The organism is Streptomyces narbonensis, assembly GCF_014649015.1.
GTDB lineage: Bacteria > Actinomycetota > Actinomycetes > Streptomycetales > Streptomycetaceae > Streptomyces > Streptomyces narbonensis.
In genome coordinates, this window is the sequence record NZ_BMSF01000001.1 from 343,367 (window position 1) to 458,709 (window position 115,343).

Below are 115,343 nucleotides of genomic sequence, written 5' to 3' on the forward strand. Positions count from 1 at the left end.
GGGAGGAGAGCAAGAGCTCCGGAGGGAGTCCGTCCGGCCGGGGCAGCCACGGGTCGGCCCCCGCGACCCACCTGACCGTACGCACTCCGTGGACGGACTGCCGCGGGTCGATCCGCAGCGGTGCGGGCAGCAGGTCGCGCACCCGCTCGTGCCGGCGGTCGAGGACGGCGGGGGCCAGACCGGCCTCGCGTACGGCCGCGGGCTGTTCGAGCGCGGGCGGCCCGGCGGTCACCTGGAGCACGATGTTGCGGGCGGCCGCGCTCTCGATGTCGTGCCGGAGCCCCTCGGACTCGTACGCGGCCACGGCGCGCGGCAGCGCGGCCGCGAGGTAGGCGGTGACCAGGACGAGGAGGGCGAGGGTGGCCGCCGCCCAGGGGGTGGTCCGCAGCCGGGTCCGCACCCAGGGCGCCACGGCGCGGGCGGGTCTGTCGGTCCGGGACCGGGACATGTCGGGGGCCTTCCTGCGTGCGGCGGGTGTCTCGGGGGTCGCCTCGCCCGCGCCCGGGTCCTCCCCTGCGGTCGCGGTCATCAGTGGTCCCCCTGGTGGCGCAGGGTGACGACCGGGTCGGTGCGTCGCAGGGCGATCGCGGCGACCATCGCGAGGGGCAGTACGGCGACGCCGGCGAGCAGCAGGACGACCTGGCCGAGGGGCAGTTCGACGAGGACCGGGGGGACGGGCCGGGTGGCGTGGCCGGTGAGGACGACGAGGGGGACGACGGCCCGCGCGAGGACGGCGCCGAGTCCGGCGCCGATGAGCAGGCCGATGGCGATGAGCAGCCCCTGCTCGGCGGCGATGAGCCGGGCGAGGCGTCGGCGTGGTGTGCCGAGCGCCCGGAGCACCCCGAACTCCGCGGACCGCTCCCGCATCGCGCCGGCCGAGCCGACCCCGAAGCCGACGGCCGCGAGCGCGGCGCCGGCGGCGGCGACCGCCGTCAGGGCGGCGTTGGGGCCCGCGCCGAGCGGGTCGCCGAGCAGTTCGGTGGCGATCTCGTCGCGCACCAGGACCTGGGCCGGGTCCGCGTCGGGGCGGGCGCGCAGGGCCGCGGCGACCTCGTCCGACCGGCCGGGGTCGACGCTCAGCCACCACTCGGTGGGTGCCACGGTCGAGACGGCGCCCGTGGAGAGGTAGTGGTTGACCGAAGCCAGGTCGAGGAGGATCGCGCCGCCGTCGTCGGGGGTGGCGGCCGGGGCGGTCGCCGAGACCGTCCTGGTGCCGGGGCCGGTGGTGGGCAGCTCCTCGACGACGCGGTCGACGGTGACCTTGACGTGGCCGCCGATGGCGACCTCGATCAGGTCGCCCGGCTTGGCGCCGGTGGCCGTCATGAAGCTCCGGGTGGCGACGGCGGACAGCCGGGCGGGCGCCTTGGGCGAGGGCGCGCTCAGCCGGAGCGTGAACTCCGTCTTCTCCCCGTACATCTCCTGGTCCGGCCTGCTGGTGAGGGTGAACGGGAGGGAGAGCGCGGCGGGGCGGCCGGCGGGTCCCGCGGTGCCGGTCACGGGCTTCGCGTCCAGGGTGCCGTCCGCCCGGGCCTGCTCGTAGGAGCGCTTCCAGGGGGCGAGGACCCTGGCCGGCGCGTGGGTCTCGTCGTGTCCGTCGGCGCGGACGACACCCAGGCGTTCGAGGTGGAGGGTCTGGGTGGCGTTCACGCCGAAGCCGATCTGGCCGGAGAGCTCCAGTCCGACGAGGGTGAGTCGGCCGCCGGAGCCGCGGCTCGCCTCGGCGCCGGGAGCGGCGGTCAGGGCGCCGAGGTCGAGGCTGAGCCGGTGCGTCCGGCCGTCGGCTTCGAGCGGCCCCATGGTGTGCTGGTAGAGGACGCCGTTCGGGTCCTCCAGAACGGCGGTGAGCTGGCCGGCGCCGACCGGTTCGGCGAGCCGCAGGTCGGCGGTGAGCGCGCGGGTGCCGGCCGGCAGTGCGAGGCCGGGGCGGGTCACGGCCCGGGGGGCGAGCGGGGCGAGGAGCTCGCGGGCGGGGGCGTCGGCGAGGTCGGGGCGGAACAGCAGGCCGGCGGTGGCGTTGCGGGTGTCCACGGCGAGGACGGTCGCGCTCTTCCCGGCGACGTCCATGGTGACGCGGTGCACCGGAGCCGCCGCGCGGACACCGGGTACGGCGCCGAGCTGCTCGGTCCGGGTGGGTTCGCCCGGGCCGGAGCTGAGGACGCGGACGGCCGAGCCGGCCCGGAAGTCGGCCTGGTCGCGCTGCGAGCGCTCCCACGAGGCGTTCTGCCCGATGGCGAGCATGCCCATCGCCATGGAGAGCACGAGGAGGAGGACGGGGCCCGCGCCGCGCAGCGGCCGGCGGCTGAACTGCCAGCCGGCGAGGGCCGCGGAGAGACCCCGGCCGCGCGCCGCGCGCCGCTCGGCCAGTTTGGCGGCGACCGGCAGCAGACGCAGCGTCAGGACGGTGCCGGCCAGCAGGGCGAGGGCGGGGGCGGCGACGAGCACCGGGTCCACGGAGCCGCCGCCCGAGCCGCCCGCGTCGAGTGGGCCGCCCGCGGCCGCCGGGCGCTGCAACTGCCAGTAGGCGACGGCGGCGACGGCCAGCAGACCGAGGTCCGCACCTGCCCGGAGGGGACCGGGCAGGGCGGCCGAGCGGGCCTTGCGCAGCGGGACGACGGAGCCGTCCCCGGCGCCGAGCGCGGGAGCGACGACGGCCGCGGCGCAGCACAGGGCCACGACGGCGCCGACGAGCCACACCTGCAGGGACGGGGCCGTGTCGAGGCGTACACCGAGGGACGAGAACGCGGCCCGCTCGGCGAAGAGCCGGGTCAGCGGTCCCGAGAGGAGCGGTGCGGCGAGCGCCGCGGGCAGGGCGAGGAGCAGGGCCTCGGCGGCGGCCAGGCCGGCGATCCGGCGCCGGGAGCCACCACGGGCGCGGAGCAGCGCGGTCTCCCCGGAGCGCTCGGTGCTGAGCAGCCGGGCGACGAGGAGCAGCGCGTACGCGGCGAGGAGCGCCAGCTGCACGGCCACGATCAGGAGGGTGGAGCGGGAGACGAGCAGGGCCCGCTGGGTCTGCTCCAGGACTCCGGGGAGCGCGGTGGACGCCGAGACCGGCGTACCGAAGCGGGCGGTGTCGACGGCCATCGCCTTCGGGCCCTCGGTCGCGGTGGCGCGCAGGGCGTCGATGCGGCCGGTGGTGAAGCCGGTGAAGTCGGCGGAGCCGAGCCAGGACGTCTCGCCGGAGCTCAGCGCCCCGGAGGTCATGGCGGTCGGGTCGACGAGCAGCGGGCCGTACGTGGTGAAGGTGACCGTCCGCACCCCGCGGCCGTCGGCCGGGTCGAGCCGCCAGTACAGGTCGCGGGTGTCGACGGGCCGGTAGACGCCGGTGATCCGGGCCTTCACCGGCTTGCCGTCGATCCGGTCGGCGAGGGTGAGTACGGTCCCGGGGGCGACCCGGAGCCGTCGGGCCGCCTCCTCGGGGACCGCCGTCTCGACCACGCCGCCGGTACGGGCGGCCGAGGGCCAGGCGCCCCGGACGAGGGAGAGCCGCGAGCGGTCGAGCGCCGCGAAGTGGGCGAGGTCGGGGTCGCCGCCGCGCGCGGCGGGCGCCTGGAGCGCGCGGGGAAGCGCGTACGGCCCCGAGCGTTCGAGCCGCCGTACGGTCACCGGCAGCCCGTCGAAGGTCTTCCGCGCCCCGTCCCGTACGGCCTCCTCGGCGTCGGCCCGCTTCCCGGCGGGGACCTGCCCGGTCACGAGCAGCGAGGCGGCGGCGGCCGACCGTCCCTGGAGCCGGGCCTGGAGCGCCGCGTCCCCGATGGAGGCGGAGAAGGCGGCGAGCGTGGCCAGCACGGTCGTGGTGAGCAGCACGGCGAGCAGCGCCGCGGCCAGCAACAGCCGGTGAGCCCTGACCCGCAGGAATACGAACCCCGTCACCCATCCCCCTGGAACCACGCCGAAAGTCCTCCGCGTCCCCCCGGACTTCCCTGGATGCTTTCAGAGCACATGTGTCGCTGGAAACCGCTTACGGTCCGACCTTGATGCGATCGTGACCGTTAATCGGCGTTCGGTCTCCGGAATATGTCCGTCCAGGGGTGGTGCCGTTGCTCTCGGTCATTCGGCCGACGCAGGTCGGACGGTGCCAAGAAGGGTGTCAGCCCGCCGTGTTCACCATGGAGGCCGCCGCGTAGGTGAGGTAGCGCCACAGCTCCGCCTCGTGTGCGGGGGCGAGCTGGAGGTCGTCCAGGGCGGCGCGCATGTGGCGGAGCCAGGCGTCGTGGGCCTCCTGGTTCACCGTGAAGGGGGCGTGGCGCATGCGGAGGCGGGGGTGGCCGCGGTGGTCGCTGTACGTGCGGGGGCCGCCCCAGTACTGCATCAGGAAGAGCACGAGGCGCTCCTCCGCGGGGCCGAGGTCCTCCTCGGGGTACATCGGGCGCAGCAGCGGGTCCGCCGCGACGCCCTCGTAGAAGCGGTGGACCAGGCGGCGGAAGGTCTTCTCGCCGCCGACCTGCTCGTAGAAGGTCTGCTCCTGCGTCGTTTCCCCGGGAATCTCGTTCACCGTTCCATCGTCTCAGATGCCCCGGCCGAGGTCCGGAGGCTTAGGACCTGTACCCGTACGGGGGCTCGCCCGGGGGCCCCGGGGGCGGTACCCGTACGGGGGCTCGCCCGGGGGGCCCGGCGGCGGGAGAGTGGAGGCATGGGTGGTGAGCCGTGGGGTGAGTTCGCCGGGGACGGTGCGCGGGAGCGGCGGGCGCTCGTGCGGCGGATCGAGGCGGAGGGCCTGCTGACCGATCCCGCCTGGCGGGCCGCCTTCACGGAGGTCCCGCGCCACCTCTTCGTCCCGTCCTTCTACGTCTCCGGGACCGGCGGCTACGAGCGCCTCTGGGCCGGCGACCCCGACCCCGCCCGGCGGGTGCGCTGGCTGCGCGGGGCCTACGCGGACACGGCGGTCGCCACCCGCGTCCGAGACGGGGAACTGGTCTCCTCCGCCAGCCAGCCCTCCCTGATGGCGCTCATGCTCCAGGTCCTGGACGTGCGCGACGGCGACGACGTTCTGGAGATCGGCGCCGGGACCGGCTACCACGCGGCGCTGCTCTCCCACCGGCTCGGCGAGGAGCACGTCACCACCGTCGACCTCGACGAGGAGATCGCCGAGTCCGCCCGGACCCATCTCGCCGCCGCCGGGTACCGGCCCGCCGTGCTCGCCGCCGACGGCGCCCGGGGCTGCCCCGAGCACGCGCCCTACGACCGGGTCGTCGCGACCTGCGCGGTGCCCGCCGTCCCGTACCCCTGGCTCGCCCAGTGCCGGCCCGGCGCCCTGGTCCTCGCCCCGCTCTCCACCGGGCTGATCCTGCTGCGGGTGCGCGACGCCACGCACGCCGAGGGACGGTTCCTGGAAACCTCGGCGTACTTCGTGGCGCTGCGGGGCGTCGCCGCCCAGGGCCCGGGGCGGCCCGCTCCGCGGCACGGCCCCGCAGGGGACGAACGCTTCGGCTTCCTGTGGGGCCTCGTCGCCGAGGCCCTGGACAGACGCGAAGCGCTCTCGCTCTGGCTGCGCGAGGGGCGGCCTGAGCGGGAGCGCTTCGGGGTGACGGTCAGCGGCGACCGGCAGTGGGCCTGGCTGGACGAGCCCGGAGGTCCGTACGCCTGGCCCCTGCCGTCAGTCGGCTAGCCGCGGCGGATCGTGATCGTCGTCCAGGCGCCGACGTGCACCCGGTCGCCCTCCTGGAGCTGGACCGGCACGTAGGGCTGGATCGGCTCCTCGCCGCCGTTGATCGTGGTGCCGTTGGTGGAGTTCTGGTCCACCACCGCCCACGACCCGTCCGGCTGCTGTACGAGCACGGCGTGCTGGTGCGAGACGCCCGGGTCCTCCGGCGGCACCGACAGGTCGATGTCCGGGGACTCGCCGGTGGAGTGCCGGCGACGGCCGATGGAGATCTGGTTGCCCTGGAGCGGCAGGTGCTTGTCCGGCGAGTACGCGGGCAGGTTGAGGCCCGAGGCCTCCGGGCCGCTGCGGTGCATCATCGCCATGAAGTACTCGCGGTCCGGGCCGATCACCGCGGTCCAGCCCATCGGCGGCCGCGGCGGCTCGAACTGCTGCTGCGGAGGCTGCTGCTGGAACTGCTGCTGCTGCTGCTGCGGAGGCGGCGGGGCCTGGAACTGCTGCTGCGGGGGTGGCGGACCCTGGTGCTGCTGCGGCGGACCCTGGTGCTGCGGGGCCTGGTGCTGCGGGGGGTGCGGCTGCGACGGCGGCGACAGGACCCAGTCGTCGTCCGCGCGCGGCTGCGGCGGCGCGGGCGGGGCCGAGGCCTGGACCGGCGCCTGCGGCGGCGGTGCCTGGAGGTACGCGGGCGGTGCCTGCTGTGCGGGCGGCTGCATGGGCGGCTGCTGCATCGGTGGGCGCTGCGGCGGGGCCTGGTGGTGCGTGGGCTCGGCCCCCAGCGGCTCGGCCGGCCGGTTCACCTGGGAGGGCCGCGAGCCCTGGTACCCGAAGGGGTCCGGCTGCTGCGGCTGCTGCTGCGGGGCCGGCGGCGGGGACTGGAAGCCGGGCGGCAGGTTCAGGCCGGGCGGTGGCCCGGACTGCTGCGGCGCCAGCGGCGTGTACGAGGTCGCCGTGTTCGTGAGGAAGTTCCAGCGGCACTCCTCGCAGAACGGCGCCATGTGCTCACGCGGCGTACGGCACTGCGGGCAGAGTTCGGCCTGCGCGGTCGCGTTCGGGTCGCCCCCGGGACCGAAGCCGCCGGGAGCGCCGGGAGCGCCGTGGCCACCGGGACCACCGTGGCCACCGTGGCCACCGGGGGCGCCGGGCGGCGGGCCCATCGGGGGCTGGCCGGGACCGCCGGGGCCCGGGTATCCGTACGCGGGCGGCGGTGGCGGGGGAGGCGGCGGCACGGCACCCGCAGGCGCGCCCGCCCCGGCCATGCGATGGCCGCAGACCTCGCACCAGTCGTCGGAGACCGACTGGTGTCCGTTCGGGCAGGTCGGCATGTCGGTGCTTCCCCCTCTCCTCGTCCGGCCCGGCGGGCCGGGCTACCTCTTGACGCGAACGGTCTTGGTGGAGCGCGTCTCGAGTGTCATCTCGTCCGCTTCCGCGACCTTCGCCTTCAAACGCACAGTACCCGTCGCCGCGTCGACGACGTCGACCACCTTCGAAAGGAGTTTCGCCGTATCCGCGTTGCCGGAGGCCGCCGCGAGCTGCACGGCGCGCCCCAGTTTGGCCGTCGCACCGTCGCGATCGCCCGATTTGCGGGCATCGAGACCCTGCTGGATGACGTGCGCGAGCTCCGCCTGCCCCGTGTAGTGCGCGACCTGCGGATTGATCGACGTGGACATCACCAGGTCGTCCGTCCACACCGCCCGTACCAGTCCTTGAGACAGCGGCCGGGGGTCGCCGCCCGCCGGGTCCGGGGCCATCAGGGAGACCCGGGCGGCCAGCATCTCCTGCCCGATCGCGGCCTGCGGGACGCGCACGCTCACGTGGTAGTCGCGGGACTCGTCGCCCCACGAGCCCGTCGGGTAGTCCCCGGCGCGTGGCCCGGCCTCGGTGCGCCGGGCGGTCAGGTCCTCGACCGTCGGCGCGACCTGCTTCACGTACCCGATCTCCACCCCGACCGGCGTCCACAGGCGCAGGACGACGTCCGCCACGCCCTTGCCCATCGCGTGCTCCATCATCACCGTGAAGTCGGCGGCGAGACCGGCCGGGTCGGCGACGATGTCGGCCGTGCCCAGGAGTGCCGAGGCGATCCCGGTGACCTCCTTGACCTCCCAGTCGGTGCCGACCCCGCGCGCGTCACAGGTGAACCGTCCCGCGCAGTCGTCGAGCGCGGCCCGCAGCTCCTCGGGCGACTCGTGCTCGTTGCGGCCGTCGGTGAGGAGGATGCCGTGCCGGATGGTGAGCTCGGCGGAGGAGAGCAACCGGTCCGCGAGGCGCAGCCAGGTGCCGATCGCCGTGCCGCCGCCCGCGGACAGGCTCCGCAGCGCCTGCTTGGCCTCGGCCCGGGTCCGGGCGTCCGCCACGGCCAGCCGGCCGTCTCCCGGGTAGACCTCCTTCGCCACGTGCGTCCCGGCGACGACGGCGAAGGAGGTGCCGTCGCGCAGGGTGTCGACGGCGGCGGCGGTCGCCTCGCGGGCGCCGCGCATCTTGGTGGCGGGGTAGTCCATCGAGCCGGAGCAGTCGACCATGATCACCACGCCGGCCGAGCCGCCGCCCGCGTGACCGGGGAAGCCGCTCGTGCCGCCCCCGGTCGAGGTGACCGTCACGATGGCGCTGACCTCACGGCCGCCCTCCGGCAGGAACTCGTTCTGGTACACGTCCACGGAGAACTGCGGCGCGGTCGGCTTGGAGAAGTTCGCCATCTGTCTCGGCTCCTCGGGTGGCGACGGGGAAGGTGAAGGGGCAGGGGGGACCGGCGGCCGCTCAGGCGGATCCTGCCCCTTGCGGCGAGACCGTGAACGGCAGCAGCGCGACCGTGATGTTGTCGTGGCCTCCGCCGTCGAGCGCGTGCCCGACGAGGACCTGCGCGCCGTGCAGCGGGCGGCCCGCCGCGTCCGGCGGGACGACCCGCGCCATGTCCTCGGCGCCCTCCGCGTAGTTCCAGAGTCCGTCCGTGCAGACCACGACCACCCCGGAGCGGTCCGGCTTGAACGCCGCGGTGTGCGGGTCGAGTTCGTACGCGTCGGCGCCCAGCCAGCCGGTGATCGCGTGGGCGCGCTCGTCCGCGTACGCCTCGGCCTCGTTCATCAGGCCCGCCGCGACCATCTGGGCGGCCCAGGAGTCGTCCTCGGTGAGCCGCGCGGACGGGGTGCTGCGGTCGTCCGGTACCCAGTAGACACGGCTGTCGCCGACCCAGCCGACGACGAGCAGGCCGTCGGCGACGACCGAGCCGACGATGGTGCAGGCCGGGGAGTTCCGGTGCGGGTCGTGCTCGGCGCCGTCCTGACCCGGCTCCTCCGCAAGGGAGTTGACGGCCTCGGAGGCGGCGACGATCGCCTCGTGCATCGCCTGCTGCGGGTGGACGCCGCGGGGCAGCGCGGCGAGCAGCGAGGCACCGGCCGCCTGCGCGGCGGCGGCGGAGGCCTCGTCGGGGCGGGTCGCCGAGGAGACGCCGTCGCAGACGATCGCGAGGGCGGCGGGGGAGCCGTCGGGGAGGGTGGTCGCCGAGACGGCGAACGAGTCCTCGTTGCGGTGGTGGCGCAGTCCCCGGTCGCTGACGGCGGCGACGGAGTCGAACTCCTGCTCCATGTGGTCCCGCTCGCGCGGCTGCGCGTGCCCGCAGTTCTCGCAGTAGCCGTCGGTGTCCACCCGCCCGGCCCGGCAGGCCACGCAGAGCGAGGCCGCGCCGGCAGCGGGTGTGCCGGGGGCGGGCGGGGAGGACTGTGCCGGCGCGGGCGGCTGCGCCGGAACGGGGGGCTGTGCGGGCACGGGCGGCTGCGTCGGCACGGGGGGTTGTGCGGGCGCCTGCGGTGATCCCGGGGCCTGCGGCTGGGCCTGGAGGGGATCGACCTGTACCGCGGTACGAGGGTCGGGGGCGGCGAGCTCGAAGTCCCCGCCGGACGGGGACGCGCCCGGGCCCGGAGCCGTCGGCACCGGGCCGTCCGTGCGGACCGCCATCGTGGGCAGGTCGTGGCCGCCGGAGTCGGTGCCCGGCAGGTCGCCGGGGTGCTGGGTCATCGTCGAGAGCGAACCGGGCTCCCGGGGCGGGGCGGCCGGCCAGACCACGGGGGTGCCGATCGCCACGGTCGGGCGGTCCGGCTCCGTCCCGGCCGCCGCGACGGCCGACAGGTCGTGGCCGCAGGCCCCGCAGAACCGGTCACCCGAGTCCAGCGGCTCCGCGCAGCCCGGGCAGGCGGCGAGTCCGTGCGAGGGCTTCGGCTCCGGATTCGGCTTCGGCATCGGCTTCTGGGACATCCTCACACCCACGTCCGGGGGCGGAAGCGGTTGGCCCGCTCCACCAGTTCGATCCTCTCCTCGCCCCGCTGGGCGAGCCGGGCCAGCACCCGGTACGAGCGTTCGAGGCCGAAGCGCAGTCCGCGCTCGTCCAGTTCACTTCCGAGCAGCAGCGCGCCGCCGCCCGGTGCCGCACCGGGACTACCGGAGAGTACCCAGTCGAGGGCCGTCCCGAGCACCTCCGTGGCCAACTGCTCCCGGCGGACCGCGTCGAGACCGAAGCCCTGGAGCGCGGAGACCTGCGCCGCGGCGGCCGTCAGTTCGGCGCCGAGCGGCTCGTGCGCCGGGCGCCGCCGCAGTCGCGCCCGCACGGCCGCGACCCGGGCCGCCGTGTAGTGGATCGAGGCCTCCGGCACGGACTCCAGGGTCCGTACGGCTCCGGCGCGGTCGCCCGCCGCGAGCTGCACCCGGGCGAGCCCGAATGCGGCGCTGACGAAGCTCGGGTCGGTGGCCCACACGAGCCGGTAATACTCGGCGGCGTTGTCCAGCTGGCCGAGGACCTCGGCGCAGATCCCGAGGGCCAGCTTCGGCGCCGGCTCCCCGGGGAAGGCGTCGTAGACCGCGTCGAAGGCCAGCGCCGCGTGCTCGTGGTCGCCGGTCACCAGCGAGGTCACCCCCCGGTACCAGACGACCCGCCAGTCGTCCGGGTCCCGCTCCTCCAGCGCGCCGAGGGTCCGGACGGCGGTGGGCGCGTCGCCCAGCTCCAGGTGGGCCCGGAGGGTGCGCAGCCGCAGTTCGGCGGAGGGCGCGGGCGCGGCCTGGAGCGCTCCGAGCAGCTCGGCGGGGGCGGCGGCGGCCAGACCGGCGAGGAACCCGGCGTTCGGGTCGCCCGTGTCGACGCGTGGCACGGGGAGTGCGAGCGCGGTGGCGGGCGCGTCGAGCGCCCCGAGCAGCCACCCGAGCCCGGGCCCGGCTGCGGCGGGAGCCGAGCCGGGAGTCGATGCCGGAGCCGTTGCGGGACCCGAGCCGGGAGCCGCGCCCGGGGCCGTTGCGGGACCCGAGCCGGGAGCCGCGCCCGGAGCCGTTGCAGGGCCCGAGCCGGATGCCGATCCCGGACCCGCGCCGGGAGCCGATGCCTTCCCCGCGCCCTTCCGGTTCCGGGCGCCGAGCAGCGACACGTCCTCCGTCAGTTCGGCGAACAGCGCGGTGTCCGTCACCCGGACCTCCGTGCCGAACAGCGTCGACAGCGCCGGACGCGGACGCCCCGACTGGAGCGCCACCACCTCCCGCAGGACGCCCGTCAGCTGCTCCGCCATCTCCTGCGCGGAGGAGAACCGCCGCGCCGGGTCCGGATCCGTGGCCCGGATCAGGAAGCGGTAGAACGACTCGTACGTCCGGAAGACCGCGATGTGCCCCGGGTCGGGCAGCGAGTCCACGAACACGTTCGTGTAGCCCTGGAAGTCGAACGTCATCACGGCCAGCGTCCGCGCCACCGTGTACAGGTCGCTGGCGACCGAAGGGCCGACCTCGGCCACCTCCGGTGCCTGGTAGCCGACCGTGCCGTAGATGGCCGACTCGTCGTCGTCCATCCGCCGGACCGCGCCCATGTCGATGAGCTTCAGCTGGTCCTCGGTCTGGATGGCGTTGTCGACCTTGAAGTCGCAGTACAGCAGGTTCCGGCTGTGCAGATGGCCGAGCGCCTCCAGGGCCTCGATCCCGTACGCGCAGGCCTGCTCCACCGGCAGCGGGTCCCGCCGGCCGTCCGCGCTGCGGCGGTCGTTGGCGATCTCCTTGAGCGACTTGCCGCCGACGTACTCCATGACGATGTAGCCGTCCAGGGAGCCGGTGCGCTGGTCGAGGTGCTCGACGAAGTTGTAGATCCGGACGATGTTGGAGTGCTCGATCTCGGCGAGGAAGCGGCGCTCCGAGATGGCCGCGGCCATCGCGTCCTGGTCGCCGGTGTCGAGCAGGCCCTTGAGCACCACCCACCGGTCGGAGACCGCCCGGTCGACGGCGAGGTAGACCCAGCCCAGACCGCCGTGGGCGAGGCAGCCCGCGACCTCGTACTGGCCGTGGACGATGTCCCCGCCGCGCAGCTTCGGCACGAAGGAGTACGGGTGCCCGCACTTGGTGCAGAAGCCCTCTGTGCGGCCCGGCCGGTCACCGCGCGAACGGCCGACGGGCGCCCCGCAGTCGGAGCGGGAGCAGAAACGCTTCCGCTCGGGAACCTCCGGGTTCTCCATCACCGCGCCCCGCGGGTCCGGACGCGGCACCTCCGGGATCGTCACCAGACCCGCGCCCAGCCGGTTCCGGGCGGACTGCCCGGTCGACGTGCCCGAGCTGCGCACCGACACCGAGCGGCCCCCGGACGTCCCGGAGAGCGAGCGCGAGAGACGGCCGGAAACCGAACGCCGGGAGGTCGACGAGCGGGAGGAGGCGCGCGAGGACGCCCGCGAACTGCTCCTGGAGGAGCTCGAGTCCGGCCCTCCGACCGCGCCCGTGCCCTTGCCGGGCACGGCGATGCCGGTCGGCGTCGAACCGATCAGGCCTCCGGGCGCGACGACCGGGGCGAGCCCGCAGGTGTCGCAGTACAGCTCGCCGCCTCCCATGTCCTCGTACGAACCCTCGCACGAAGGACGCTGACAGCTCCCCACACCCGTCTCCCCGCTCACCACTGTCGTCCTCCGGCATCTCTCGGGCCGGACAGTACGTCCGCCGCCGCCTGCTGGTAGCGCAGCACGGCCTGCTCCGCGACCCGCAGGTCGCAGGGCGCGCTCCACAGCATCCGGCGGGCCGTGTCGTACCGCTCGATGAGCAGCGGGTCTTCCGCCGCCCCCAGCCGTGCCACCTTCGCCTTGTACGCGTCGAGCCTGCCACGCAGCTCGGCCCGGACCGCGAGCGGTGCCGTGACCGCGGTCAGCGACTCCCGGGCCCGCATCAACTCGTCCTCCGCCTCCCGCTCCAGGGAGTCCAGGAGCGGGGAGAGCCGGTGCCACTGCTGGTGCCGGCGGTACTCGGCGGCGGCCACGAGCCGCTCCTGGAGCGCCGTCGGCGGTCCGCTGACGGCCGGAACCTCGGAGGCGGCGATCTTCGCGAGGACCTCGCCGCGCGCGGACCGCGCCTCGGTGAGCGTCCGGTCCGCCCGGGACAGCACGTCCCGCAGCCGCAGCAGCCGGTCCTCGGAGTCCTGCCGGACCGCGAGGACCGCCTCGATCTCGCGCCGGATGTCCTCCAGGGCCAGGGCCGCCCGGTCGTAGCGCGCGGTGTCCGGCCGTCCGCCGCCGGGCGCCGAACTGCCCGCGGCGGGGCGCCAGAAGGCGAGCGGATCGGTCACGACCTGCGCCCGCAGCGCGGTCAGCTCGGCCGTGATGTCCTCCAGCTCGTCGCCGGCCGGGTGCTCCCCCGGCCGCACGCCCACCGAGTGGGCGAGCGAGCGCGTCCGGCCCAGCTCCGCCGCGAGCAGGTCTATCCGGGCGGGCAGCGCCGACCAGACGGCGTCGGAAGTGACGACCACGTCGAGCGAGGAGGCGTACAGCTCGTTCATCCGGCGGACGAGCCCTTCGAGCGTGAACCGCTCCGACAGCAGGCCCTGTTCCCCCGCCCCGCCCGCGACGAGGACGCTCTCGCCGCGCAGCCGGTCGGTCAGCTCCAGGAGCTCGTCCCGCCCGGGCCAGCGGCGCCGGGCCCGCACCTCATGGGCGTCCCGCAGGGCGCCCGCGTACACGTCGAAGCAGGTCCAGAGCAGGGTGATGGTCCGCTCGGCGGACGCCCAGCGGTCCCGCGTGGTGCCGGTCAGCTCGGCGCCTTCGAGCAGCCTGCGGCCCGCGTGGTCCTGGAGGGCCAGGAGCGAGTCCTCGATCGCCTTGTGCTCGGCGCCGAGCCGTGCCAGCGCACGGTCCACCTCGTCCCGGTCCATCACCGGCCCAGGAGGTCCCGTGACGCCCATCGATCACCTCTTCCGCCGCGGGTACAGGGGCTGCTTGCCGGGGCTGCCGGCCGGGTCACTTGTAGAGGGGCTCGGGCGGCCCGGTTATCCCGGGCAGGTCCGCCTTCAGCCAGCGCTCGTAGGCCTTCTGCCAGGGGCCGTTGCGGTAGTCGACGAGGACCTTGTTGACCCGGCGGACCAGGTCGTCGTTCCCGAGCTTGGCGGCCACCCCGTAGTACTCCGTGGTGAACGGCCTGCCCTTGAGCTCGACCGCCGGGTCCTGGGCGGCCTGGCCGGCCGCGAGAGCGTTGTCCGTGACGACCGCGTCGACCTCGCCGAGCTGGAGCCGGGCCAGACAGTCCAGCTGGTTCGGGACGGTCAGCAGGTCCTTGTCGTCCTTGGTGCCGTCGGCGTCGTCCTTGAAGACCGCGCCGAAGGAGTTCTTCTCCAGCTCCTCGTAGGCCGTGGACCCCTCGGCGGTACAGATCCGCTTGCCGCTCAGCGAGGAGTCGTAGCCGGTGATGTCCTTGGCGAGCTTGGGCGCCAGGACCTGCTGACCGGCCCGGAAGTAGGCGGTGGAGAAGGCGACCTGCTGGATCCGCTTGCAGTTGATCGTCATCGTGCGCACGACGAGGTCGACCTTGCCGCTGTCCAGCGCGGCGATCCGCTGGTTCGTGGGGATCGCCCGGAAGATGACGGCGTCCTCGTCGCCGAGGACGTCCCGCGCGATGGCCCGGGCCAGATCGATGTCGAACCCCTCCAGCGTGCGGCTCTCCGGATTCCGGTAGCCCCAGCGGTAGCTGGACTGGTCGACGCCGACGACGAGCTTCCCGCGCGCCTTGATCGCCTGGATCGAGGGGCCGTCCGCCGAGTCGGGCCGGAGCGAGGCCTCCGGGTTCTCGCAGGTGTCCGCCGCGGCCTGGGTGCCGACCTGCACCCCGGTGCCCACACCGGGGCCGGGGCCGGTCGTCCGGGGCGTCGCGTCCGCGCCGGTGCCGTCGTGCGCCAGCGGCAGCAGCGTCAGCGAGGCGGTGAGCCCGCAGGCCACGGCCATGGCGGACACTCCGCCCCAGCCGCGCAGCCGCTGTGCGGCCCGCCGCACCAGCGGGTCCGTGCCGTTCGGCATGCCGCCCCCTCTCGCCCTCACCGGTACTCCGACAGTCTGCGGTTGATGCCGAGCACGGCGCCCGCCGCGCCCAGGATCCCGAGCGCCGCCGCGCCCAGCGGCAGCGCCGCGAGCGCGTCCCTGGCGTCGGCGGCGGAGCGGGTGAACTCGGCCTGCTCGTGGGCGAGGGCCCGCTCCAGGGCCGCGTCGACCTGGTCGAAGGACTGCCCCGTCGTCTCCTTGGCGCCGACGATCCGGCTGAGCGCGCCCTCGTAGTTGCCGGCCTCGTCCTCGGCGCGGGCCGCCTTGTGGCGCTCCTGCCACTCGCCCGTCCGCGAGGCCGCCTCGTCCACGGGGCCGCGCCCGGCGTCGTCGTCGGCGAGCTCCCGCGCCGAGGCGAGCGCGGTCGTCAGGGCGGTCATGCCAGCCTTGTAGTCCGCCTCGTACTTGTCGTTCTTGCCGTCCGCCGTGAGGACGGAGCCCCGGGAGACCACGGCCAGGTTCTCGTTGGCCCGGGCCGTGAGCGAGCTGATCCGGGCCTGGTTGAGGAGCTGCAGGGACTCCTGCCCGTGCGCCCGGGCGTTGTTCAGCTCGGTCCGCGCGACCGTGTGCGCGGCGAGGAGCCAGACCAGTACGACCAGCGAGGCGGCGGTGGCGGCGAGGAGGCCCTGGTTGAACACCCGGTGGGTGCGGGCGTAGTTGCGGCGCTGCGCCCAGGCCAGCACGGCGAGGGTGAGCAGCCCGAGCCCGAGCGAGAGGAAGGGCCAGGTGCGGGCGGCGTCGTCGTCCTCGTGGAGCCGCCGGGTCTCCGCCGCGTACAGCCGCTCGGCGGCCGGCAGGAGCTCACCGGTCATCGTCTGGTTCGCGTACCGCAGATAGGCGCCGCCGAGGGGCAGGCCCTGCCGGTTGGCCGCCCGGGCGCGCTCTATCAGGCCCGTGTAGCGCGGCAGCTGTTCGTTGAGGGTGGTGATCTCGCGGGCCGACTCGCTCGAACCCCCGGTGTTCGCCGCGGCCTTCACGAGGAGGCGGGCCGCGGTGGCGATGTCCGCCGCGTACCGCTCGCGGGAGTCCGCGGGCTCCAGGGTGCCCGCGAGGAAGCCGCTGGCGGCGGTCGTGTCCGCGTCGGCGAGGGAGCGGTAGACGGCGGCGGCGTCGGCGCTCAGCGGCTGGCTGCGGCTGACCACGTCGTCGGCGGCGGAGCCGCGGTCGGTGACCTCGAGGGCGGTGACGGCCCCGAACGCGACGACGAGCAGCGCCAGTACGGCCCCGAGGATCTGGAGCCGGCCGGGCTCGGTCGTCGTCGCCTCGCGGAGCCGCTCCCGGCCCACGGCCCAGGCTCCGCGCCCCGCGGGCGGTCCGCCGGCGGGCGCGGTGGAGGGCTGGCCCGGCACCGTGCCCGGGCGCGCCGGTGCGGGCGCCGTGCCCTGCGCCGTCGCCTGTGCGGCGGGCGCGTTCGGCGGGTATGTCACTTGACCTCCCCCTGGGTCGCTGACGTCGGTCCGTCCGGCCAGCAGTATGGCCGCAGGGGCCTGCCCGCACACCGGGATTGGCGCGATCTTGTTCTTATCGTGCCTCATGCCCCCGGCACATCCGCGGGCGAACCCCCTCACCTTGAATACGTCCCCCGGCTTTGATCGGTTCCGTCCCGACTGTCCCTCGAACAGGTGAACATGCGTGCGAGGCGCCTCCCCGTAGAGGAGAAGCGCCCCGCACCCCCACCGAATCAGGCCCCGTGAGCCCCTTCCGGCCCACCCGGCTCAGGCCCCGTAGTGCCCCCGCAGCCGGCCCGCCGCCGCCGGGTCCGCCGCCACCTCGTCCAGCGCGAGGAGCCCCGCCCCGAGCACCGGCGGCGCGGTGACGAAGCCGATCCTCGCCTTGGGCGCCCGGGCGCCGAGGGCCTCGACCAGCCGGTCCTCCAACTGCGGGTGGCGTGCGGCCAGGACGCTGCCGCCCAGCATCACCGGAGCCTCCTCGTCGAGCAGCCCCAGCCGTCCGAGCGCCACCGCGGCCATCGCGGCGACCTCCTCGGCGAGCCGGTGCACGAGCGCCAGCGCGACCGGGTCGCCCGCCGCGCTCACCCGGAACAGCACCGGCGTCAGCTCGTGCCGCCGCGCGATCGCGATCCGGCCCAGGTGCACCGCCTCGATCAGCGCGTACATCGACTCCAGGCCGAAGTGCGCGGGCAGGGCGCGGGCGAGCTCGGTCGGCTCACCGCGCCCGTCCTCGCCGCGCGCCGCGTACCAGAGCGCCTCCTCGGCCATGCCTGCGCCGCCGCCCCAGTCCCCGGAGAGCTTCCCGATCGCGGGGAACCGCGCGGTCCTGCCGTCCGGGGTCATCCCGACGCAGTTGATCCCGGCACCGCACACCACCGCCACGCCCCGCGGCTCGTCGAGCCCGGCCCGCAGGATCGCGAAGGTGTCGTTGTGCACCCGCACGGACCGGCTCCAGCCCCGCGCCACCAGTGCGGCCCGCAGCCCCTCCTCCTCGACGGGCAGGTCGGCGTTGGCGAGACAGGCCGTGACGTGCGCGAAGGAGGGCGGCAGACCGGCGCCGCCGACCGCCTCCCACGCCCTGCCGACGATCTCCGCGAGCGCGTCGACCGCCGTCTCCACCCCCACCAGCGGGGGCTGGAAGCCGCCGCCGCGCGCCGAGCCGAGGACGGTGCCGTCCTCGGCGACGACCGCGACGTCGGTCTTGCTGTTGCCGGCGTCGACGGCCAGCAGGCTTCCGGTCAGGCCCACGCGAGGTGCTCCCGGTTGTGCGCGATCAGCCGGTCCGTGAGGCCGTCGGCATACGCGTACTGCCCGACCAGCGGATGCGCGAGCAGCGCCTTGAAGACCCGGTCACGGCCCCCGCGCAGCGCCGCCTCCAGCGCCAGCTCCTCGTAGGCCGTGACGTTCGCGATCAGCCCGGCGTACAGCGGGTCCACCGCCGCGACCGGCAGCGGCACCGCGCCGTCCGTCCCCACCGCCGCCTGCGTCTCGATGACGGCGTCGTCCGGCAGGAACGGCAGCGTGCCGTTGTTGTACGTGTTCACCACCTGGTGCCGCGAACCCCCGCCGCCCAGGAGGGAGGCGGCCAGGTCCACGGCCGCCTCCGAGTAGAAGGCACCGCCGCGCTTGCCGAGCAGCGCCGGCTTCTCGTCGAGCGCCGGGTCCCCGTACATCTCCAGGAGTTCCTTCTCCATCGCGGCGACCTCGGCGGCCCGCGAGGGCTTGGTGCCGAGCTCCCGCACGACCTCGTCGTGCGCGTAGAAGTACCGCAGGTAGTACGAGGGGACGACGCCGAGGCGGTCCAGGACCGGGCGCGGCAGGTGCAGGTCCTCGGCGATGGCCCCGCCGTGCTCGGCGAGCAGCCGCGGCAGCAGGTTCTCGCCCTCCGGCCCGCCGAGCCGCACGCCCGTCTCCCACGTCAGGTGGTTGAGCCCGACGTGGTCGAGGTGGATCGAGGACGGGGCGACGTCGAGGAGCTTCGCGAACTTCCGCTGGAAGCCGATCGCCACGTTGCACAGGCCGACGGCCTTGTGGCCGGCCTGGAGCAGCGCGCGCGTGACGATGCCGACGGGGTTGGTGAAGTCGATGATCCAGGCGTCCGGGTTGGTGCGCCGGACCCGCTCGGCGATGTCGAGGACCACCGGGACGGTCCGCAGCGCCTTGGCGAGGCCGCCGGCACCGGTGGTCTCCTGGCCGACGCAGCCGCACTCCAGCGGCCAGGTCTCGTCCTGGTTCCGGGCGGCCTGGCCGCCGACGCGGAGCTGGAGCAGGACGGCGTCCGCGCCCTCGACCCCCGCGTCCAGGTCGGAGGTGGTGACGATCTTCCCGTCGTGGCCCTGCTTGGCGAAGATGCGGCGGGCGAGCCCGCCGACGAGTTCGAGCCGCTCGGCGGCCGGGTCGACGAGGACGAGTTCGGTGATGGGCAGGGTGTCGCGCAGCCGCGCGAATCCGTCGATCAGTTCGGGGGTGTAGGTGGAGCCGCCCCCCACGACAGCGAGCTTCATGGTGTGATTCAGCCCTTCACTCCGGTCAGTGTGACTCCCTCGACGAACGCCTTCTGGGCGAAGAAGAAGACGAGGATCACAGGGGCCATGACCAGGACGGTCGCGGCCATGGTCAGATTCCAGTCGGTGTGGTGCGCGCCCTTGAAGGACTCCAGGCCGTAACTCAGCGTCCAGGCGCCCGGGTTCTCGGAGGCGTAGATCTGCGGTCCGAAGTAGTCGTTCCAGCTGTAGAAGAACTGGAAGAGGGCCACGGCGGCGATGCCGGGCTTCGCCATCGGGAGCACGATCCGGATCAGCGTGCGGAACTCCCCGCACCCGTCGATCCTGGCGGCCTCGACGTACTCGTCCGGGATGGTCAGCAGGAACTGGCGCAGCAGGAAGATGGCGAACGCGTCACCGAAGGCCATCGGGATGATCAGCGGCCACAGCGTGCCCGAGAGGTCCATCTGCTTGGCCCAGAACAGGTACATGGGGATGATCACGACCTGCGGCGGCAGCATCATCATCGAGATGACGAGCAGCAGCGACAGGTGCCGGCCGCGGAAGCGGAACTTGGCGAGCGCGTACGCCACGGGTATCGAGGACACCACGACGAGCACGGTGCCGAGTCCCGCGTAGAGCAGCGAGTTCTTCCACCAGGTGAGGAAGCCCGGCGTGTCGAAGACCTTGAGGTAGTTGTCCCAGTGCCAGGAGTTCGGCGTCAGGTCCCGGGTGAGCGCCTGGTTGTCGCTCATCAGGGAGGTGAGGAGGACGAAGACGAAGGGGAGCACGAAGAACAGGGCGGCGGCGATGCCGAGCGAGTGCACGGCGATCCAGTGCAGGAGCGCCTTGCGGCGGGCCTGCCGCAGAGCCGGGCTCGTCTCGGGACGGGCAGGAGCGGTTGCGGTCGTCATGTGTCAGTCACCCGTGCCGATCAGGCCGCCGCGCCGCCGCATGAGGAGCGCGGTGAAGGCCATGGAGAAGGCGAAGAGCACCAGCGCCACGACGCAGGCCGCGCCGTAGTTGAACTGGCTGAAGCCGAGGCTGTAGACCAGCTGCGGGAGGGTCAGGGTGGAGTCGTCCGGGTAGCCGGGGACGAAGGTGGCACCCGATCCGCCCATCACGCCCGAGGCGACCTTCGAGGCCACGATCGGCTGCGTGTAGTACTGCATCGCGCCGATGATCCCGGTGACGACCGCGAAGAGCACGATCGGCGAGATGTTCGGCAGGGTGATGAAGCGGAAGCGCTGCCAGGGGGAGGCGCCGTCGAGTTCGGCGGCCTCGTACTGCTCCTTCGGTACGTCGAGGAGCGCGGCCATGAAGATGACCATGAGGTCGCCGACGCCCCATACGGCGAGGACGGTCAGGGCCGGCTTGGACCAGTCGGCGTCGTTGAACCAGGAGGGGGCCGGGATGCCGACCGCTTCCAGGAGCGAGTTGACAGGGCCGGTGCCGGGGTTGAGCAGGAAGACGAAGGCGAGGGTGGCGGCCACGGGCGGCGCCAGGTACGGCAGGTAGAAGAGGGTGCGGTAGACACCGGCCCCGTTCTTGATCTTGGTGATCAGCATGCCGATGCCGAGGCCGAAGACGACCCGGCAGGAGACCATCACGACGGCCAGCCAGAGCGTGTTCTGCATCGCCGGCCAGAACTTCGGCAGGTCGGTGAAGACGTACGACCAGTTCTCCATGCCCCGCCAGGTCGGCGGGTTGAGGCCGTCGTACCGCATGAACGAGAAGTACAGCGTGGAGACGAGCGGATAGCCGAAGGAGAAGCCGAAGCCGATCAGCCAGGGCGACATGAAGGCCAGGGTGCGCAGGGCGTTGCGCCGGCGCTTGTGCCGCAGCGTGTTGCGTCCTCCGGGGGAGGAGGCGGCCGGGGCGGCCGCCTCCTTCCTCGCGGGCAGGGTGTCCGTGCTCATGGGCGGGTTCCGGCCGTCACTTCGTCGCGGCGATGTCGCGGTCGATCTGCGCCGCGGTGTCCGCGAGGCCCTTCTTCAGGTCCGGGACCTGGCCCTTCTCGTACTTGTGGGCCAGTGCGGAGAGGGTCTCCTGGTAGCTGGCGCCGTTCACGGCGCCGTCCATGGTGGTGGACTCGGGGTGCCGGGCGATCTCCAGGAAGGTCTTGAAGCGCGGGTCGAACTTCAGGTTCGGGGACTTCAGCGCCTCCAGGGTGGAGGGCACGTTGCCGATGTCGTTGGCGAAGCCGACCACGGCGTCGGTGTCCGTGGTCATGTACTTGACCAGCTCCCAGGCCGCGTTCTGCTTCTTGCTCTGCGGGGCGATGCCCATGATCGTGCCGGAGAGGTAGCCCTTGCCGTACTCGGCGACCTCGTCGTCGGCGACGGGCATCGGCGCGACGCCGACGTCGAAGGTCACGTTCGCCTTCTTGACGAAGTTCAGCCGCCACTCGCCGTCCAGCTGCATGGCGACCTGGCCGGTGTGGAAGGGGTGCTTGGCGCCCCACTCGTCACCGAAGGTGGTGCGGTACTTGTCGAGCTTCTGGAACCCGCCCAGGGAGTCCACCAGGGACTTCTGGTACGTCATCATCTCGGCGAACGCCGGGTCCTTCGCGATCGTCGACTTGCCCTCCGCGTCGAAGTAGCCGTTGTGCTTCCACTGCGACATGTAGTGCTCGACGACGGTCTCGTAGCCGAGGTAGTTCGGCATGAAGCCGAGCCGCTCGAAGGAGTCGCCCTTGGGCTTGGTGAGCGTCTTGGCGACCTTGGCGAACTCGGACCAGGTCTTCGGCGGGGCCTCGGGGTCGAGACCGGCCGCCTTGAAGGCGTCCTTGTTGTAGAAGAGGCCGTACGCGTCGGAGAGCAGCGGCATCGCGCAGCGCTTGCCCTCGAACTGGGTGTAGTTCTGGAGCACCTTCGGGAAGAGCTTGTCGAGGTCCAGCTTGTCCTTCTCGATGAAGGGCTTGAGGTCCGCGAGCGCGCCCGACGAGCAGAACTTGCCGACGTTGGAGGTGGTGAAGGAGGAGACGACGTCGGGTCCGTTCGACCCGCCCGCGCGCAGCGCCTGGCCGAGTTTGTCGTCGTTGATGCCGCCGACGACCTTCACCTTGATGTTCGGGTGCGCCTTCTCGAAGCGGGCGATGTTGTCCGTGATCGCCTTCACCTCGGCGGGGTCCGCCCAGCCGTGCCAGAAGGTGATGGTGGTCTCGGCCTTGGGGTCGTCGGAGGCCGTGTTGTTCGCGGAGCCCGTACAGGCCGAGGCGAAGAGGGCTATCGAGGCGGTGGCGGCGAGCGCGGCGGCTGCTCTGCGGGGACGTGCGGGCATGGCGGTGTCTCCCTGTGGCGGAGGTCTTACGGGCTGGGGGCGAGAGGCGGGGCGGTGGAGTGGTGAGGCGGCGGCGAGGTGAGGCGGCGGCGAGGTGATGGGTCGGCGGGTCAGCGCGAGGTGTCGAAGACCTCGTCGCGCGTGGTCGCGAGGGCGCTCTCCAGGGCGCCGCGCAGCACCGGACGCCGGGGTACGGCGGCGAGGACGAGCCGCGGGCGGGAGGCCGCGAGCTCGGCGAGCTCGGACTGGACGCGGGCGCGCAGGGGTTCGCCGCCGGCGACGAGGACGTCACCGGAGAGCACGATCAGTTCGGGGTCGAGGACGGCGACGATCGAGGCGAGACCGGTGGCGACGCGCTCGGCGTAGCGGTCGAGCAGCTCCGCGTACAGCGGGTCGTCCTCGTGGGTCTCGGCGGCCCGGGACAGCAGGCCGCTCGCGACCGGCACATACGGCTGCTCGGGGGTGTCGATCCCGATGGCGCGGGCGATCCTGGGCACGGCCTGGACGCCCGCGAGCTCCTGGTACCCGCCGGAGTTGGCCTTGGTGACCTGCCGGACCAGGGGGGTGCCGGGGACGGGCAGGAAGCCGACCTCGCCGGCGCCGCCGGTGAAGCCGCGGTGCAGCCGGCCGCCGAGGACGAGGGCGGCTCCCATGCCCGCCTCGTTCCACAGCAGCGCGAAGTCGGCGTGGCCGCGGGCGGCGCCCACGCGCTGCTCGGCGATGGCGACGAGGTTGACGTCGTTCTCGTACTCGAAGGGCATGGGCAGGGCGGCGGCCAGCTCCTCCAGGAGGGTGGGGGAGTGCCAGCCGGGCAGGTGGGAGGCGTACCGCAGCCGTCCGGTCGCCGGGTCGAAGGCGCCGGGGGTGCCGATGACCAGGCGCCGCACCTCGTCGGGGGCGATCCCGGCCGCCTTGACGGCCCCGTCGAGGGCGTCGGTGACCTGGCGGACGACGCCGGCGGCGCTGCGGCCGGGGGTGCGGAGCTCGTACTCGCCGACGATCTCGCCGGTGATGTCGGCGACGGCGGCGTGGACGCGGTCGCCGTTGACGTCGAGCCCGGCGGCGTACGCGGCGCGCGCGTTCACCGCGTACAGCTGGGCGTTGGGTCCTGGCCGGCCTTCGGTGGTGCCGGTGGCCACGACGAGGCCGGCGGCCTCCAGTCGGGCGAGCAGCTGGGAGGCGGTCGGCTTGGACAGGCCGGTGAGCTTGCCGATCCGGGTCCGCGAGAGCGGGCCGTGTTCGAGCAGCAGGTCCAGGGCGGCGCGGTCGTTCATGGCCCGCAGCACACGCGGTGTGCCGGGCGTTCCCGGAGTCGTACCGGCCATGAGGAGGTGCACCTGCCCTTCGGAGCTGAACGGGTCCGGCCATTGTGGTGCCTGCCGGGGGGTCCGCTTCCTTCGTCACACTGTTAGGAAAGTTTCCTATTCGATGGGAGGAAAATAAGGCGCCCGTCACCGGGGCGTCAATACCCGGGAACGCGCGACGCCCCCGAAGGCAACCAAAGCGTTACCTGCGGGGGCGTCGAGGGGACTGCCAGGGGGGTTGAGGGTTACTTCGTGTCGGCCGGCTTCGTGAGGTCCGTCCTGGGCAGCGGGGTCGCCGCCGCCGACTGCGGCGAGGTCGCCGAGGCGAAGGCCGACGGAGCCGCCATGCCCGCCGTCGGATCGGCCGCGGACTCCTCGGCCTGGGCCGGGACCCCGCCCACGATCCGGATGCCGGCCGCGTCCAGGCCCTGCTTGATGCGCCAGCGCAGCTCTCGCTCCACACCCAGCGCCTTGCCCGGCATCGTCTTCGCCGAGACCCGGACGGTCATCGAGTCGAGCAGGACCTCACTCAGGCCGAGCACCTCGACCGGACCCCACAGGCGCTCGTTCCACGGCTCCTCCTTGGTCATGGACTCCGCCGCCTCGGTGATCACCGACCGCACCCGCTCCAGGTCCTCCGTCGGCCGGACGGTCACGTCCACGCCCGCCGTCGCCCAGCCCTGGCTGAGGTTGCCTATCCGCTTGATCTCGCCGTTGCGCACGTACCAGATCTCGCCGTCCACACCGCGCAGCTTGGTCACCCGCAGGCCCACCTCGACGACCTCGCCGGAGGCCACGCCCGCGTCGACCGAGTCACCGACCCCGTACTGGTCCTCCAGGATCATGAAGACGCCGGAGAGGAAGTCCGTCACCAGGTTCCGCGCGCCGAAGCCGATCGCCACACCGGCCACACCGGCCGAGGCGAGCAGCGGCGCCAGGTCGATCTTGAAGGCGCCGAGGATCATCAGCCCCGCCGTGCCCATGATCAGGAAAGAGGCGACCGAGCGCAGCACCGAGCCGATCGCCTCCGAGCGCTGCCGGCGCCGCTCGGTGTTGACGAGCAGACCGCCGAGGGCCGTCCCCTCCACCGCCTGCGCCGAGCGGTTCATCCGCTCGATCAGCTTCGTCAGGGCGCGGCGGACGGCCATCCGCAGCAGGAGCGCGACGACCAGGATCAGCAGGATGCGCAGGCCGGTGTTCAGCCAGGTGGACCAGTTCTCCTCCACCCAGCTCGCCGCGTTCGTGGCCTTCTCCGCCGCCTCGTCCAGGGTCACCGGAATGGGTTCGGGTTCGGTGGCAGCCGCTAGGGCGGACCAGGACACGGGGCAACCTCCAGGCGTCGCGTACGCAGACCATCCACACTAACGGGGCATCGGACGTGGTCCTGTTGCCGTGTTCGAGGGAGAGACGGACCTCACCTGGGCAAGTAAGTAGCAGGTAAGAGAAGGAGACGCCGATGTGGTCGAGAACACTCCGGGCCGGTCACCCCGTTCCCGGTACGTGGTGGCGCTCCGACCAGGCCTGAGGAGAGACTGAGAGCAGTTCGTCCCGGCGCGAGCCACGCGCCGCCGGCGCCATTGGAGGCATCCGTGCCGCATGTCCTGGTCCTCAACGCGTCGTACGAGCCCCTCGGCGTCGTACCGCTCCGCCGCGCACTCGTCCTCGTGCTGGAGAACAAGGCACTCTGTCTCGAGGAGTCCGGCGCCTTCCTGCACAGCGAGACCCAAGTCCTGCCCGCGCCGAGCGTGGTGCGACTGAAGCGCTTCGTGCGGGTCCCCTACCGGGGGCCCGTTCCCTTGACCCGCAGAGCCCTCTTCGCCCGTGACGGCGGGCGCTGCATGTACTGCGGGGGCGTCGCCACCAGCGTCGACCACGTCATCCCGCGCAGCAGGGGCGGCACGCACGCCTGGGAGAACGTGGTGGCGGCCTGCCGCCGCTGCAACCACGTCAAGGCCGACCGGCACCTGCGTGAGATCGGCTGGCGGCTCCACCACCAACCGGCCCCGCCGACCGGCCTGGCCTGGCGGATCATCGGGACCGGACACCGGGACCCCCGCTGGCTGCCCTACCTCCAGCCATACGGTGCCGAGGACGTGATGGCCCGGATCGACTCCGTCGCGGACGCCCCTGTGGGGGCGCTGACGACGGGTTGAGCCGGGCCTTTCGCGTACCCGGGCCATTCGCGTGCGGATGCCTTCCGCGTGCGGAGGTCTTTCGCGTGCGGATGCCTTCCGCGTGCGGAGGTCTTTCGCGTACGGGGAGCAGGGCGCCCCTCAGGGGGTGCCCTGCTCCTCCGGGGTGCCCTCGGACCGTTCGGGCGTCTCCGTCCCGGGCGTCTCGGTCCCGGGCGTCTCCGTCCCGGGCTTCTCCGTGGGCTCCGCCGGCGCCGTGGGCTCCGCCGTCTTCTTCGGCGGGTCCTGCGGGGCCACCGCGTACGTCTCCACCGCCCAGAGCGAGTAGCCGTAGGGCGTCGCCCGCGTCTCGCCCTGCACCCGCAGGAAGCGGGTGTCCGCCGCGTCCATCCGGACCGACTCCCGGCCGCCGCGTCCGTCGGAGACGGTCGCCGCCGTTCGCCAGACGCGGCCGTCGGCCGAGACCTGGACGCGGTAGCGGGAGGCGTAGGCGTCCTGCCAGTGCAGCACCACCTGGCCTATCCGCGCGGGCTCGGCCAGCTCCAGCTGCCACCAGGCGCCGTCCTCCGCCGGGGAGGACCAGCGGGTCTTCGCGTCGCCGTCCAGCGCCGAGGAGGCGGGGAAGTCCGGGGTCTCGTCGCCCGACGAGGAGGCCGAAGCGGCCCGCGCCAGGTCCGGGCCCGCCGTGCGCGGGAATGCCCGCACGGTCAGGACCCGCTCCTCGCCCGCGAAGGACACCGGCACCCGGTACGAACCGGACGGCACGGCCGCGCCCACCGACACCTCCAGGGGGACGGTCGTCCGCGCGCCCCGCTCCACCGCGGCCTGCTTCGGGAGCCGGACCGCGATCCCCTTCGGGGCCTTCGCCGTGATCGGCCCGCGCACCTCGCCCGCGCGCAGCCCCGTCAGCTCCACGTCCACCTGCTGCGCGGGACCGCCGATCTCCGCGTCCGTCTCCGTGCGGGCCAGTTCGAGCCCGGCCCGCGGCCCGTCCGCGAACCACGGCACCAGCGACCGCACCTCGGGCGCCGGTCCCGCGCCGCTCCAGACGACCCGCAGCGCGTCCGCGCGCAGGCCCTTCAGGTCGGTCTGCGTCCAGCCGGAGGCGGACAGCCCGCCGAGCGCCCGCCAGCCCTCCCCGGGGACGTACGCCTCCACGCGCGCGTCCGTCCCGGGAGCGCCGGCCGTCCCCGCGCCCGAACCCGTGTCCGTACGGGCGGTCATCACCGTCAGTGCCTCCACGGGCCGCGCCCGGTCGAGCCGCACGGTGTACGAGTCGGGGGCGCGGTCGGTCCGGCCGGCCGGGGTGCGGTCGGCGCCGGTCCAGGCCGTCGACTCCGTCACCGCGCGCGTGAGGAACGGGTCGAGGACTCCCGCGCCGACCGTCACCCGGCTCGCCTTGAGGGCCTCCCGCAGCGGTTCGAGGCGCAGCTGGGCCTGCCAGGCCGCCGCGCCGTCGCCGCGGGCCTGGGCGAGCAGCATGTCGACCGCGGTCTCGCCCGCCAGGCCGTACCGCGAGAGCTGGTCGAGCCAGGGTCCCGTCTCGTCGTCCAGGGTGCCGTCGGCGGTGGCCGCGAGCCGTCCGGGGGCCTGGCGCATCACGGTGAACGCGGCCCGCAGTTCGCGCGCCGCCTTCTCCTCGGCGGCTGTGCCGGCGGCGCCGCCCGGGCTCGTGCGCGCGTCCCAGAAGGCGGCCATGAGCGGCTTCAGGTAGGCCGATTCGCCCTTCGGGTCCAGGATCGAGGAGGCGTCGTTCCCGGCGAGCGCCCGCAGGGCCTCACGGGCGGCCGGGTCCGGGCCCGCGAGATCGTCGACGGCGGCGCGCCAGGACTCCTGCGGTCGGTAGCCCTTGGGGTTCCAGGCGTAGTCGGCGGCGGTGAAGAGCGGGACGCGGGAGGCGGCGGGCTGCTCCATGGCGTGGGCGAGGAAGGCGGCGGAACCGGCCGCCACGGCCGGGTCCCGGCCGGTGGACGGGCCGAGGAACAGCCGGTCCTGCGCGTAGTCGTTGACCGGGTAGTTGTCCATGGTGACCAGCGGATGCCCCAGCGCCTCACGGGCCACGGCCAGTTCGCCGCCGGTGATCGTGCGCGGGACGACGCCGACGCCCGTCCACGCGACCCGCACGTCCACGTCGAGCGCCCCGGAGAGCTCCGCGCGGTAGTCGCTCGTACCGTCCTGGTAGTACTCCGTCGGCAGCACCGTCAGGGGTTCGCCGTCCGGGTGCCGCTCGGCGAGGTGACGGGCGACGGCATTGGCCACGCGCGCGTGGGCGGCGGCCGCGCCCTTCGCGTCGCGGCCGAAGGCGTCCGCGTCCTTGGAGCAGTGCCACTCGCCGTAGCCGGCGTCCGGGAACTGGAGCTGGAAGGAGCGCACCCCGAGCGCCCACATCGAGTCGATCTTCCGGGTGAGGGCGGCGACGTCGGCGTCGGAGGCCAGACACATGGACTGGGCGGGCGCCACGGCCCAGCCGAGGGTCACGTGGTTGGCCCGGGCGCGCTCGGCGAGCGCGCGGAACTCCTCCTGCTGCGCGGCCGGATAGGGCTCGCGCCACTGCGCCTGGCGGTACGGGTCGCCGCCGGGCGCGTACAGATAGCGGTTCTGCTTGGTGCGGCCCAGGAAGTCGACCTGGGCGAGGCGCTGCTCCAGGCTCCAGGGGCGGCCGTAGAAGCCCTCGGTGAGGCCGCGCCCGGCCGTGCCCGGCCAGTCGCGCACGACGACCCCGGGGATCTCCCCGCCGGCGCTGACGAGCTGACGCAGCGTCTGGACGCCGTGGAAGACGCCGTCCTCGCCGACGCCGTCCAGGACGACGGTGTCCCGTCCCTGGAAGCGGCCCGTCGCGAGCTGGTAGCCGCCGCGGGGCAGATCGAGCCGCTCGGGCACGCGCAGGGCCTTGAGCGCCTCCTCGGTGACCTCGCCGGAGGCCCCCGCGACCCGGAACACCGGGCCGCGGCCGGGCAGTCCGGTGTGGACGCCGCGCACCCCGGCGGCCGTCAGCACCTCCCGCAGCGCGGCGAGGGCGTACGGATCGGCGTCGGCATCCGCGAGCAGCGTGACCTCGTGCCCGAGGCGTACGGCGGGTCCCCGGCCGGTCAGCGACTGGGGCCGGGGCCAGACGGCGGGCGTCGTCCCGGCAGCCGTGGCGGCGCCCGCGTTCGTGGACGCGGGCGGGGACGCGGGCGTGCGCGTGGCCGCCGAACTCCCGGCCGCGGAGGAGCCGGTCCTGGAGGGCCCGGCAGCGGGGGACCCGGCCGTGGTGGCGGGGGCGGTCGTGGAGGAGGTCGTCGGGGACGAGGCGGGCGCGTCGGCCGGCGGGGGCACGGGGGCCGCCTGCACCGCGCCCGGAGCGGCGCCGCCGAGGAGCCCGCCGATGACGGCTGCGGCGACCGCCGTCGCCGTGCGCTTCCTGCGCCCGAGGTGCACGGGAACTCCTTTCGGCCCGGTGGACCGCCCGTGGGGCGGCCCGGTCGGCCGCGCCGCCGGCCGCTCTGCCGTTCGGTAACGAGTGGGTCACGAGCCCACCACCCGTCGCACTGGGGTGTCAATGCGTGTGGCCGATGTGTCGGCTTTGCCCGGCGAGCCGTCACGGAGATGACGTCACTTCGCCACTTTCCGCCGGTAAAACGAGGAGCGGTGGGTAGGGCTCAGTTGCTACCCCCGAGTCCCACCTGTCGAGACGAAACCGGGAGACCCCCCGTGACCACGACCGCCCGCCACCCCGGACGGATACGGATTCCGCAGCAGTCGGCAGGCACCGACTCCCCGCTGACCAGCGAACCGCCGCTGCCCGACACCACGCCCCTCACCAGCGAGCCGCCCCTGACCGAGGCGGCACCCCTCACCAGCGAACCCACCGTCCGCGGCAGCGCGGGCGGTTCGGAGTCCCCCGGAGTGTGATGTGACCCTGGCCCGTCTCGCCGCCCGTCACGGCGTCGCCACCGAGTACAGCCCCTCCGCGGGCGTCACCGTCTCCGTGCCGGACGCCGCCGTGGTGGCCGTCCTCGGCGCCCTGGGCGTGGACGCGACCACGCCCGAGGCGGTCGACGCCGCCCTCGACGCGGCGGAACGGGCAGAGCGGGAGCGGCTGCTGCCCCCCACCCTGGTACGGCGGCGGGGGGAGGACGCCCTCTGTCCGCCGGCGGACCTGCCGCCCGGCACCCGGCTGCGGGTCACCACCGAGGAGGGCGCGGTCCTCACCGGCGGCGACTGGGAGCGGCTGCCCCTCGGCGTCCACACGGTCGAGGCGACGACCCCCGACGGACGCGCCGCCACGAGCACCCTCATCGTGAGCCCCGCGCGCGTGCCCGGGCCCGACCGTCGCGCGTACGGGCTGCTCGTCCAGCTCTACTCGCTGCTCTCCAGCCGCTCCTGGGGCATGGGCGACCTCGGGGACCTGCGGGAGCTCGCCACCTGGGCGGGCCGCACGCACGGAGCCGGCTTCGTGCAGGTCAACCCCCTGCACGCGGGCGTGCCCGGGGCGCCGAGCGACCCCTCCCCGTACCGCCCCTCCTCGCGCCGCTTCCCCGACCCGGTCCACCTGCGGATCGAGTCCGTCCCCGAGTACGCGCACGTGGACCCGAGCCACCGGGACACGCTCGACCGCCTTCTCGCCGAGGCGGCCGAACTGCGCGAACGGGTGCTCGGCAAGGGCGCCCTGATCGACCGTGACGCGGTGTGGGACGTCAAGCGGCGGGCCCTGGAGCTCGTGGTCGGGAGCGTGGAGCTCGGGCCCGGGCGGCGCGCCGAGTACCACGACTTCCTCGCCGAGCGGGGCCGTGCCCTGGAGGACCACGCCACCTACCAGGCCCTCGCCGAGCGGCACGGGCCGCACTGGCGCGACTGGCCCGAGGAGCTGCGTGAGCCGCGCTCGGCGGAGCGCGTCGTGCGCGCCGACCCCGCACTCGCGGCCCGGGTCGACTTCCACTGCCGGCTGGCCTGGCTGACGGACCGGCAGCTGGCCGAGGCCGCGGAGGCTGCCCGCGAGGCCGGGATGGCGGTCGGGATCGTCCACGACCTGGCCGTCGGCGTCCACCCGGAGGGTTCGGACGCCTGGGCGCAGCAGGACGCCTTCGCGGCCGGCATGTCGGTCGGCGCCCCGCCCGACGCCTTCAACGCCCGGGGCCAGGACTGGGGCCTGCCGCCGTGGCGGCCCGACGCCCTCGCCGCCGCCGGCTACGCCCCGTACCGCGGCCTCCTGCGCGAACTCCTGCGCCACGCGGGCGCCCTGCGCATCGACCACGTGATGGGCCTGTTCCGGCTCTGGTGGGTGCCGGAGGGCAGCGAGCCCACCGGCGGGACGTACGTCCGGTACGACGCCGAGGCGATGCTCGCCGTCCTCGCCCTGGAGGCGCACCGCGCGGGTGCCCTGGTGATCGGCGAGGACCTCGGCACGGTCGAGCCGGGCGTACGCGAGGAGTTGTCCCGGCGAGGGGTGTTCGGGACCTCCGTGCTCTGGTTCGAGCGGGACTGGGCGGGCACCGGCCGCCCGGTGTCACCGGAGCGGTGGCGCGCGGAGTGCGTGGCCACCGCCACCACCCACGACCTGCCGCCGACGGCCGCCCGGCTCTCCGGCGACCACGTCGCCCTGCGGCACCGGCTCGGGCTGCTCGACGGCGACCCGGAGCGCGACCGGGCGGCGGACGCGGCCGAGACCGCCGAGTGGCTGGGGCTCTTCCAGCGGCTCGGGCTGCTGCCCGAGGGGGCGGGGGACGAGCGGGCCGAGATCCTGGCGGTCCACCGGTTCCTGCTGAGCACCCCGGCCCGGATGGTGGGGGTGTGGCTGCCGGACGCGGTGGGGGACCGCAGGCCGCAGAACCTGCCGGGCACCTGGGACGAGTACCCCAACTGGCGGCTGCCGATCGCGGGCCCGGACGGGCAGCCGCTCACCCTGGAGCGCCTCACGGCCTCGCCCCGCGCCCACGACCTGCTCCGCGAGCTGCACGCCCGCACGCACCCGGAGAAGGCCCGTACGGACGCCGGGAACGCCCGTACGGTACCCCCGGGCGCGCGGCCCGTTTAGGTGTTCGCTACTTTGGGGCTGTGGACAAGAAGAACGCCCTGCGCGCCGGCGCCGTCGCGGCCGGTACGACGCTGATGATGCTGCTCATGTCGTCCCCCGCACTCGCGCTCACCCGCGACGACGGTGACGACCCGGCTCCCAAGCTGTCGGTCGCCGAGACCGTCGGCCTGTTCGTGGCCGCCCCGCTGGCGCTGTTCCTGGTCATCATCGGCCTGGTGATGGTGCTCGACAAGTCCAAGAAGGCCTGACCGCCTCCTCGTTTCCGCCTCTCCGAGGGCGCCGCACGGTACCGACGTACCGCGCGGCGCCCTCGCGTGCGTTCGGGCCGCGTCCGGGACGCGCGCGGCCTCACACGGTCGTCGCGAGCAGCTTGCGCAGCAGTCCCGCCAGCTGCTCCGCCTCCTCGCCGGTGAGTGCCGACTCCAGCGCCGCCCGCTGCTGCCCGAGACCGGCCCCGACGGCCTGGTCCACGAGCTCCTTGCCGTGCTCGGTGAGCGTCACCCGCAGCCCGCGCCGGTCGTGCGGGTCGGGGCTGCGGGTCAGCAGCCCCGCCTTCTCCAGCTTGTCCAGCCGGCCGGTCATACCGCCGGTGGTGATCATCAGCGTGGCGGTCAGCTCGCGCGGTGAGAGCGTGTAGGGCTCCCCGGACCTGCGTAGCGTCGCGAGCACGTCGAACTCCCCGAGCGCCATGCCGTAGGGCGCGTACGCCTTGTCCACCCGGCCGCGCATCGCGTTGGCCAGCCGGTAGATCCGCCCGAAGACGGCCATGGGCACGGTGTCCAGGTCGGGCCGGACGGCCGCCCACTGGTCGGTGATGGCGTCGACGGCGTCGTGGGCGGGGGCGGGCGCCGGGGCCGGGATGTTCGTCTCCATGGGGTCAGTCTCCTCTTCCGCGTGACTCGATGGCAAGAAAGCCACTTGCAAGTAAGTAGCTTAGTGGTAAGTTAATTACCGCCAAGCCAGACCGGCCCGCACCGGTCCGGCACTTCACAGCAGGGGGGAACCGTCATGTCCCGCAAGGCCGCCGTCGTCGCGCTCACCGCCCTGGCCCCGATCTCCTGGGGCTCCACCTACTTCGTCACCACCGAGTTCCTGCCGCCCGACCGGCCCCTCTTCACCGGCCTGATGCGCGCCCTGCCCGCCGGCCTCCTGCTCCTCGCCCTCACCCGCAAGCTCCCGCGGGGCGCCTGGTGGGGGAAGGCGGCGGTCCTCGGAGCCCTCAACATCGGCGCCTTCTTCCCGCTCCTCTTCCTCGCCGCCTACCGGCTGCCCGGCGGCGTCGCCGCGGTCGTCGGCTCCGTCGGCCCCCTCTTCGTCGTGGGCCTCGCCGCCCTGTTCCTCGGCGAGAAGCCCACGGTGAAGACCCTCTTGGCCGCCGTCGCCGCCGCCTTCGGCGTCAGCCTCGTGGTCCTCAAGGCGGGGGCGGCCTTCGACCTGGTCGGCGTGGGTGCCGGACTGCTCTCCTCGCTCTCCATGTCCGCGGGCGTGGTCTTCACCAAGCGCTGGGGCCGCCCCGAGGGCGTCGGCGCCCTCGCGCTCACCGGCTGGCAGCTCACCGCGGGCGGCCTGGTCATCCTGCCCATCGCCTTCCTGATCGAGGGCGCCCCGCCGGCCCTGACCGGCACCAACCTGGCCGGCTACGCCTACCTCGCCTTCGGCAACACCGCGATCTCGTACTTCCTCTGGTTCCGCGGCATCGAGCGACTGAGCGCCTCCTCGGCCACCCTCCTCGGTCCGCTCTCGCCGATCACCGCGGCCGTCATCGGCTGGGCGGCCCTCGGTCAGGCCCTCGGTCCGGTGCAGGTGCTCGGCATGGTGATCGCCTTCGGCGCCACCCTGTTCGGCCAGCTGGGACCCCGTGCCCCGAAGGCCCCGGTGGTGCGGGTCGAAGCGTTCAGCTCAACTGAACGGAATGGTCAGGAAGTTTCGATGGACCTGGAGGGTTCGGGGGTGCGACGGTAGGCGACATGAACCTGATCACCGCCCGCCACCCGACCCCGACCCCCGCCTCCGCCGCCGAAGACGACACGAGCACCACCACCGCCACGACGACCACCACCACGACCACGACCGAGAAGCCGGTGCCCGCGAGGAAGCTCGCACGGGGCGCCGGCCTCGGCGTTCTCCTCGCCCTCCTCGCCACCATCGTCTGGTCCGGCAGCTTCGTCGCCACCCGCGACATGGCCGACACCGTCCCGCCGGTCCAGGCCGTCTTCTGGCGCTGGATCATCGCGTTGCTCGCCGTCGCGCCCTTCGCCGCCCGCCCGTTCCTGCGGCAGTGGCGGACGATCCGCCGCCACCTCGGATTCGTCGCCCTCGCCTCGCTGTTCGGCGTCGCCCTCTACAACACCCTCGTGCACCAGGCCGGGCTGACCACCTCCGCCTCCAACATGGGCATGATCATGGCCGCCTCCCCGGTGATCATGGCGGTGTACGCCCGGCTCGGCGGCGAACGCCTCGGCGCCCGCCGGATCCTCGGGATGCTGACCGCCGTGCTGGGAGTGCTCCTGCTCGTCGGAAAGGGCTCGCTCGCCGTCGACTTCGCCGCCGGCGACCTGTGGATGTTCGCGGCGGCCCTGTCCTTCGCCTCGTACAGCGCACTGCTCAAGCGCAAGCCCGCCGAGCTCGACGGACTCGCCTTCCTCTTCACGACCTTCCTGCTCGGCGCCCTGATGCTCGCCCCCGCGTACGCCGTGTCCCTCACCGTCCAGGGCGGCTTCACCGTCGGCCTCGCCACCGTCGGCCCCCTGCTGTACGTCGGCGTCTTCTCCTCCGCCGTCGCCTTCTTCGCCTGGAACAAGGCGATCGCCCTCGTCGGCGCGGCCCGCGCGGGTGTCGTCTACTATCTCCAGCCCGTCTGCGTCGCCCTGCTCTCGTACGCCCTCCTCGGCGAGCGTCTCGGGCTCCTCGGCGGCGCGAGCATGGCCCTCATCCTCGGGGGAGTGGCGCTGGCCTCGGTGCGGGGCCGCTGAGTGCCGCCCGCCCCGCCCGGTAGGTTGCGCCCCATGACCGAGTGGGACATCAAGAAGCTCCAGATCCTCCGCACCCTCCGTGACCGCGGCACCGTCACCGCGACCGCGGAGGCCCTGCTCATGACCCCCTCGGCCGTGTCCCAGCAGCTCACCAACCTCGCCAAGCAGCTCGGGGTGCGGCTCCTGGAGGCCCAGGGCCGCCGGGTCCGCCTGACCGACGCCGCCCATCTGGTGCTGCGGCACGCGGAGGCGGTCTTCGCCCAGCTGGAGCGCGCCGACGCCGAACTCGACGGATATCTGCGGGGCGAGGCCGGGCAGCTGCGGGTGGCGGCCTTCTCGACGGCCGTCCCCGCCCTGGTCGTTCCCGCCGTACGGCAGCTGCGGACCGCCCACCCCGGGCTCGACATCCGCGTTCGGGAGGCCGAGGCGGCGGAGGCGTACGAGCTGCTCACGGCAGGCGAGGTCGACCTGGCGCTCTCGCTCGCGGCCCACGCGCCCTCGGTGCGCGACCCCAAGTTCAGCCGGGTGCCCCTCCTCGCCGACCCCCTCGACGTCGCCCTGCCCGCCGGGCACCCGCTCGCCGAAGCCCCCGGCCTCCGCCTCGCCGACCTCGCCGCCGAGCCGTGGATCTTCGGCGGCTCCGGCCCCTGGTCGGAGATCACCACCGCCGCCTGCGAGGCCGCCGGCTTCGTGCCCGAGCAGGCTCACAGCGCCTCCGGCTGGACCGCCATCCTCGCCATGGTCGAGGCCGGGATGGGCGTCGCGCTCGTGCCCCGGATGGCCTCCGCCGACCGCCGGAACGGCGCCGGGGTCGTCATGCGCGTCCTCTCCGCCGACCAGCCGCGCCGCCATGTCGTAGCGGCGGTGCGGCGCGGGGCGGAGGAGGGCCCGGCGGTGGCCCGGGTGCTGGCCGCGCTCCGGCAGGCGGCCGCGGCCCGCGAGACGGTCCAGCAGAACCGACGCCCCGACCCCTCCGGCATCGTTCAGCAGAACTGACGCCCCGCCCCTCCAGAACCGTTCAGCAGACCTGAAGCCCCGCCCCTCCAGAACCGTTCAGCAGAACTGAACGGCGTCATCGAAAACATTCGATGGACCGGAGAGAAGGGGGCGCGGGAGAGTCGAGTCATGAGCGACTTCGACGAGACCCAGGCCCAGGACCCGCACGCCAACGACGCCGCCCCGTACTCCGGCGGCGACCCGTACGCCGACTACCGGTCCGGTGACTTCCCCTTCACCGAGCTCGTCGACCTCGCCGACCGCCGCCTGGGCGCCGGTGTCGTGGCCGCCAACGACGAGTTCTTCGCCGAGCGCGAGAACCTCCTCGTCCGCGAGCGGGCCGTCTTCGACCCGGAGCACTTCGGCCACAAGGGCAAGATCATGGACGGCTGGGAGACCCGCCGCCGCCGGGGCGTCGACGCCGAGAACGTCTTCCCCGCCCCCGAGGACCACGACTGGGCGATCGTCCGCCTCGGCGCCCCCGGCGTGATCCGCGGCATCGTCGTCGACACCGCCCACTTCCGCGGCAACTACCCGCAGCGCGTCTCGATCCAGGCCACCGCCGTGGAGGGCTCGCCCAGCCCCGCCGACCTCTCCGACGCGAAGTGGGAGGAGCTCGTCCCGCCGACGCCCGTGCGCGGCCACGCCGCCAACGGCTTCACGATCGATGCCGAGCGCCGCTACACCCACCTGCGCCTCTGCCAGCACCCCGACGGCGGCGTCGCCCGCCTCCGCGTCCACGGCGAGGTCGTGCCCGACCCCGAGTGGCTGGAGCTCCTCGGCACCCTCGACCTGATCTCCGTACTCAACGGCGGCTCGTACGAGGACGCCTCGGACAAGTTCTACTCCTCGCCGACGCAGATCATCCTTCCCGGCACCTCCCGCAAGATGGACGACGGCTGGGAGAACCGCCGCCGCCGGGTCCGCGGCACCAACGACTGGGTACGCTTCCGGCTCGCCGCCCAGGGCGCCGTCCGCGCCGTCGAGATCGACACCGCCTACCTCAAGGGCAACTCGGCCGGTTGGATCGCGCTCCAGGGCTGCAACGGCGATCCCTCAGGCAGTGCAGAGTGGTTCGAGATCATCCCCCGGACCCGCCTCCAGCCCGACACCCTGCACCGCTTCAAGCTCGCCGCCCAGGCCGTCGTCACCCATGTCCGCCTCGACGCCTTCCCCGACGGCGGCGTCGCCCGGATGCGGCTCCACGGCACGCTGACGGAGCAGGGTGCCTCCGACCTGCGCGCGCGGTACGCGGCCCTCGGCGGCTGACGCGCGGGATCCCGGACTTCCGCCCGGCGGAGCGGCCGCGCGCCGACGCCCGCCCGCCGGGCGGATTCCAGACACGGCGAAGGGGCACCTCCGTGGGGGAGGGTGCCCCTTCGTCGTCCCCCAGGACGCCTGCGAAGATCATCCGGCTGTGCGCGACCGTCATCGCCGAACACCTCGGGGACCGATGAAACGACTCCGATCGACAGCGAGAAGGGCAGCGGACACCTCTCCGACCCGGTCGAGCTCACCGGCGGGCCCTGGACCGCCGCCCACCGCCGCCTCGCCGTCTCGGCCGGTGACGTGAACGGCGACGGCACGGCCGACCTGTGGACGACCAGGACCTCCGGCACCGCGGAGAACCTGGAGTTCCTCCCGGGCACCGCCACCGGCCTCGCCGCCCCGGTCACGATCGGCACCGGCGGCCGGCAGTGGATGAAGGCCCTGGGCTGACCGCTCCGCGCCGACGCGAAGGGCCCCGGACGTCACCGTCCGGGGCCCCTTCACGCACGGGATCAGACAGCCGCCGCGTCCGCCGCCTGCGCCTTCAGGGCGCGCTCGACGCCCGCGCGGGACTCCGTCACCAGACGGCGCAGCGCCGGGGCCGGCTCGTGCTCCGCGATCCACGCGTCCGTGGCGTCCAGGGTCTCCTGCGAGACCTGGAGCGTCGGGTAGAGGCCGACCACGATCTGCTGGATGATCTCGTGGCTGCGGGTCTCCGAGACGCGCTTGATCGACGCGAAGTACTTCGCCGTGTACGGGGCGAGCAGCTCGCGCTGGTCGGCCTGGACGAAGCCGCCGATGACGGCTTCCTGCACCGCGTTCGCCAGCTTGTCGTCCTCGACGACCGAGGCCCAGGCCTCGGCCTTCGCGGCCTCCGTCGGACGGGCCGCGCGCGCGGTCGCCGCGTGCCGCTCGCCCGCCGCCGTGCGGTCGCGCTCCAGCTCGGCGGCGATCTCGGCCTCGTCGTAGACGCCGGTGGCCGCGAGCCGCTGGACGAACGTCCAGCGCAGTTCGGTGTCGACGGCCAGGCCCTCGACGGACTCGCGGCCCTCCAGGAGGGCGGCGAGCAGATCGAGCTGCTGCGGGGTGCGGGCGGTCGCCGCGAAGGCGCGTGCCCACGCCAGCTGGTGGTCGCTCGCGGGCGCGGCCGCCTGGAGGTGCGCGAGGGTGGCCTCGGTCCAGCGGGCCAGACCGGCCTCGCGCCACTCCGGCGCCGCGTACAGCTCCAGGGCGGCCTTGACCTGGCCCTGGAGCGACTGGACGACGCCGATGTCGGACTCCTTGGCGATCCCGGAGAGCACGAGCTCCAGGTAGTCGCGGGTGGCCAGCTCGCCGTCGCGGGTCATGTCCCAGGCGGACGCCCAGCACAGGGCGCGCGGCAGCGAGTCGGCGAAGTCGCCGAGGTGCGCGGTGACGTTGGTGAGGGACACCTCGTCGAGGCGGACCTTCGCGTACGACAGGTCGTCGTCGTTGAGGAGGACGACGGCCGGGCGGGCCTTGCCCACCAGCTGCGGCACGGAGGTCAGCTCGGCGGCCTCGATGTCGAGTTCGAGGCGGTCGGTGCGGACCAGCTTGCCGCTCGCGTCGAGGTCGTAGAAGCCGATCGCGATCCGGTGCGGACGCAGGACGGCCTGGCCCTTGGCGCCGGCGGGCAGCGCCGGGGCCTCCTGCTTGACGGCGAAGGCGGTGATGGCGCCGTTCTCGTCGGTCTCGATCTCCGGGCGCAGGATGTTGATGCCGGCCGTCTCCAGCCACGCCTTCGACCAGGTCTTCAGGTCACGGCCGGAGGTCTCCTCCAGCGCGCCGAGCAGGTCGGACAGGCGGGTGTTCCCGAAGGCGTGCGCCTGGAAGTAGGCCTGCACGCCCTTGAAGAACTCGTCCTGGCCGACGTAGGCGACGAGCTGCTTGAGGACGCTGGCGCCCTTGGCGTACGTGATCCCGTCGAAGTTGACGAGCACGTCCTCCAGGTCGTTGATCTCCGCCATGATCGGGTGCGTCGACGGCAGCTGGTCCTGGCGGTAGGCCCAGGTCTTCTCCGCGTTGGCGAAGGTCGTCCAGGCGTTCGGCCAGCGGGTGCCCGCCACCGAGGCCTGGCAGGCGACCGAGGTGTACGTGGCGAACGACTCGTTCAGCCAGAGGTCGTTCCACCACTCCATGGTGACGAGGTCGCCGAACCACATGTGGGCGAGCTCGTGCAGGATCGTCTCGGCGCGCCGCTCGTAGGCCGCGTCCGTCACCTTCGAGCGGAAGACGTACTGGTCGCGGATGGTGACCGCGCCCGCGTTCTCCATCGCGCCGGCGTTGAACTCCGGCACGAAGAGCTGGTCGTACTTGGCGAAGGGGTAGTCGTAGGCGAACTTCTCCTGGAACCAGTCGAAGCCCTGCCGCGTGACGTCGAAGATGTGGTCGGCGTCGAGGAACTCGGCGAGCGACGGCCGGCAGTAGATGCCGAGCGGGACGCTCTGCCCGTCCTTCTCGTACGAGGAGTGCACCGAGTGGTACGGGCCGACGATCAGCGCCGTGATGTACGTGGAGATCCGGGGCGTCGGCTCGAAGACCCAGACGTCGTCCTTCGGCGTCTCCGGCGTCGGCGAGTTGGAGATCACGGTCCAGCCCGTCGGGGCCTTCACGGTGAACTGGAAGGTCGCCTTGAGGTCGGGCTGCTCGAACGAGGCGAAGACCCGCCGCGCGTCCGGCACCTCGAACTGGGTGTACAGATAGGCCTGGTCGTCGACCGGGTCGACGAAGCGGTGCAGGCCCTCACCGGTGTTGGTGTACGCGCAGTCGGCGACGACCTTGAGCTCGTTGCGGCCCGCCTGCAGATGGCGCAGGGCGATCCGGGAGTCCCGGAAGACGGCGCCGATCTCCAGCGGGTGGCCGTTGAGCACGACCTCGTGGACGGCGGGGGCGACGAGATCGATGAAGGTCTCGGCACCGGCCTCGGCGGAATCGAAGCGGACGGTGGTGACGGACCGGTAGGTGCCGCCCTCCTGCGCACCGGTGAGGTCGAGTTCGACCTCGTACGCGTCCACGGTCAGCAGCGACGCCCGCTGCTTGGCCTCTTCACGGGTCAGGTTTGTGCCAGGCACCCGGTCAACTCCTCGGTTTCGTGACGTTTGGCCCATCCTTCCACGGGGTGCCTCAGCGGCGCACGACACATTTCCACGGTCCGTCACCACTGATCCGCAGCAGCCCCGGCCCCGGCACCACGACGCTCGCCCGGACCTCGCCGACCCCGTTGACCAGCAGGTCCCGCTCCTCGTCGTCATAGAGCGGGTCGTGCGGCGGGGTGTGCCGGTGCACGGTGAAGCGGGACTCGCCGTGGTGCAGGACGTCGAGGACCGCGGGCGGCCCCTCGTAGACCACCAGATCGTGGGCGGTCCCCTCGACGTGGCTGTCGAAGCGGCGCGCGTGCGAGAGCGGCAGGACCCGCAGCGTCCAGGGGGCGTCGGCCTCCACCCGCAGGGTCAGCGGCCGGGCGCGCGGGACGAGGGCGACCGTACGGGCACGGACGTCGTCCTCGTACGCCGCGAGCAGGTACTCCGCGGCGCGGCCGTGGGCGTCACAGGTCTCGATGGTGGTGGAGAGCGAGTGGTACGACTCGATCTCCAGGAGCACCCAGTGGCCCGGCGGCAGCCCCGGGTCGCAGCGCACGGTCTCCTTGCCGCGCCCCTGGTAGACGGCCGGCCGGAATTCCACGCCGTACGGGTCGGACACCGGGGCCGGCGGGGCCGCGGGCACCGGGGGAGCGGGCGGCGGGACGTATCCGGGGCCCGGGATCGGCGGCGGCGGGGACTCCACCACGATGCCGAAGTCCGTCGCGAGCCCGGCGAGCCCCGAGACGTACCCCCGGCCGGCCGCGCGGAAGCACCAGCCGCCGTCCCGCCGGTGGAACTCACCGAGGACGAAGGCCGTCTCCGTCGTCGCGCCCCCGACCGCGCGATAGGCGACCGGGTTCCCTGCCCCGTCCGTGACCCGCAGGTCGAGCTCCGGCACGTGCCCGAAGGCGCCCCCGTCCGTGGAGGCGGCGATCACCACGCGCCCCACGTCCCGCTCCACCCGCGCGAGGTCCAGCCACAGCCAGTCCGCGGCCGGGCTGCCGGGCGCGCCCGGGGCCGACCTCCCCAGGTGCCGCGCGGCGCCCGAGGGGTGGTCGGTCCGGTTGTAGAAGACCAGATCGGCGTCGTCCCGCACCCGCTCCCGGGCCCCGAGGAGCAGCGCCGAGACGTCCACGTCGGGCACCCCGTGCCCGGTCCGCCAGCTGACCGCGACGTGGAGGGCCTGCGGGGGCACCGGGACGTCGGCCCCCGTCGGTATCCGGTTCATGGGGGAACTCTGGCACGGGCGGGCACGCCGGAGGGGCGGCTCCCCGCAACGGGAAGCCGCCCCTCCGGAGGGTGGTGCGGGTCAGCCCTTGAGCTCGGCCGCGACGAGCTCCGCGATCTGTACCGCGTTCAGCGCGGCGCCCTTGCGGAGGTTGTCGTTGGAGAGGAACAGCGCGAGGCCGTTCTCGACCGTCTCGTCCACGCGGATGCGGCCGACGTACGAGGCGTCCTTGCCGGCGGCCTGGAGCGGGGTCGGGATCTCGGAGAGCACGACGCCCTCGGCGTCCTTCAGCAGCTCGTAGGCGCGCTCGACGCCGATCGGGCGCTCGAAGCGGACGTTGACCTGGAGGGAGTGGCCCGAGAAGACCGGGACGCGCACACAGGTGCCGGAGACCTTGAGCTCCGGGATCTCCAGGATCTTGCGGGACTCGTTGCGGAGCTTCTGCTCCTCGTCGGTCTCGAAGGAGCCGTCGTCGACGATCGAGCCGGCCAGCGGGACCACGTTGAAGGCGATCGGACGCTTGTAGACGGCCGGCTCGGGGAACTCCACGGCCTCGCCGTCGAAGGCCAGCTGGTCGGCGGTCTCGGCCACGGCACAGGCCTGCGTGCGCAGCTCGGCGACGCCGGCCACGCCCGAGCCGGAGACGGCCTGGTAGGTGGTGGCGATCAGCGCGGTGAGGCCGGCCTCCTGGTGGAGGGGCTTGAGGACCGGCATGGCGGCCATCGTGGTGCAGTTCGGGTTGGCGATGATGCCCTTGGGGCGGTCCTTGATCGCGTGCGGGTTGACCTCGGAGACGACCAGCGGGACCTCGGGGTCGCGGCGCCAGGCGGAGGAGTTGTCGATCACGACGGCGCCCTGGGAGGCGACCTTCTCGGCGAGGGCCTTGGAGGTGGCGCCACCGGCGGAGAAGAGCACGATGTCCAGGCCGGTGTAGTCGGCGGTGGAGGCGTCCTCGACGGTGACACCGTCGACGACGGTCCCGGCGGAGCGCGCGGAGGCGAAGAGCCGCAGCTCGTCGAGGGGGAAGTTCCGCTCGGCCAGGATGCTGCGCATGACTGTGCCGACCTGACCGGTGGCTCCGACGATTCCGACCTTCACGGGGACTCCTCCGTACGTATGTGCAGGGTGCTGCCGGTCCATGATGCGTATGTCCCGGGGCGCCTTGTCCAATCCATTGTCCAAGGGACGGACGAGTGTCGGGACGACGGCGGGGACGATCACCAGGACGAGTGTCGGGACGACGGCGGGGACGATCACCAGGACGAGTGTCGGGACGCGAAAGGGGCGGGCACCGGTTCCGGCGCCCGCCCCCTTCACGTACGGGGTGCTGCGGGTACTACGGGGTGACGGCGCCGATCAGGACGCTGCCGGCGCCCGCGGCGGTGCCGCGGGCGTTGACCAGCTGGACCTCGCCGAAGAACTGGCGCCCCTCGGGAGCCGCACCGGCGACCAGGACCTCGGCCGAGACCTGCGCGGAAGCGCCGTTGGCCAGGGGGTACGTCTTCGCCGCGTCGACCTGGACGGTGCCGAGCGCGGACGAGAAGTACACGTCCTTGTAGTCGTAGGTGGTGCCGCCCTCGGCGTGGATCGCGTAGCCGTCGATGACGACGGTGTACGTGCCCGCGGCCGGCTTCACGAGGGAGACGGACTCCTCCGAGTCGCCGTCGGCGGACTGACCGACCTGCTTGCCGTTCAGCATGACCGTGAGGTCGAGGTCGGCGGCCTTGTCGGAGGTGTTGCCGATGCCGATGTCGAGACGCTCGACGCCCTCACCGATGGTGACGGTCTTCGTCTGCTGCTCGTGGTGCTGGATGGTCGGCGTCTCGCTCTTCTGCGAGCCGAGCGGGCCGCCCTTGAGCTTGCCCTCGATGCCGGCGAAGCGGTTCGCGACCGTCCACTGGACCGGGGCCGGGGTGCCGATCTTCGCCTCGGCGACCGTCTGGACGGCCGGGTCGAAGTCGGCGCCGAGCACGGAGACACCCAGGGTGTACGGGTTGTCCAGGTCCGGCGACGTGCGGCGGGACTCGACCTCGATCTCCCAGACGCCGGGCGTCGGGTTCGCGTAGGACCGCAGGTCCGGGCGGCAGGTGTTCGCCGGGTTGTAGTGCGGGTAGCAGCCCGTGGTGGCGGTCGGGTCGACCGGCACGCCGTACGGGTGGATCGCGATGAAGCGGGTCTGGCTCTTCGCCTTCAGACCGGCCAGCGAGATCTCCAGCGTCTTGGCGCCCTCGGGCACGGTGACGAAGTAGTGCTTGGTGCTGTTGCGCTGCACCGAGCCGGAGGCGGAGAAGCCGTAGCCGGGGGCGACCAGGTCGCTCGCGACGATCGAGGTCGCGAGGATCTGCTTGTCGACGCCCTCGGTGCGCTCGTCGTCGGCCTCCAGGATGACGCTGTGCGCGCCGGCGGTGGCGGCACGGGCCTGGAGCTTGACGGTGACCGGCTTGTTCAGCGGCAGGTCGATCTCGTCGTCGCCGAGGATGCGGAAGGTGCCGTCGTTGTACTTGAGGTCGAGCTCGTGCTCGATCGACCGGTTCGGGCCGCTCGTGCGCGTGATCGTGACGTCGTAGACGCGCTTCTGGCCGACCTTGAGGTCACCCTCACGGTCGTACACACCGGTGCCGGTGTGCGGGGCCGGGAAGATCGCGGTGTCGACCGGGGCCTCGACCTTGTAGTCGTGCGCCGTGGCGCCGTCCTTGATCGAGTCCCAGGCCTCCTCGATGTCGATGAGGCCCGAGCCCTGCTCGTGCGCGGCGACACCGGAGATGCGCTTCGCGGTCGAGGTGAGGGCGGTGCGCAGCGTCAGCGGCGAGAGGGCGATGCCCTTCTGCTTCGCGGCCGAGAGCAGCAGCGCGCTCGCGCCCGCCGCCTGCGGCGAGGACATCGAGGTGCCGTTGAGCATGCCGTAACCGGCGGGCAGCGCGTAGCCGGACTCGGGGACACCGGCGCCGGCCAGCCAGGTCGGGATGGTGTTCACGGACGAGCCGGGGGCGGTGATCGTCGGGGTGAAGCCGCCGTCCTCACGCGGGCCGCGCGAGGAGAAGGGGAACATGGCGTACTTCTTCTCGACGGCCGAGCCGTAGTTGGCGGCCCAGGTCTCCTTGGAGACGGCCGCGCCCACCGAGATGACCTTGTCGGCCAGCGAGGGGTCGCCGATCGTGTTGATGCCGGGGCCCGAGTTGCCGGCCGAGATGACCAGCTGGACGCCGTACGTGTCGATCAGGCGGGTGTAGAGGCGCGAGCGGACGTTGTCGCCGTCGTTCAGCTGCGGCAGACCGCCGATCGACATGTTGACGATGTCGACGCCGCGGTTGACGACGAGGTCCGTCATGCCCTCGGTGAGGGCGGTGTTGGTGCAGCCGCCGGTCCAGGTGCAGGCGCGCGAGGAGACGATCTTCGCACCGGGGGCCGCGCCGTTCATCCGGCCGCCGAAGAGGCTGTTGGCGGCGGTGATGCCGGCGACGTGCGTGCCGTGGGAGGACTCGACGAGACCGATGTTGACGAAGTCGCGCTTCTGGCCGACCCAGCTGCCGCCGAGCGGGTCCATCGCGACGTCCTTGCGGATCTCGACGACGAACGGCGTCTTCTCGACGACCTCGGTGGTCGGGTTGTCGGTACCGAAGTAGCCGGTCTGGTACCCGTCCTTGTACGGCTTCATCGGCTCGTTGTCCGTGAAGTCGTTGTTCTGGTCGGTGTCCACGCGGACGGTGCCGGCGGCCGGGTCGTACAGCATCCCGAAGACGTCGGTGGTGTCGCCGTCACGGTTGATGTCACCGGCCGGGTCGCCGCCCGCGGTGACCGCCTCGGTGAAGCGGCTGAACTGGTAGGAGCCCTCGGGCGCCTTCCAGCTCTGCGAGGAGGCGGTGAAGACCGGGCCCGCGACCGGGGCGTTCTGCAGACGCCAGGTGGCGTCGCCCTCGGTGATCGGGTCGGTGGCGGTGACCCAGTCGACGATCTTGCGCTCGCCGGTGGTGGTCTTCTGGAGGGCCGGGTGACCGAGGTCGACACCGGAGTCCAGGATGCCGATGGTCACGCCGCGGCCGTCGGCCTTCGGGTGGTCCTCGACGAAGTCGACCGCGCCCGTCTCGTGCGAGGGGTTGTACGGGTTCTTCGCCGGGGTCTTCCTGCTCGGCGCCGGGTACGTCGTCTTGACGGTGGTGCCCTCGACGGAGCCGGTGGGCGCGCCCGCGTCCGGGGTCGGGTCGTCCAGGACGATCTCGGCCTGGAGGTCGATCGACTGGACGGAGGAGAGCTTCGTGGCGGCCTTGATGGCCGCCTCGGCCTTCGCGGTCGGCAGCGTGGCGCGGACGTAGCCGAGCGCGTCCTGCTGCTTGCCGACGGAGGCGCCGGGGACGGCGTCGAGCTGGCCCGCGACCTGCTCGGTGGCGCCGGGGGCGGTGGCGACGAGGACGGTGACGTTCTTCTCGCCGCTCACCTCGGCCTCGGTGAGGCGCTGGGCGTCGATGGCGCCGAGCTTGTCGGCCGGGTCCGAGGACTTCACCGGGGGAGTGGTCACCGGTGCCTCGGTGGCGAGCACGGGCGCGGCGCCGGTCGCGACGAGCGCGGCGACCAGGCCGGCAGCGGCGGCGATACGGGCCGCTCGTCTGTGCCCGGGCGTCGAGCTGCCGGGTATGGAGCTCCGAGTTTCGGGGGTGGTCATTTACATCCCTGTTTGTGAAAGGAGAGAGTCCGGATTTCGGTGCCGGATGACCGCTCAGCCTTTCGTAAACGACAGGGGTTTGTGGAGAGTTACTCCGGGCCGGTTTGCCGCCGCGGCGTAAACCCGCCAGCGCTCCCGATGCGCCACAGGGGAGAAAGGGGTGCGAACCGGGGCGGGTTCGCGGCCCGGCCGGGTCAGCTCTCCTTCGTACGGGCGTAGTGGCGCGAAGCCTTGGCGCGGTTGCCGCAGACCGCCATCGAGCACCAGCGGCGGGTGCCGTTCCGCGAGGTGTCGAAGAAGTGCAGGATGCACGCCTCGTGGGCGCAGGCCCGGATGCGGTCGGGCGCGGTGCGCAGCAGGTCGAGGTAGTCGCGGGCGGCGGTCCAGCCGGGCCCCCAGGAGGGGTCCGCGAACTCGGCCTTCTCGCCGGGGCCTTCGGCGGTGAGCGTGGCCCGGATGCGGCCGTGGCCGAGGACGGCGTCGACGCGGGCGGTGGCGGCGGGGTCGCCGGGGGCGTCGACGAGCGCGCCGAGGGCGTCCCGGGCGGTGAGCGTGTGGCGCAGGGTGCCGGCGTCGGCGGCGAACCGGTCCTCCAGGCCGTTGGTGGCGAGCCAGACGGCGAGCCCGTCGACGTCGGTGAGCAGGTCCTGGCGGACGCCTTCCACGTTCCAGCGGGTGTTGAGCAGGTCGAGGGAGACGGGCTCGCCGGTGAGCGGCCGCGGGTCGGTGGCGGTCATGGCGGGCACCCTCCTCGGTGAGCTAACCCCTCAAGAGTACGTGAGCGGTTGACGTCTCCGGCACCTAACCTCTAACCTGAAGTTAAGCGGTTAGCCCGAGGGGGCCGGCCACTGCTACGGAGGGACACCCATGTCCGCGATCGGCACACTCGCCACCCACCACGTCGGCCTCAACGTCACCGACCTGGCACGCTCGCTCGCCTTCTACGGAGACGTCCTCGGCTTCGAGGTCCTCGGCGAGGGCAAGGAGGAGGAGAGCGGCAGCCGCTACGCCTTCCTCGGCCGGGACGGCCGCCTGGTCCTCACCCTCTGGCAGCAGTCCGAGGGCGTGTACGACTCCGGCCGGCCCGGCCTGCACCACCTCGCCTTCGAGGCCGAGTCCATCGAGCACGTCCGCGCCGCCGAGGCCGCGCTCACCGCGCACGGCGCCTCCTTCGCGTACGAGGGCGTCGTCGCCCACCGCGAGGGCGCGGCCTCCGGCGGCATCTTCTTCCACGACCCGGACGGCACCCGCCTGGAGATCTCGGTCCCGAAGGGCGCGGAGGACGCCCCGGCCCCGTCCGACTCGGCCCCGACCTGCGGCTTCTTCTAGGACCTGTCCGGCGCCACGACGACCCGCACTCTCCGGAGGCCCACGTGAACACCGCGTACAACCCCGGCTCCCTGGCCGTGCAGGAGCACGAGGGCGTCCGGGAGCTCGCCGACCACGTCGGCCGCTCCATCACCCCCGGCATCCGCCCCGTCGCCGCCGCCTTCCTGGACGCCCAGCCGATGCTGGTGATCGGCGCGGCGGACCGGGAGGGCCGCGTCTGGTCGAGCCTCCTCACCGGCCCGCCCGGCTTCGTCCGGGCCACCGGCCCGCACACGGTCTCGGTCGCCGCCGCCCTCCCCGAGGGCACGCCCGACGGCGCCCCCGTCGGCACGATCGCCCTCGACCCCCGCACCCGCCGCCGCATGCGCCTCAACGGCATCGCGCGGCCCAGCGCCCGGGGGTTCACGATCGAGGCCGACCAGGTCTTCTCCAACTGCCCGAAGTACCTCCAGAAGCGGGAGTTGTACGGCTCCGAGCCCGGCCGCCCCGAGACCGGTGCCGTGCGGCACGGCGAGGCGCTCACTCCCGACCAGGTGCGCCGCGTCCGTGCCGCCGACACCTTCTTCGTCGCCACCACCGCGCCCGACGGCGTCGACGCGAGCCACCGCGGCGGCAACCCGGGCTTCGTCCGGGCCGACACGCCCCGGGAACTCAGCTGGCGGGACTACCCCGGCAACGCGATGTTCCTGACCCTGGGAAATCTGGCGGAGGACGGCCGCGCCGGGCTGCTCTTCCTCGACTGGGAGACGGGGACGACGCTCCAGCTCAGCGGCCGCGCCCGCGCCGAGTACGGCCCCGAGGGCCGCGTCGTCCGCTTCCGGATCGACCACACGGTGGAGACCCCGGGCGGCAGCCCCCTGCGCTGGTCGCCGCCCGAGTACTCCCCGGCGAACCCGCCGACACCCTGACCCGCCCCGGCCACCCGGCTCCCGGCTACCCGGCTCCCGGCCGCCCCGCTCCTGGCCAACCGGCCGCCCGGCCGCCCGACTCCCGGCTGCCCGGCCGCCCGGCTCCCGGCTCCTGTCCACCCGGCTGCCCGGCCGCCCGGCTGCCCGGCTCCCGGGCGCCCGGCTTCCAGCCGCCCGACTCCCGGGCACCCAGCCGCCCGGCTCCCCGGCTCCCGGCCGCCCCGACGGCCCCGTCGCCCCGCCTGCGCCGCCTACCCCGCCCGCCCCGTCGCCCCGCTGACCGAGGACCGCCCGTGCCCACCACCACCCAGGACGTCACCCCGGCCCCCGAGCAGGCCACGACCCCGGCCCCCGCCCCCCTCCCTGCCTCGGCCCCCGCTCCTCCCGCGCCGGCCCGCCCCCGGCCCCCCGCCCGCCCCCGCCCCCGGGTCCTGCTCGTCGGGACCGCGACCGCCGTCACCGCGCTCCTCCTCCTGGTCGCCGTCGGCACCCTCCTCCGCCAGCCCCTGCTCATCCCGCCGCTCGCCGCGAGCATGGCGCTGGTCGCGGGCGCCCCCGACCTGCCGCTCTCCCAGCCGCGCTCGGTCGTCGGAGGCCAACTGCTCTCCGCCCTCACCGGTTTCGCCGTCCTCGCCGTGGCCGGACCCGGCCTCTGGGGCGCCGCCGTCGCGGGCGGCCTCGCCCTCGGCGTGATGATGTGCGCCCGCACCCCGCACTCGCCCGCCGCGGCGACCGCCGTGATCGTCGCGCTCCAGGCCCCGCACTTCTGGTCGTTTATCGGCCTTCTCGCCCTCGCCTCCCTCCTCCTGGTCGCCGTCGGCCTCGCCGGCGCCCGTGCCGCGGGGCGGGCATATCCCGCGTACTGGTTCTAACCTCTGTGCATGAAGCAGGAGTTGAGGGTGGCGGCCTACGCCGTGTGCGTCCGTGACGGGGAGGTCCTCCTCGCCCGCTGGGTGTCGAGCGACGGCAGGAAGAGGTGGACCCTGCCGGGCGGCGGCATGGACCACGGCGAGGAGCCGGTCGACGCCGTCGTCCGCGAGGTCGAGGAGGAGACCGGGTACGTCGCCGAACCCACCTCCCTCCTCGGCATCGACTCGATCCGCCGGAACTGGATTCGCCGCCTCGGCGCTCCCGGCGACTTCCAGGGCCTGCGGATCATCTACGAAGCACAGGTCACCGGGGGTGTCCTGCGGAACGAGACCGGCGGCTCGACCGACCTCGCCGCCTGGCACCCGCTCGACGCCGTCCCCGGCCTGCCGCGCGTCGAACTCGTCGACATCGGCCTCGACCTGTGGCGCGAGCGACCCCCCGTCGGCCGCTCCCGCCTCGCCCATCCGTCGAACGACTGACCCCTCCGCGGCGCCCTTCGGTGCCTCGCCGTCAAAGGGCTGAAAAGCGCTCAACCGTCACCGGCCCTCTCAACCGTCCGGCAGACCCCGCGGTCCTCCCCGCCGACCGCAGTACGCACAGCAGAGTTTCAGGGGAGCCCGCATGTCAGCCGTACGCACGACCCGCACCGTCCTCGCCGCCGCCCTGGTCGCGGGGCTCACCGCCACGGCGCTCGCCACCCCCGCCCTCGCCGCCGCGCCCGCCCCGGCGAAGACGTCGGCCAAGCCGCAGCGGGGCCACTCCGCCACCCAGCAGGCCCTCGACGCCGCCGTCGCCGCGGGCGTCCCCGGCGCCGTCGCCCAGGCCCGCGACGCGAAGGGCGCCTGGACCGGCACCGCCGGCGTCCGCAAGGGCGACGACCGCTACCGCGTCGGTTCCATCACCAAGACCTTCGTCGCCACCGTGCTCCTCCAGCTCCAGGCCGAGGGCCGCATCGACCTCGACGACCCGGTCGAGAAGTGGCTGCCCGGAGTCGTCCAGGGCAACGGCCACGACGGCCGCAAGATCACCGTCCGCCAGCTCCTCAACCACACCAGCGGCGTCTACAGCGTCACCTCCGACCCCGGCTTCCAGGAGAAGGTCTTCGGCCCCGGCTTCCTGGAGCACCGCTACGACCGCTGGACCCCGCGCCAGCTCGTCGACATCGCGATGACCCACGAGCCGGACTTCACCCCCGGCACCGCCTGGAACTACTCCAACACCAACTACGTCCTGGCCGGCATGGTGATCGAGAAGGTCACCGGCCGTCCGTACGGCAAGGCGGTCGAGAACCGCATCATCAAGCCGCTCAAGCTCCGCGCCACCAGCGTCCCCGGCACCGACGTGCGGATGCCGAAGCCGAGCTCACCCGCCTGGTCCAAGCTCTACCGCGACCCGAACGCGCAGGTCCACGACGTCAGCGAACTCAGCCCCACCCTCGCCTACGCGGCCGGCGAGATGATCTCCGACTCCAACGACCTGCAGACCTTCTACCGCGCGCTGCTCAAGGGCAAGCTGCTCCCGAAGGCCGAGCTGAAGGAGATGACCACCACCGTCCCGATCTCGCCCGATCTCCCCGAAGCGGGGTACGGACTCGGGCTCATGAAGCAGAAGCTGAGCTGTGGCAAGGAGATCTGGGGCCACGGCGGCGGCATCCACGGCTCCTCCTCCGACGCGCAGGTCACCCGCGACGGCCGCCACTCCCTCGCCCTGAACTTCAACGCCGACTGGACGGGCGACTCCCAGCCGGTCCTGGAGGCCGAGTTCTGCGGCGTCACCCCGAAGGGCTGATCCGGCCGGCCCTCCACCGGGTCAGCGCGGCAGGACGACGACGTACGCGCTGGGCTGCCGGTCCGGCGCGGCCATCAGGGCCGTACGGACCACGGTGGCCTGCTGGTCGAGGGCCTCGCGCAGCTTGCGCGGGGTCAGGTGGACGACCGTGATGCCGAGCCGCTCCAGGTGCTCGCGCTTGCGGGTGTACTCCGACCACAGCGCCTCGTCGTCCTGCCGCGGCGCCCGGGTGTCCAGTTCGACGGCGACCGCCTGGTCCGGCCAGTAGGCGTCCACCCCGCCGAGGTGCGGGCCGCCCGGCAGCCGCAGGTCCACGTTCCACAGCGGGTCCGGCAGCCCGAACTCCCGCACCATCTCGTACAGCCGCTCTTCGGAGAGCGAGCGCCCCTCCACGAGGAGCGTGTCCACCGCGTCCACCACGTGCGGCCGGGTCAGCAGCCGTGCCCGATTCAACTCCCGGACGATCGCCGCCGGTTCGCAGTGCCCGCCGCGGACCGCCTCCGTGAGCAGCCGGCGTACGGTCTCCGCGTCGTCAAGGCCCGCGACCGCGTCGGCGACGGCGCGGGCGGCCGGGGCGACGGGGAGACCGGTGAGCTCCACGGGCTCCGGGTGCTCGGCGGCGCGCACCACCCGCACCCAGCCGGTGGAGCGCAGCCGCCGGGTGCGCGGGACGAGCACGTCGATCCGGTCCAGGGCGGTGAGCGGGGGAGCGGAGGAGAAGCGGTGCAGGGTCAGCGCGGCGAGGCCGGTGATCATCGCCTCGGGGGCCTGCGGGGGCACGGACCCGCCCCGACGGGCGTACAGGAGCGCGGCGCCCAGCCGGTCCTCGCTGGTCGGCGGGCCGGGCTTGAGGAGGAAGACGCCGGGGAGCAGCTGCTGCCAGCCGCCACCGGGCCGGCAGCGCGCGGCGACCTCGCCGGCGGGGACGCCCTGGGACCTCAACTGTGCTGCGGATACGAGCCGTTGGGTGCGGCCGGTACGCGAGGCGAGGGGGAGGGGGCGGGGGGTGATGGGGGTGTTGTGGTTCATGCCGGGGGTCTTCCGCTTCCGAAGGCTCCCCTAACCTCTGTTACACGCTCGTCGACATTTAGGGACAAGCTCGCCCTAAAGTACGCACGTTCGAGTGCCGATGAGGGGCGCCCTCCAGAGCGCGCGGCACCTGTACCCGCACCCGCACGCCGACGGGGGCCGCGCGCCGAAGCGCACGGCCCCCGTCGGAGCGTCGGCCCTACGCGGCCAGGCGGTCGCAGGCCTGCGCGCGCAGCGCCCGCGCCAGGTCGTCCCGCGCCTCCAGGACGAGGCGGCGCAGCGCCGGCGCGGCCGACTCGTGCGCCGTCAGCCAGGCGTCCGCCGCGGCCAGCGTCTCGTCACTGTCCTGGAGTCCCGGGAAGAGACCCCTGACGACGTCCATGCCGATCTGGATCGACCGGTCGGCCCACAGCTGCTCGATCGCCGCGAAGTACTTCTCCGCGTACGGCGCGATCAGCTCGCGCTGCGAGGGCTGGACGAAGCCCGCGATCGTCGCCTCGACCAGCGCGTTCGACAGCGTGTCCGACTCGACGACCTGCGCCCAGGCCTGCGCCTTGACCGCGGCCGAGGGCCGCGAGGCGAGCAGCCGCACCTGGTGGCGCTTGCCCGTCGCCGTGTCGTCCCGGGACAGCTCCTCGGCGATCCGGTCCTCGTCCGCCCGGCCGTGCACGGCCAGCGGGGAGAGCAGCGCCCAGCGCAGCTCCTGGTCGACGTCGAGCCCGTCGATCTTCGCCGTGCCGTCGAGCAGCCCCTCCAGGAGCTGGAAGTCGGCGTCCGAACCGGCCGTGGCCGCGAAGAACCGCGCCCAGGTCAGCTGGTGCTCGCTGCCCGGCTCGGCCAGCCGCAGCTCGCGCAGCCCGCCCTCGGCGAGCAGCCGCCCGCCCTCCTCGCGCCACTCGGGCGCCGCGTAGAGCGTGACTGCCGACTTCGTCCAGGCGTGCACCATCTGGACCACGCCGATGTCCGTCTCGCGGCCCGCGAAGGCGAGCGCGACGGAGACGAAGTCCCGGGCGGGCATCAGCCCGTCACGGGTCAGGTTCCACAGCGCCGACCAGCACAGGGCGCGGGCCAGCGGGTCGGTGATGTCGCCGAGGTGTGCGCGCAGGGTGGCGAGCGAGCCCTCGTCGAAGCGGACCTTGCAGTAGGTCAGGTCGTCGTCGTTGACGAGCACCAGGTCGGGCTTCTCCTCGCCCGCAAGCTCCGCGACGACCGTCCGGGCGCCGGTGATGTCGGCCTCGGCGCGGGCGAAGCGCACGAGGTCGCCGTCGGCGGACAGTCGGTAGAGGCCGACCGCCGCGCGGTGCGGACGCGGCTCGCCGCCCTCCTGGACGACGGCGAGCTCGGTGATCCGGCCCTCCGCGTCGTAGGTGACGGCCGGCGTCAGCGTGTTCACGCCGGAGGTCTGGAGCCAGGACTTCGCCCAGGACGTCATGTCCCGGCCCGAGGTCTCCTCCAGGATCGAGAGGAGGTCGGCGAGGCGCGTGTTCCCGTAGGCGTGACGCTTGAAGTAGCGGCGCGCGCCCTCCAGGAAGGCGTCCCGGCCCGCGTACGCGACGAGCTGCTTCAGCACCGACGCGCCCTTGGCGTAGGTGATGCCGTCGAAGTTGAGCTTGGCGTCCTCCAGGTCACGGATGTCGGCCGTGATCGGGTGCGTGGACGGCAGCTGGTCGGCGCGGTAGGCCCAGGCCTTGCGGTTGTTGGCGAAGGTGACCCAGCTGTTGGTGAAGCGGGTCGCCTCGGCGTTCACGAAGGAGCCCATGAAGTCCGCGAAGGACTCCTTCAGCCACAGGTCGTCCCACCACACCATGGTGACGAGGTCGCCGAACCACATGTGCGCCATCTCGTGGAGGATGACGTTGGCCCGGCTCTCGTAGGCGGCCTGGGTGACCTTGCCCCGGTAGATGTACTCCTCGCGGAAGGTCACCATGCCCGGGTTCTCCATCGCGCCGAGGTTGTACTCGGGGACGAAGGCCTGGTCGTACTTCCCGAAGGGGTACGGGTAGTCGAAGTTGGCGTGGAAGAAGTCGAAGCCCTGCTTGGTGATCAGGAAGACGTCGTCCGCGTCGAAGTGCTTCGCGAGGCTCTTGCGGCACATCGCGCCGAGCGGGATCTCCAGCTCGGACCCGTCGGCGAGCGCACGCGTGTAGCTGTCCGTCACGTAGTGGTAGGGGCCGGCCACGACGCACGTGATGTAGGTGGAGATCGGCTTCGTCTCGGCGAACCGCCACACGCCCTCGGCGTCCCGCTCCCCGGCGCCGTTCGACCAGACCGTCCAGCCCTCGGGCGCGGTCACCGCGAAGCGGTACGGGGCCTTGAGGTCGGGCTGCTCGAAGTTGGCGTACACCCGGCGGGCGTCGGCCGGCTCGTACTGCGTGTAGAGGTAGACCTCGCCGTCCTCCGGGTCGACGAAGCGGTGCATGCCCTCGCCGGTCCGGCTGTAGGCGCACTGCGCGTCCACGACGAGCACGTTCTCGTCGGCGAGGCCGTCGATCGCGATCCGCGAGCCGTCGAAGACGACGGCCGGGTCCAGCGAGCGGCCGTTGAGGGTGACCGCGTTCACGGAAGGGGCGATCAGGTCGACGAACGTGCTCGTGCCCTCGCCGGTGCGGCGGAAGCGGATCGTCGTCTCCGAGCGGAAGGTGCGCACCGCCTCGGCGGAGTCGCCGACCGCCGAGCGCAGGTCGAGGACGACCTCGTACCCGTCGACGGACAGCAGCGCGGCCCGCTCGTGGGCCTCGTCGCGGGACAGATTCTCACCGGGCACGGTCACTCCTTCGTGGCACGTTCGAAACAGCACCGATCCTCCCATGTGCCACTGTCGCGCGGCACACGGGAATGCCCGTGACGGCCCGTGGTGTTTGCTCCTTTCGGCGCACCACCGTCAACACGTCCGTACCGAGGAGTGACATGTCCGAGAGCAGGACCACCGCAGACTTCTACTTCGACCCGCTGTGCCCGTGGGCCTGGATGACCTCCCGCTGGATGCTGGAGGTGGAGCAGGTCCGCCCGGTCGACGTGCGCTGGAAGGTCATGAGCCTGGCCGTGCTCAACGAGAACCGGCTCGACGAGGTCCCGGCCGAGTACCGCGAGATGCTGGAGACCAAGGCCTGGGGCCCTGTCCGTGTGGTCATCGCCGCCCAGCAGCTGCACGGCGACGAGGTCGTCGGCAAGCTCTACACGGCGCTCGGCACCCGCTTCCACAACAACGGCGAGGGCCCGACCCGCGAGGCGATCGTCGGCGCGCTGACGGACGTCGGCCTGCCCGAGGACCTGGTGGAGTACGCCGACAAGGACACGTACGACACCGAGCTGCGCGCCTCCCACCACGAGGGCATAGGCAAGGTCGGCCAGGACGTCGGCACCCCCGTCATCGCGGTGCCGGGCCCGACGGGCGACGAGGTCGCCTTCTTCGGCCCCGTCGTCACCCCGACCCCGCGCGGCGACGCGGCGGCCCGGCTCTGGGACGGCACGCTGCTCGTGGCGTCGACGCCGGGCTTCTACGAGATCAAGCGCACCCGGACGGCGGGCCCCAGCTTCGAGTAGGCGGCGCCGCAGGCACAGAAGAACCCCCGTGATTCACGTCATCACGGGGGTTCTTCCTCTTTACGTCCGCAGGTGAAGGTTGAGAAGACGATCACGAGCAGGACGGCGGGGGGCCCTTTCGGGCGCGGATCAGAAGGAGATCAGCGGGACCGAGGCCTTGGCCGCCTGGTAGCGCTTGTTCACGTCCTGCCAGTTGACGACCTGCCACATGGCCTCGATGAAGTCGACCTTCTGGTTCTTGTACTGCAGGTAGAAGGCGTGCTCCCAGGCGTCGAAGACGAGGACCGGGACCGAACCCACGCCGACGTTGCCCTGGTGGTCGTAGACCTGCTCGACGACGAGGCGGCCGCTGACCGGCTCGTAGGCGAGGACGCCCCAGCCGGAGCCCTGGGTCGTCGCGGAGGCCTTCGTCAGCTGCGCCTTGAACTTGGCGAAGGAGCCGAAGGACTCGGTGATCGCGTCCGCGAGCTCACCGACGCCGTCGGCGGCCAGCGGCTCGCCGCCGCCACCGTCCTTCGGGCTGTTCATGTTGTTCCAGTAGATGGAGTGGAGGATGTGGCCGGAGAGGTGGAAGGCCAGGTTCTTCTCCAGGCCGTTGATCGCGCCCCACTGGTCCTTGTCGCGCGCCTCCTCCAGCTGCTCCAGGGTGTCGTTCGCTCCCTTGACGTACGCGGCGTGGTGCTTGTCGTGGTGCAGCTCGATGATCTGCGGATTGATCACCGGCTCCAGCGCCGCGTAGTCGTACGGCAGCTCCGGAAGTGTGTAGATCGCCATGTGCCCGGCCCCTTCGACTGACCTCTTATTGCAACCCGTATGCAAGTGCAGGCTAACAGTAGGTGCGGTCCATGTTGATCAGCCCTTCGCCCTAGGTCCCGGGGTCCGGACATGGCGAAACCCCCGAACCGGGCGGTGGTTCGGGGGTTTTGCGGGGGAGTCGGCGTTTCTCGGCGGATCCGGCAGGGAGATCAGGCCGTACGGTCCGCTGCCGCCGTCCGGGCGGACTTCTGACGTACGAAGCCGACGGCGGCGAGCAGCAGGGTCAGCCCGCCCGTCCAGTACAGCTGCACGCGCGTGCCCTCCTCGCGGGCCATCAGGAAGAAGATCGCCGCCATGCCGGCCAGTGCCACCCAGGTCAGCACCGGGAACGCCCACATCCGCACGACCAGCTTCTCGGGCGCCTCGCGCTCGGTGCGGCGGCGCAGCACCAGCTGCGAGGCGGCGATGAAGAACCAGACGACGAGGATGATCGCGCCGATGGTGTTGAGGAGCCAGATGAAGATGTCGTCCGGCCGCCAGTAGCTCAGCAGCACACAGCCGAAGCCGAAGACGGAGGAGACGAGGACCGCCGGGCGCGGGACGCCGCCGGAGAGCTTGCCGAGCGCCTTCGGACCCTGGCCGCGCGCGACGAGCGAGCCGGCCATGCGGGAGGCGCCGTAGATGTTGGCGTTCATCGCGGAGAGCAGGGCGACGAGCACGACCACGTTCATGATCTGGCCGGCGGCCGGGATGCCCAGGTGGTCGAGGGCGGCGACGTACGGGCCCTTCTCGACGACCGCCTTGTCGTCCCAGGGGACGAGGGTGACGATGACCGCCATCGAGCCGATGTAGAAGAGCGCGATCCGCCACATCGCCGTACGGACCGCCTTCGCGACGCCCTGCACGGGGTGCTCGGACTCGGCGGCCGCGATGGTGACGGTCTCCAGGCCTCCGTAAGCGAAGACGGAGGCGAGCAGGCCGACGATCAGACCCTCGGAGCCGTGCGGGAAGAAGCCGCCGTCACCCGTGAGGTTCGCGGCGCCGGGGGCGTCCGTGCCGGGCAGGAGGCCGGTGATGGCGAGCACGCCGATGCCGAGGAAGAGGACGATCGCGCCGACCTTGAGGGCGGCGAACCAGAACTCGAACTCGCCGAAGTTCTTCACGGCCGCCAGGTTGGTGACGGTGAAGACCACCATGAAGAGCGCAACCCAGGCCCACTCGGGGCTGCCGGGGAACCAGCCGGTCATGATCTTCGCCGCGCCGATGCCCTCCAGGCCGACGGCGACGCAGAGCAGGAACCAGAAGGCCCAGCCCGAGGTGAAGCCGGCCCAGGAGCCGAAGGCCCGCTCGGCGTGGACGGAGAAGGAGCCGGAGGCCGGGTTCGCCGCCGACATCTCGCCGAGCATGCGCATCACGAGCATGACGAGGATGCCCGATATGGCGTAGGCGATGACGATCGAGGGGCCGGCGGCGGCGATGCCGGCGCCGGAGCCGACGAAGAGTCCGGCGCCGATGACGCCACCGAGGGCGATCATCGAGAGGTGGCGCTGCTTCAGGCCGTGCGTGAGGCCCTCGGCGGGTGCGGTCGCGCCGTCCTTGCGGTCGGCCGGCGCGGGCGCGGTGGTCCGAGACATGGGCGAGCCCTGTTCACTAGCTGAGACGGGGAGGGGAGCCCACAGTCTGGGTGGCCGCACCGCTCAGAAGGAACCGGTATCCGCTATACGGTCACGACTTTCACACAAAGTGAAGAATCATGCCCGCTTCGTGCGCAGCTCGCGCACCCACGCCACCAGCAGCACCGCCCCCGTCGCCGCCCCCGACCACAGCACCTGCGGACGCGCCGCCTCGTCCGTCAGCATCAGCACGAGCACCGCCGTCATCGCGGCGAGCGCCACCCAGGTCAGCCACGGGAAGCCCCACATCCGCAGCGTCAGCGTCTCCGGCGCCTCGCGCTCGATCCGCCGCCGCAGCCTCAGCTGCGACACCGCGATCAGCGCCCAGACGAAGAGCAGCACCGCGCCGACCGCGTTGAGCATGTAGAGGAAGACCGAGTCCGGCCACTTCAGATTGAGGAGTACGGAGACGAAGCCGAAGGCCACCGAGGCGAGCACCGCCCGGCGCGGCACCCCTCCGCCCGAGACCCGGAGCAGCCCCTTCGGCGCCTCGCCGCGCTCCGCCAGCGAGAAGACCATCCGGGAGGACCCGTACAGATTGGCGTTGAGCGCCGAGAGCAGCGCCACGAACACCACCACGTTCATGATCTGCCCCGCCGCCGGCACCCCGATCGAGTCGAGCACCGCCACGTACGGCGACTGTCCCGGCATCATCGACGTCCACGGCAGCAGCGTCACGATGACCAGCATCGAGCCCACGTAGAAGAGGAGGATCCGCCACACCGCGCTGCGCACCGCCCGCGCCACGTTCCGCGCCGGGTCGGCCGACTCGGCCGCCGCGATGGTGACGACCTCCAGGCCGCCGAAGGCGAAGATCACGGCGAGGACCCCGGAGACCACGCCCTCCCAGCCGTTCGGCAGAAAGCCGCCCTGCCCGGTCAGATTGGCCGTCCCCACGGGGTCCGTGTCGGGCAGCCAACCGAAGATCGCCAGCGTGCCCAGGATCAGGAACAGCACGATCGCGCCGACCTTCAGCGCGGCGAACCAGAACTCGAACTCGCCGAAGTTCTTCACCGCCGCCAGGTTGGCCAGGGTGAAGACGACCATGAAGATCAGCACCCAGGTCCACTGCGGGACCCCCGGCGCCCAGCCGTTCGCGATCCGCGCCGCGCCCGTCGCCTCCACGGCGAGGACGACGACCAGCAGGAACCAGTACAGCCAGCCCACCGAGAAGCCCGCCCAGCGGCCCAGCGCCCGCTCGGCGTGGACCGAGAACGCCCCGGAGGCGGGCATCGCCGCCGACATCTCGCCCAGCATCCGCATGACGAGCATCGCGAGCGCGCCCGCGATCAGGTACGAGACCACGATGCCGGGACCGGCGACCGCGATGCCCGCGCCCGAACCCACGAAGAGCCCGGCGCCGATCACCCCGCCGAGCCCCAGCATCGTCAGGTGACGCTGCTTCAGGCCGTGGGAGAGGGGCTCCGGTTCGGGAGTGAGGGAGTCGTGCATGTGGGGGCTCGTGCTCTCTGGCGGTTTATGGAGACTCCACAGTCTCTCCAGTGAACGCCCCGTGGCGCAAAAGGGACCTCCATGGGCGAGATCCCACGTGACAAGCGTCACGTGGCGAAGCGCGCGATCGACGGTCTTTGTTCGATCTCCACGAAATGCTCGACCGCTGCTTTGTGGGCGGCTGACGGTGATCGGCCGCTCACTCCTGGCATACCGTCAACCTGTCCCTCCCGCCCTCACCCCCCGCGGAGTACCGATGAGCACCGCCGCCGCCCCCGCCCGTTCCCTCCGTGCGGGCACCGTCCTCGCCGACCTGCTCCCTGCGAGCCGCGCCCGCGACATCGCCCTGGTCGTCGGTGGCGCCGCCCTCACCGGCCTCGCCGCGCAGATCTCCGTCCCGGTCCCCGGCTCCCCGGTTCCGGTCTCCGGCCAGACCTTCGCCGCGCTGCTCGTCGGCACCGCGCTCGGCGCCCGCCGCGGCTTCCTGGCCCTCGCCACGTACGCCGTGGCCGGCATGGCGGGCGTGCCGTGGTTCGCGCAGGCCACCTCCGGCTACGGCATGCCGTCCTTCGGCTACATCCTCGGCATGCTCCTCGCCGCGACCGTCGTCGGCGCCCTCGCCCGCCGCGGCGCCGACCGCTCGGTGCTCCGCACGGCCGGCGCGATGGCCCTCGGTTCCGCGATCATCTACGCGGTCGGCGTGCCCTACCTGGCGCTCGCCACCGGCATGACCTTCGGTCAGGCCGTCGCCGCCGGGCTGACCCCCTTCCTCATCGGCGACGCCCTCAAGGCCGCCCTCGCCATGGGCGCCCTGCCGGCCGCCTGGAAGCTCGTCGGCCGCAAGGGCTGAGCCCCGCCGACACACGAGAGGGCCCGTCGTTCCCGGGGGAACGACGGGCCCTCTTCGCGTACGGACCTACGGGGTCACACGCGGTCGAGCTGCGGCTCGGACTCGGCGGAGCCCTTCCCGAGCTTCTGCCGGACCAGCGAGATCGCGATCACGAGCGCGGCCACGAGCAGCGAGAGCACGACCTGCTCACGGGCGCTGCCGCCGTCGTAGAGCATGTAGCCGAGGACGAAGACGATCATGCCGATCGTCGCCCAGGTCAGGTACGGGAAGAGCCACATCTTCACGACGAGCTTCTCCGGCGTCTCGCGCTGGATGATGCCGCGCATCTTCAGCTGGGTCACGCAGATGACCAGCCAGACGAAGAGCGCCACGGCGCCGGAGGAGTTCAGCAGGAAGGCGAAGACGGTGTCCGGCCACTTGTAGTTGAAGAAGACCGCGACGAAGCCGAAGACGACCGAGCCGAGGATCGCGGCCGTCGGCACGCCCCGCTTGTTGACCTTGGCGAAGGCCTTGGGCGCGTCGCCGCGCTGGCCGAGCGAGAACGCCATGCGGGAAGCGGTGTAGAGACCCGAGTTCAGGCAGGACAGGACGGCCGTCAGGACGATCACGTTCATGATCTGGCCGGCGTTCGCGATGCCGATGGAGTCGAGGGCGGCGACGTACGAGCCCTTCTCGACGATCGACTTGTCGTTCCACGGCAGCAGGGTGAGGACGATGAAGATCGAGCCCAGGTAGAAGACGCCGATCCGCCAGATCACGCTGTTGGTGGCCTTGGTGACCGCCTTCTGCGGGTCCTCGGACTCACCGGCGGCCAGGGTGACGATCTCGCTGCCCATGAAGGAGAAGACGACCATCAGCACACCGGTGAGGACCGCTCCCGCACCCATCGGGAAGAAGCCCCCGCTGTCGGTGAGGTGCGCGAATCCCTCGCCCGGGTTGTCCGAGCCCGGCAGCACGCCGAAGACCGCGAGCATGCCGATGACGACGAAGGCGCCGATGGCCACGACCTTGATGCCCGCGAACCAGAACTCGAACTCGCCGTACGAGGCGACGGAGCCGAGGTTGGTGGCGGTGAGGACCACCATCACGATGAGCGCCCAGCCCCACTGCGGAACGGCCGGGATCCAGCCCTCCAGGATCTTGGCGCCGGCGGTCGCCTCGACGGCGAGGACGACGACCCAGAAGAACCAGTACAGCCAGCCGATGCTGAAGCCGGCCCAGCGGCCGAGGGCCCGGTCCGCGTAGGCGGAGAACGAACCGGAGGACGGGCGGGCGGCGGCCATCTCGCCGAGCATCCGCATCACGAAGACGACCATGGCGCCGACGAGGAAGTACGACAGCAGGATCGCGGGGCCGGCCGCGGCGATGCCGGAGCCGGAGCCGACGAAGAGGCCGGCACCGATGACACCACCGATGGCGATCATCGAGAGGTGACGGTTCTTGAGACCGGCCTTGAGGCCGTCGGAGGAGTGCGGTGCCCCGGGGGTGCCGGTCTCCTCGCCGTCCTTCGTCAGGGTCGGTTGCGTGTTCATGAACGCTTCCTTGCGTGTGGGGGGCGCTCGGGTCGCGAGCCTGAGCATTGAACACTGTGAACAGGTGTGATCGGAAGACCTCATTCCGGATAGTTGTGTGGACCACTCCGCGAGAGGCGAAGGTCCATACCAGGCCGGGTGAACGTCCCGACCCCGCTGACCGTTACCCGGCCCCGGACATGCCACACTCGGCACCATGCGCGTCTACCTCGGTTCCGACCACGCCGGCTACGAACTCAAGAACCACCTCGTCGAGTGGCTCAAGGCTCACGGCCACGAGCCCGTCGACTGCGGTCCCCACATCTACGACGCCCTCGACGACTACCCGCCGTTCTGCCTGCGCGCCGCCGAGAAGACGGCCGCGGACCCGGACAGCCTCGGCGTCGTCATCGGCGGCTCCGGCAACGGCGAGCAGATCGCCGCGAACAAGGTGAAGGGGGTGCGAGCCGCCCTCGCCTGGAGCGAGCAGACCGCCGCCCTCGGCCGCGAGCACAACAACGCCAACGTGATCTCCGTCGGCGGCCGCATGCACACCCAGGAAGAGGCGACGAAGTTCGTCGAGATCTTCCTCAGCACCCCCTACTCGGGTGACGAGCGCCACACCCGCCGGATCGACATGCTCAGCGCGTACGAGACCACCGGCGAACTCCCCGCGATCCCGGCCCACCACCCGCAGGAGCCCACGGCCTGATGCCCGAAGGGCACACCATCCACCGGCTGGCCGCCGACCACCGCGAGCGGTTCGGCGGCCGGCCCGTGCGCGTCTCCAGCCCCCAGGGCAAGTTCGCCGACTCGGCGGCCCTGCTCGACGGGAGCGTCCTGGAGACCACCGAGGCCCACGGCAAGCACCTCTTCCTGGGCTTCCCGGGCGAGGAGTGGATCCACATCCACCTCGGGCTCTTCGGCAAGGTGGCCTTCGGCGACGCCCCGGCGCCGCCGCCCACCGACACCGTGCGACTGCGCCTCGTGAACCCCGAGGGGTACGTCGACCTCCGCGGCCCCACGACCTGCGCGCTCGTCACCGACGCGGAGAAGCGGGCGATACACGACCGCCTCGGCCCCGACCCGCTGCGCGCCGCCGACGACCCGGACAAGGCCTGGCGCCGCATCTCGAAGTCCCGCACGACGATCGCCGCCCTGCTCATGGACCAGAAGGTCATCGCGGGCGTCGGCAACGTCTACCGGGCCGAGGTCCTCTTCCGGCACGGCATCGACCCGTACCGCACCGGCAAGGACCTCGCGCGCCGGGAATGGGACGCGATCTGGTCGGACCTCGCCGCGCTCATGCGCGAGGGCGTCCGCCTCAACCGCATCGACACGGTCCGCCCCGAGCACACGCCCGAGGCGATGGGCCGCCCGCCGCGCGTCGACGACCACGGCGGCGAGGTGTACGTCTACCGCAGGACCCACCAGCCCTGCCTCGTCTGCGGCGACGAGATCCGTACCGCCGGCCTCGCCGCCCGCAACCTCTTCTGGTGCCCCGGCTGCCAGACCCGCTAGAGGGGCCGGGCCACCTGAAGGGGCGACCCACTAATGGGGCGACCCGCCAAAGGGGCGACCCGCCAAAGGGGCCCGGGCCCGCCCGCCTAGAACCCGTGCGGCAGCCAAGGCGCCACCGGCGACCCGAAGCCCACCGACGCCTCCACCAGCGCACCCTCCCGCAGCTCCCGCACCCGCCCGGCCGACGCCAGCGACACCAGCGACGTCCCGCCCAGGTACGCGGCGCCCAGCTCCCGTACCGACAGTTCGAGCTCCGCAGGATCCGACGTCCGGACGCAGACCGCGCCCTTGCCGTCACCCGTCAGCCGCCAACGCCCCTCGTTCCAGGGGCAGAATGCGTCCTCGACCTCGAACACCACGTCCACCGGCGCCTGGTACGTCCGCGCCTCCAGCGCCGCGCCCACCTCCACCAGACGCACGTGCAGCGAGTCCCGCAGCGTCGGGGCGCACCGCCGTACATCGCTCACCAGGTGCTGCCAGGCGTCGTCCACCGGACGGCCGTTGAGCCGCACCTCCTTGGTCAGGTCCACCGAGCAGAGGAACCGCCACAGCGCCGCCTCCGCCACCGCGTCGAGCCCCATCAGCTGATGGACCGCGACGGACCCCTCGGAACCCTTGAACGACCAGTCCGACTTGATCGCGTAGTGCGCGAACCCCACGACCTCCCCGGCCCGTTCGGCGAGCACGCACAGCCGCGGCGAGGAACCCTCCCGCTGGTCCGGCGGGTCGATCAGCGGCAGCCGCTCCCACTCGGGCAGCCGGGCGATCATCCCCGGCCGCGCGGGCACCAGCTTCGCGTACACCGCCTCGCACACGGCGGACGACTCCGTCAGGTCCGCCAGGCGCAGGGTCACCCCGTCCGTGCCCTCCGGCACCGACAGCCGCACCCGGGTCGTGTCGATCGTCGCCCGCGCCGCGTACGCGCCGACGCCGTAGCCGAACCGCCCGTAGATCTCCGGCTCCGAGGCTGTCAGGACCGCGAGCGACTCGCCCGCAGCCCGCAGGTCGTCAAGCTGGCGCCGCATCATCGAGGTCAGGATCCCGCGACGGCGGTGCGTCCCCGCCACGCTCACCATCGTCACCCCGCCCGCCGGCACCGACGCCCCGCCCGGCACCGTGAGCCGGAAGGAGAACGCGCCCGCCGTCCCCACACAGAGATCGCCGTCCCACACCCCCAGGAAACGGTCGAACTCGGTCACGTCGCGCCACAGAGTCCGCTCCTCCGGCGCCTCCGGCACACCCCCGAACGCCAGCTCCAGGACATCGAACCAACGATCCCACTCGGTCGGGTCGAGAACCCGCAGTTCAGTCGTCATATGCCATCGATATCAGCGCGGCGCGTCCAGGGCGACCCGATTTCACGCACATTGTCACCGGGGTACCCCTGCACGATGACGGACGAGGTGGATAGGGTCCAGGCCAATGGGACACCGCGCGGGAGTGAACACGTACGCGGCCCGGACGCGCAGGCGCGCCCGCCGGGCCCGCATCGCGCTGCGCAGGTCCGGCGTCGACTACTTCCGCGGGGACGGCTCCGACTGGCTCGCCTTCGCCGGACTCCTGCTGATGATCCCGGCCATCGCCTGCGGCACCCTCCTCGACCCGGTCTGGTGCGCGCCCTCCGCTCTCGTCCTGCCCATCGTCGCCGGCGGACTACTGCTCCGCCCTGCCAGCCTGCTCGGCCTGTACGCGGCCGCCGCCGGCGCCCTCATCGTCGAGTCCGTCGTCCTCGGCCCGTACACCCAGGGCCCCGCCCGGGTCACCCCCGGCACCGTCCTCACCGTCGCCGCCTGCGGACTCTTCGGCCTCCTCATCGCCCAGTTCCGCGCCCGTGTCGGCGTGCCCTGGCGGCGCGGCGGCACCATGCTCTTCGACCTGCGCGAACGCATCCGCGTCCAGAGCGCCCTGCCCCGGCTCCCGCAGGGCTGGCACCGCGAGATGGCGCTCCGCCCGGCCGGCGGCCAGTCCTTCTCCGGCGACTTCGTCGTCGCAGCCCGCACCCACGGCGGCCGCACCCTGGAGGTCGTCCTGACGGACGTCTCGGGCAAGGGCATGGACGCCGCCTCCCGCTCCCTCCTCCTGTCCGGCGCCTTCGGCGGCCTCCTCGGCTCGCTCCCGCCCCACGGCTTCCTGCCCGCCGCCAACGGCTACCTGCTCCGGCAGAACTGGGACGAGGGCTTCGCCACCTCCATCCACCTCGTCCTCGACCTGGAATCCGGCGACTACGAGCTCTTCTCCGCCGGGCACCTCCCCGCGCTCCAGCTCCACGCGGGCAACGGCCGCTGGGAGGAGAAGGCCGCGGACGGCCCCCTCCTCGGTGTCTACGACGGGGCCGAGTTCCACCCGGTCAAGGGCTCGCTGCTGCCCGGCGACGTCCTCATGCTCTTCACCGACGGCCTCGTCGAGGCCGCCGACCGGGACATCGCCGAGGGCATCGACCGCCTCACCGGCGAGGCCGACCGCTGCGTCGCCGAGGGCTTCGAGGGCGTCACCTGGCACCTGATCGAGGCCGTCGCCAAGGACGTCAACGACGACCGGGCCCTCCTCCTCATCTCCCGCCGCGCCTGAACACGCAGGCCAGGTACGGCTCGCACGGGCGGGGCGGCCGTGTGAGTCCGGCTCCCGTGGTGCCCTTCCCGAGGGGATGATTCGCCACCCGGCAACGGGGGCAGGGGGGTTGATGGCACCATGGAGCCGGGGGGTGTCAGGCGTGCGCTCCCCGGCGGGCAAGGCGGGACCGACCGAGGGTGTGATCAGTTGTGGCCATTTCACTGTCTGTGGTGTTGCTGTTGGCAATCATCCTGGTGGTGCTGATCCGAGGGGGGAACCTCAAGGGCGGACCGGCCGTCGTCGCCGTCCTCTTCGGCTTCTTCCTCGCCTCCACCGGCATGGCCGACGACATCCAGCGCTTCCTGGACTCGATAACGCAGACGGTCGGCTCCATCAAGTTCTGAGCCACGGGACGCCCCCAGGGGGTGTCTAGCGGGACTTGGAGGCCTTGGCCGTCGTGGTCGCCCTGGACTTCTTGGCGCTCGCCGCGGGCGGCTTCGCGGGCTGCGCGTCCGGTTTGGCGGGCTGCGTGGCCTGCTTCGCGCTCTGCGTGGCGGCCGGCTTCGGCGCGGACCGCTTCGCGCCCATGGTCCCGCCCGAGACGGCGGCGCTCGGCTTCGCCGGCGTCCGGGCCCCGCGCGTCGACCACTTGAGCTCGATCTCCAGCTCGATCTCGCCGTCCTCGATCTCCAGCTCCACCTCGCTGCGGAACTCCTCGGGGACGTGCAGGATCAGCGTTCCGGCTCCCAGCTCCAGTTCGGCCTCCCCGCCCTCCCGCAGCGCGGCCGCCAGGGCGGTCAGCTGATCGGCTGCCTCGAGACGGGACACCGAGCGCTTCCGCTCGAACTTCAGGTCCTTCATCGCTACCTCCGGTGCGACGGGAGACGGGCTGAGCCCAGTCTGCGCGAGCACGCCGGACCCGGCATCTCGCGAGCCACCGGAAAACGCCTCGGGGCCGGCCCTGGAGAGACTTCTCCGGACCGGCCCCGAGACCGTGGAGCGGGTGACGGGAATCGAACCCGCGTAGCTAGTTTGGAAGACTAGTGCTCTACCATTGAGCTACACCCGCACAGCATCGCGCCGCAGGTCACGAGGACCGCGGCACGGACAGCATGTTAGCGGGTCGGAGCACCTTTCCGCACACCCGTAAAACGGGGGGCGCCGCAGTGTCCGCGTCCATGTACCCTACGTGTCGCACCGACGGGGTGTGGCGCAGCTTGGTAGCGCGTCCGCTTTGGGAGCGGAAGGCCGTGGGTTCAAATCCCGCCACCCCGACCAGGACGATCACGCGCCCACCAGTCGCGTTCTTGATCACGTTGTGGCTGCCTCCCCGCTTGCGGTTACTATGCAAGCTGCGTGCCCGTGTGTCTTTCTGACCGGGCCGACCCGCCGGAACCGCTGACCGCGGAGACGGTGGATTCCAGGAATCAGCCACAAGGAGACCGAACCGTGAAGAGCGCCGTGGAGACCCTGAACCCGACCCGGGTTCGGCTCACTGTCGAGGTGCCCTTCGAGGAGCTCAAGGACAGCCTCGACGCGGCGTACAAGAAGATCAACCAGCAGGTCACGGTCAAGGGCTTCCGTAAGGGCAAGATCCCGGCTCGCGTGATCGACCAGCGGTTCGGCCGCGGCGCCGTGCTGGAAGAGGCCGTCAACGACGCGCTCCCGAAGTTCTACACCGAGGCCGTCAACGAGGCCGAGGTCAACCCGCTGGGTCAGCCCGAGGTCGACATCACCGAGCTGAAGGACGGCGAGCTGCTGGCCTTCACCGCCGAGGTCGACATCCGCCCGACGATCGAGATCCCGGACTACTCCGGCATCGAGGTCACCGTCGACGCGGTCGAGGTCACCGACGAGGACATCGAGAAGTCGGTCGAGCAGCTCCGTGAGCGCTTCGCCTCGACCTCCACCGTCGAGCGGGCCGCCCAGGACGGCGACGTCGTCACCATCGACCTCGAGGCCAAGGTCGACGGCGAGGTCCTGCCCGACGGTGTCGCCGACGGTGTCTCGTACACCATCGGTTCCGGCGAGCTGCTCGACGGCATCGACGAGGCCGTCAAGGGCCTGGAGGCCGGTGGCGAGGCCACCTTCACCTCGCAGCTGAAGGGCGGCTCCGCCGAGGGCAAGGACGCGGAGGTCACCGTCAAGGTCACCACCGTCGCCGCCCGTGAGCTCCCCGAGCTGGACGACGAGTTCGCGCAGATGGCGTCGGAGTTCGACACCCTCGACGAGCTCAAGGCCGACAGCCGCAAGCGCCTCGAGAACATGAAGCAGTTCGACCAGGCCACCCAGGCCCAGGAGCGCGTCCTCGACGAGCTCCTCAAGCTGGTCGAGGTCCCGATGCCCGAGAAGCTTCTCGAGGACGAGATCAACACCCGCAAGCACAACCTGGAGCACCACCAGCTCGGCCAGATGGGCATCGACCTCGCGAAGTACCTGGAGCTCCAGGGCAAGACCGAGGAAGAGTTCCTGGCGGAGACCAAGGAGCAGGCCGAGAAGGGCATCAAGACGCAGTTCATCCTCGATGAGCTCGTCAACAAGGAGAAGCTCGACGTCTCCCGCGAGGAGCTCACCGAGCACCTCTTCCGTCGCGCCGCCTCCTCCGGCATGAGCCCCGACCAGTTCGCCCAGGCCGTGGCCCAGGGCGGCCAGGTGCCGATGCTCGTCGGCGAGGTCGCCCGCGGCAAGGCCCTCGCGGTCGTCGTCGAGGCCGCCAAGGTCGTCGACACCAACGGTGAGGTCGTCGACCTCTCCGACGACGAGGACGAGGTCGAGGCCGCCGCCGAGGCCGTCGAGGCCGTCACCGGCGAGGCCGAGGTCTCCGAGGACAAGTAAGCGGCTCCGCGCCCCGGCGCCGAACCCCGTTCCACGGGCCCGTACGCACTGCTGTGCGTCCGGGCCCGTGGGCGTACCGGAAGCCCTTATGCGCCCGCGCGTACCTTGCGCTCCCAGCGAACAGTTCGGGAACCGGGATGGCGTTGTCCTACCTGCGCGTTAGGGTCCATGAATACGAGGGCACTGCCCTCAGAACAAGACGCTGAGACGGCCTTGGCCGTCGGAGACGAGCAGGTGGATACGTGACGAATCTGAAGCCTTACGCCGCGGGTGAGCCGTCCATCGGTGGCGGCCTCGGCGACCATGTCTACAACCGGCTGCTCGGCGAGCGGATCATCTTCCTCGGCCAGCAGGTCGACGACGACATCGCCAACAAGATCACCGCTCAGATGCTTCTCCTGGCCGCCGACCCGGAGAAGGACATCTTCCTGTACATCAACAGCCCCGGTGGCTCCGTGACGGCCGGCATGGCCGTCTACGACACCATGCAGTACATCCCCAACGACGTCGTCACCATCGGTATGGGCATGGCGGCCTCCATGGGCCAGTTCCTGCTCACCGGCGGTACCCCCGGCAAGCGCTTCGCCCTGCCGAACACCGACATCCTGATGCACCAGGGCTCCGCCGGCATCGGCGGCACGGCCTCCGACATCAAGATCCAGGCCGAGTACCTCCTGCGCACGAAGCAGCGCATGGCCGAGATCACCGCGCACCACTCCGGCCAGACCGTCGAGGCGATCATCCGCGACGGCGACCGTGACCGCTGGTTCACCGCGGACGAGGCCAAGCAGTACGGCCTCATCGACGACATCATCACGCACGCCGCGGGCGTTCCGGGCGGTGGCGGCACGGGCGCCTGAGCGCCTTCAGCCCGCCCCAGAGCCCCAGCCCACCGAACGCCACCAGGACGGTGAACACCCAGATGCAGAACAACCTCTCCGCGAGCGGCCTCTACACCGGCGCGCCGATGGACAACCGCTACGTCGTTCCGCGCTTCGTCGAGCGCACCTCGCAGGGCGTCCGCGAGTACGACCCGTACGCGAAGCTCTTCGAGGAGCGCGTGATCTTCCTCGGCGTGCAGATCGACGACGCCTCGGCCAACGACGTCATGGCGCAGCTCCTGTGCCTGGAGTCGATGGACCCGGACCGCGACATCTCGATCTACATCAACAGCCCGGGCGGCTCCTTCACCGCCCTCACGGCCATCTACGACACGATGCAGTTCGTGAAGCCGGACATCCAGACGGTCTGCATGGGTCAGGCGGCCTCCGCCGCGGCCGTGCTGCTCGCCGCCGGTACGCCCGGCAAGCGGATGGCCCTGCCGAACGCCCGCGTGCTGATCCACCAGCCCTCCGGTGGCACCGGCCGCGAGCAGCTCTCCGACCTGGAGATCGCGGCCCGCGAGATCCTGCGGATGCGCACGCAGCTGGAGGAGATGCTGGCCAAGCACTCCTCGACGCCGATCGAGAAGATCCGCGACGACATCGAGCGTGACAAGATCCTGACGGCGGAGGACGCCCTCGCCTACGGCCTGGTCGACCAGATCGTCTCGACCCGCAAGAGCACCGCCTCCGCGGAGCGCTGACGTCCGACCTTCCCTCGGCACGGGGCACATGACGCATTCCCGTCCATGTGAACCGTGCCAAGGGGGGCCCGAACGGGGGCCCCGGCAAGGTACCGTCGAATATGAGGCACCAGGAGTCGCTGAACCAAGCACTCCCAGGCGAAGGGGAAGCACCTCGTGGCACGCATCGGTGATGGCGGCGACCTGCTCAAGTGCTCGTTCTGCGGAAAGAGCCAGAAGCAGGTGAAGAAGCTCATCGCGGGTCCCGGTGTGTACATCTGCGACGAGTGCATCGACCTCTGCAACGAGATCATCGAGGAAGAACTCGCGGAGACGAGCGAGGTGCGCTGGGAGGAACTCCCCAAGCCCCGCGAGATCTACGAGTTCCTCGAGGGGTACGTCGTCGGGCAGGAGCCCGCGAAGAAGGCCCTCTCGGTCGCGGTGTACAACCACTACAAGCGCGTCCAGGCCGGCGAGAACGGCGGCGCGCAGGGCCGGGACGACGCCATCGAACTGGCGAAGTCCAACATTCTGCTGCTCGGCCCCACGGGCTCCGGGAAGACGCTCCTCGCGCAGACCCTGGCCCGCATGCTGAACGTCCCGTTCGCCATCGCCGACGCGACGGCGCTGACGGAGGCCGGCTATGTCGGCGAGGACGTCGAGAACATCCTGCTCAAGCTGATCCAGGCGGCCGACTACGACGTCAAGAAGGCCGAGACCGGGATCATCTACATCGACGAGATCGACAAGGTCGCCCGTAAGAGCGAAAACCCGTCGATCACGCGTGACGTGAGCGGTGAGGGCGTCCAGCAGGCCCTCCTCAAGATCCTGGAGGGCACCACCGCCTCCGTACCGCCGCAGGGCGGGCGGAAGCACCCGCACCAGGAGTTCATCCAGATCGACACGACGAACGTGCTCTTCATCGTGGGCGGCGCCTTCGCCGGCCTCGAGAAGATCATCGAGTCGCGGGCGGGCGCCAAGGGCATCGGCTTCGGGGCGACCATCCGCTCCAAGCGCGAGATCGAGGCGAGCGACCAGTTCCAGGAGGTCATGCCGGAGGACCTGGTGAAGTTCGGGATGATCCCGGAGTTCATCGGCCGCCTCCCCGTCCTCACCTCGGTCCACAACCTGGACCGCGAGGCGCTCCTCCAGATCCTCGTCGAGCCGCGGAACGCCCTGGTGAAGCAGTACCAGCGCCTCTTCGAACTCGACGGCGTGGAGCTGGACTTCGACCGCCCGGCCCTGGAGGCCATCGCCGACCAGGCGATCCTCCGCGGCACCGGCGCGCGCGGCCTGCGCGCCATCATGGAGGAGGTCCTCCAGTCGGTGATGTACGAGGTCCCGTCCCGCAAGGACGTGGCCCGGGTCGTCATCACGGCGGACGTCGTCCGGAACAACGTCAACCCGACGCTGGTCCCCAGGATCGTGAAGAACGACGGCAGGCACGAGAAGTCGGCCTGACGCCACGAGCGTGACGCAGTGAGGGGGTCCCACCCGAAGGTGGGACCCCCTCATTCGTTCTCATGTCCGGTCGGAGACCGGGAGGTTCAGAGCTTGACGCGGACTTCCTTGCGGAGCTTGGCGGTGAGGGAGGCGGCGTCCTCCATCGAGCCCGACTTGCCCGCGAACATGTCGGCCATGTTCACCGGGACGACGAAGCCGACCGTGCTGTGGTCGGCCCACACGCAGAACGTCATGGAGAACGCCGGGGTGGACTCGGCCGGGTTGGCCTCGGACTTGGCCTCCTGGCACTTGAGGATGGCGCCGTCCAGCTCCGCCGGGGTGAACTCCTGGGGGCTGCCGACCAGTTTCGGCTCGTCGGCCTTCGCCTCGTCCTTCTCGGCCTCGGCCTTGATGCCCGCGAAGACGCTGTCGATGGTCTTCTCGGGGTCGTCGATCTCGCCGTAGAGACCGCTGAAGGAGAGCAGCTTGCCGCCGAGCGGGTTGGCGGCGTCCTTCACCTCCCAGCTGGCGCCGACGTCCTTGGCGTTCTTGACGCCCTTCTGCTCGGGGTCCTTGAGGGAGTCCTTCTGATTGCCGCCGGGCTTCTTCTTGTACTCGGTGAGCACCGTGTCCGGGGTGGTCAGCTTGTGCGGGCCGTCGTCCGCGACCGAGGAGCTGCCACCGCCGAAGACGAAGTACGCGCCGACGCCGATCGCCGCGACGACCGCGACCGCGCCGATGATCCAGCCGGCCTTGGACTTCTTCGGGGCCGGGGGGTGCGGGACGTAGCCGCCGGGGCCCTGGGGGGCGCCGTACTGCGGCTGCTGGCCGTAGGGGCCCGGCTGCTGCTGCGGGTAGCCGTACGGCGGCTGTTGCGGCGGCACGCCCTGAGGAGCCTGCTGGGGGTACCCGTAACCCGGCTGGGGAGCCTGCGGCTGGCCGTACGGGCCCGGCTGCTGCGGCTGCTGGCCGTACGGGCCCGGCTGGCCGTAGGGCCCGGGCTGCTGGGGCGGCTGGCCGCCGTACGGGCCGGGCTGGTTGTAGCTCATCGACAGGTTCCCCTCACAGGATGTTTATGTCTGCCGAACATCCTGGCGGAAGCGATGACCACGAAGTGCGGCGGGGGCCACACCGTTACCGAACCAAAGCGTTTCGGCACAAGGCGAGGACACCCCTAAACTGACCCCGTGACCGAGAACACTCAGCAGCAGACAGCGCCCACCACCGAACTGCCGACCCAGTACGCGCCGGCCGAGGTAGAGGGGCCGCTGTACCAGCGCTGGGTAGAGCGCGGGTACTTCGAGGCGGACGAGAAGAGCGAGAAGCCGCCGTACACGATCGTCATCCCGCCGCCGAACGTCACCGGTTCGCTCCACCTGGGCCACGCCTTCGAGCACACGCTGATCGACGCCCTCACCCGCCGCAAGCGCATGCAGGGCTTCGAGACGCTGTGGCAGCCCGGCATGGACCACGCCGGCATCGCCACCCAGAACGTCGTCGAGCGCGAGCTCGCCAAGGAGGGCAAGTCCCGCCACGACCTGGGCCGCGAGGCCTTCGTCGAGCGCGTCTGGCAGTGGAAGGCCGAGTCCGGCGGTCAGATCTCCGGCCAGATGAAGCGTCTGGGTGACGGCGTCGCCTGGTCCCGTGAGCGCTTCACCATGGACGAGGGTCTGTCCCAGGCCGTCCAGACCATCTTCAAGAAGCTCTACGACGACGAGCTGATCTACCGCGCCGAGCGCATCATCAACTGGTGCCCGCGCTGTCTCACGGCGATCTCGGACATCGAGGTCGAGTACCAGGACGACGACGGCGAGCTCGTCTCGATCCGGTACGGCGAGGGTGACGACTCCCTGGTCGTCGCCACCACCCGTGCCGAGACGATGCTCGGTGACACGGCCGTCGCCGTCCACCCCGACGACGAGCGGTACAAGCACCTGGTCGGCAAGCAGATCAAGCTGCCGCTGACCGACCGCACGATCCCGGTCGTCGCCGACACCCACGTCGACCCCGAGTTCGGCACCGGCGCCGTCAAGGTGACCCCGGCGCACGACCCGAACGACTTCGAGATCGGCCAGCGCCACGACCTGCCGAACCTCGCCGTCATGGACGAGCGCGCCATCATCACGGCCCACGGTCCCTTCCAGGGCCTGGACCGCCTGGAGGCCCGCTCCGCCATCGTCGCCGCGCTGCGCGCCGAGGGCCGGATCGTCGCCGAGAAGCGTCCGTACACCCACTCCGTCGGCCACTGCTCGCGCTGCAAGACCACCATCGAGCCGCGCCTGTCGATGCAGTGGTGGGTCAAGGTCGGCCCGCTCGCGCAGGCCGCCGGTGACGCGGTCCGCGACGGCAAGGTCAAGATCCACCCGCAGGAGATGGAGAAGCGGTACTTCGACTGGGTCGACAACCTGCACGACTGGTGCATCTCGCGCCAGCTGTGGTGGGGCCACCGCATCCCCGTCTGGTACGGCCCGAACGGCGAGGTCGTCTGCGTCGGACCCGACGAGCAGGCGCCGACGGGCGAGGGCTGGCACCAGGACACGGACGTCCTGGACACCTGGTTCTCCTCCGGCCTGTGGCCGTTCTCCACGCTCGGCTGGCCCGAGCGGACCGAGAGCCTCGAGAAGTTCTATCCGAACTCCGTCCTGGTCACCGGCTACGACATCCTCTTCTTCTGGGTCGCCCGGATGATGATGTTCGGTCTGTACGCGATGGACGGCACCCCGCCGTTCCACACCATCGCCCTGCACGGCATGGTCCGTGACCAGAACGGCAAGAAGATGTCGAAGTCCTTCGGCAACGTGGTCAACCCGCTGGACTGGATGGACACGTACGGCTCCGACGCCGTCCGCTTCACCCTGGCCCGCGGCGCCAACCCGGGCGTCGACGTCCCGATCGGCGAGGACTGGGTCCAGGCCTCCAGCAAGTTCGCCAACAAGATCTGGAACGCCACCCGCTTCGCCCTGATGAACGGCGCGACGGTCGAGGGCCCGCTGCCGGACGCCTCGGAGATGTCGGCGACCGACCGCTGGATCCTGTCGCGGCTCAACAAGACGGTCGCCGAGGTCGACGCGTTCTACGACGACTACCAGTTCTCCAAGCTGTCGGACGCCCTCTACCACTTCGCGTGGGACGAGGTCTTCGACTGGTACGTCGAGCTGTCGAAGACGACGTTCTTCGCCGGCGGCGAGGGCGCCCGGGTCTCCGGCCGTGTCCTCGGCGAGGTCCTCGACGTCATGCTGCGCCTGCTGCACCCGGTGGTCCCGTTCGTCACCGAGACGCTGTGGACCACGCTGACCGGCGGCGAGTCCGTCGTGATCGCCGACTGGCCGAAGGACAGCGGCTTCCGCGACGCGGCCGCCGAGCAGGAGATCGCCCTGGTCCAGCGGGTCATCACCGAGGTCCGCAGGTTCCGCAAGGAGCAGGGCCTCCAGGACGCCCAGAAGGTGCCCGCCCGCCTCACGCTCGACGGCACCTCGCTCGCCGCGCACGAGGCGGCCATCCGCCAGATCCTGCGCCTCCAGCCGGAGGGTGAGGGCTTCTCGGCCACCGCCTCCCTGCCGGTCGCCGGGGCGACGGTCGCGCTGGACCTGTCGGGCACGATCGACGTGGCCGCCGAGCGCAAGCGCCTCGCGAAGGACCTCGCGGCGGCGGAGAAGGAGAAGGCCCAGGCGAACGGGAAGCTCGGGAACGAGGCCTTCCTCGCCAAGGCCCCGGACAACGTGGTCGACAAGATCCGTGGCCGCCTCGCCAAGGCGGACGAGGACATCGCCCGCATCCAGACGCAGCTGGCGACCCTGCCGCAGGCGTAGCCCGTACGGAAGGGGCCCGGAACCGATGACGACCATCGGTTCCGGGCCCCTTCCGCGTGTCCCCCAGGAGGCGGCTCCGCTCCTCGGGCCGGCCCGGCATCCCCGCGATTTCCGAGTGAGACAGCAATGTGGGCGAAGTGCCTGATCTCACACCAGAAGGGACTTCGGGTCCGCCGTTCCGGGACGAAAGACCTTGGATGATGGACGGCATGCTCCGCCTCCCCACCGTCCCCGCGCTGCGCCGTTGTGCGGACCGGTGGGCCGCCTCGCCCCGCGCCCTCGACGTCGTCGCCGCGCTGAGCGCCTTCGGCCTGATGGTCCTCGACGTGCCGGGCCTCGCCCGCGCCGACAACTCGCTGACCGGGATCACCGCGACCCTCGTCCTGGCGGCCGGGGCGGCCACGCTGGTGCTCAGGCGCCGGCTGCCGTGGGTCCCGTACCTCGTGGCGCTCGGCCTGATGGGGTGGCTCCACGAGCTGACCATGATCCAGTTCGCGCTGTACTCGATCGGCCGGTTCCGGGGGAGGCGGGCCGCGGTCGCCGCCACCGTGCTCTACATCGGCGTGGCGTGCGCCTTCTTCCAGACGCCCGGCTGGCCCGCCCGGCACGGCGCCACCCTGATGGACTTCCTGAGCATCGTCGTCCCGATCGGGGTGCTCGCGGCGGGCGTCGGCATCGCCGCGTACCGCCAGGACCTCGTGCGCGCCCTGGAGTTCCAGCGCCGCGAGGCGGCCGCCCGGCAGGCCGTGCAGGAGGAGCGGATCTCGGTCGGCCGGGACGTCCACGACCTGGTCGGCCGGGAGCTCACCGTCCTCGCGGTACGGGCCGAGGTCCTCGCCGTACGTGCCCGGGGCGAGGCCCGCCAGAAGGACTTCGAGGAGCTCGCGGACACCGCCCGCCGCGCCCACCTCATGCTCAACGAGACGATCGTGCGCCGCGCCGACCGGGAGGCGGCCACTCCCGGGCTCGAAGGACTCGCCGTCCTCGCCGAGGAGAGCGAACGGATGGGCAGCCCCGTGGACCTGACGGTTGCCGACGCGGCCAGGGCGCTGTCGCCGCTGCGGCAGGCGGCCGTCCACCGGGTCGTCCGGGAGTGTCTGACGAACGCTGCCAAGCACGCGCCCGGCCTGCCGGTGGCGGTCGCGATCACGCTGGAGGGCCCCGATCTGCGGATCGAGGTGCGCAACCCGCTGCCGAAGAACCCGCCGGACCCGGCGCCGGTCTCGACGGGCACCGGGCTGTTCTCGATGGAGGAGCGTGTCGCCAGCATGGGTGGCACGCTGAAGGCCCGCGCGGAGGACGGCGCCTACGCGGTGACGGCGCTGCTCCCGACGGGCCTGGAACGCTGAGGCGTACGGGCTCGGGGGCCGTCCTGATCCGTCGTACGGGCTCGGGGGCCGTCCTGATCCGTCGTACGGGCTCGGGGGCCGCCCCGATCCGTCGGTACGGGCCTCGGCTCCCCCTAACGCCCCCGCTCCGCCTTCCCCATGACCCGCTGGAGGCTGTCGAAGTCCTCCACGCACCGCCCAGACCCCAGCACCACGCAGTCCAGCGGCCGGTCCGCTACGAAGACCGGGATCTCCGTCGCCGAGGCCAGCCGCAGGTCCAGACCCGGCAGCAGCGCCCCGCCGCCGGTCAGGACGATGCCGTGCTCCATCACGTCGCCGGACAGCTCCGGCGGACACTCCTCCAGGGTCGCCCGCACCGCCGCGATGATCGCCTCCACCGGCTCGTCGAGCGCCGCCCGCACCTCCGGCACCGTCAGCTCCACCGTCCGGGGCAGCCCGCTGACCTTCTCCCGCCCCCGCACGGTGTAGGTGGCCCGCTCCCGCTCCTCCTCGCCCGGCACCGGCCACGCCGAGCCGATCGCGACCTTGACGTCCTCGGCCGTCCGCTCGCCGATGAGGAGCGAGTGCTCCTTGCGGACGAAGTCGGTGACGGCCGCGTCGAGGCGGTCGCCGCCGACCCGCAGCGACCGGGCCGTGACGATCCCGCCCAGGGAGATGACCGCCACCTCCGTCGTCCCGCCGCCGATGTCGACGACCATCGAGCCGCGTGGGTCGGAGACCGGGAGCCCCGCCCCGATCGCCGCCGCCATCGGCTCCTCGACGAGGTGCACCGCCCGCGCCCCCGCCGAGAGCGAGGCATGCACGATCGCCCGCCGCTCGACCGGCGTCACCCCGCTCGGCACACAGACCACCATCCGGGTGCGGGGCCTGCGGCGGCCCGGGACCGCCTTGCGCACGAAGTGCCGGATCATCTCCTCGGCCGCCTCGTAGTCGCTGATCACGCCGTCCTTGAGCGGGCGGATCGCGCTGATCGACCCCGGTGTGCGGCCGATCGTCTCCTTCGCCTCGGTGCCGACCGCGAGCGCCTGTCGCGAGCCCTCCTGGACCGCCACCACGGACGGCTCGTTGAGCACGATGCCCTGGCCGCGGGCGTAGAGGAGCGTGTTGGCCGTGCCGAGGTCGATCCCTATGTCCATGATCGCCAAGTTTGCCGGGCCGATACGGCGGGCGGTGGACCGAAAGTCCCGAAAGGGGTGGGTCCATGGTCCTGTCGGTGCCCCTCCGTAGACTGGCCCCGTGAGCGAGCCGAGCGACCCGAATGACCAGTTCGACGACATCGTCGACAACGAGACGAACCGCGACCCCGACCTGGCGGTGATCGAGGCCGGCAGCCGTACGCTGCGCACCCAGGGCGGTCCGCCGCAGGGCGACCCCGTGCCGAGCCGTCCCGAGGACCCGGAGCTCGACAAGGCCCTGCGCGAGGTCGAGACCGAGCTGTCCACCCGCTGGGGCGAGACCAAGCTGGAGCCCTCGGTCACCCGGATCGCGGCCCTGATGGACGTGCTCGGCGAGCCGCAGCGCGCGTACCCCTCGATCCACGTCACCGGCACCAACGGCAAGACGTCGACGGCCCGCATGATCGAGGCGCTGCTCGGCGCCTTCGAGCTGCGCACCGGGAGGTACACCTCGCCGCACGTGCAGACGATCACCGAGCGGATCAGCCTGGACGGCGCCCCGATCTCGGCCGAGCGGTTCATCGAGACGTACCAGGACGTCAAGCCGTACGTGGAGCTGGTCGACGCCCGCGAGGAGTACCGCCTCTCCTTCTTCGAGGTCCTCACCGGAATGGCGTACGCGGCCTTCGCCGACGCCCCGGTCGACGTGGCCGTCGTCGAGGTCGGCATGGGCGGCACCTGGGACGCGACGAACGTCATCGACGCCTCGGTCGCCGTCGTCACCCCGATCGACCTCGACCACACCGACCGGCTCGGCGGGACCACCGGCGAGATCGCCGGCGAGAAGTCCGGGATCATCAAGCAGGGCGCGACCGTCATCCTGGCCCAGCAGCCGGTGGACGCCGCCCAGGTCCTGCTGAAGAAGGCCGTCGAGACGGACGCCACCGTCGCCCGCGAGGGCATGGAGTTCGGCATCGTCTCCCGCGAGGTCGCGGTCGGCGGGCAGCTCCTCACCCTGCGCGGTCTCGGCGGCGAGTACGACGGCGTGTTCCTGCCGCTGCACGGCGCCTACCAGGCGCACAACGCGGCCGTGGCGCTCGCCGCGGTCGAGGCCTTCTTCGGGATCGGCGCGGACCACGCGCGGACCCTGGACGCGGACACGGTCCGCCGGGCCTTCGCCCAGGTGGCCTCGCCCGGCCGCCTGGAGATCGTCCGCTCCTCCCCGACGGTGATCCTCGACGCCGCGCACAATCCGCACGGCGCGCGGGCCACGGCGGAGGGCGTCAGCGAGGCGTTCGGCTTCTCGCGGCTCGTCGGCGTGGTCTCCACGAGCGCCGACAAGGATGCCCGGGGTCTTCTGGAGGCCTTCGAGCCGATCTTCGCGGAGGTCGTGATCACCACGAACTCCAACCCGCGGGCCACGGACGTCGACGCGCTCGCCGCCATCGCGGTCGAGGTCTTCGGCGAGGACCGGGTCGTCGTCGAGCCCCGGCTGCCCGACGCTCTCGAAGCGGCCATCACCCTCGCGGAGGAAGAGGCCGAGTACGGCGGCGCGGGAGTCCTCGTGACCGGTTCGATCTTCACGGTCGGCGACGCCCGGCTGCTGCTGCGAAGGGGCTGAATCCGATGCGCGTGCTCTGCTCCTCGACACTCATCGGCGAGTTCTTCGTCATCGGCTTCGCCGGTCTCGTCGCCATGAAGGACGACAGCCTGGCGATGTCGACGGTCTGGACCGTCTGCGGCGTCGCGATGGTCCTCTCGGTGCTGCTGTGCGGGATGGTCACCCGCCCCGGCGGCGTACAGCTCGGCTGGGTGCTCCAGATCGGTCTCATCGCCAGCGGTTTCTTCGTGCCGGTCATGTACGTCCTCGGGGCCGCCTTCGCCGTCCTGTGGTGGGCCTCGGTGCACTACGGCCGGAAGGTCGACGACATCAAGGCCCGCTGGGCCGAGTCCCAGGCCGGGCAGGGCGCGCAGGCCACGGCAGGGCCTGACGCTGCGTAATCGAGGGTCGTCCGGGACCTGTAGCCTCGGAGGTCCCGCACACCGCTTTTCCGAAGGAGTCCCCCCGTGAGCCAGCGCACGCTCGTCCTGCTCAAGCCCGACGCCGTCCGCCGTGGCCTGATCGGCGAGATCATCGGCCGTATCGAGCGCAAGGCCGGCTGGAGCCTGGCGGCCCTGGAGCTGCGCGAGCTGGACCAGGACACGCTGGAGCAGCACTACGGCGAGCACAAGGGCAAGCCCTTCTACGAGCCGCTGATGGGCTTCATGTCCTCCGGTCCCGTCGTCGCGCTCGTCGTCGAGGGCGAGCGGGTCATCGAGGGCGTCCGCCAGCTCGCCGGCCCGACCGACCCGATCGCCGCCGCGCCCGGCTCCATCCGCGGCGACTTCGGCACCATCGTCCGCGAGAACCTGATCCACGCCTCGGACTCCGAGGAGTCGGCGCTCCGCGAGCTGAAGATCTTCTTCCCGGGTCTCGTCTGATCCGGTGCCGATCGGATGCTGACCCGGCGTCAGCCGATCGGCACAACCCTGTGGGGCGACCGAAGGAATTTCGGTCGCCCCCAGGCATATGAACGCCAATCCCGGGAACGGATCGCCGCGTCCTACCGTCACCTGTACAGAGGTGGACCGCCGCGCGGTATCCGGGCGGGCGGCACTACGATGGAAAACTCCACGCCGCACCACCTTCAGCCACCCATTTCAGCCACCGTTTCGCCTGCCTGAGAAGCCGTCAACGCTCGCTGGGGAAGGCCCGAAGCATCCTCATGGGAAACAAGGGGAACTCAATGTCGTTCATCGGCCGTGACATGGCTATCGACCTCGGGACTGCCAACACGCTGGTGTACGTCAGGGGGCGTGGCATCGTCCTCAACGAGCCGTCCGTCGTCGCGATCAACACCAACACCGGCGGCATCCTGGCGGTCGGCGCCGAGGCGAAGAAGATGATCGGCCGGACGCCCGGCAACATCGTCGCCGTCCGCCCGCTCAAGGACGGCGTGATCGCCGACTTCGAGATCACGGAGCGGATGCTCCGCTACTTCATCCTCAAGATCCACAAGCGTCGCTACCTCGCGCGCCCCCGGGTCGTCGTCTGCGTGCCCTCCGGCATCACCGGCGTGGAGCGCCGCGCCGTCATCGAGGCCTCGACGCAGGCCGGTGCCCGCCAGGTGCACATCATCGAGGAGCCCATGGCGGCGGCCATCGGTTCGGGCCTCCCCGTCCACGAGGCCACCGGCAACATGGTCGTCGACATCGGCGGCGGCACCACCGAGGTCGCCGTCATCTCGCTCGGCGGAATCGTCACGGCACAGTCGATCCGGGTCGCCGGCGACGAGCTGGACAACGCGATCATCCAGCACATCAAGAAGGAGTACTCGCTCCTCCTCGGCGAGCGGACCGCCGAGCAGATCAAGATCACCATCGGCTCGGCCTACGACCTGGACAAGGACGAGCACACCGAGATCCGCGGCCGCGACCTCGTCTCCGGCCTGCCCAAGACGGTGGTCATCTCCGCCGCCGAGGTCCGCAAGGCCATCGAGGAGCCGGTCAACGCGATCGTCGACGCCGTGAAGACGACCCTGGACAAGTGCCCGCCGGAGCTCTCCGGTGACGTCATGGACCGCGGCATCGTTCTCACGGGTGGCGGCGCCCTGCTGCGCGGCCTCGACGAGCGGCTCCGCCGTGAGACCGGCATGCCGATCCACATCGCCGAGGACCCGCTGGACTCGGTGGCGCTGGGCTCCGGCAAGTGCGTGGAGGAGTTCGAGGCCCTCCAGCAGGTCCTGGACGCCCAGCCGCGCCGCTAGCCGCGGTACCGCACCCGCACCACACGAGCAGAACCCACAAGAGAACACGTACAGCCGAACAACGAACCACGAGGAAAGGCACGGCCGCCGCACGTGAGGGACACACGAGAGAGCCGGCTGCTCCTGGTGCTGCTGATCGCCATCGCGTTCGCACTGATCACGGTGGACATCCGCGGAGGCCAGGAGTCACCCGTCGACGGTGCCCGACAGGCCGCCGCCGCGGTCTTCGGACCCGTCGAGAACGGTGTGGCGGCGGCCGTCGACCCCATCGGGAACGCCATAGGCGCGGTACGCGACTCCGGTGAGCGGCACACCCGGATCGCCGCCCTGGAGAAGGAGAACGCCGAGCTGAAGGCCGAGCTCGGCAGCGACGACCGCAACCGAAACCGGCTGCGCGAGCTCGACTCCATCCTCAGGACGGCCGGCGCCGGACAGTACGGCATCAAGGGCGCGCAGGTCATCGCCATAGGAGCGGCCCAGGGCTTCTCCTGGACCGTGACCGTCGACATCGGCGCCCGCGACGGCGTCAAGCGGGACATGACCGTGCTCAACGGCTCCGGACTCGTCGGCCGCGTCACCACCGTCGGCCCGTCCACGTCCACGGTCCTGCTCGCCAACGACCCCGACTTCACCGTCGGCACGCGCATGGAGAAGAGCAACGAGCTCGGCTTTGCCACCGGCCAGGGCGACGGCCCCCTGCTCGTTCAGCTCCTCAACGGCAAGGCCAAGGTGAAGCAGGGCGACCGTCTCGTCACCTTCGGCTCCAGCGGCGACAAGCCCTTCGTGCCCGGCGTCCCGGTCGGCGAGATCGTTCGCATCGACCCCGCGGGCGGCGGCCTGACCCGAAACGTCTACGTCCGCCCGTACGTCGGCTTCACCAAGCTCGACATCGTCGGCGTCGTCGTCCAGGCCCCGGTCTCCAACCCGCGCGACACGGTCCTGCCGCCGAAGCCCAAGCCCGCCCCGACCGTCACCGTCACGGTCACGCCGCCGCCACCGGACGGACAGCAGGCCGCCGACGGACAGAAGCCGAACGAGAACCAGCAGGGCCAGGACCAGGGGGACGCGACACCGTGAAGTTCAACCGCATCCTCCTCTCCGCGACCCTGATCGTGGTCGCCCTCGTCGTCCAGGTCTCCGTCCTCGCCCGCCTGCAACTCCCCGGCGCCGTACCCGACCTGGTCCTCCTCACCGTGGTCGCCCTCGCCCTGGTGTACGGCCCCGTTAGCGGCTCCCTCATCGGCTTCACCGCCGGCCTCCTCGCCGACCTCGCCCCGCCCGCGGACCACGCCGCCGGCCGCTACGCCCTCGTGCTCTGCGTCATCGGCTACCTCGTCGGCCTCGCCAAGCCCGAGAACGGCCGGCTGACCTCGGCGACCGGCCCCATGGCCGTCGTCGTCGCCGCGGCCGTCGGCTCCACGCTCCTCTACGCGGGCGTGGGCGCCCTCGTGGGGGACACCGCCGCCCGCCATGTGGGCCTCGGCTTCCTGCTCTTCACCGCGGCGGTCTACGACCTGCTCCTCGCGCCCTTCACCGTGCCGCTCATCATGGCGCTGGCCCGGCGCGCCGAGAACGATCCACTCGCCGACGCCACCGGGGCGAACGGCGCCGACGTCGCCTCCGGCTGGCTCTCCTCCGGCACGGGCCTGCGGATCGGCAACCAGCGCGGCGGCCTGCGCGTGAAGGCCGCCCGCGGCCGCGCCTCACGGGCCGGACGCATCAAGGGAGTCAAGCGACTGTGACCGAGGGGGTCCCGGCAGTATGAGCAACATCCCCGAGACCGGGCGGACCCCGCGGGTCCAGATCCGGCTCGTCGTCATCCAGATCCTCGTCTTCTCGCTGCTCCTGACCCTGGGAGGCCGCCTCTGGTACCTCCAGATCCGGAACGGCAAGGAGTACACGGACGAGGCGAAGAACAACCACGTCCAGCAGGTCGTCCGGCCCGCCGTCCGCGGCTCCATCCTCGACGCCCGCGGCGTCCCGCTCGCCGACAACGAGACCCGCCTGGTCGTCTCGGCGTCCCGCACCGAGCTGATGAAGATAAAGGACAAGGGCAAGGACGTCCTCACCCGGCTCGCCGGCGTCCTGGAGATGAAGCCCGAGGACGTCATCAACAAGATCCGCCTCTGCGACTCCCAGACCCCCAAGCCCTGCTGGAACGGTTCGCCCTACCAGCCGATCCCGGTCACCGACGAAGCCACCACCCAGCAGGCGCTGACGATCCGCGAGGCCTCGGAGGACTTCCCCGGCATCACCGCCGAACCCGCCGCCGTGCGCCGCTACCCCGCGCCCGGAAAGGCCCGCACCTCTCAGGTGCTCGGCTACCTCTCACCCGTCACCGACACCGAGATCGAGAAGGCCAAGGACGGCGACTCGCCGTTCCTCCGCTCCGACCAGGTCGGCCGCTCCGGCATCGAGCGCACGTACGACAAGGAGCTGCGGGGCAAGGCGGGCGTCACCCGGTACGAGGTCGACAACCTCGGCCGGGTCATGGGCCAGACCGAGTCCGACCCCGGGGTCGCCGGCTCCACCCTCGTCACCAGCATCGACGCCCGGGTCCAGGCCGTCGCCGAGTACGAGCTCAACCAGGCCATGAAGACCGTCCGCGGCGAGACCGACAAGATCACCAACCGCAAGTACGAGGCCGACTCGGGCGCCGTCGTCGTCATGGAGACGAAGACCGGCCGCATCGTCGCGATGGCCTCCCAGCCCGACTACGACCCGAACGCCTGGGTCGGCGGCATCTCCGCCAAGGACTACGCCGCGCTCACCAGCAAGAACTCCAACTACCCGCTGCTCAACCGGGCCATCCAGGGCCAGGCCGCCGCCGGCTCCATCTTCAAGGTGGTGTCGGCGAGCGCCGCCGTCCGGGCCGGCCACGACTTCAACGACAAGTACAACTGCAGCAGCTCCTACAGCCTCGGCAACCGCAGCTTCGCCAACTTCGAGTCCCAGGGACACGGCCCCATCACCCTGGGCGAGGCCCTCAAGTTCTCCTGCAACACCGTCTTCTACGCCCTGGGCCACCAGGAGTGGCAGCGTGATGGCGGAATAAAGCCCAAGAAGGGCGCCAACGACTGGTTCTACCGGACCGCCCGGGACTTCGGCCTCGGCTCCGAGACCGGCATCGACCTGCCCAACGAGGTCAAGGGCCGCATCCCCGACCGCCAGTGGAAGCAGAACTTCTGGGCGGCCAACAAGGACGCGTGGTGCAAGCAGGGCAAGAAGGGCGGCACCTACGTCCAGCAGATCGCCTACGAGAGCTGCCTCGAAGGCAACCAGCTCAAGGCCTACGACAGCATCAACTTCGCCATCGGCCAGGGTGACGTCCTCGTCACCCCCATCCAGATGGCCACCGCCTACTCCGCCATCAGCAACGGCGGCACCCTCTTCAACCCCACCGTCGGCAAGGCCGTCATCAGCCCCGACGGCAAGAGCGTCCGGGAGATCAAGCCGACGGCGCACGGCAAGCTGCCGGTCGGCGCCGAGACCATCAGGGACCTCGACAAGGGACTGCGCTCGGTCGTCGAGCCCGGCGGCACCGCGGCCTGGCGCTTCGGCGGCTGGCCCCAGGACAAGATCCCGCTGCGGGCCAAGACCGGCACCGCCCAGGTCTACGGCAAGCAGACCACCTCGTGGCTGGCGACCTACTCCGACGACTTCACCATCGTCATGACGATCTCCCAGGGCGGCACCGGCTCCGGCGCTTCCGGCCCCGCCGTGCGCAACATCTACGACGCCCTCTACGGCCTCGACGACGCGGGCAACCAGGACCTCAAGCGGGCCCTGCTCCCCGCGCCGCAGAAGGCCCTGCCGAAGGTCAACGCCGACGGCACCATCGACGCGCCCGACATCACGGCGTACGACCCGAAGTCGCAGCTGGTCGAGCCCACCGAGAACGCGGGCCCGCCGCCACTCGCGGGCCCGCCCCCCGGAAAGCGGGACTGACCCGATGACGACACGTACGAGCTTCTCCGTCTCGCGCTACGCACCCGAGCGCGGGCCGCTGGCGAAACTCACCGCCCGCGACTCGCTGCTCCGGCGCCTCGACTGGCCGATGCTGCTCTCGGCGCTCGCGCTCTCCTTCATCGGCTCGCTGCTCGTCTGGTCCGCGACCCGGAACCGCACCGAGCTGAACCAGGGCGACCCGTACTACTTCCTCTTCCGGCACGTGCTCAACACCGGCATCGGGGTCGCCCTGATGATCGGCACGATCTGGCTCGGCCACCGCACCCTGCGCGGCGCGGTCCCGATCCTCTACACGCTCTCGATCGTGCTGATCCTCGCCGTGCTCACCCCGCTCGGCGCCACCATCAACGGCGCCCACGCGTGGATCGTCGTCGGCGGCGGCTTCTCCCTCCAGCCCAGCGAGTTCGTGAAGATCACGATCATCCTGGTCATGGCGATGCTGCTGGCGGCCAAGGTCGACGCCGGCGACCAGATCCATCCCGACCACCGGACCGTCGCCAAGGCCCTCACCCTGGCCGCGCTCCCCATGGGCATCGTCATGCTGATGCCCGACCTCGGCTCGGTCATGGTCATGGCCGTCATCGTGCTCGGCGTGCTGCTCGCCTCCGGCGCCTCCAACCGCTGGGTCCTCGGCCTGATCGGCGCGGGCATCGGCGGCGCGGTCCTGGTCACGGCGCTCGGCATGCTGGACGAGTACCAGATCAACCGCTTCGCGGCCTTCGCCAACCCCGACCTCGACCCCGCGGGCGTCGGCTACAACACCAACCAGGCCCGTATCGCGATCGGCTCCGGCGGCCTCCTCGGCGCCGGGCTCTTCAAGGGCTCCCAGACCACCGGCCAGTTCGTCCCCGAGCAGCAGACGGACTTCGTCTTCACGGTCGCGGGCGAGGAACTGGGCTTCGTCGGCGCGGGCCTGATCCTGCTGCTCCTCGGCGTCGTCCTCTGGCGGGCCTGCCGGATCGCCCGCGAGACCACCGAGCTCTACGGCACGGTCGTCGCGGCCGGCATCATCGCCTGGTTCGCCTTCCAGTCCTTCGAGAACATCGGCATGACGCTCGGCATCATGCCGGTCGCGGGCCTGCCGCTGCCCTTCGTGTCGTACGGAGGCTCGTCGATGTTCGCGGTGTGGGTGGCGATCGGGCTGCTGCAGTCGATCCGGGTGCAGCGCCCGATGACGGCGTAGGGCCCGCCGGGCGGGGCCAGGCGTATTAGATTCGTCTCATGGCGGAGACGAAGCGCGAGATCGAGCGGAAGTACGAAGCCACGAGCAGGACCCGGGTTCCGGACCTCACCCGGGTCCCCGCGGTCGCGGAGGTGGTGGACCGGGGCGTCATGGAGCTCGACGCGGTCTACTACGACACCCCCGACCTACGGCTCGCCGCCGACGCGATCACCCTGCGGCGCCGCACCGGCGGGAGCGACGAGGGCTGGCACCTCAAGCTCCCCGTCGCCTCCGGCATCCGCGACGAGATCAGGGCCCCGCTGGCCGACACCCTCCCGGGTGAGCTGGCGGGGCTTCTGCGTTCCCGGGTCCGGGACGGCGAGGTCGTCCCCGTCGTACGGCTCCGCTCCGCCCGTGACGTCCGCCACCTCCAGGCCGCCGACGGCACCCTCCTGGCCGAACTCTCGATCGACACCGTCCACGCGGAACGGCTGCCCGGGGGAGCCGAGGCCGCCTGGACGGAGATCGAGGTCGAACTGGCCGACGACACCGAGGGAACGGACGGCGCGGACGAGGCGCTCCTCGACGCGATCGAGAAGCGGCTGCGCAAGGCGGACATCCGCCCCTCGTCGGCCCCCTCCAAGCTGTCGAGGGCCCTGAAGGAGACGTCCACGGACGGCGACACGGCCTCCGGCGGCGCCCTCGCCCCCACCGGAGCCTCGGCACCCGGCGGCGCCCCCGCCCCCGGCACCGCCGGGCACGCCGTCCTCGCCTACGTGCGCGAGCAGGCCGAGGCGATCGTCGCGCTCGACCCGGCCGTCCGGCGGGACCTGCCCGATGCCGTGCACCAGCTGCGGGTCGCGTGCCGCCGGATGCGCAGCGCCTTCAAGACGTATCGGAAGGTCCTCGACAGGGACGTCACCGACCCGGTCGGCGCGGAGCTGAAGTGGCTGGCCGGCGAGCTCGGCGTCGCCCGGGACCAGGAGGTGCTGACCGAGCGGCTGCGCGGCCGGATCGACGCGCTGCCCCGGCCCCTGCGCCTCGGACCGGTCCGCGGCCGGCTGCGGACCTGGTCGGCGGCCCACGCCCGGAGCGGCCGGCGCCGAGTCCTCGCCGCGCTGGACTCGGCCCGCTACCTCGCCCTGCTCGACACCCTCGACGAGCTGCTCGCCGACCCGCCCCTGCGGAAGGCCGCCGGCCGTGACGCCCGCAAGGTCCTCGCCCGCGCCGTCCTCAAGGACCACGACCGCCTCACCGCCCGGGTCGGCCGGGCTCGCGCCCTCGACCCCGGCCGGGAGCTCGACGTGGCCCTCCACGAGGCCCGCAAGGCCGCCAAACGCGCGAGGTACGCGGCCGACGCCGCCGCCCCCACCCTCGGCAAGCCCGCACGGAGGTTCGCGAAGCGTGTGAAGTCCGTCCAGTCGCTTCTGGGCGAACACCAGGACGCCGTCGTCGCCCGGGAGGCCCTGCGCGAGCTCGCGGACCAGGCGCACGCGGCCGGCGAGACCGCTTTCACCTGGGGACTTCTCCACGGCCGGGAGGAGACGGCGGCCGCGGCCGCGGAAGGCGAGCTCCCCGGCGCCTGGGCCAGGGCGTCGGCCCCGGAGATCCGCGCGGCGCTGACCCGCTGAGCACCGGGGTACGCTTGAGAGTCGCCCCCCTGCCAGCTCACGAAGGTTCGAGATGTCTGCTGCCGAGTCTGTCTTCCCGCAGCTCGAAGCTCTGCTCCCGCACGTGCAGAAGCCGATTCAGTACGTCGGTGGAGAGCTGAACTCCACGGTGAAGCCGTGGGAGTCCGCCGACGTCCGCTGGGCGCTGATGTACCCGGACGCGTACGAGGTCGGACTGCCCAACCAGGGCGTCATGATCCTGTACGAGGTGCTCAACGAGCGCGAGGGCGTCCTCGCCGAGCGCACGTACAGCGTGTGGCCGGACCTCGAGGAGCTCATGCGTGAGCACAAGGTCCCGCAGTTCACGGTCGACTCCCACCGTCCCGTCGGCGCCTTCGACGTCTTCGGCCTGAGCTTCTCCACGGAGCTCGGCTACACGAACATGCTGACCGCCCTCGACCTCGCCGGCATCCCGCTGGAGTCGAAGGACCGGACCGTCGACCACCCGATCGTGCTCGCCGGCGGCCACGCCGCCTTCAACCCCGAGCCGATCGCGGACTTCATCGACGCGGCGATCATCGGCGACGGCGAGCAGGCCGTCCTCGACATGACCGAGATCATCCGCACCTGGAAGGCGGAGGGCAGGCCGGGCGGCCGCGAGGAGGTCCTCCTCCGTCTCGCGAAGACGGGCTCGGTCTACATCCCGGGCTTCTACGACGTCGAGTACCTGCCGGACGGCCGGATCGGCCGTGTCGTGCCCAACAGGTCCGGCGTGCCGTGGCGCGTCTCCAAGCACACCGTCATGGACCTCGACGAGTGGCCGTACCCCAAGCAGCCCCTCGTCCCGCTCGCGGAGACCGTCCACGAGCGCATGTCCGTCGAGATCTTCCGCGGCTGCACCCGCGGCTGCCGTTTCTGCCAGGCCGGCATGATCACGCGCCCCGTGCGGGAGCGAAGCATCACCGGCATCGGCGAGATGGTCGAGAAGGGCCTCAAGGCGACGGGCTTCGAGGAGGTCGGCCTCCTCTCGCTGTCCTCCGCCGACCACACCGAGATCGGTGACATCGCGAAGGGCCTCGCCGACCGGTACACGGAGGACAAGGTCGGCCTGTCCCTCCCGTCGACCCGTGTGGACGCGTTCAACGTCGACCTGGCCAACGAGCTCACGAGGAACGGCCGCCGGTCCGGCCTCACCTTCGCCCCCGAGGGCGGCTCCGAGCGCATGCGCAAGGTCATCAACAAGATGGTCTCGGAGGAGGACCTGATCCGGACCGTCTCCACGGCGTACGGCAACGGCTGGCGCCAGGTGAAGCTGTACTTCATGTGCGGCCTGCCGACGGAGACCGACGAGGACGTCCTGCAGATCGGCGACATGGCCGTCAAGGTCATCGCCGAGGGCCGCCAGGTCTCCGGGCAGAACGACATCCGCTGCACCGTCTCCATCGGCGGTTTCGTCCCGAAGCCGCACACCCCGTTCCAGTGGGCGCCGCAGCTGTCCGCCGAGGAGACCGACGCGCGGCTCGCGAAGCTCCGCGACAAGATCCGCGGCGACAAGAAGTACGGCCGCTCGATCGGCTTCCGCTACCACGACGGCAAGCCCGGCATCGTCGAGGGCCTCCTGTCGCGCGGCGACCGCCGCATCGGCTCGGTCATCCGCGCGGTGTACGAGGACGGCGGCCGCTTCGACGGCTGGCGCGAGCACTTCTCGTACGACCGCTGGATGGCGTGCGCCGAGAAGACGCTGCCCGGCTTCGGTGTCGACGTCGCCTGGTACACGACCCGCGAGCGCACCTACGAGGAGGTCCTGCCCTGGGACCACCTGGACTCCGGTCTCGACAAGGACTGGCTCTGGGAGGACTGGCAGGACGCGCTCGACGAGACCGAGGTCGAGGACTGCCGCTGGACGCCGTGCTTCGACTGCGGTGTCTGCCCCGCGATGCAGACCGAGATCCAGGTCGGCCCGACGGGCAAGAAGCTGCTGCCGCTGTCGGTCGTGAAGTAGCACGCGGCAGGCACAGGAGGAACGGGCGAGGGCCCGGCCACGGATTCCGCGGCCGGGCCCTCGCCCGTTTCCGCGCGGGTCTCCCGGTCCCGGGACACGAAGAGGCGCCCGGAGCATTCCGCTCCGGGCGCCTCTTCGTTACCGCGTGGCCTTAGTGGTCCGACCCCGCCGTGGTGAGCTCGTCCTGGTCGGCGGCGCGGGGGCGGGGCGTCGCGATGCCCTCGGCCGCGCGCGGCGACGGGGCCGGGCGGTGCTCGGCCACCGGGACGACGGGCGGCCGCAGCGACTCCTCGCCGAGGAAGACCTGCCGGGCGACCCGCTCGGCCGCGAAGCCGTCGTCCCAGGTGCAGAACCTCTCCCGGAAGGCCTGGCGCAGCGTGGCCGCGTGCTCGCCCTCCCAGGCGCCGCTGCGGAAGGCCTCGATGAGCTCGTCCTCGGTGGTCGTGAGCACGCCGGGGGACTCGCCGGGCTCGCCGGAGAGCAGGTCGAAGGTGACGCCGCGGCAGGTCCGGTAGGCCTCCCAGTCGTCGGCGTACGTGACGATCGGCCGGTCGAGGTTGGCGTAGTCGAACATGATCGACGAGTAGTCCGTGACCAGTGCGTCCGCCGCCAGGCAGAGCTCCTCGACGGACGGGTGTCGCGACACGTCGACGAGCGCGCCGCGCTCGGCGAGCGAGTTCAACTCCGGGTCGCTGCCGTAGAAGTAGTGCGCGCGGACCAACAGGACGAAGTCCGGGCCGAGTTCGCGGGCGACGCGGGCCAGGTCCAGCCGGGAGACGAAGGCGTCCTTCTGGTGGTCGCGCACGGTGGGGGCGTACAGGATCGCCGTCTTGTCGTGGGCGATGCCGAGTTCGCCGCGGATCCGGCGGACGTCCGCGGCCGTGGCGCGGTAGTAGACGTCGTTGCGGGGGTAGCCGGTGTTGAGGGTGCGGAAGGCGGCCGGGTAGACCCGCTCCCAGTGCTCCGTGGAGTGCCGGTTGGACGAGACGCTCCAGTCCCAGCGGTCGACGCGCTGCAGCAGCTTGTCGAAGTCCATGCTGCGGGAGACGGCCGGGTAGAACTGCTGGTCCAGGCCCATCCGCTTGAGCGGGGTGCCGTGGTGCGTCTGCAGGTGGATCTGGCCGGGGCGCTTGATCACGGCGTCCGGGAAGTTGACGTTGTTGACCAGGTACTTGGCCCGGGCCATCGCCTTCCAGTAGCCGAAGGTGGCCGGGGCGATCCGCTGGAGGCCGGGCTGAAGGCTGCCGGCGTACTCCTGGTTCACGACCCACACGCCGCGGACGCCGGGCGCGACCCGCTTGGCCGCCTCGTGCACGGCGAGCGGGTTGCAGCCGGGGGTGCGGCCCCAGTAGGCCGAGTACACGGCGAGGTTGTCGTCCACGGGGAGACGGCGCTGCACGGCGTAGTAGGCGCGCAGGGCCTTGCGGCCGCCCCAGCGCTTGGACCGGCCGAGGGAGCGGATGCTCGCCTCGCGGGTGCCGTTGACGACCTTGAGGCCTTCGAAGCCGGTGTACGAACCGCTCTTCAGCACCTTGAACTTGAGGCCGAGGATGCCGGGCGGCGGCGTGTAGCCCGCCGGTTCGAGGTCGCGGTAGACCTTGGAGGCCTGCTTCAGATACGCGCGACGGTGGCCCTTGGGTATGCGGAAGTCCCGGGCGAAGGTGAACAGGAAGTGGGAGATCATCCGCGTGAAGACGGCGCTGCGGTACTCGTCGAGGCCGGGGCGGCCGTCGAGGTACGCGAAGACCCTGCGGTACTGCTCGAAGATCACGAAGTGCTTGCGCGGGGTGCTGCTGCGCATCGAGCTGCCGACCCGGCGCTGGCGGTACTCGACGACCACGTACTCCAGGCCGGCGACGCGCTGGGCCGCGGCCATGGACGTGTAGACCATGAGCGCGTCCTCGTACAGGCCGTCGGTGAAGGCGTAGCCCTCGCCGGTGAAGAAGTCGCGGCGGTAGAGGCGGTTCCAGACGACGGCGAACATCCGCAGCAGTTCGAGGCGGTCGGCGGGGCGGACGATCTGGTCGCGGATGCCGGCCAGGTACGGGCCGGAGTTGCTGACCTCGACGGCGCCGTCGAAGTGGGTGCGGACGTGGTCGAAGAGGAGGACCTCGGGATCCTCGGCCTCGGCGAGCCGGTCCGCCATGGCCTGCAGGGAGCCGGGGCGGATCGAGTCGTCGCCGTCGATGAAGAGCAGGTAGTCGCCGCGGGCGTGCTCGACGCCGGTGTTGCGCGCGGCGCCTATGCCGCCGTTCTCGGCGCGGTGGACGGCGCGCACGCGCGGGTCGCGCGCGGCGATCTCGTCGATGATGGCCCCGCTGCCGTCGAGGGAGCAGTCGTCGACCGCGATGATCTCGAAATCGGGGTAACTCTGCGTAGTCACCGATTCGAGGCACTCGCGGATGTAGCCCTCGACCCCGTACACCGGGATGATCACGCTGAATCGGGGGGTAGCTGCAGCCGGCATGGCTTGTGTCTCCTCAGTCGAACCGCTCGAACGCAGTATGACAGGAGGCTTTCCGCACCCCGGAAACCGCGGGCACCCGCGTACGCGGTTAACGCACCCCTCCTCGGGGGCGAGGAGGGGGCCAACGAGGGGCGAACGGCCGAATTGCGGATCGTCTACCCTGGAGTGCTGCGGCGGTCGGGGGCCGCCGCACAGTCATGCAGGCAGATGGACCGGTGAAGAATGTCCCGAGTGGCCCTGGTGGTCCACAAACGTCACGCGCGCTCCCGCATGCCGGGGCGCGCGGAAACGGTCCTGCGCTCTTCTGTGTCACTGGTCACGAATCCCCCGGTCACGGTGCCGGCGCGGGTCCGCTTCCTTCCGGGGTGGGCCGAAGGCAGGCAGCTAAGCTGCGGACCGGGTACCGGGACAAGTACTGCAGTTCGACGGCGGGCGTGCGGCCCAGCACGTCGCCCGGCGGATCTTGCTCGGAGGGTGGAGACGCCTCCCGACGACCCGCCGGAAAACCCCTAGCACGCCCCGTCACCCCTCAGGCGCTCGAGTTCGTCGAGCGGGTCTGAACCAGAAAGGAACGCAGAACTTCATGGCACCCCGGCTCAGCGTCATCGTCCCGATCTACAACGTGGCGGAGTACCTCCCCGCCTGCCTCAACTCCTTGGCCGTGCAGACCTTCCAGGACCTGGAAGTTCTCATGATCGACGACGGCTCCACCGACGACTCCAACGCCATCGCGGCGGAGTTCGCGGAGCAGGACGCCCGTTTCCGGCTGATACGCAAGGAGAACGCCGGCCTGGGTGCGGCCCGCAACACGGGACTCGACAACCTGGCGCCGGAGAGCGAGTTCGTCACCTACGTCGACAGTGACGACATGATCCCGCCGGACGCCTTCCGGCTCATGATCAGCAGCCTGGACGAGACCGGCTCCTCCTTCGCCACGGGCAACGTGGAGCACATCAACTCCACCCGGATCTGGCAGTCCCCGATGCACCGGTTCCTGTCCCGGGGCGCGGTGCAGAAGACGCACGTCACGAGGAAGCGCAACCTCCTGACGGACCGCCTCGCCTGCAACAAGGTCTTCCGCCGCGACTTCTGGGAGCAGCACGGACTGCGCTTCCCCGAGGGCGTGCTGTACGAGGACACCCCGGTCATCGTCCCGGCCCAGTTCCTCGCCGAGTCCGTCGACATCATCAGCGAGCCCTGCTACTACTGGCGCCTGCGCGAGGGCGAGGCGAACCCCTCGATCACCCAGCGCCGCAACGAGCCCAAGGCCGCCCGGGACCGCGCGACCGGCGTCGAGCACGTCAGCCGCTTCTTCGCCGAGCAGAACGACCCCGCCGCCGACGCGATGAAGCTCGCGTACGACAAGACCGTCCTCACCGGCGACCTGCGCATCTTCCTCAACGTGATGCCCGAGGGCGACGAGGAGTACCGCGCCGAGTTCCTGCGCGTGGCGAACAAGTTCCTCGACCAGATCGACTTCAAGCTGATCAACACGCTGCCCACGGCGCTCCGCGTCAAGTGGCTGCTGGTCCGCAAGCACGCCGCGAACGAGCTGGTCGACTTCATCGAGGCCGAGCGCCTCGGCGAGCCCGTCGGGCTCGACGGCGTCGTCCGCAAGTACGCCCGGTACTCGGCGCTGGAAGACCGCGGCGACCTCGTGCCCAAGAAGCTCCTGCGCGTCGACAAGGACCTCCAGCTCCGCTCCCCGCTGGACGATCTGACCTGGGAGGACGGCAAGCTGAGGCTGTCCGGCCACGCCTGGATCGACCGCGTCGACCAGACGGGCAAGCGCAGCGTCGTCAAGCTGCTCCAGCTGAAGAAGGACGGCACCCAGCGCCGCGTCCTCGTCCCGCTGGGCAACATCTTCGCCCCCGAGGCCACCACCGCCTCCGGCCACAAGGGCCGGGGCCACAGCTTCGACTGGGCCGGCTGGGAGACCGTCATCGACCCCGCCCGGTTCCGCAAGGGCGGCAAGTGGCAGGAGGGCCTCTGGCACGTCGGCATGCGCGTCATGTCCGGTGGCCTCGTGCGCTCCCGCTCCGTGCACTCGTACGGCACGGACCGCCTGACCTACCCGCCGTACCAGTGGCTCGACGACGACTTCCGGATGGTCCCCGAGATCCGGCGCGCCGCGCTCAAGCTGCGCATCGAGAAGGTTCCGGTCGTCGTCACCGGCTTCGAGCCCTCCGGCGACGAGATCGTCGTCGACGCCGTCTTCCGCGAGACCTTCGCCGCGGACACCGAGATCATCCTCCGGGTCGGCAACCAGAACAGCGGTGAGGTGTTCACCTACCCGGCCGAGGTCCTCGGCGTCACCGGCGGGCACACGCAGCTGCGGATCCGCGTTCCCCTGCGTGACATAGCCCTGCTGCCGGAGCACCAGGACAGCGCCGAGGCCGCGGCCGGTGGCGGTTCCGACGCCGCGAAGACGATGCGCCGCAACTGGAGCACCCAGATACGGGTCACGGAGCCGGGCGCGAAGCAGCGCACCGTCAAGGTCGTCGTCAAGGACGGCGTGCCGGACCTCCAGGTCCGCCTGCCCGCCGAGTTCGGCGAGGAGGCCATGCAGAACGAGGTGGCCGTCCTCTCCGGAGCCAACGGCTACCTGAAGTTCTCCGGCCGCCCGCTGCGCGCCCGCATCACCGGCGTCGCCTTCGCCGACGGGACGTTCCTCATCCGCGGCGCCGCCCCCGTGGACCTGACGGACCACCACCTGGTCGTCAGTGCCAAGGGCCGCTTCGACGAGCGGAAGGTCCCGATCAACGTCCTGCCGGACGGCTCCTTCGAGGCCTCCTTCCGCCCCGCCACGATGACGGGCACCAACAACAGGCTGCCGCTCAAGGCCGGCCGCTGGGTGCTCCGCCTGGAGTCCTCCGACGAGGAGCGGGAGCAGTCCCTGCCGCTCGTCGTGGACCGCCTCGCCGGGCCCCGGTTCCCGCTGGAGGGCTCGCACAACGGCCGCGACTACCGGCTCGAGTGCCACTGGCAGGACCACCCGCAGCTCAACTGCCTGCCCGACCTCAACGACATGGAGCGCGGCGCCAACCGCCAGTACCAGCTGCGTCACGAGGTCTACGAGCGCGGCCGCGAGCTGCCGCTGCGCGACGAGGTCCTGTACATCAGCTACAACGGCAAGCAGTTCTCGGACAGCCCGCGCGCCGTCCACGAGGAGCTGCTGCGCCGCGGCGCCGACGTGAAGCACCGGTGGCTGGTCCGCGACGGCCAGGTCGAGCTCCCGGACACCCTCGAAGCGGTCCGCTTCCAGGGCGCCGACTGGTACGACGCGCTGGCGCGCTCGCGCTACATCATCACCAACGCCCACCTCCCGCACTGGATCAAGCGGCGGCCGGGACAGGTGATCGTGCAGGCCTGGCACGGCACGATGCTCAAGAAGATCGGCCTCGACATCGAGGCGCCGAAGTTCGACCCGAACTACCACGAGCGCCTGGTCCAGGAAGCGGCGAACTGGAACATCCTCGTCTCGTCGAACCGTTTCAGCACGCCCATCCTCAAGCGGGCCATGGGCTACAACGGCCTGATCGCCGAGACGGGCTACCCGCGCAACGACTACCTGTACTCCGAGGACCGCGACGAGCGGGCCAAGGAGGTCAAGGCGCGCCTCGGACTGCCGGAGGGCAAGAAGGTCGTGCTGTACGCGCCGACCTGGCGCGACGACCTCTCGCACGCCCGCGGCCAGTTCAAGTTCGACCTCCGGGTCGACCTGGAGGACGCCCGCCGCCGCCTCGGGGACGACCACGTCTTCCTCGTCCGGCGCCACTCGAACATCGTGGACAGCATCCCGGGCGCCGGGAACGGCTTCGTCTTCGACGTCTCCGAGTACCCGGACATCGCGGACCTGTACCTGGCCGCCGACATCATGATCACGGACTACTCGTCGGTCATGTTCGACTACGCGCACCTGCGTCGGCCGATGCTCTTCTTCACGTACGACCTCGAGCACTACCGTGACCGGCTGCGCGGGTTCTACTTCGACTTCGAGCAGGACGCCCCGGGTCCGCTGGTCGAGACCTCGGACGACCTGATCCAGGCCATCCGGGAGATCGACGAGGTCGCGGTCGAGTACCAGGAGAAGTACGACGAGTTCCACCACCAGTTCTGCGACCTCGACGACGGCCACGCGGCCGGCCGGGTCGCCGACCTGATGTTCAAGATCGCCGAGGAGGGCGCCCCGCTGTAGGCGGTGCCCCCCGGGCGTACGAGAAGAGCCCCGGTCCGCAGGTCTCCCTGCGGACCGGGGCTCTTTCGTGCGGGCCGGGCATGTGCGAGCCGGGCTCCTCGTGCGGGCCGGACCCCGTCGCGCGGGCCCGGCTACCGCCCTCCGGTCACTTCTTGTCGATGATCTTCAGCGAGAGCTGGCCGTTGCTGGAGAAGTACGGGCGCAGCTCGCTCCGGGCGCCGGTGACGGCCGTGACGGCGGCGGTGGGGACAGCCGCCAGCCGGTTGCGCCAGCCGCTCTTCGGCTTGGTGTCCACGGAGGCGGCAGGGACCGGAGCGCCGGACTGGCTCACCACCGGGTACGGGAAGGTGAAGACGTCCATCGGGACGAGCACGTCGGTGGCCAGCTTGCAGACGCGGATCCGGGCGGACTCCTGGTCCGGCAGCAGCCAGAGGTCCCAGACGTCCTCGGCGCCGTTCTCGTGGAGGCGGGCCGCGGCGGCGTTGTCCAGGGAGGCCGTGAAGCGTCCGTCGGCGCCGGGCTTCACCGGGAAGGTGAAGTTCCGGTCGGCCTCCTTGCGGTGCACGGCCTCGATGACGCTGTCCTTGCCGGGCTCGACGCCCCAGGCCGCGGCGTCGATCACGATCGCGGTGGCGCCGGCGTGCAGGGCCGCCACCTCGACGTGCTGGGCGCGCACCCGGCTCTGCACCCGCAGGGTGCCGTCCGTGTGGGCGTGCGGCAGCAGCACGGACAGGGCGGGGCCCTCGGTGCGGGGCAGCTTCAGCGACAGGATCTGAAGGGTGTCGCAGCCGGCCGAGCGCAGCGGCAGGTCGAAGCCGGCGGCGCGGATCTCCAGCTGCCAGTCGCCCTCGACGAGCTTGCCGAGCGCGGGGACCAGCGCCTCCTCGCCGACGAAGGGGACGACGACCTCGTCGGCCTTCTTGCGGATGTCCTTGCACACCAGCCGGGCGTCGCTGTCGGCGGGCAGCCCGGCGATCCGCACCCGGACGTCGCCCTGCGGGGTGACCACGGCGGCGGCCGAGCGGGGGATGGCCCGGCGGGCCCGCATGGTCTCCACGAGCTGCTCGAAGCGGGCGGCGGTCTCGGCCTCCTGGAAGCGGACCACGTTGGTCACCGCGGCGGCGGCCATCTTCCGGCGCAGGTCCTCGTCGGAGATCAGCTTCTCGATGTGCTCGGCGAGCGCCTGCTTGTCGCCGAGCGGCACGACGTAGCCGTCCTCGCCCTGCCTGATGATGTTGCGCGGGCCGTGCGGCGCGTCGTAGCAGATCGCCGGCAGGCCGGCGGCCATCGCCTCGACCGTGACGTTGCCGAAGGCCTCCAGGTGGGAGGGGAGGACGAAGACGGACGCCTTGGCGAACTCCGGGGTGACGGGCGTGGCAGGGCCCATCAGGAAGATCTGGTTGTTGCTGTCCGTCTCGTCGATCTTCTTGCGCAGGTTGGCGCGCTCGGGACCGGAGCCGTAGATCCGCAGGCTCCAGTCCGGGTGGCGCGGCGCCACGGTGGAGAACGCCTCGATCAGGTCGCCGAAGCCCTTGTGGGTCTTCAGCAGGCCCGCGGTGACGACGATCTTGTTGTCACCGGTGGACATCTGGCCCTCGTGGGCCGGGATGCAGTTGGGCATCGGGGAGAGCAGGTGGCTCACGGCGGGGACGACCCCGGCGATGGTCCGGCACTCGTCCGGCGTCGGCGCGGTGATCGCGTCCATCTTCGGGTACGCGTCCCGGAAGAGGGCGTCCCGGATGTGCGGGCCGTAGCGCGCGGGCCGCGAGTGCTCCATCGCGACCTTGAGGAAGTCGCGGTCCGAGTAGGCCAGCATGATGGTGATCTTGGGGTTGTTGCTGACCACGACGTCGGCGTCGGTCGTGGCCAGGTACTGCATCAGCCGCTTCTCGGCCAGCCGGCTGATCCACGGCTTCTTGTCCGTCGGCTCGTTCGGGTAGATGTGCGGGAAGACCTCGATCGCCGGGTCGTCGCCGTCGTACGTGTGGGAGTGCTTCCGCATGTCGCTGAGGGCCAGGGTCTTCACCCGCGGATCGAGCGGGAAGAACGCCTGGTCGCGGTTGCGGCGGAGGGAGACCAGCTCGACCTCGTGGTCATCCGCGAGCGCCTTGGCCAGGTTGTGGATGGCGCTGACCACGCCGCCGATGTGACAGCGGTCAACCAGCAGGAAGGATATTTTCATACCGAGCCTCAACGTGTCCTGGGTTAGGTGGGGGGATGCGCAAGGTGTGTGGGGGAGCGGGCGTCGGCACCTAGGCTACGGGGCCTCCCCGTGAGGCGGTGCCGAACAGTCCGGATGAGGCGGTGCCGAACACTCCGGATCCCGCCGGCGAGGTGAACCGCGCGCGGGGCTTTTGCGTCTCCCGACACATGCACCTGGAGAAAGCGGCCCCCGGCCCGGCACCCGAAGGCTGCCTGACCGCGGCGATCAGGATCCCCGTACGGATCGTGGTGCTGGTCGTCGTCGTCCCCGTGCGCCTCGTCTGGGACGCGCTCGTCCTGTGCGGCACCTTCCTGGGCCGCGTGCTGCTGCGCCCGCTCGGCCGGGCCTACGACTGGCTCCACGAGAACGTGCTCGCGCCCGTCGGCCGAGCCGTCGCCCGGACGGCCGAAGCCCTCGCCACGGCGACGTGGTGGCTGGTCAAGGCCGTCCTCTACTGGCCCTGGCTCGGCCTGTGGCGCCACGTCCTCGTACCGCTCGCCGTCCACCTGATCGCCGCCCCGGTCGCCTGGCTGTACCGCGCCGTCCTGACACCGGTCGGGCACGGCCTCGCCCGCGCGTCGGCCTGGCTGTACGCCCGGCTCCTCGCACCGCTCGGCCGCGGCACCGCCCTCACGCTGTGGGCGGTGCTCGTCTGGCCGTGGACCGCGCTGTGGCGGTACGTGGCCGTGCCGCTGGCCTCGGGGACGTACCGGTACGTCCTCACGCCGCTCGGCCACGGCCTCGCCTGGATCGGAAGGGGCGCCGCCTGGCTCCTGAAGGGCCTCGCGACCGGCCTGATGTGGCTCGGGAAGGTCCTCGTCGTCGTCCCCGCCGTCTTCCTGTACCGCTGGGTGCTCACCCCCGTCGGACGGGTCCTCGCGGTGATCGGCCGTGAGGTCGCCGCCGCCCTCGCCATCGGCTGGCGTATGGCCGGGTACATCTCCCTGGCGGTCGGCCGCGCCCTGAAATGGCTCGCGTGGAACCTGCTCGGCCGCCCCGTGAGCTGGTTCTACCGGAGCGTGTGCACCCCGGTCGGCCACTTCGTCCGCGACGCCGTGTGGCGGCCCGCGAAGCAGGTCGCCGTGGAGACCGGACGGGCGGTCCGCGGAGCCCTCGCCTCGGCACGGGAGACCGTGCGCCGGGCACGCCGCGACGCGTGGCACGCCCTCGTCGGCGGGGAGCGGCGGCCCGAGCCTGTGAACGCTCCACAGGGTCAGGCGCGTAACCTGGGAGGTGCTGCACCACGACAGACCGTTCCCGGCATGGTGGCCGAGGCCGAGATCTCCCTGCACAAGCGGGGGTGAGCCGGCCGGGCCCCGAGGGAACCCCCGTACACCTGTGGGCGGTGCGCCACCCGCGCCCGCCCCGCACCGAGGAGAAGAACCACTGGGCAAGCGACAGCCCGAAGGCCCGCCGCCCGCACCGGCGGTGCAGCGCATCCGACTGCGCTACACCAAGCGCGGCCGCCTCCGGTTCACCAGCCACCGTGACTTCCAGCGCGCCTTCGAGCGTGCGCTGCGCCGTGCCGAGGTGCCCATGGCGTACTCGGCCGGTTTCACCCCGCACCCCAAGGTGTCGTACGCCAACGCCGCCCCGACGGGTGTGGGCTCCGAGGCCGAGTACCTGGAGATCGCGCTCACCCAGACGCGCGACCCGGAGATGCTGCGGGCCCTGCTCGACGAGTCCCTCCCCGCGGGCCTCGACATCACCGACGCCGTCGAGGCCCGGACCTCGGGTCTCGCCGACCGCCTCACCGCCTCCGTGTGGGAGCTGCGGCTCGAAGGCGTCGCCGTCGAGGACGCGAAGAAGGCCGCCGACGCGTTTCTCGCGGCCGAGACCGTGGAAGTACAGCGCAAGACCAAGAACGGCATCCGCACCTTCGACGCCCGCTCCGCGGTCACCGAGCTGACGGTTTCCTCTCCCCAGGGCGATCCCCAGGGTGATAGGCCGCTGGACAGCGCCTGTGCGATACTGCGGCTGGTTGTTCGGCACGTGACACCTGCCGTACGACCCGACGACGTCCTGTCCGGTCTCCGAGCTGTGGCCGACCTGGCGCCGCCGGTCCCCGCTGCGGTGACCAGGCTGGCGCAGGGGCTCTTCGACGAGGAGTCCGGCACGGTGACCGACCCGCTCGCGCCCGACCGCGAGGCAGTCACGGCCGCTTCAACCACGGCCGCCGCGACCGCCTCAGCGACGGCGCCGGGTGCAGGTACCGCGTAGGGAGCGGTCGTTGTAGCGCCGCCCTGGTACTCGGGAGCCACCTGGGTCGGGCAGCGCACAGACCAGGAGACTTTCGCCAGGCCGTACGCACAGGGCGTACGGAACCGGCGAGCCAGACATCAGCTCCCGTGCGGCGCCCGCGCCCCGGACGGCGGCACCGCGCCACAGGCGTGATCGTGCCGCCGGACCGGAACCAGACGCGGCGCCCGGGAGCGTGACGGGAGAACCGCCCGCATGCTCGAGTCCAACGAAGACACCAACGCACCCGGTGACAAGCTGCCGCCGCGCCGTCGGCGCCGCGCCGCTTCCCGCCCCGCCGGTCCGCCGGTGACGGACGCCGCCACCGAGACCACGGCGCCCGCCGAGACCCCGGCCGCGGAGGCCGCGCCGGTCGAGGCCGAGGCCGCCCCCGCGCCGCGCACCCGCCGCCGCGCCACCCGCAAGGCCACGGCACCGGCCGTGGAGACCATCGAGGTCGGCGCCCCCCTCGCGGAGGTCCCCGCCGAGACCGCCACCGCCGAGCCGGCCGCCGAGACCGCAGCCCCGGCCGACGAGGCCGCTCCGGCGCGCCCGGCCCGCCGTCGCGCCACCCGTAAGGCCACTTCCCCGGTGACGTCCACGGCCGCCGTGGAGGAGCCCGCGGTCGAGGCCGCGCCGGTCGTCGAGACCGCCGCCGTCCCGGTCGAGGAGGCCGCCGAGGCCGCGCCCGCCCCGCGCACCCGCCGTCGCGCCACCCGTAAGGCCACCTCGCCCGTGACGTCCACGGCCGCCGTGGAGGAGCCCGCGGTCGAGGCCGCGCCGGTCGTCGAGACCGCCGCCGCCCCGGTCGAGGAGGCCGCCGAGGCCGCGCCCGCCCCGCGCACCCGCCGCCGCGCCACCCGCAGGGCGACCTCGCCCGAGGCCGCCCCCGAGGCGCCCGCCGAGACCCCCACCGGCGAGTCCCTGCCGCAGGCCGCCGTCGCGCAGATCGCCGCCGACGAGGCCGAGGTCGCCGCGGCCGAGACCGCCGCCACCCGTGGCCGCGGCCGCCGCCGCGCCACCTCGCCGCAGTTCACCTCCGAGCCCGTCGCGAAGCCGGATACCTCCCGCGCCCGCCGCGCCGAGCGTCCTGCGGTCGCCGTCTTCCAGGCCCCGGTCTTCTCCGAGCCGATGTTCCAGACTCCGGAGACGGCCGCCATCGCAGCGGCCGAGGTCGTGGAGCCCGAGGAGCTGGAGGAGGACGAGACGGTCGAGGTCGAGGCCGAGGCCGTCGAGGCGACCGGGCCCATCGAGATCCCGGAGGCCACGGAGCGGGCCGAGTCCGGCTCCCGCCGTCGCCGTCGCCGCCGTGGCGAGCCCGTCGCCGTCGAGCCCGTCCCGACCACCGTCGCCGACGAGCCCGAGATCGAGGCCGCCGCCGACGAGCTCGACGAGGCCGACGAGACCGAGGACGGCGACGAGTACGGGGACCGCCCGTCCCGCCGTCGCCGCCGTGGCGGCCGTCGCCGTCGCCGCGGTGAGCTCACCGAAGTCGAGGAGTCGGAGGAGTCCGACGAGCTCCGCGCCGAGGACGAGGGCGAGACCGAGGAGGGCGAGGAGGAGCAGGACGAGACCGAGGCGTACGCCGGCGGCTCCAGCAGCTCCCGTCGCCGTCGTCGCCGTCGCCGTCGCAGCGGGGACGCCGCCGCCGACGTCGAGGGCGCCGACGAGGAAGGCGTCCGTACGGTCGTCAAGGTCCGCGAGCCCCGCCCGGCCCGCGAGAAGGCCGAGGCCGGCACCGGCGCCGACGAGGTCCAGTCCATCAAGGGCTCGACCCGCCTGGAGGCCAAGAAGCAGCGGCGCCGCGAGGGCCGCGAGCAGGGCCGCCGCCGCGTCCCGATCATCACCGAGGCCGAGTTCCTCGCCCGCCGCGAGGCCGTCGAGCGCGTCATGGTCGTCCGCCAGAGCGGCGAGCGCACCCAGATCGGCGTCCTGGAAGACAACGTGCTCGTCGAGCACTACGTCAACAAGGAGCAGGCCACCTCGTACGTCGGCAACGTCTACCTGGGCAAGGTCCAGAACGTGCTGCCGTCGATGGAGGCCGCGTTCGTCGACATCGGCAAGGGCCGCAACGCCGTCCTGTACGCCGGCGAGGTCAACTTCGAGGCGCTCGGCATGGCCAACGGGCCGCGCCGCATCGAGACCGCCCTCAAGTCCGGCCAGTCGGTCCTCGTGCAGGTCACGAAGGACCCGATCGGCCACAAGGGCGCCCGCCTGACCAGCCAGGTCTCCCTGCCCGGCCGCTACCTCGTGTACGTGCCCGAGGGCTCGATGACCGGCATCAGCCGCAAGCTCCCGGACACCGAGCGCGCCCGGCTGAAGACCATCCTCAAGAAGATCGTCCCCGAGGACGCGGGCGTCATCGTGCGCACCGCCGCCGAGGGCGCGAGCGAGGACGAGCTGCGCCGCGACGTCGAGCGTCTGCAGGCGCAGTGGGAGGACATCCAGAAGAAGGCCAAGCAGATCTCGACGAGCGCGCCGAGCCTGCTGTACGGCGAGCCGGACATGACCGTCCGGGTCGTCCGCGACATCTTCAACGAGGACTTCTCCAAGGTCATCGTCAGTGGTGACGAGGCGTGGGAGACCATCCACGGCTACGTCTCGCACGTCGCCCCGGACCTGGCCGACCGCCTGTCCAAGTGGACGAGCGAGGTCGACGTCTTCGCGACGTACCGGATCGACGAGCAGCTCATGAAGGCGCTCGACCGCAAGGTCTGGCTGCCGTCCGGCGGCTCGCTGGTGATCGACAAGACCGAGGCGATGATCGTCGTCGACGTCAACACCGGCAAGTTCACCGGCCAGGGCGGCAACCTCGAAGAGACCGTGACGAGGAACAACCTCGAAGCGGCCGAGGAGATCGTGCGCCAGCTCCGGCTGCGCGACCTCGGCGGCATCGTCGTCATCGACTTCATCGACATGGTCCTGGAGTCCAACCGCGACCTGGTGCTGCGCCGCCTCCTGGAGTGCCTGGGGCGTGACCGGACCAAGCACCAGGTGGCCGAGGTCACCTCGCTCGGCCTGGTCCAGATGACCCGCAAGCGGGTCGGCCAGGGCCTCCTCGAGTCCTTCTCCGAGACCTGCGTCCACTGCAACGGCCGCGGTGTCATCGTCCACATGGAGCAGCCGGCGGTCACCGGCGGCGGTGGCAAGCGGGCGAAGAAGCGCGGCCGCGGCGGCGCCGAGCACGCCCACGACCACGAGCACGAGCACGAGACCACCGAGTCCGGTGCCGAGACCGAGGCCGAGGTCGAGGCGGAGCTGGCCGCGCCGGTCGCCCTGCCCGAGCCGATCGCCCCGGACGAGGAGCTGTACGGCAGCATCGCCGAGGCCGAGGCCGCCGCCACGCGCGGTCGTGGCCGCCGCCGCGCCACCCGCCGGGTGTCCGCGCCGGCCACCCCGTCCCGTGTCGTCGAGACCGAGACCTACGTGGTGGAGCCGGAGCCCGTCGCCGAGGCCGCTGCGGTCGTCGAGCCGGTGGCCGAGCCCGTCGTCGAGCCGGTCGTCGAGGCCGCGGTCGAGGAGACCGCCGCCCCGGCCCCGCGCACCCGTCGCCGCGCCACGCGCCGGGCGACGTCCCCGGTCGTGTCGACCACGGAGGCCGCCGAGGCCGCTGCGGTCGTCGAGCCGGTCGTCGAGCCGGTGGCCGCGCCCGTCGTCGAGGAGGCCCCCGTGGCCGCCCCGGAGCCGGAGCCCGTCGTGGAGACCGCGCCCGAGCCCGCCGTCGAGGAGGCCCCCGTGGCCGCCCCGCCGCGTGCCCGCCGCCGGGTGGTCCGCAAGGCCACCGCACCCGCCGGTTCCCCCGCGGGTGCCGAGGAGGCCGCCGTCCTGGTGGTCGCCACGGCCCCGGCCGAGACCGAGTCCGCCACGGCGGAGCCCGAGGCGGAAGCCGAGACCGAGGCCGCGCCGGCCAAGAAGACGGCCGCGCGCAAGACCGCGAAGAAGGCCACGGCCAAGAAGGCCGCCACCAAGAAGACGGCGGCGACCAAGAAGACGGCGGCGAAGAAGACCACCGCCAAGAAGGCCCCGGCCAAGAAGGCGGCGGAGAAGACCCCGGCTCCGGCCCAGGACTGATCCACCGGGTGCGGGCCGTCCCCTTCGGGACGGCCCGCACCCGCTCGGGGGTGCCTCGCCGATCAGGCCGGGCTCGCGTGGGCGAATTTGACCCTCTGCGGCGCCCGCCCGTAACCTAGACCGTCGGCGTGTCTGACTGGACGCGTCGCGCCTCTGAGCACCTCCCTCCCGCTCGTCGGGAGAGGCCGCTCGTCCGATTCCGGAACGCCGCGGGCCCTTGGGCCCGTGTGAGCGGCTGGCTTCAGAGGTTTCATCCCGAGTGAGAGAGAGATCCGCGTGTACGCCATCGTGCGCAGCGGTGGTCGCCAGCACAAGGTTGCTGTCGGCGACATCGTTGAGGTTGACAAGATTTCCACTGCCAAGGTTGGCGACACGGTCGAGCTCTCGACCCTGCTCGTTGTCGACGGCGACGCCGTGACCAGCGACCCGTGGGTCCTGGCCGGTATCAAGGTCACGGCCGAGGTCGTGGACCACCACAAGGGCGCCAAGATCGACATCCTGCGCTACAAGAACAAGACCGGCTACCGCCGTCGCCAGGGTCACCGCCAGCAGTACACGGCGATCAAGGTCACCGGTATCCCCGCGGCTGCGAAGTAAGAGGGACTGAGACATGGCACACAAGAAGGGCGCATCGTCCACCCGGAACGGGCGCGATTCCAACGCTCAGCGGCTCGGCGTGAAGCGCTTCGGCGGTCAGGTCGTTTCCGCTGGTGAGATCCTCGTCCGCCAGCGCGGCACCCACTTCCACCCCGGCGCGGGCGTCGGCCGTGGCGGCGACGACACGCTGTTCGCCCTGCTGCCCGGCTCGGTGCAGTTCGGCACCCACCGTGGCCGCAAGGTCGTGAACATCGTTCCGGTCGCCTGATCGGATCTTTGCGGAGGCGGACCTCACTTCCCGTACGGGAAGCGGGTCCGCCTTTCGCGTGTTACTAGATAGACATTCCGTACTTCCCCCGCCTTCGGCCGGGGACCCCCCAATGGAGGCACCACCATGACCACCTTCGTGGACCGCGTCGAGCTGCACGTCGCCGCGGGTAACGGAGGCCACGGCTGCGCCTCCGTTCACCGGGAGAAGTTCAAGCCGCTCGGCGGCCCCGACGGCGGCAACGGCGGCCGCGGCGGTGACGTGACCCTGGTCGTCGACCAGTCGGTCACCACCCTGCTCGAGTACCACCACTCGCCGCACCGCAAGGCCACCAACGGCCAGCCCGGCGCCGGCGACAACCGCTCCGGCAAGGAGGGCCAGGACCTCGTCCTGACCGTGCCGGACGGCACCGTCGTCCTCGACAAGCAGGGCAACGTGCTCGCGGACCTCGTCGGCGAGGGCACCACCTTCGTCGCGGGCCAGGGCGGCCGCGGCGGCCTCGGCAACGCAGCGCTGGCGTCCGCCCGCCGCAAGGCCCCCGGCTTCGCCCTCCTCGGCGAGCCCGGCGAGTCGCGGGACATCGTCCTGGAGCTCAAGACCGTCGCGGACGTGGCCCTCGTCGGCTACCCGAGCGCGGGCAAGTCCTCGCTCATCTCCGTCCTGTCGGCCGCCAAGCCGAAGATCGCCGACTACCCCTTCACGACGCTCGTCCCGAACCTGGGCGTGGTCACGGCCGGCTCGACCGTCTACACGATCGCCGACGTGCCGGGCCTGATCCCGGGCGCGAGCCAGGGCCGCGGCCTGGGCCTGGAGTTCCTGCGCCACGTCGAGCGCTGCTCGGTCCTCGTGCACGTCCTGGACACGGCGACGCTGGAGTCCGACCGCGACCCCGTCTCCGACCTCGACATCATCGAGGAGGAGCTCCGGCAGTACGGCGGTCTCGAGGACCGCCCCCGCATCGTCGTCCTCAACAAGATCGACATCCCGGACGGCCAGGACCTCGCGGACATGATCCGCCCGGACCTGGAGGCACGCGGCTACCAGGTGTACGAGGCCTCCGCTGTCGCCCGTACGGGACTCAAGGAGCTCTCCTTCGCCCTCGCCGGCATCGTCGCCGAAGCGCGCGCCGCCAAGCCGAAGGAGGAGGCGACCCGCATCGTCATCACCCCGAAGGCCGTCGACGACGCGGGCTTCACCGTCACGTACGACGAGGCCGAGGACGTCTACCGGGTGCGCGGCGACAAGCCCGAGCGCTGGGTCCGCCAGACCGACTTCAACAACGACGAGGCCGTGGGCTACCTGGCCGACCGCCTCAACCGCCTCGGCGTCGAGGACCGGCTGATGAAGGCGGGCGCCCGCGCCGGCGACGGTGTGGCGATCGGCACAGAGGACAACGCGGTCGTCTTCGACTGGGAGCCCACGATGATGGCGGGCGCCGAGATGCTCGGCCGCCGTGGCGAGGACCACCGTCTGGAGGCCCCGCGCCCGGCGGCGCAGCGCCGCCGCGACCGGGACGCGCAGCGGGACGATGCACAGCGCGAGTACGACGAGTTCGACCCCTTCTAGCATGTCCGTGGTCGGGGGAGTGCCGCCGACGCGCTCGGCGGCCCTCCCTTCCGGTTCTCCGGTCAGGGGTCCGGTTTGCTCCCGCTACGATGCTCGGATGGTCGAGCCACCCCACGCGGCACGGGTCAGTGTCGTCGTCATCGCGTACAACGACGCCGAGCACGTGGGCGACGCGATCCGGTCCGCCCTCGCGCAGGGCGAGGCCGTCGGTGAGGTCGTCGTCGTCGACGACGCCTCCACGGACGCGACGCCCGACGTGGTCGCCGGCTTCGCCGCCGAGCCGCGTGTGAAGCCGCTGGTCCGCGAGGTCAACAGCGGCGGCTGCGGCACCCCCCGCAACGACGGCATCGCCGCCGCCGTCCACCCGTGGGTCATGCTCCTGGACAGCGACGACGTGCTGGTTCCCGGTGCCGTCGACCGGCTTCTCGCCGTCGCGTCCGACGCGGGCGCGGACGTCGTGACCGGCCTCTGCGTGCGCCGCGAGCTCCCCGAGGGCCGCGAGAAGATCTGGGCAGCCTCGCTGTACGACGTCAACGACGGCGCCACCCTCCCCGGCACCGTCCTCGACAGTGTCGAGGACCACCCCGAGCTGGTCCTCGACACCCTCTCCGTCAACAAGCTCTACCGCCGTGACTTCCTGAACACGCATGCGATCCGCTTCCCCGAGGGCGCCTTCCACTACGAGGACTTCGTCTTCAGCGCCCAGGTCCAGGCCGCGGCGCCCCGGCTCGCCGTCACCGACGTCCCCCTGTACGTCTGGCACGTCCGGCGCCAGGCCGCGAACCTGTCGATCTCGCTGCGCCAGGGCTCCCTGGCGAACTGGGAGCACCGGGTCGCCGCGCACCGCGCCGTCGTCGAGGTCTTCCGCAAGGCCGGGCGTCCCGCGCTCGCGATCCCCGCGCAGACGAAGTTCCTCGACTACGACCTCCCCATGTACCTCCGCGAGCTGCCGCGCCGGCCCGCCGCCTACCGCGCCGACTGGTGGACGGTCACCCGTGACCACGTCGTCGGCTTCGACGACGCGGCGGTTGCCGCCGCCCGGGCGCCGCACCGCTGGCTGCACGCCGGGATCACGGCCCTCGCCGCCGTGCCCGAGGGCCGCGAGCTCACCCGCCTCGCGGAGCTCGCCGCCGGCCGACCGCGGCTCGTCCCTCCGTACCCCCGCTCCGAGGACGGCGCCCCCGTGCTGGCCGCCGCCCCCGCCGACGTACCCCTGGACGGTCTCGACGAGCTGCCCCCGGCCGGGCTGCCCGTCGCCGTGGACGGCGTCGCCACCGTCGGCGGCAGCGCCCGGGTCACGCTGACCGTGCACGAGCTGTACGGCCGGATCGGCGCACTGCACCCCGTCTCCGTGCGGGTCGAGTTCACCGAGCGCGTCTCGGGCCAGAAGCTCCTCGCCGAGGCCGTCCCCCTGCGCCCCTCCGGCGAGGGGTGGACCGCCACCGCGCGGATCCCCAGTGCCCAGCTGCTCCGGGCCGGCCGGCTCGCCTCCTGGTCGCTCGTCGCCGTGCTGCGCTACGCGGACGGCTCGACCGGCCGCGCCGAGGTCAGGACCCCGGACGGCTTCGCCGGCCGGCGGGGCGTGGCCCTCGGCAGGTTCGGCCGCGTCCTGCTCGTCCAGGTCGTGGCCTCGCCGCGCAGGGCCCTGACCCTCCGCCTCACGGGCGGGATGGCGGGCGCCCGCCAGGTGCTGTCCGGACGTATCAGGAGGATCCTGGCAAGACGCTGAGCACCCCCGACGAACGGGAAACCAGTTTCAGAACAATTCCCCCCGGGGGAGTGACTTGGCGGTCGCCGAGGGCGTTCATCAGTCAACTGAGAACGCGCTCTGTACTACCGCATGCCTGTGTGAGAGGACTTGGATGCCGACCACCGACGTCCCCGATGTGAGCGTCGTCGTCATCGTCTACAACGATGAGGAACGGCTCCCGCGAGCGGTCCGGTCCCTACTCGACCAGACCCTGAACAACATCGAAGTGATCATCGCCGACGACTGTTCGACCGATGGCACGGAGCGTGTGGCGCGGGCACTCGAAGCCGCCGACCCGCGCGTCCGGTACGCCCGCCTGGAGCAGAACAGCGGCGGCTGCAGCGCCCCCCGCAACCACGGGATCGCGCTCGCCCGCGCCCCGTTCGTCATGTTCCTCGACAGCGACGACGAACTGCCGCGGCACGCCTGCAAGAGCATGTTGCTCGTCGCCGAGGAGACCGGCGTCGACTTCGTGACCGGCGAGGTCACGCGGTTCTACGAGGCGAACGACACCACGGGCCTGTGGTACCCGCACCTCTTCACCGAGCAGCGGGTCGTGGGCGGCATCGCCGAGGCACCCGAGTACTTCTTCGACCACCTGTCGACGAACAAGCTCTACCGGACCGCCTTCATCCGGGACAACGGCCTCGCCTTCCCCGAGGGCATCCACTACGAGGACCAGCTGTTCTCCGCGCAGGCGTACACGCTCGCGGAGTCCTTCGCCGTCGTGCCGTGGTCGGTCTACACCTGGCGCCTCGCGCCGGAGAGCGTCTCCATCTCGTCGAGCCGCCACAAGATCCAGAACGTTCGCGACCGCATCGGCGTGGCCCGGCTGATCGACGCCTGGCTGGAGGAGCGCGGCGAGACCGGGCTCCGCGCGGAGAAGGACTACAAGTTCCTCCGCCACGACTTCCGCCTCTACCTGGGCGACCTGCCGTTCCGCGACGGCGAATGGATCGCGGAGTTCGCCGCCGAGGTCACCCCCTACCTCGACGAGATCTCCGACGAGACCTACGAGCGGCTCTCGCGCGAGGAGCGCATCTGCCTCCACCTGCTGCGCACCGGCAGGCTGGAGGACGTCGCCGTGGCCGCCCGCCAGTTCGGCCGGCCGCAGCTCGCGCCCCGCGCCGTGACCGAGGTGGACGGCGTCTCCTACTGGGGCGACGTCGCCCCGGCCGACGACACGAGCCGCGCCGAGCTGGACCTCAGCGAGTGGCATCTCCACGACCAGGCCCTCGGCAGCGGCCGCCTGCGGCACGAGCTGACCTCCGTGTCGATGCTCGGCCCGGTCCTGCGCCTGGAGATCCGGACGTACGACCCCGTCGGTCTGATCACCGACGACATCAAGGCGTCGGTCAAGCTGGCCGCCCACAAGACGCCGATGACCGTGCCTCTCACGCTCGTCGCGGACGTCCCGGGACAGTACGTGTCGAAGGCCGAGGTGGACCTGCGCAAGGTCCCCGTCGGCAAGGTCGGCGTGGCGACCTGCCGCCACCCGGTGATCGCCCTGGAGCGCGAGGGCGCACGGCGCACGGACATCCTGCTGGCCCAGCACGACCAGCCCGACTTCCGCGCCACCCTGCGCTACCACCAGTTCGGCATCCACCACCTGCGCGTCCAGGCCGAGCAGAAGGGCGCGGGGCGCCTTGAGGTGACCTGGCAGCGCTCCGGCGTCCTGAAGTCCCTCGAACCGCTCGGCCCCTACGCCCGCAAGACCAAGGCCAAGGTCGGCAAGGTCAAGAAGATCCTCGTCGGCAACGAGGGCAAGGCGACCGCCTACGACGCCGTCGCCAGGCTCCCGCGCAAGCGCGGCCTGGCCGTCTTCGAGGCGGTGGAGGGCCGCGGCTACGCGGACAACCCCCGCTACGTCTACGAGGAGCTCAAGCGCCGCAACCTCCCGATCGACGTCGTGTGGGCCTACTCGGGCAGCCGGGACTCCTTCCCCGACGACGTCAAGCTCGTGAAGCGCGGCAGCTTCGCCTACGGCACCGCGCTGGCCCGGGCCGCGTACTGGGTCGACTCGCACAACCTGCCGTACCTGTACGCGAAGCCCAAGGGCACCCGGTACCTCCAGACCTGGCACGGTCAGACCTTCAAGGCCATGGGCTTCGACGTCCCGTCGCTGCGTGGTGCCGCGGAGACCGAGAAGGAGCGCTTCCGCGCCGCCGTCGGCCGCTGGGACGCGCTCGTCTGTCCGAGCGCCGAGTTCGAGCGGACCTTCGTCCCCGCCTTCGAGGTCGGGGCCGACCTCATCCGCTCCGGCTACCCGCGCAACGACGTGCTCGTGCGCTGGGCCGAGCCGGAGCAGCGGGCCAGGGCGGCCGCCGCCCGCGAGACCCTGGACATCCCCGCCGGCCGCAAGGTGCTGCTCTACGCCCCGACCTTCCGCGACGCGGCCCGCCGCACCGGACAGTCGATCCGGGTGGACTTCGAGGCGCTGGCCCCGTACCTGGCCGACGAGTGGACCATCGTCGTGCGCGCCCACCCGTACGACCGGTTCAAGGTCGATCCGGCACTCGGCCACTTCCTCCGCGACGGTTCGGGCTTCGCCGACGTCAACGACCTGATGCTGGCCTCGGACGCGGTCCTCACGGACTACTCGTCGCTGATGTTCGACTACGCGAACACCGGCCGGCCGATACTGCTGTACACGGACGACTACGAGGACTACAAGGGCGGTGACCGGGGCACGTACTACGACCTCGAGGACATCGCCCCGGGTCCGATGCTGACGACCACCGAGGACCTCGCCGCCGCCGTGCGCGACCTGGAGGGCGTGCGCGAGCGGCACGCCCAGCGCTACACGCGCTTCCAGGAGATGTTCTGCTCGTACGAGACCGGCCACGCGAGCAAACTGGTGGTCGATGCTTTTTTCGAAGGCGGCACCCATGACTGAGGCCTCCCCTGCCCGCAACGTGTTCTTCGTCGGCGTCGACGTCGACTCGATGGGCGGCTCCCAGCGGGTGCTGCACACCCTCGCCCAGGGCATGGGCGAGCGTGGCCACCGCGTCGAGCTGATCGGCATCCGGCCGAGCCCCGAGCCTTTCCCGTACAACTCCACGCGCGCCTACCGCCACGCGACGCTCTACCCGCCGAGCCCGGCGCCCAAGCCGCCGGTGCGGACGGTCGGCGACCGGCTCAGCCTGGCGCGCCGCGCCGACGCCCGCCGGGCGCGGGCCGCCCGCGAGCACGCGCGAGCGGAGATGCAGCGCAGGCTGTCCTCGGTCGAGGACGGCTACATCGTCTTCGGCTCGCCGTGGGCGGCGGACTGGGTCATGCCCATGGAGTGGCAGCACCTGAAGGGCATCGGGCAGTACCACGAGTCCTTCGCGCAGGCCCGGCGCAGCGCCAACCTGGGGCTGATCCGTCGGCACTACCCGGCTCTGGAGCAGACCCTGGTCCTCTCCCAGGGCGACGCGGTCGAGTTCGTCAACCAGCGCGTGCCGAACGTCCGGGTCATGCCGAACCCGCTGCCGTTCTACCCGGACGAACCGGCTCCGCTCGACACCCGCAAGATCGGCGCGGTCGGCCGACTGGACCCGATCAAGCGGTACGACCGGATGATCGAGGCCTTCGCGCAGGCCCACAAGGGGCGCGAGGGCTGGGAGCTGCACCTCTTCGGCGACGGCCCGCTGGAGCAGGAGCTGCGGATGAAGGCCGAGGACCTCGGCGTCGCCGAGCAGGTCGTCCTCCGCGGCACGGTCAAGGACATGGCGGCCGCCTACCGCGAGCTGTCGGTCGTCGCGATCAGCAGTGAGCGCGAGGGCCGTCCGATGGCACTGGCCGAGGCCGCCGCATGCGGTGTGCCGTGTGTGAGCTTCGACGTCTCGGGCGGTGTCCGGGAGCTCGTCGAGGACGGCGTCACGGGCACCCTGGTGCCGCCGGCCGACGTGCCCGGTCTCGCCGCCGCGTTCGGCGAGCTCATGGACGACGCCGGGATGCGGCGGCGGTACGGCGCCGCGGGGCGGGAGCACGTCGCGCGACTGGCGCTGCCGAGCGTCCTCGACCGGTGGGACTCCGTGTTCGCGGAGATAGACCGCTAGATCCCCTCCCGGCAGCCCTCGACGGCCCCCCGGCGGACCCTTGAAGCGGTCCGACGGGGGGCCGCCGGCCTGTGGCTAAACTGTCGGAATGACCTGGCTCATCACCGGCGGCGCCGGATACATCGGTTCCCACGTCGTCAAAGCAATGACCGAGGCCGGCGAGTCCGTCGTCGTGGTCGACGACCTCAGCACCGGCAACCCCGCGCGCGTCCCCGACGGCATCGTCCTGGAGCAGGGCACGGTCCTCGACCGCGACTTCCTCGACCGCGTGCTGCGCGAGCACCGGATCAAGGGCATCGTCCACCTGGCCGGCAAGAAGCAGGTCGGCGAGTCCGTCGAGAAGCCGCTGTACTACTACCGCGAGAACGTGACGGGCCTCCAGGTCATCCTCGAAGCGGCGGCGGCCGCGGGCGTGAAGAGCTTCCTCTTCTCCTCCTCCGCCTCCGTGTACGGCATGCCCGACGTGGACCTCGTCACCGAGGACACCGAGTGCCTGCCGCTCAGCCCGTACGGCGAGACCAAGCTCGTCGGTGAGTGGATGGCGCGCGCCGCCGGCCAGGCGAACGGCCTGTCCACCGCCTGCCTGCGGTACTTCAACGTGGCGGGCGCCGCGGCTCCCGAGCTCGCGGACACCGGTGTCTTCAACCTGGTGCCGATGGTCTTCGAGCGGCTCGATGCCGGCGAGGCCCCGCGCATCTTCGGTGACGACTACCCGACGCCGGACGGCACCTGCATCCGCGACTACATCCACGTCGCCGACATCGCGGACGCGCACCTGGCCGCCGCCCGCGCGCTCGTCGCGGCGGGCGAGGCCGGCGAGACCGCCACGCTGACCCTGAACATCGGGCGTGGCGAGGGCGTGTCGGTGCGCGAGATGGTGAACCTCATCAACGAGATCACCGGCCACAGCGTCGAGCCGCTGGTCACCCCGCGCCGTCCGGGCGACCCGGCGCGCGTGGTCGCCTCGGCGGAGCGCATCGAGTCGGAGCTGAGCTGGAAGGCGCAGCACGACGTCCGCGCCATGATCAGCTCCGCCTGGGAGGGCTGGGGCGCGAACCGGGCGGCCCGCACGGCCGGCTGATCCACAGCACCGAGCAGTACGGAGTGGGGCGTCCCGGGTTCGGCCCGGGGCGCCCCACTCCGCCGTGTCGGGGGTCTTGTCAGCGGTCCTGATCAGGGGTCCGGTGCGCGCCCAGGGGCCCTCAGGGGCGGTGGATGCGGTCCACGCCGTAGTACGTGGCCGTGCACCGCGCCGCCCAGTCCCGCTCGTACGTGCGGGCGAACAGCGGCTCCGTCAGCCCGCCGATGAGGAGCGGCCGGTACGCGACCTCGCGGGCGCCCGCCGCGACCTCGGACCGGATCCGCGCGTTCTGCCGGTCCCAGGCCGTCGCGCGGACCACCGTGCTCGTGGTCAGGTCGTACACCGGCCGCACCAGCGCGGCCGTGCTCCCGACGGCGACCGCGCCCACCGCGACCAGCACCGCGGCGCGGGCGGCGGGCCGCCCGGCCGTCCGGAGCAGGAGTCCCAGCCGGTACCCGCCCCACGTGCCGTACGCGCAGAGGGCGAGCAGCAGCGGGAGCAGGAAGCTCGTCCAGGTCCGCCCGTAGGTCCAGCCCACGTCCCCGTACCCGGTGCGCAGCCCGTAGGTGACGGCCAGGCTCGCGAGGGCGACGAGCGGCAGCGGCAGCAGCACCGCGATCCGGAACAGGCGGCGCGG

At 72.0% G+C, this 115,343-nt stretch carries 85 protein-coding genes and 2 tRNA genes (2 of these 87 running past the window's edge); 49 read left to right on the plus strand and 38 right to left on the minus strand.

Annotation, left to right across the window (positions count from 1 at the left end):
* The 3 genes from IE124_RS01515 to IE124_RS01525 form a co-directional block, all read right to left on the minus strand.
* Window positions 1-448, minus strand: the 5' end (the start) of a protein-coding gene (locus IE124_RS01515) for an FtsX-like permease family protein (RefSeq protein WP_189504713.1). Its footprint begins 2,366 nt before the window's first position; only the first 448 of its 2,814 coding nucleotides appear in the window; it begins with the start codon at window positions 446-448; its stop codon lies beyond the left edge, outside the window.
* Window positions 449-528: 80 nt separating this feature from the next.
* Complete coding sequence (locus IE124_RS01520; protein ID WP_189503953.1) at window positions 529-3,870, minus strand: ABC transporter permease; 3,342 nt, start codon at window positions 3,868-3,870, stop codon at window positions 529-531.
* A 217-nt stretch (window positions 3,871-4,087) separates the two neighbouring features.
* On the minus strand, window positions 4,088-4,492 hold the full coding sequence (locus IE124_RS01525) for a globin (protein ID WP_189503955.1): 405 nt from the start codon (window positions 4,490-4,492) through the stop codon (window positions 4,088-4,090).
* Between the two features lie 138 nt (window positions 4,493-4,630).
* On the opposite strand from IE124_RS01525, the gene IE124_RS01530 reads away from it, so the two are divergent.
* Window positions 4,631-5,605: a methyltransferase domain-containing protein gene (locus IE124_RS01530; RefSeq protein ID WP_189503957.1), complete on the plus strand. Its 975-nt coding sequence runs from the start codon at window positions 4,631-4,633 to the stop codon at window positions 5,603-5,605.
* On the opposite strand, the gene IE124_RS01535 is transcribed toward IE124_RS01530, so the two are convergent.
* The 14 genes from IE124_RS01535 to IE124_RS01600 all read right to left on the minus strand — a co-directional run bounded on the left by IE124_RS01535 (window position 5,602) and on the right by IE124_RS01600 (window position 24,734).
* Complete coding sequence (locus tag IE124_RS01535) at window positions 5,602-6,921, minus strand: FHA domain-containing protein (RefSeq protein WP_189503959.1); 1,320 nt, start codon at window positions 6,919-6,921, stop codon at window positions 5,602-5,604. The two genes, IE124_RS01530 and IE124_RS01535, sit on opposite strands and share 4 nt — an antisense overlap.
* 42 nt (window positions 6,922-6,963) lie before the next feature.
* Entirely contained in the window at window positions 6,964-8,289 is a 1,326-nt protein-coding gene (locus IE124_RS01540; RefSeq protein WP_189503961.1) for a vWA domain-containing protein, read from the minus strand.
* A 61-nt stretch (window positions 8,290-8,350) separates the two neighbouring features.
* The gene (locus IE124_RS01545; RefSeq protein ID WP_370468722.1) at window positions 8,351-9,841 is read right to left on the minus strand and encodes a PP2C family protein-serine/threonine phosphatase; all 1,491 of its coding nucleotides are present in this window, start codon (window positions 9,839-9,841) and stop codon (window positions 8,351-8,353) included.
* 2 nt (window positions 9,842-9,843) lie between these two features.
* The gene (locus IE124_RS01550; protein WP_189504717.1) at window positions 9,844-12,429 is read right to left on the minus strand and encodes a tetratricopeptide repeat protein; all 2,586 of its coding nucleotides are present in this window, start codon (window positions 12,427-12,429) and stop codon (window positions 9,844-9,846) included.
* 59 nt (window positions 12,430-12,488) lie between these two features.
* Window positions 12,489-13,766 carry a coiled-coil domain-containing protein gene (locus IE124_RS01555; protein WP_189503962.1) on the minus strand — a complete coding sequence of 426 codons (1,278 nt, stop codon included), beginning with the start codon at window positions 13,764-13,766 and terminating at the stop codon, window positions 12,489-12,491.
* Between the two features lie 55 nt (window positions 13,767-13,821).
* Window positions 13,822-14,871 (minus strand): glutamate ABC transporter substrate-binding protein, encoded by a 1,050-nt coding sequence (locus IE124_RS01560; protein WP_189503964.1) that lies wholly within the window; start codon window positions 14,869-14,871, stop codon window positions 13,822-13,824.
* A gap of 17 nt (window positions 14,872-14,888) precedes the next feature.
* The gene (locus IE124_RS01565; RefSeq protein WP_189503966.1) at window positions 14,889-16,319 is read right to left on the minus strand and encodes a GlnX family signal transduction membrane protein; all 1,431 of its coding nucleotides are present in this window, start codon (window positions 16,317-16,319) and stop codon (window positions 14,889-14,891) included.
* A gap of 288 nt (window positions 16,320-16,607) precedes the next feature.
* On the minus strand, window positions 16,608-17,591 hold the full coding sequence (locus tag IE124_RS01570; protein ID WP_189503968.1) for an N-acetylglucosamine kinase: 984 nt from the start codon (window positions 17,589-17,591) through the stop codon (window positions 16,608-16,610).
* Complete coding sequence (locus IE124_RS01575) at window positions 17,582-18,847, minus strand: 6-phospho-beta-glucosidase (protein WP_189503970.1); 1,266 nt, start codon at window positions 18,845-18,847, stop codon at window positions 17,582-17,584. The genes IE124_RS01570 and IE124_RS01575 overlap by 10 nt, the downstream gene beginning before the upstream one ends.
* Before the next feature lie 8 nt (window positions 18,848-18,855).
* Window positions 18,856-19,740: a carbohydrate ABC transporter permease gene (locus IE124_RS01580; protein ID WP_189503972.1), complete on the minus strand. Its 885-nt coding sequence runs from the start codon at window positions 19,738-19,740 to the stop codon at window positions 18,856-18,858.
* A gap of 3 nt (window positions 19,741-19,743) precedes the next feature.
* Entirely contained in the window at window positions 19,744-20,745 is a 1,002-nt protein-coding gene (locus IE124_RS01585; protein WP_189503975.1) for a carbohydrate ABC transporter permease, read from the minus strand.
* A gap of 16 nt (window positions 20,746-20,761) precedes the next feature.
* The gene (locus tag IE124_RS01590; RefSeq protein ID WP_189503977.1) at window positions 20,762-22,108 is read right to left on the minus strand and encodes an ABC transporter substrate-binding protein; all 1,347 of its coding nucleotides are present in this window, start codon (window positions 22,106-22,108) and stop codon (window positions 20,762-20,764) included.
* A 110-nt stretch (window positions 22,109-22,218) separates the two neighbouring features.
* On the minus strand, window positions 22,219-23,433 hold the full coding sequence (locus IE124_RS01595; RefSeq protein WP_189503978.1) for an ROK family transcriptional regulator: 1,215 nt from the start codon (window positions 23,431-23,433) through the stop codon (window positions 22,219-22,221).
* A gap of 224 nt (window positions 23,434-23,657) precedes the next feature.
* Window positions 23,658-24,734, minus strand: a complete 1,077-nt coding sequence (locus IE124_RS01600) for a mechanosensitive ion channel family protein (protein WP_189503980.1) — start codon at window positions 24,732-24,734, stop codon at window positions 23,658-23,660.
* A 267-nt stretch (window positions 24,735-25,001) separates the two neighbouring features.
* Between IE124_RS01600 and IE124_RS01605 the strand changes: the two genes are divergently transcribed.
* A complete protein-coding gene (locus tag IE124_RS01605) occupies window positions 25,002-25,565 on the plus strand; it encodes an HNH endonuclease (RefSeq protein ID WP_189503982.1) in 564 nt (187 codons plus the stop codon).
* Window positions 25,566-25,685: 120 nt separating this feature from the next.
* Here IE124_RS01605 and IE124_RS01610 read toward each other — a convergent pair whose 3' ends face one another.
* Window positions 25,686-28,964, minus strand: coding sequence for a glycoside hydrolase family 84 protein (locus IE124_RS01610; RefSeq protein ID WP_229832019.1), 3,279 nt, complete (start codon window positions 28,962-28,964; stop codon window positions 25,686-25,688).
* 273 nt (window positions 28,965-29,237) lie between these two features.
* Here IE124_RS01610 and IE124_RS01615 point away from each other — a divergent pair, with 273 nt between their 5' ends.
* From IE124_RS01615 to IE124_RS01625, 3 genes are read left to right on the plus strand one after another with little or no spacing between them, the layout of a single operon-like run.
* Window positions 29,238-29,438, plus strand: a complete 201-nt coding sequence (locus IE124_RS01615; protein ID WP_189503984.1) for a hypothetical protein — start codon at window positions 29,238-29,240, stop codon at window positions 29,436-29,438.
* A 1-nt stretch (window position 29,439) separates the two neighbouring features.
* The gene (gene malQ, locus IE124_RS01620) at window positions 29,440-31,560 is read left to right on the plus strand and encodes a 4-alpha-glucanotransferase (RefSeq protein WP_189503986.1); all 2,121 of its coding nucleotides are present in this window, start codon (window positions 29,440-29,442) and stop codon (window positions 31,558-31,560) included.
* Between the two features lie 20 nt (window positions 31,561-31,580).
* The gene (locus IE124_RS01625; protein ID WP_189503989.1) at window positions 31,581-31,808 is read left to right on the plus strand and encodes a hypothetical protein; all 228 of its coding nucleotides are present in this window, start codon (window positions 31,581-31,583) and stop codon (window positions 31,806-31,808) included.
* A gap of 100 nt (window positions 31,809-31,908) precedes the next feature.
* On the opposite strand, the gene IE124_RS01630 is transcribed toward IE124_RS01625, so the two are convergent.
* Window positions 31,909-32,433 (minus strand): MarR family winged helix-turn-helix transcriptional regulator, encoded by a 525-nt coding sequence (locus tag IE124_RS01630; protein WP_189503991.1) that lies wholly within the window; start codon window positions 32,431-32,433, stop codon window positions 31,909-31,911.
* Between the two features lie 135 nt (window positions 32,434-32,568).
* On the opposite strand from IE124_RS01630, the gene IE124_RS01635 reads away from it, so the two are divergent.
* The 5 genes from IE124_RS01635 (at window position 32,569) to IE124_RS01655 (ending at window position 37,247) form a co-directional block, all read left to right on the plus strand.
* Entirely contained in the window at window positions 32,569-33,522 is a 954-nt protein-coding gene (locus tag IE124_RS01635; RefSeq protein WP_189503993.1) for an EamA family transporter, read from the plus strand.
* 5 nt (window positions 33,523-33,527) lie between these two features.
* Window positions 33,528-34,532, plus strand: coding sequence for a DMT family transporter (locus tag IE124_RS01640; protein WP_189503995.1), 1,005 nt, complete (start codon window positions 33,528-33,530; stop codon window positions 34,530-34,532).
* Window positions 34,533-34,565: 33 nt separating this feature from the next.
* Window positions 34,566-35,528, plus strand: coding sequence for a LysR family transcriptional regulator (locus IE124_RS01645; protein ID WP_189503997.1), 963 nt, complete (start codon window positions 34,566-34,568; stop codon window positions 35,526-35,528).
* A 129-nt stretch (window positions 35,529-35,657) separates the two neighbouring features.
* Complete coding sequence (alc, locus tag IE124_RS01650) at window positions 35,658-36,797, plus strand: allantoicase (RefSeq protein WP_189504000.1); 1,140 nt, start codon at window positions 35,658-35,660, stop codon at window positions 36,795-36,797.
* Between the two features lie 102 nt (window positions 36,798-36,899).
* Complete coding sequence (locus IE124_RS01655; protein WP_189504002.1) at window positions 36,900-37,247, plus strand: hypothetical protein; 348 nt, start codon at window positions 36,900-36,902, stop codon at window positions 37,245-37,247.
* Window positions 37,248-37,309: 62 nt separating this feature from the next.
* Here the strand turns inward: IE124_RS01655 and pepN (IE124_RS01660) are convergent, their stop codons facing one another.
* The 5 genes from pepN (IE124_RS01660) to IE124_RS01680 form a co-directional block, all read right to left on the minus strand.
* The gene (gene pepN, locus IE124_RS01660; protein ID WP_189504004.1) at window positions 37,310-39,886 is read right to left on the minus strand and encodes an aminopeptidase N; all 2,577 of its coding nucleotides are present in this window, start codon (window positions 39,884-39,886) and stop codon (window positions 37,310-37,312) included.
* Window positions 39,887-39,938: 52 nt separating this feature from the next.
* The gene (locus tag IE124_RS01665; RefSeq protein WP_189504006.1) at window positions 39,939-41,123 is read right to left on the minus strand and encodes a TerD family protein; all 1,185 of its coding nucleotides are present in this window, start codon (window positions 41,121-41,123) and stop codon (window positions 39,939-39,941) included.
* A gap of 81 nt (window positions 41,124-41,204) precedes the next feature.
* On the minus strand, window positions 41,205-42,221 hold the full coding sequence (locus IE124_RS01670) for an aspartate-semialdehyde dehydrogenase (protein ID WP_189504721.1): 1,017 nt from the start codon (window positions 42,219-42,221) through the stop codon (window positions 41,205-41,207).
* Between the two features lie 238 nt (window positions 42,222-42,459).
* Window positions 42,460-45,780: a S8 family serine peptidase gene (locus tag IE124_RS01675; protein WP_189504008.1), complete on the minus strand. Its 3,321-nt coding sequence runs from the start codon at window positions 45,778-45,780 to the stop codon at window positions 42,460-42,462.
* A 194-nt stretch (window positions 45,781-45,974) separates the two neighbouring features.
* The gene (locus IE124_RS01680) at window positions 45,975-46,517 is read right to left on the minus strand and encodes a CGNR zinc finger domain-containing protein (protein ID WP_189504009.1); all 543 of its coding nucleotides are present in this window, start codon (window positions 46,515-46,517) and stop codon (window positions 45,975-45,977) included.
* A 130-nt stretch (window positions 46,518-46,647) separates the two neighbouring features.
* On the opposite strand from IE124_RS01680, the gene IE124_RS01685 reads away from it, so the two are divergent.
* From IE124_RS01685 to IE124_RS01705, 5 genes are all read left to right on the plus strand, one after another.
* Window positions 46,648-47,109 carry a VOC family protein gene (locus IE124_RS01685; protein ID WP_189504011.1) on the plus strand — a complete coding sequence of 154 codons (462 nt, stop codon included), beginning with the start codon at window positions 46,648-46,650 and terminating at the stop codon, window positions 47,107-47,109.
* A gap of 44 nt (window positions 47,110-47,153) precedes the next feature.
* On the plus strand, window positions 47,154-48,017 hold the full coding sequence (locus IE124_RS01690; RefSeq protein ID WP_189504013.1) for a PNPOx family protein: 864 nt from the start codon (window positions 47,154-47,156) through the stop codon (window positions 48,015-48,017).
* 293 nt (window positions 48,018-48,310) lie between these two features.
* Window positions 48,311-48,889, plus strand: coding sequence for an HPP family protein (locus IE124_RS01695; protein ID WP_189504015.1), 579 nt, complete (start codon window positions 48,311-48,313; stop codon window positions 48,887-48,889).
* A 9-nt stretch (window positions 48,890-48,898) separates the two neighbouring features.
* A complete protein-coding gene (locus IE124_RS01700; protein WP_189504017.1) occupies window positions 48,899-49,366 on the plus strand; it encodes an NUDIX hydrolase in 468 nt (155 codons plus the stop codon).
* Window positions 49,367-49,508: 142 nt separating this feature from the next.
* A complete protein-coding gene (locus IE124_RS01705; RefSeq protein WP_189504019.1) occupies window positions 49,509-50,675 on the plus strand; it encodes a serine hydrolase domain-containing protein in 1,167 nt (388 codons plus the stop codon).
* 21 nt (window positions 50,676-50,696) lie between these two features.
* On the opposite strand, the gene IE124_RS01710 is transcribed toward IE124_RS01705, so the two are convergent.
* A complete protein-coding gene (locus tag IE124_RS01710) occupies window positions 50,697-51,704 on the minus strand; it encodes a hypothetical protein (protein ID WP_189504021.1) in 1,008 nt (335 codons plus the stop codon).
* Window positions 51,705-51,903: 199 nt separating this feature from the next.
* A complete protein-coding gene (pepN, locus tag IE124_RS01715) occupies window positions 51,904-54,468 on the minus strand; it encodes an aminopeptidase N (protein ID WP_189504023.1) in 2,565 nt (854 codons plus the stop codon).
* A gap of 143 nt (window positions 54,469-54,611) precedes the next feature.
* Between pepN (IE124_RS01715) and IE124_RS01720 the strand changes: the two genes are divergently transcribed.
* The gene (locus IE124_RS01720; RefSeq protein WP_189504026.1) at window positions 54,612-55,247 is read left to right on the plus strand and encodes a mycothiol-dependent nitroreductase Rv2466c family protein; all 636 of its coding nucleotides are present in this window, start codon (window positions 54,612-54,614) and stop codon (window positions 55,245-55,247) included.
* Between the two features lie 129 nt (window positions 55,248-55,376).
* On the opposite strand, the gene IE124_RS01725 is transcribed toward IE124_RS01720, so the two are convergent.
* The 3 genes from IE124_RS01725 to IE124_RS01735 form a co-directional block, all read right to left on the minus strand.
* Entirely contained in the window at window positions 55,377-56,021 is a 645-nt protein-coding gene (locus IE124_RS01725) for a superoxide dismutase (RefSeq protein WP_189504029.1), read from the minus strand.
* Window positions 56,022-56,212: 191 nt separating this feature from the next.
* Window positions 56,213-57,637 carry an amino acid permease gene (locus IE124_RS01730; RefSeq protein ID WP_189504031.1) on the minus strand — a complete coding sequence of 475 codons (1,425 nt, stop codon included), beginning with the start codon at window positions 57,635-57,637 and terminating at the stop codon, window positions 56,213-56,215.
* A 117-nt stretch (window positions 57,638-57,754) separates the two neighbouring features.
* Window positions 57,755-59,128 carry an amino acid permease gene (locus IE124_RS01735; protein WP_189504033.1) on the minus strand — a complete coding sequence of 458 codons (1,374 nt, stop codon included), beginning with the start codon at window positions 59,126-59,128 and terminating at the stop codon, window positions 57,755-57,757.
* 256 nt (window positions 59,129-59,384) lie between these two features.
* Here IE124_RS01735 and IE124_RS01740 point away from each other — a divergent pair, with 256 nt between their 5' ends.
* On the plus strand, window positions 59,385-59,978 hold the full coding sequence (locus IE124_RS01740) for a biotin transporter BioY (protein WP_189504036.1): 594 nt from the start codon (window positions 59,385-59,387) through the stop codon (window positions 59,976-59,978).
* Window positions 59,979-60,052: 74 nt separating this feature from the next.
* On the opposite strand, the gene IE124_RS01745 is transcribed toward IE124_RS01740, so the two are convergent.
* Window positions 60,053-61,510 (minus strand): amino acid permease, encoded by a 1,458-nt coding sequence (locus tag IE124_RS01745; protein WP_189504038.1) that lies wholly within the window; start codon window positions 61,508-61,510, stop codon window positions 60,053-60,055.
* Window positions 61,511-61,706: 196 nt separating this feature from the next.
* On the opposite strand from IE124_RS01745, the gene IE124_RS01750 reads away from it, so the two are divergent.
* Both IE124_RS01750 and IE124_RS01755 read left to right on the plus strand, forming a co-directional pair.
* Window positions 61,707-62,201 carry a ribose-5-phosphate isomerase gene (locus IE124_RS01750; protein ID WP_189504041.1) on the plus strand — a complete coding sequence of 165 codons (495 nt, stop codon included), beginning with the start codon at window positions 61,707-61,709 and terminating at the stop codon, window positions 62,199-62,201.
* Window positions 62,201-63,010, plus strand: a complete 810-nt coding sequence (locus tag IE124_RS01755) for an Fpg/Nei family DNA glycosylase (RefSeq protein WP_189504043.1) — start codon at window positions 62,201-62,203, stop codon at window positions 63,008-63,010. Before IE124_RS01750 ends, IE124_RS01755 begins: the two co-directional genes overlap by 1 nt.
* An 86-nt stretch (window positions 63,011-63,096) precedes the next feature.
* Here the strand turns inward: IE124_RS01755 and IE124_RS01760 are convergent, their stop codons facing one another.
* Window positions 63,097-64,326, minus strand: coding sequence for a GNAT family N-acetyltransferase (locus IE124_RS01760; protein ID WP_189504045.1), 1,230 nt, complete (start codon window positions 64,324-64,326; stop codon window positions 63,097-63,099).
* A 106-nt stretch (window positions 64,327-64,432) separates the two neighbouring features.
* Between IE124_RS01760 and IE124_RS01765 the strand changes: the two genes are divergently transcribed.
* Both IE124_RS01765 and IE124_RS01770 read left to right on the plus strand, forming a co-directional pair.
* Window positions 64,433-65,578: a PP2C family protein-serine/threonine phosphatase gene (locus IE124_RS01765; RefSeq protein ID WP_189504047.1), complete on the plus strand. Its 1,146-nt coding sequence runs from the start codon at window positions 64,433-64,435 to the stop codon at window positions 65,576-65,578.
* Window positions 65,579-65,769: 191 nt separating this feature from the next.
* Window positions 65,770-65,964 carry a hypothetical protein gene (locus IE124_RS01770; protein ID WP_030684996.1) on the plus strand — a complete coding sequence of 65 codons (195 nt, stop codon included), beginning with the start codon at window positions 65,770-65,772 and terminating at the stop codon, window positions 65,962-65,964.
* 25 nt (window positions 65,965-65,989) lie between these two features.
* Here the strand turns inward: IE124_RS01770 and IE124_RS01775 are convergent, their stop codons facing one another.
* Both IE124_RS01775 and IE124_RS01780 read right to left on the minus strand, forming a co-directional pair.
* Entirely contained in the window at window positions 65,990-66,421 is a 432-nt protein-coding gene (locus IE124_RS01775; protein WP_189504049.1) for an amphi-Trp domain-containing protein, read from the minus strand.
* 134 nt (window positions 66,422-66,555) lie between these two features.
* Window positions 66,556-66,629, minus strand: a tRNA-Gly gene (locus IE124_RS01780).
* Between the two features lie 132 nt (window positions 66,630-66,761).
* Between IE124_RS01780 and IE124_RS01785 the strand changes: the two genes are divergently transcribed.
* From IE124_RS01785 to clpX, 5 genes are all read left to right on the plus strand, one after another.
* Window positions 66,762-66,838 (plus strand) — tRNA-Pro (locus IE124_RS01785).
* A 171-nt stretch (window positions 66,839-67,009) separates the two neighbouring features.
* Entirely contained in the window at window positions 67,010-68,395 is a 1,386-nt protein-coding gene (gene tig / locus IE124_RS01790) for a trigger factor (RefSeq protein WP_189504051.1), read from the plus strand.
* A 242-nt stretch (window positions 68,396-68,637) separates the two neighbouring features.
* Complete coding sequence (locus IE124_RS01795) at window positions 68,638-69,255, plus strand: ATP-dependent Clp protease proteolytic subunit (RefSeq protein ID WP_189504053.1); 618 nt, start codon at window positions 68,638-68,640, stop codon at window positions 69,253-69,255.
* Between the two features lie 62 nt (window positions 69,256-69,317).
* Window positions 69,318-69,980, plus strand: a complete 663-nt coding sequence (locus IE124_RS01800) for an ATP-dependent Clp protease proteolytic subunit (RefSeq protein ID WP_189504723.1) — start codon at window positions 69,318-69,320, stop codon at window positions 69,978-69,980.
* A 156-nt stretch (window positions 69,981-70,136) separates the two neighbouring features.
* The gene (gene clpX, locus IE124_RS01805; protein WP_015033605.1) at window positions 70,137-71,420 is read left to right on the plus strand and encodes an ATP-dependent Clp protease ATP-binding subunit ClpX; all 1,284 of its coding nucleotides are present in this window, start codon (window positions 70,137-70,139) and stop codon (window positions 71,418-71,420) included.
* An 86-nt stretch (window positions 71,421-71,506) separates the two neighbouring features.
* On the opposite strand, the gene IE124_RS01810 is transcribed toward clpX, so the two are convergent.
* Window positions 71,507-72,451 carry a hypothetical protein gene (locus IE124_RS01810; protein ID WP_189504054.1) on the minus strand — a complete coding sequence of 315 codons (945 nt, stop codon included), beginning with the start codon at window positions 72,449-72,451 and terminating at the stop codon, window positions 71,507-71,509.
* Window positions 72,452-72,589: 138 nt separating this feature from the next.
* Here IE124_RS01810 and IE124_RS01815 point away from each other — a divergent pair, with 138 nt between their 5' ends.
* Both IE124_RS01815 and IE124_RS01820 read left to right on the plus strand, forming a co-directional pair.
* The gene (locus IE124_RS01815) at window positions 72,590-75,211 is read left to right on the plus strand and encodes a valine--tRNA ligase (RefSeq protein ID WP_189504056.1); all 2,622 of its coding nucleotides are present in this window, start codon (window positions 72,590-72,592) and stop codon (window positions 75,209-75,211) included.
* A gap of 209 nt (window positions 75,212-75,420) precedes the next feature.
* On the plus strand, window positions 75,421-76,560 hold the full coding sequence (locus tag IE124_RS01820) for a sensor histidine kinase (RefSeq protein WP_229832021.1): 1,140 nt from the start codon (window positions 75,421-75,423) through the stop codon (window positions 76,558-76,560).
* A 113-nt stretch (window positions 76,561-76,673) separates the two neighbouring features.
* Here the strand turns inward: IE124_RS01820 and IE124_RS01825 are convergent, their stop codons facing one another.
* Window positions 76,674-77,696, minus strand: coding sequence for a rod shape-determining protein (locus IE124_RS01825; RefSeq protein WP_189504060.1), 1,023 nt, complete (start codon window positions 77,694-77,696; stop codon window positions 76,674-76,676).
* A gap of 100 nt (window positions 77,697-77,796) precedes the next feature.
* Between IE124_RS01825 and folC the strand changes: the two genes are divergently transcribed.
* The 10 genes from folC (at window position 77,797) to IE124_RS01875 (ending at window position 90,224) form a co-directional block, all read left to right on the plus strand.
* Window positions 77,797-79,296, plus strand: coding sequence for a bifunctional tetrahydrofolate synthase/dihydrofolate synthase (gene folC / locus IE124_RS01830; protein WP_189504063.1), 1,500 nt, complete (start codon window positions 77,797-77,799; stop codon window positions 79,294-79,296).
* Between the two features lie 5 nt (window positions 79,297-79,301).
* On the plus strand, window positions 79,302-79,676 hold the full coding sequence (locus IE124_RS01835; protein WP_189504064.1) for a DUF4233 domain-containing protein: 375 nt from the start codon (window positions 79,302-79,304) through the stop codon (window positions 79,674-79,676).
* Between the two features lie 66 nt (window positions 79,677-79,742).
* The gene (gene ndk / locus IE124_RS01840) at window positions 79,743-80,156 is read left to right on the plus strand and encodes a nucleoside-diphosphate kinase (protein ID WP_055643470.1); all 414 of its coding nucleotides are present in this window, start codon (window positions 79,743-79,745) and stop codon (window positions 80,154-80,156) included.
* A gap of 305 nt (window positions 80,157-80,461) precedes the next feature.
* Window positions 80,462-81,481 (plus strand): rod shape-determining protein, encoded by a 1,020-nt coding sequence (locus IE124_RS01845; protein WP_030317599.1) that lies wholly within the window; start codon window positions 80,462-80,464, stop codon window positions 81,479-81,481.
* A gap of 93 nt (window positions 81,482-81,574) precedes the next feature.
* Window positions 81,575-82,558: a rod shape-determining protein MreC gene (mreC, locus tag IE124_RS01850; RefSeq protein ID WP_189504066.1), complete on the plus strand. Its 984-nt coding sequence runs from the start codon at window positions 81,575-81,577 to the stop codon at window positions 82,556-82,558.
* Window positions 82,555-83,223 carry a rod shape-determining protein MreD gene (gene mreD / locus IE124_RS01855; RefSeq protein WP_189504068.1) on the plus strand — a complete coding sequence of 223 codons (669 nt, stop codon included), beginning with the start codon at window positions 82,555-82,557 and terminating at the stop codon, window positions 83,221-83,223. Before mreC ends, mreD begins: the two co-directional genes overlap by 4 nt.
* A gap of 19 nt (window positions 83,224-83,242) precedes the next feature.
* The gene (gene mrdA, locus IE124_RS01860; protein WP_189504070.1) at window positions 83,243-85,429 is read left to right on the plus strand and encodes a penicillin-binding protein 2; all 2,187 of its coding nucleotides are present in this window, start codon (window positions 83,243-83,245) and stop codon (window positions 85,427-85,429) included.
* A gap of 4 nt (window positions 85,430-85,433) precedes the next feature.
* On the plus strand, window positions 85,434-86,633 hold the full coding sequence (rodA, locus tag IE124_RS01865; protein ID WP_189504071.1) for a rod shape-determining protein RodA: 1,200 nt from the start codon (window positions 85,434-85,436) through the stop codon (window positions 86,631-86,633).
* Window positions 86,634-86,671: 38 nt separating this feature from the next.
* A complete protein-coding gene (locus tag IE124_RS01870) occupies window positions 86,672-88,243 on the plus strand; it encodes a CYTH and CHAD domain-containing protein (RefSeq protein ID WP_189504073.1) in 1,572 nt (523 codons plus the stop codon).
* A 52-nt stretch (window positions 88,244-88,295) separates the two neighbouring features.
* Window positions 88,296-90,224 (plus strand): TIGR03960 family B12-binding radical SAM protein, encoded by a 1,929-nt coding sequence (locus IE124_RS01875; RefSeq protein WP_189504075.1) that lies wholly within the window; start codon window positions 88,296-88,298, stop codon window positions 90,222-90,224.
* 151 nt (window positions 90,225-90,375) lie between these two features.
* Here IE124_RS01875 and IE124_RS01880 read toward each other — a convergent pair whose 3' ends face one another.
* The gene (locus tag IE124_RS01880) at window positions 90,376-92,691 is read right to left on the minus strand and encodes a bifunctional glycosyltransferase/CDP-glycerol:glycerophosphate glycerophosphotransferase (protein ID WP_189504077.1); all 2,316 of its coding nucleotides are present in this window, start codon (window positions 92,689-92,691) and stop codon (window positions 90,376-90,378) included.
* Window positions 92,692-93,274: 583 nt separating this feature from the next.
* Here IE124_RS01880 and IE124_RS01885 point away from each other — a divergent pair.
* Complete coding sequence (locus IE124_RS01885) at window positions 93,275-96,889, plus strand: bifunctional glycosyltransferase/CDP-glycerol:glycerophosphate glycerophosphotransferase (protein ID WP_189504079.1); 3,615 nt, start codon at window positions 93,275-93,277, stop codon at window positions 96,887-96,889.
* A gap of 145 nt (window positions 96,890-97,034) precedes the next feature.
* Here IE124_RS01885 and IE124_RS01890 read toward each other — a convergent pair whose 3' ends face one another.
* Entirely contained in the window at window positions 97,035-99,026 is a 1,992-nt protein-coding gene (locus IE124_RS01890) for a glycosyltransferase (protein WP_189504081.1), read from the minus strand.
* Window positions 99,027-99,259: 233 nt separating this feature from the next.
* On the opposite strand from IE124_RS01890, the gene IE124_RS01895 reads away from it, so the two are divergent.
* From IE124_RS01895 to galE, 10 genes are all read left to right on the plus strand, one after another.
* Window positions 99,260-100,396, plus strand: a complete 1,137-nt coding sequence (locus IE124_RS01895; RefSeq protein ID WP_189504083.1) for a hypothetical protein — start codon at window positions 99,260-99,262, stop codon at window positions 100,394-100,396.
* A gap of 124 nt (window positions 100,397-100,520) precedes the next feature.
* A complete protein-coding gene (locus IE124_RS01900; RefSeq protein WP_189504085.1) occupies window positions 100,521-101,312 on the plus strand; it encodes a TIGR03936 family radical SAM-associated protein in 792 nt (263 codons plus the stop codon).
* Between the two features lie 234 nt (window positions 101,313-101,546).
* A complete protein-coding gene (locus IE124_RS01905; protein ID WP_189504087.1) occupies window positions 101,547-105,401 on the plus strand; it encodes an Rne/Rng family ribonuclease in 3,855 nt (1,284 codons plus the stop codon).
* Window positions 105,402-105,677: 276 nt separating this feature from the next.
* A complete protein-coding gene (gene rplU / locus IE124_RS01910) occupies window positions 105,678-105,998 on the plus strand; it encodes a 50S ribosomal protein L21 (RefSeq protein WP_015033583.1) in 321 nt (106 codons plus the stop codon).
* 13 nt (window positions 105,999-106,011) lie between these two features.
* Window positions 106,012-106,266 (plus strand): 50S ribosomal protein L27, encoded by a 255-nt coding sequence (gene rpmA / locus IE124_RS01915; RefSeq protein ID WP_024756701.1) that lies wholly within the window; start codon window positions 106,012-106,014, stop codon window positions 106,264-106,266.
* A 126-nt stretch (window positions 106,267-106,392) separates the two neighbouring features.
* Window positions 106,393-107,832, plus strand: coding sequence for a GTPase ObgE (obgE, locus tag IE124_RS01920; protein ID WP_189504089.1), 1,440 nt, complete (start codon window positions 106,393-106,395; stop codon window positions 107,830-107,832).
* 97 nt (window positions 107,833-107,929) lie between these two features.
* Window positions 107,930-109,561 carry a glycosyltransferase family 2 protein gene (locus IE124_RS01925; RefSeq protein ID WP_189504091.1) on the plus strand — a complete coding sequence of 544 codons (1,632 nt, stop codon included), beginning with the start codon at window positions 107,930-107,932 and terminating at the stop codon, window positions 109,559-109,561.
* A 133-nt stretch (window positions 109,562-109,694) separates the two neighbouring features.
* Window positions 109,695-112,478 carry a CDP-glycerol:glycerophosphate glycerophosphotransferase gene (locus tag IE124_RS01930; RefSeq protein WP_189504093.1) on the plus strand — a complete coding sequence of 928 codons (2,784 nt, stop codon included), beginning with the start codon at window positions 109,695-109,697 and terminating at the stop codon, window positions 112,476-112,478.
* Window positions 112,471-113,625 (plus strand): glycosyltransferase, encoded by a 1,155-nt coding sequence (locus IE124_RS01935; RefSeq protein ID WP_189504095.1) that lies wholly within the window; start codon window positions 112,471-112,473, stop codon window positions 113,623-113,625. Before IE124_RS01930 ends, IE124_RS01935 begins: the two co-directional genes overlap by 8 nt.
* A gap of 88 nt (window positions 113,626-113,713) precedes the next feature.
* Window positions 113,714-114,706: a UDP-glucose 4-epimerase GalE gene (galE, locus tag IE124_RS01940; protein ID WP_189504097.1), complete on the plus strand. Its 993-nt coding sequence runs from the start codon at window positions 113,714-113,716 to the stop codon at window positions 114,704-114,706.
* Window positions 114,707-114,827: 121 nt separating this feature from the next.
* Here the strand turns inward: galE and IE124_RS01945 are convergent, their stop codons facing one another.
* Window positions 114,828-115,343, minus strand: partial view of a DUF6056 family protein gene (locus IE124_RS01945; RefSeq protein ID WP_189504099.1) — the 3' end only. Its footprint extends 1,023 nt past the window's final position; the window shows 516 of its 1,539 coding nt (coding positions 1,024-1,539); its start codon lies beyond the right edge, outside the window; its stop codon occupies window positions 114,828-114,830.

What these genes read in the sequence shown, in the direction of transcription:
- IE124_RS01530 (WP_189503957.1), top strand. Translation starts at nt 4,631, where the DNA reads ATGGGTGGTGAGCCGTGGGGTGAGTTCGCCGGGGACGGTGCGCGGGAG.
- IE124_RS01535 (WP_189503959.1), bottom strand. Translation starts at nt 6,921, where the DNA reads ATGCCGACCTGCCCGAACGGACACCAGTCGGTCTCCGACGACTGGTGC.
- IE124_RS01540 (WP_189503961.1), bottom strand. Translation starts at nt 8,289, where the DNA reads ATGGCGAACTTCTCCAAGCCGACCGCGCCGCAGTTCTCCGTGGACGTG.
- IE124_RS01545 (WP_370468722.1), bottom strand. Translation starts at nt 9,841, where the DNA reads ATGTCCCAGAAGCCGATGCCGAAGCCGAATCCGGAGCCGAAGCCCTCG.
- IE124_RS01550 (WP_189504717.1), bottom strand. Translation starts at nt 12,429, where the DNA reads ATGGGAGGCGGCGAGCTGTACTGCGACACCTGCGGGCTCGCCCCGGTC.
- IE124_RS01555 (WP_189503962.1), bottom strand. Translation starts at nt 13,766, where the DNA reads ATGGGCGTCACGGGACCTCCTGGGCCGGTGATGGACCGGGACGAGGTG.
- IE124_RS01560 (WP_189503964.1), bottom strand. Translation starts at nt 14,871, where the DNA reads ATGCCGAACGGCACGGACCCGCTGGTGCGGCGGGCCGCACAGCGGCTG.
- IE124_RS01575 (WP_189503970.1), bottom strand. Translation starts at nt 18,847, where the DNA reads ATGAAGCTCGCTGTCGTGGGGGGCGGCTCCACCTACACCCCCGAACTG.
- IE124_RS01580 (WP_189503972.1), bottom strand. Translation starts at nt 19,740, where the DNA reads ATGACGACCGCAACCGCTCCTGCCCGTCCCGAGACGAGCCCGGCTCTG.
- IE124_RS01585 (WP_189503975.1), bottom strand. Translation starts at nt 20,745, where the DNA reads ATGAGCACGGACACCCTGCCCGCGAGGAAGGAGGCGGCCGCCCCGGCC.
- IE124_RS01590 (WP_189503977.1), bottom strand. Translation starts at nt 22,108, where the DNA reads ATGCCCGCACGTCCCCGCAGAGCAGCCGCCGCGCTCGCCGCCACCGCC.
- IE124_RS01595 (WP_189503978.1), bottom strand. Translation starts at nt 23,433, where the DNA reads ATGGCCGGTACGACTCCGGGAACGCCCGGCACACCGCGTGTGCTGCGG.
- IE124_RS01630 (WP_189503991.1), bottom strand. Translation starts at nt 32,433, where the DNA reads ATGGAGACGAACATCCCGGCCCCGGCGCCCGCCCCCGCCCACGACGCC.
- IE124_RS01635 (WP_189503993.1), top strand. Translation starts at nt 32,569, where the DNA reads ATGTCCCGCAAGGCCGCCGTCGTCGCGCTCACCGCCCTGGCCCCGATC.
- IE124_RS01640 (WP_189503995.1), top strand. Translation starts at nt 33,528, where the DNA reads ATGAACCTGATCACCGCCCGCCACCCGACCCCGACCCCCGCCTCCGCC.
- IE124_RS01645 (WP_189503997.1), top strand. Translation starts at nt 34,566, where the DNA reads ATGACCGAGTGGGACATCAAGAAGCTCCAGATCCTCCGCACCCTCCGT.
- alc (WP_189504000.1), top strand. Translation starts at nt 35,658, where the DNA reads ATGAGCGACTTCGACGAGACCCAGGCCCAGGACCCGCACGCCAACGAC.
- IE124_RS01665 (WP_189504006.1), bottom strand. Translation starts at nt 41,123, where the DNA reads ATGAACCGGATACCGACGGGGGCCGACGTCCCGGTGCCCCCGCAGGCC.
- IE124_RS01675 (WP_189504008.1), bottom strand. Translation starts at nt 45,780, where the DNA reads ATGACCACCCCCGAAACTCGGAGCTCCATACCCGGCAGCTCGACGCCC.
- IE124_RS01680 (WP_189504009.1), bottom strand. Translation starts at nt 46,517, where the DNA reads ATGACCGCCACCGACCCGCGGCCGCTCACCGGCGAGCCCGTCTCCCTC.
- IE124_RS01685 (WP_189504011.1), top strand. Translation starts at nt 46,648, where the DNA reads ATGTCCGCGATCGGCACACTCGCCACCCACCACGTCGGCCTCAACGTC.
- IE124_RS01700 (WP_189504017.1), top strand. Translation starts at nt 48,899, where the DNA reads ATGAAGCAGGAGTTGAGGGTGGCGGCCTACGCCGTGTGCGTCCGTGAC.
- IE124_RS01705 (WP_189504019.1), top strand. Translation starts at nt 49,509, where the DNA reads ATGTCAGCCGTACGCACGACCCGCACCGTCCTCGCCGCCGCCCTGGTC.
- IE124_RS01710 (WP_189504021.1), bottom strand. Translation starts at nt 51,704, where the DNA reads ATGAACCACAACACCCCCATCACCCCCCGCCCCCTCCCCCTCGCCTCG.
- IE124_RS01720 (WP_189504026.1), top strand. Translation starts at nt 54,612, where the DNA reads ATGTCCGAGAGCAGGACCACCGCAGACTTCTACTTCGACCCGCTGTGC.
- IE124_RS01725 (WP_189504029.1), bottom strand. Translation starts at nt 56,021, where the DNA reads ATGGCGATCTACACACTTCCGGAGCTGCCGTACGACTACGCGGCGCTG.
- IE124_RS01730 (WP_189504031.1), bottom strand. Translation starts at nt 57,637, where the DNA reads ATGTCTCGGACCACCGCGCCCGCGCCGGCCGACCGCAAGGACGGCGCG.
- IE124_RS01735 (WP_189504033.1), bottom strand. Translation starts at nt 59,128, where the DNA reads ATGCACGACTCCCTCACTCCCGAACCGGAGCCCCTCTCCCACGGCCTG.
- IE124_RS01740 (WP_189504036.1), top strand. Translation starts at nt 59,385, where the DNA reads ATGAGCACCGCCGCCGCCCCCGCCCGTTCCCTCCGTGCGGGCACCGTC.
- IE124_RS01745 (WP_189504038.1), bottom strand. Translation starts at nt 61,510, where the DNA reads ATGAACACGCAACCGACCCTGACGAAGGACGGCGAGGAGACCGGCACC.
- IE124_RS01750 (WP_189504041.1), top strand. Translation starts at nt 61,707, where the DNA reads ATGCGCGTCTACCTCGGTTCCGACCACGCCGGCTACGAACTCAAGAAC.
- IE124_RS01755 (WP_189504043.1), top strand. Translation starts at nt 62,201, where the DNA reads ATGCCCGAAGGGCACACCATCCACCGGCTGGCCGCCGACCACCGCGAG.
- IE124_RS01760 (WP_189504045.1), bottom strand. Translation starts at nt 64,326, where the DNA reads ATGACGACTGAACTGCGGGTTCTCGACCCGACCGAGTGGGATCGTTGG.
- IE124_RS01765 (WP_189504047.1), top strand. Translation starts at nt 64,433, where the DNA reads ATGGGACACCGCGCGGGAGTGAACACGTACGCGGCCCGGACGCGCAGG.
- IE124_RS01775 (WP_189504049.1), bottom strand. Translation starts at nt 66,421, where the DNA reads ATGAAGGACCTGAAGTTCGAGCGGAAGCGCTCGGTGTCCCGTCTCGAG.
- IE124_RS01800 (WP_189504723.1), top strand. Translation starts at nt 69,318, where the DNA reads ATGCAGAACAACCTCTCCGCGAGCGGCCTCTACACCGGCGCGCCGATG.
- IE124_RS01810 (WP_189504054.1), bottom strand. Translation starts at nt 72,451, where the DNA reads ATGAGCTACAACCAGCCCGGCCCGTACGGCGGCCAGCCGCCCCAGCAG.
- IE124_RS01820 (WP_229832021.1), top strand. Translation starts at nt 75,421, where the DNA reads ATGCTCCGCCTCCCCACCGTCCCCGCGCTGCGCCGTTGTGCGGACCGG.
- IE124_RS01825 (WP_189504060.1), bottom strand. Translation starts at nt 77,696, where the DNA reads ATGGACATAGGGATCGACCTCGGCACGGCCAACACGCTCCTCTACGCC.
- IE124_RS01835 (WP_189504064.1), top strand. Translation starts at nt 79,302, where the DNA reads ATGCGCGTGCTCTGCTCCTCGACACTCATCGGCGAGTTCTTCGTCATC.
- IE124_RS01845 (WP_030317599.1), top strand. Translation starts at nt 80,462, where the DNA reads ATGTCGTTCATCGGCCGTGACATGGCTATCGACCTCGGGACTGCCAAC.
- mrdA (WP_189504070.1), top strand. Translation starts at nt 83,243, where the DNA reads ATGAGCAACATCCCCGAGACCGGGCGGACCCCGCGGGTCCAGATCCGG.
- rodA (WP_189504071.1), top strand. Translation starts at nt 85,434, where the DNA reads ATGACGACACGTACGAGCTTCTCCGTCTCGCGCTACGCACCCGAGCGC.
- IE124_RS01870 (WP_189504073.1), top strand. Translation starts at nt 86,672, where the DNA reads ATGGCGGAGACGAAGCGCGAGATCGAGCGGAAGTACGAAGCCACGAGC.
- IE124_RS01875 (WP_189504075.1), top strand. Translation starts at nt 88,296, where the DNA reads ATGTCTGCTGCCGAGTCTGTCTTCCCGCAGCTCGAAGCTCTGCTCCCG.
- IE124_RS01880 (WP_189504077.1), bottom strand. Translation starts at nt 92,691, where the DNA reads ATGCCGGCTGCAGCTACCCCCCGATTCAGCGTGATCATCCCGGTGTAC.
- IE124_RS01885 (WP_189504079.1), top strand. Translation starts at nt 93,275, where the DNA reads ATGGCACCCCGGCTCAGCGTCATCGTCCCGATCTACAACGTGGCGGAG.
- IE124_RS01895 (WP_189504083.1), top strand. Translation starts at nt 99,260, where the DNA reads ATGCACCTGGAGAAAGCGGCCCCCGGCCCGGCACCCGAAGGCTGCCTG.
- IE124_RS01905 (WP_189504087.1), top strand. Translation starts at nt 101,547, where the DNA reads ATGCTCGAGTCCAACGAAGACACCAACGCACCCGGTGACAAGCTGCCG.
- rpmA (WP_024756701.1), top strand. Translation starts at nt 106,012, where the DNA reads ATGGCACACAAGAAGGGCGCATCGTCCACCCGGAACGGGCGCGATTCC.
- obgE (WP_189504089.1), top strand. Translation starts at nt 106,393, where the DNA reads ATGACCACCTTCGTGGACCGCGTCGAGCTGCACGTCGCCGCGGGTAAC.
- IE124_RS01925 (WP_189504091.1), top strand. Translation starts at nt 107,930, where the DNA reads ATGGTCGAGCCACCCCACGCGGCACGGGTCAGTGTCGTCGTCATCGCG.
- IE124_RS01930 (WP_189504093.1), top strand. Translation starts at nt 109,695, where the DNA reads ATGCCGACCACCGACGTCCCCGATGTGAGCGTCGTCGTCATCGTCTAC.
- IE124_RS01935 (WP_189504095.1), top strand. Translation starts at nt 112,471, where the DNA reads ATGACTGAGGCCTCCCCTGCCCGCAACGTGTTCTTCGTCGGCGTCGAC.
- galE (WP_189504097.1), top strand. Translation starts at nt 113,714, where the DNA reads ATGACCTGGCTCATCACCGGCGGCGCCGGATACATCGGTTCCCACGTC.